Raw genomic sequence first — 115343 nt, forward strand, 5'->3', positions numbered from 1 at the left:
GTTGTAGTTGGAAAGGAAAAGGAAAAAGAATTTTCTGAAAAGTTGTACAGTTATTTATTAGATAAAGGTGTTGATGTAATTATTGACGATAGAAACGTATCGCCAGGTGTTAAGTTTAAAGATGCGGATTTAATAGGATTTCCAATAAGAATTACTGTGGGTAGGAAATTAAAAGAAGGAAAAGTAGAAATAAAAGAAAGAGGGAAAGAAGCGATATTGGTTGATGCAAATATGGAGCAAATTTTAAATGCTATAAATGAGATGTAAATATTGACTTTTGAACAAAATTAATGTATCATATATTTGACCCCTACTCGGTAGGTGGATTAGTCCCCTACTTGGTAGTGGGAATAAAGTATGGAGGTGCAAAGATATGAACAAAGAGGAAATCATTAAGGAATTTCAAATTCACGAGGGTGATACTGGAAGTACAGAAGTACAAATTGCTCTTTTAACTGCAAGAATTAAACACTTAACAGAGCACTTGAAAAAACATCCAAAAGATTATCACTCAAGAAGAGGACTTATGAAACTTGTCGGAAGAAGAAGAAAAATTTTGAAATATTTAAGAAACAAGGATCCAGAATCATACAAGAATGTAATTCAAAAATTAGGATTAAGAAAATAATCGAAAAATGGGGAGGTGAAATTACCTCCCCAATTTTTTAGAAGGAGGAAGATAGATGAAGCTTAGCGATTTTGATTATTACTTGCCAGAGGAGTTGATTGCTCAAACTCCTGCAGAACCGAGAGATTCTTCTAGATTGATGGTGTTAAATAGAAAAGAAAAAACAATTGAGCATAGAATTTTTAGAGATATTGTTGAGTATTTAAAGCCTGGAGATTTGCTAGTTAGAAATATTACAAAAGTAATTCCTGCAAGGCTATATGGTGTAAAAGAAACGGGAGCCAGAGTTGAAATTTTACTTTTAGAGAAAATAAGTGAAGGTGTTTGGGAGGCGTTGGTAAAACCGGGCAGTAAAGTTAAAAAGGGAACCAAAATTATTTTATCTGAAGGCGTTGAAGTAATATGTAAAGATTATTCACAGCAAGGAGCAAGAATCTTAGAGTTTAATTGCAGTGATGATAAATTATTTGAACTTGGAAATGCACCACTACCACCATATATAAAGAATCAGAAAGTTCCGTTTGAAAGATATCAAACAGTATATTCAAAAGAAACTGGGTCGGTTGCAGCACCTACAGCTGGGCTTCATTTTACAGAAGAACTTCTTGAAAGGTTAAGGAATAAAGGTTTGGAATTTGCAGACTTAATCTTACATGTTGGACTTGGGACTTTTAGACCAGTAAAGGTTGAAGATATAAGAGAGCATAAAATGCATTCAGAAAGGTACTATGTGCCAGCTGAAACGGTTAAAAAGATAAGAGAAACAAGGAAGAATAAAGGAAGAATAATAGCAGTTGGGACAACCAGTGTAAGAACTCTTGAGACAATTGCAAGACTTCCTAATCAAGAAAGCTACCATGGAAAAACTGATATATTTATTTATCCACCTTTTGAATTTAAATTGACAGATGCAATAATCACGAATTTTCATCTTCCAAAATCTACACTTTTAATGCTTGTTGCTGCTTTTGCAGGAAAAGATTTTATTCTAGAAGCTTATAATACCGCGGTAAAGATGAAGTATAGATTTTTCTCGTTAGGTGATGCATGTTTTATTTACTAAAATGTAAAAGTATTTAAAAATTCGCAATGCGAATTGTAACTTTAGTAAGACTATTTAAAAGAAAAATAAATATAATTTATGTTATAATCAAAATACGAATAAATTTCTTAATTTTTCGGAGGTGGATATAGAGTGAATATAAACTCAGATTTAGAAAGATTTATAGAATATATAAACACTCAAAATATATCAGAGAGTACCAAGAAAAATTATGTTAATATGGTTGATTCGTTTTTAAAATTTGTAGAAGGTAATGTAACGAGCGAAAACGTTAGAAAATGGCTTTCAAAAATAAAAGAAAATTACAAGTCAACAGCGTGGAGACAATATTTTGTTCCTTTGAGAGCTTTTTTACAAAGATTTTATCCACTAATTTATTCAGAAGTAGTAGAAGATTTAAAAGTTCCTTATAAAAAGGCAGATTACGAAATGATAAATTACTTAGATTTTTGGAAATTATATGAAGAAGCGGAAAAAATGGCAAAACACGGCAACGAAAAGTATGTGCTTTTAGTTGGGCTTGCCGGTATTTTAGGGTTGAAATCTGGAGACATTGTAAAGCTTAAAGGAACAGATATAAGAGGAAACTATTTGTATGTCTCAGATGAAAATTATGAAGTAGAAATTGTGCCACCGATTGATAAGTGGTTGAAAAAATACGAAGGAAAGGATGAATATTTAATTTCGACAGGAGATGGAGAAGCAGTAAAACCTTCTTACCTTGCTTTAATGCTAAGGGGACTTCAAAAAAAGGTTGATATAAGTCTGAAAAGACCATTGTCGGTTGAAATATTAAGAAATGTTGCTGTTGCAAGGCAAGTTATTGCACAACCTTCACTACCGTATGTTATGGACTTATTTAAATATAGCTCAACAAAAACAATAGAAGATATTGCAAGATATATAACCGAGAGTGGAGATTTGAGAACAATTTTATCAATAGAAGTTGTTGATGAAATGGAACCTGTTTTGGAATTTTTTAATAAATTATCAATTCCTGTTAGAAAGATAGAAAATGCATATATTGTATCAAGAACAGCTTATATTAAAAGAGGAGATAAATTTTCAAGGTTAAATACATTGTTTGTAGTAAGAAATCTTGATGGATGGCAAGAATATATTGAAAAGTTGGGGTATGAAGTGAAAAGAAAACCAAACGATAACTTCTTTATTTTCTTGGCTGGAAAGTTAAGAGTAGCATTTTTAGAGCTAAATGATATATAAAATAAAAAATGCCTGATCATATGGTCAGGCATTTTTTATATACTCTTTTTTAACAAAAGGACTAGTAAACGCCCTAAGTGCTGCACCATAGGAAAGATGAAATTTTAAGGTGTCTCCAATAGAATATTTTTTATTAGAATCTGTGTAATCTATTATTGTATGGTCACTTGATGCGTGAAGTACTTTTAATTTTTCATCGAATGGTTTGAGGCCCGAAGAATCAATATCTTGCTCACCAATTGCTAATATTATTCTATTTCTCCATCCAAAATCTTCAAAATGCGGAATTCTGCCCATAGAATCTCTTCCGATTTTTCCCACAGGAACAGATGGTTTATAATCAACTTCAATTACTTCAGCTTCTAAAATTATTGTATCTTGTGAAAGGTATGGAATATCTCTGTTTCCAGTTGCATCGGTACCTAGTAATATCCCTTCACCTATTCTAAATTGATTTATTTTAGAAGGTAGTTCATTGTTTTCTATAAGTGATAAAGTTACGGTGCTCCCCCCAGAAATTTTAAGATTTGTGTTTAGTTTGCCGTCAAGATAATCTTTTATTTCTACGAGAATATTTAAATTTTCTTTCGTTGGTAAAACACCACCAAAGCATCCAACGTTTGTCCCAATTCCAACAATTTTAGCCATTTTTAACTTTTTAGCTACTTTTTCTATTGTATAAGCAGCTTTTTCATACCAAATTCCTTCCCTTAAGTCTCCAACATCTATCATGTAGATCAATTCAATATTTTTATCATATTTTTTTGCAATTTCATCAATCATATATGCAACTTTTTCTTCGGAAATTAATATTTCATCGGTTAAAAGTACTGCATCTTCCAATTCTGATGGCATAGGGATTCTTAAAAGTTGAAAAGGTCCAGGTACATTATTTTCAATCATTCTTTTAATATTTTTTAATCTTGATTCACCTAACTTTATTACCCCGGCATCTTTAAGTGTTTTTGCAATGATTGGATCGCCTAAAGTTAGTTTAGTTACGGCAACAAGTTCAATATTAAGTTTTGAGAGTGTTTCAAGTAGTTTTTCTGCATTTTCTCTAATTTTTTTGAGGTTAACAAACAACTTAGGGAAATCCACTTTTCCCCCTCCCCATTCTTAAAGGTACAACTTAATTTTAATCTAATTTTTGTTTTTTGTAAATAAAAAAGGCGGAGAGAAATCCGCCTTATTCACCAGCAATATCAAGTTCACTTATTAAAATACTTGGAGTTATTATTCCATAGAAGATTTTTGAGTCATTTCCAACTGCTTCAACTTTTTCAAATAGTTGTAAGAAATTTCCAGAGATGGTTATTTGCTCTATAGGATGGGATATTTCTCCATTAATTACTCTAAAGCCTCTTGCACCGAGTGAGAAATTTCCAGATATTGGATTTGCACCTGAATGCATTCCATCTACACCTATAATTACTATTCCATCATCTAATTTTTTTAGGAGGTTTTCAAAGTCATATTCTCCACTTTCTACAAGTAAATTTATTGGTCTAATTGAACCACCAAGGGAATTTCCAGTTGGTTCAGTGTTATCTTTTTTTGCAGTTTTTAAATCGTATAAGAAACTCTTTAATATTCCGTTTTCTATTATTGGTGTTTCTTTTGTTGGAACCCCTTCATCGTCAAAAGGCCTATTTGAAATACTGTTTTTATAGTAAGGAACATCTTTAATATTTAAAATTGTACTTGCAATCTTTTGGTTTTGTTTTCCCTTTAATGGGGACATATTTTTTTGAACATTTTCTGCTGAAATCATGCTAATAAGAAGGCTGAGCATATCTTCAAAAGCGGTATTTTTGATTATTACTCTGTACTTACCGCTTTTAACAGATTTTGCGCCAAGTAAACTTAGTGCATTTTGACAAGCAGTTTTTCCAATTTTTTCTGGATCAAGATCAGAAAATTTAGTTCCAACTTCCATCCATAATCCAGAATGTGTTGATTCGTCTTTTGATACTGCCATTGCATAGCTATATCCACCATCTGCAGTCGTTGAAACATCAAGCCCTAAAGTATTTGAAATTTTTTTTGAAACTTTAAAATTATTGTACATTGCATAAGGGACCATAACTATTCTATCATCACATTTTGCACTGTTATAGAGCTTTTTGACAAATTCTATTTTTTCTGAAACGCTTGTTTTTTCAAAACTTCCATTGTAAAGATCCATTTCAATGTATTTGCCGGTTCCATCATAGAAAAATTCTTCATCTTCACTATCTGTTAACTCCCAGTTTTTTAGGGCTTCTTCAAATAATTTTTCTGGATTTTCTAGTTGTTCAGTATAAACTCTTCCTATCTTTCCATCTTTTAAAATTTTTATAGAAACTGAAAATTTTGAAGCGTCTGTATATTGATCTATATCATCATTAGCATATCTTAGTGAAAATTCTGAACTTTCTGATAGATCAATCTGAGCTTCAAATCCTTTTTCTTTTGCAATAGAAAATAATTTTTCTTTAAATTCGTTGTATGTCATTTGTTTCGCCCCCCAACGATTATTTCTGAAACTCTTATTGTAGGTTGTCCTACATCTGCAGGAACAGCTCCTGAAATTGATCCACAAACTCCTTGACCTCTACCAACATCGTTTCCGACCATATCAATTTTTTGAATTATTTCATATCCTTTTCCAATAAGTGTTGCTCCCTTAACTGGTTTTGTAATCTTACCTTTTTCAATTAAATATGCTTCATTAACTGCAAAATTAAATTCACCAGTACTTGGGTTAACTGAGCCCCCACCCATTTCTTTTGCATAAAGACCGTATTCAGTTGCTGCTATAATTTCTTCAGGGTGGTAATCACCAGGTAGTATAAATGTATTACTCATTCTGGAAGTTGGAGCAAATGTATAATCTTGTCTTCGAGCACTTCCTGTGCTTTCCATTCCCATTCTTCTTCCACCTAATTTATCAATTAAATATCCAACTAACACACCTTTATCTATAAGAAGGTTTCTTCTTGTTGGTGTTCCCTCATCATCTACATTTGCTGAACCCCAAGCATTTGGTATTGTTGCATCATCAACAGCTGATACACATTCAGCGGCAACTTTTTGACCTAATTTTCCAGCAAAAACTGATGCCCCTTTTGCAACAGAAGTTGCTTCAAGTGCATGTCCAACTGCTTCGTGGAATATAACACCACCAAATTCATTTGAAATAATTACTGGCATTTTACCTGCAGGTGCTGGTTCGGCATCTACCATTCTTGCAGCGATCCTTGCAGCTCTTTTTGCAGCTTCTTCAACGTCTATTCTATCAAATAGTTCAAATCCCATGCTTGTTCCTGGTCCATAAAAGCCTCTTTCCATATTACCATTATGTTCGGCTATAGCATTAATCATAAGTCTTGCTTTTACACGTCTATCTTCTGCCCAAACCCCTTCAGAGTTTGCAATTAATACTTCTTGATCGTATTCCCAGAACCATACTTGAACTTGCTTAATTAATTGTGAATAATTTTTGGCTGATTCGTACGCTTTTTTCATTACTTTTACTTTTTCTGTTTTTTCAACATCTCTTGGGTATAAATATATAACATGCCTGTTTTTTAATTTTTTGTTATCAAAGTCTAAAGTTAAATCATTAATTTTAACTTCAGATAAAGCTTCTCCTACTCTTTTTGCTACAGATAATAAATTTTCTTTTTCAAAAACATTAGTATATGCATATATTGCCTTTTTTCCAAGAAATCCTCTAATACCGACACCAGAGATGTTATTAGTATTTGCTTTTTGAATTTTTCCATCTGTAAGTTCTATCCTGTTTTCATATTTGTTTTCTACAAAAACTTCTGCAAAGTCTCCCCCATATTTTAATACTGTGCCAATAATATCTTTTATTAAAGATTGATTTAACACTATTTCACCCCTTTTGCTCAATGATTTTCATTAATGCTTTTGCTGCAAGCATAGTTCCTTCTTTTTCGTACCCTTCAACTCCAAGCATCGTTCTTATTTCACCAACCTTCACCCCCGTTTCAAACATTTTTTTGAAGAATTTTTGCGCAATTTTTTCATGTTTTTCTTTCATTTGTATTGCACCAAATGGGTTTGCAAAATATGATGTAGTTAATCCTTTTTCAGAGGTTGTTCCTTTTGCCATTCTCTTTCCTTCTGAGAATACTTTTAAGGCATCTTCATATGTTTCAAAGAACTTTATTCTTTCGCTTTCATCTTTGACTTCTGTGTAGTTATTTGCATAGAATAAAAAGTCAATTTTGATTGGGGTAATAATATCTTTATAGTTGTTGAATGGAACAATAACTCTTGCGTTAATTTTATCTGGGTTCATGAATATACTTCTATCCATTGTATGATATGCATATCCTGGTGGTAGATCATCGAGTCTAACAAATGCTCCAGTTTCAGTTCCATATGCTACAACGGAATCGTTGTATATATCTAAACTTCCCATATCATCTATTATAATATTTACTTCTGCTACTTCTTCCATTCTATTTAGTGCATCAAGTGTTTCACTTTTTCCAGCACCGCTGTCACCTACAAACATAGCTGTTGCTTTTTTTCCAGATTTTAATGTTATTTGAGCCATTGAGCCATGGATTGGAAGTTTTTCGTTATCTATCATTATCAAATTGTGAACCGTCAAGGTAGTTTTTTTCATGTATCCAAAGTAGTCATTTTCGTCTGTTCCAGGTATCACACCAACGTAGCAATTTTTGTCTTTAAAAACTACTGCATTTTTCCATTTTTCATTATAATCTGGTATTTTTTCTGGAGCAATTCCAAATATTATTATTCCGTCGGGTTTTTTATTTTTTATATCCTTTGGTGAGGCTATTTCAAACAAATTCGCAAGTCCAGCACCATGTGCAAGATATTCTTTATGTACAAAATTAAAAAACAATAATTTTCCAACGTATATTGGGATCCTAAACCATTCATTACTAGAAAGATTTATTTTGTCTAAAATATCTTTTTCCTCTATTGGAATTATTCCCTTTCTTTTGTTTGATTTTGTATAAAAAATTGCGGGTGGATCAAAAATTGCTCCCCATATTGTAGGAATGCTTTTCATCCATTTTGCACCAAAATCGTCACACTCAATATAATCGTATAAGAACATTGCTTGAGCTCCGCTTGGCAACTGTCTCATTACTTTTGGAAACTCGTTTGATATATTTGAAATTAGTTGTCTGTATAAATTTTTAATAACGGCTTTAAATTGATCGCCAATCATTGTCATTGTATATTCTATACTTGCACGCCTATTGTAGTCACTTACGTATTTTTCATGCCTTACCATAAATCTGTGTTTTGATCTCCAGAATGAGTAAAAGCCTTCGATAAATTTTTCAAGTTTTTCGGGATTTACGTAATTCATTATGTGAATTAATTCTCTAATATTTCTCATAGATAAAAGATGGAGATATTCAGATAACCTTCTAATGTCGTATTCATTTCCAAATTTGAAGGGTGAAATTGCTTCTAGGAGTGGGCTATTTTTTTCAGAGAGTATGGTTATAAATTCTTTTAAAAGTTCTTCAAATTTCCTGTGTCCCATGATTTGGCTATAATTAGTATAAATAACTGAACCATCAATGATTACAGAGCGACTCATTTTAACACCTCCATTAATAAATTGTAAAGACGTTCTTGGTTAGTTAGATACAAATATCCTACCAGAACTTCAAAACCAGTACTTTTTCTGTAGGCGGGATCATTTCCATACCTTCCGGCTCCTTTACTGTTTATACCTCTTTTTACAAATGCTTTTTCTTCTTCATTAAGTAGGGGAAGGACTTTATCTAGGAGGGTAGATTGAAATTTTCTATTTACAAGGAGTTGAGAATCTTTGTGTAAATTTTTTACACTTGTATTTTTGAAATATAACACCTTTACGAAAAGGTTGAATACTGCATCACCAAGATAAGCAAGACTATCTGTAGATAGTTCATTAACATTAAGATTAGGATGAATTTTTTCAAAAATGTTCAATTTATACGCCCCCTATTTTTAACAATTTTACCATATAATTATATTTTGTGCTAAATGTTGACTGAAAATAGAAAATATGATAAATTATATATTGTAAGGGGCCGTAGCTCAATTGGGAGAGCGCTACCATGGCACGGTAGAGGCAGTGGGTTCAAATCCCATCGGCTCCACCAGAAGGGAGGCAGAAAATGCCTCCCTTCCTTTTTTATGATATAAAAAGTGTGAAAATAAAAGAAAATATATGTTATTTGGTTTTAATTGTTGATAAATTCTAATAATCTTCAATAATTGGACTTCACAATTTTGATATTTTTGGTAAACTTAAATTAGCAGTCGATGAATAAGAGTGACAACAAAAACTTTGAAAGGGGGTACGATTATGAAGGTTATTCCATTGGGATCAAGACTTTTAATTAAGCCAATTCAGGAGGAAAAGAGAACTGAAGGAGGAATTGTTCTTCCAGATACTGCAAAAGAAAAACCTATGAAAGCAGAAATTGTTGCAGTAGGTAACTTAGAAGATGCAGACGTTGATCTTCGCGTAGGTGATAAAGTAATCTTTTCCAAATATTCAGGAACCGAAATTAAGATAGAGGAAGAAGATTACATAATAATTGATGTAGAAGATATTCTAGCAAAAATAGAAGACTAATAGGGAGGTGACACGCATGGCAAAGATGTTAAAATTCAGTGAAGAGGCAAGAAGAGCACTTGAAAGAGGTGTTGATGCAGTTGCAGATGCAGTTAAAATTACATTAGGTCCAAAAGGAAGAAACGTAGTTATTGAAAAATCTTGGGGAAGTCCAACAATTACAAATGACGGTGTTTCAATTGCTAAGGAAATTGAACTTGAAGATAAATTTGAAAATCTTGGTGCACAACTTGTTAAGGAAGTTGCAAGTAAAACAAATGATGTAGCAGGTGATGGAACAACAACAGCAACAGTTCTTGCACAAGCAATGATAAAAGAAGGAATTAAAAACGTAACAGCTGGTGCAAATCCAATCCTTGTAAAAAGGGGAATTGAAAAAGCAGTTGCAGCAGGTGTCGAAGAAATTAAGAAAATTTCAAAGAAACTTTCAAGTACAAACGATATTGCACATGTAGCATCTATCAGTGCAAACAGTGAAGAAATTGGAAAATTAATTGCAGAAGCAATGGAAAAAGTTGGAGAAGATGGAGTAATTACTGTAGAAGACAGCAAATCAATTGAGACATATGTTGAATTTACGGAAGGTATGCAATTTGATAGAGGATATGTTTCCCCTTACTTTGTAACTGATCCTGAAAAAATGGAAGTAGTTTACAATGAACCATTTATCCTCATTACCGATAGGAAACTTTCAAATATAAAACCACTTATTCCAATTCTTGAAAAAGTAGCACAAACTGGAAAACCACTTGTAATTATTGCTGAAGATGTTGAAGGTGAAGCATTAACAACACTTGTTCTTAACAAACTAAAAGGAACACTTAATACAGTAGCAGTTAAAGCACCTGGATTTGGTGACAGAAGAAAAGCTATGCTCCAAGATATTGCAATTCTTACCGGTGGTATAGTAGCAAGCGAAGAAGTAGGAATTAACTTGGAAGACTTGACATTAAACGATCTAGGAAGAGCAGATGTTGTAAGAGTTAAAAAAGACGAAACAATAATTGTTGGCGGACATGGAGACCAAGAAGAAATTAAAAAGAGAATTGCTCAAATTAAAGCACAAATTGAACAAACTACATCGGAATACGAAAAAGAAACATTACAAGAAAGAATGGCAAAACTTGCTGGTGGTGTCGCAGTAATAAAAGTTGGTGCTGCAACAGAAACCGAATTAAAAGAAAAGAAACACAGAATCGAAGACGCTCTCAGTGCTACAAGAGCAGCTGTTGAAGAAGGTATTGTTCCAGGTGGAGGAATTACATTACTTCGCGCAAGAAAAGCAGTTGAAAAAGTTGTAAATGAACTTGATGGTGATGAAAAGATTGGTGCAAAGATTGTTTACGAAGCGTTGATAGCTCCAATTAACCAAATAGCAAAGAACGCAGGTTATGATGGTGCAATTATTATCCACAAAGTACTTGAAAATGATGATCCAGCATACGGATTTGATGCATTAAAAGGTGAATACTGTAACATGTTTGAACGCGGAATTATTGACCCAGCAAAAGTTACAAGAAGTGCACTTCAAAACGCAGCATCAATTGCAAGCATGTTGTTAACAACAGAAGCACTTGTAGTTGAAAAACCAGAACCAAAGAATAACGCACCAATGCCAGAAATGCCAGAATATTAATAATCATTTTAATAGACAAATTCCCCGGAAACTTTTCCGGGGAATTTTTTTATGCTTGATTTTTTCAAACCTTTATTTTTTATTATTGACTTTTCAAATTAATATGTTATACTTAAATTAGGAAAAACTAATTAAGGAGGTAATATCATGGAAAAATTGCTTGAAGTTAGAAATTTGCATGCATCTGTGAAAGAAGAAAACTTAAAAATATTAAAAGGTGTTAATTTGGATATAGGTTATGGAGAATTACATGCTATTATGGGTCCAAACGGTTCTGGAAAATCGACTCTTGCAAACGTTATAATGGGGAATCCCAGATATAAAGTTGATTCAGGCGAAATAATTTTTGAAGGTGAAAATATTGTTGAATTAACAACTGATGAGAGAGCAAAAAAAGGTATTTTTATGACTTTTCAAAATCCATTTGAAATAGACGGTGTAAAATTCAGTAATTTTCTTTTAAGTGCGTATAGAAAAATTCATGGAGATAATGAATCTTTTGCACAACTAAATAAGCAAATAGATGAAATATTAAGTGAGCTTGTTGTTTCAGATAATTTCTTAAATAGGTTTTTGAATGTTGGATTTTCTGGTGGTGAAAAGAAAAAATCTGAAATTTTGCAAGCAAGGTTTTTAAAACCAAAGCTTTTAATTTTAGATGAAATTGATTCCGGTTTAGATGTTGATGCTTTAAGAATTGTTGCAAATCAGATTAATAAGATAAGAGAGTCTGGGACAAGTGTACTTATTATAACTCATTACAAAAGAATACTTAATTATTTAGATGTTGATAAAGTTCATGTTTATACAGATGGAAAAATTGTAAAGAGTGGAGACTTTTCATTGGCTGATGAGATAGAGAAAAATGGCTATTCTGTAATTGCGGGGTGATGACATGTTTGATATAAAACAGAATGAAGATAGGTTTAATTATATTGCTAATATTGAGCCAGAGTATAAAAGTTTACCTGGCTTGACACCAAAAATAATTGAAGAAATTTCTGAGATTAAAGGTGAGCCTAAATGGATGAGAGAACTTAGGCTTAAATCTTTGGAAATTTTTCAAAAATGGCATGATCCAAGATTTGGAGTTGATATTTCTGAATTGGATTTAAATAAGATAATTCCATATATTAAGCCAAAGGCCAATAAGCAGACAAGTTGGGAAGAAGTTCCTGAAGAAATTAAAAAGGCTTTTGATAAACTTGGAATTCCTGAAGCTGAAAGAAAATATTTTGCTGGTGTTGGAGCACAATTTGATTCTGAGATAGTGTATCAAAATATAAAGAAAGAACTTGAAAGCCTTGGTGTGATTTTTATGGATATGGAAAGTGCAGTAAGAGAATATCCGGACTTGGTAAAAGAATACTTTATGAAACTTGTTCCAGCACATGATCATAAATTTGCGGCACTACATGGCGCAATTTGGAGCGGAGGAACATTTTTGTATGTTCCAAAGGGTGTTAAAGTTCCAATGCCACTTCAAGCTTATTTTTTAATGAGTAATCCTGGTATGAGTCAGCTTGAACATACAGTTATTGTTGCTGATGAAGGCTCTGAGGTAACTTTCATTGAGGGATGTTCAGCTCCAAGATACAATGTTATAAATTTACATACAGGAATGGTTGAGATTTATGTAAAAAAAGATGCAAAAGTAAAATACATGACAATTCAAAATTGGAGTAAAAATACATATAACTTGAATACAAAACGTTCTATAGTAGAAGAAAATGGAGTGATGTCTTGGGTTTCAGGATCGCTAGGTAGTATGAAAACAATGTTGTATCCTATGACGATCCTTAAAGGAAAGGGAGCAAAAGCAGAAAGTTTAGGTATTACATATGCAGGACCAGGCCAACATATGGATACAGGCTCAAAAGTCGTACATCTTGCACCTTATACAAGTTCCACAATTGATGCAAGGAGTATCAGTGTTGGTGGCGGCTGGGCTTTTTATAGAGGACTATTAAGAATAGCGCAAGATGCTAAAAAAAGTAAATCACATGTTCAATGTACAGCATTAATGCTTGATAATAAATCAAAAAGTGATACAGTACCATTAATAGAAGTATATAATAGTGATTCTGATGTAGGTCATGAAGCTAGAATTGGAAGAATTAAAGATGAACAAATCTTTTACTTAATGACAAGAGGTTTAAGTGAAACAGAAGCTAAAAGTATGATTGTTAAAGGTTTTATTGAACCGATTGTTAGTAGTTTGCCATTTGAGTATGCCCTTGAGCTTAATAGGTTAATTGAAATGGAAATTGAATCATCAATAGGGTGAGGTGTTAGTTATGGAAAAGAATTTAGAATTATTTTTAGATAATGAAAAAGCAGTGGTAAGTGTCCCAAAACAATTTTTCGAAGGTGACTATACTGAAAAAGATTTAGAAAGAGCACTTTCAAGTATTGAAAATAAATTTGTTAGAAAGTATGTATTGGAAAAGTATAGTGAATATACAAAAATAGGTTTTCCTATATGGAAAAGGTTGAAAATTAATAGTTTAAGTTTGCCGGAGTATAAATATGAAGGGTATTTTAAAGGTGTTGAAGAAGATTTAGATTTAATAGATTTTGAAGGAACTCATAGAAAATATGTTTTGTTATCGGATATATTTTCATCTATGGGTGAATATATAAAGGTTGATAATGAAAAAGATGTAAAAGTTGAATATATTGATAGAATAACAAATGATGTGTATAAGGTTAATGGTAAGTTAGTTCTTGTAAGAATTTTGAAAACGAATAATTTTTCAAACAACACATTAAGAGTTGTGGCAGAAGATAATGCAGAAGTTGAAATTTACAACATTCATGTAAGTGAAGAAAACTCTTTTTCAGTTGACAATATTTTTATTATGGTTGAAGATAAGGTACAAGTAAAGGTTAGAGATATATATATCGGGGAAGGGAAAGTAGCAGGATATTTAGGAGTAAAAATGAATGGTAATGAAAGTAATGTAGATGTTAAACCATACTTTTTGGGAAGTAAAAGCGCAATTTTTGATCTTCAATATCTTTTAAGATTTGTAGGACTTGAAAATAAAGGTTCAATAAAAGCTGAAGGTGCACTTTCTGATGAAGCAAAAGTAGTATTTCGTGGTATACTTGATTTAAAAAGAGGTGCAAAAAATAGCGAAGCAGAAGAGATGGAAAGATGTATATTATTATCAAAAGATTCAAAAATGGAAGCTATCCCAAGTTTGTTAGTAGATGAAAATGAAGTTACTGCATCACATGCAGCAAGTTCTGCTCCACTTGATGAAGATGCAATTTTCTATTTAATGAGCAGAGGATTTAATAGAAAGGAAGCAAAAAGCTTTATATTAAATGGTATTTTTGAAAATTTAATTAATGAGCTTTCGGTATTTGGCCTTGAGGAGGTCGTAAAAAATGCTCTCAAAAAATATATTGAGTGATTTTCCTGCACTTTCAAGAACAATAAAAGGAAATCGAATTGTTTACCTTGACAGTGCTGCAAGCACATTAAAACCAAAGCCAGTAATTGATAAATTATCCAAATTTTATTTAGAAAATTATGCAAATGTCCATAGAGCAGTTCATACTCTAGCATCTGAATCGACTCAGATGCTAGAGTTTTCTAGAAAAAACTTTGCAAATTTTTTGAATTCTAGCGAACATGAGATAATTTTCACATCAGGAACAACAATGTCAATAAATCTCATAGTTGAAAGTTTAGTAAGAAGTAAGATGTTGAACGAGAATGATATAGTTTTAACAACTTTAGTGGAGCATCATGCAAATTTTGTTCCATGGGTAAGACTTTCCAAACTACATGGATTTAGAGTAGAATTTGTTGAACCTAGTTTGCGTTTTGGAACCTTAGCTATAGATGATTTTTTAAAAAAAGATATAAATCCTAAGGTTGTTGCTATTACAGGGCATTCAAATGTAACGGGGCAGTTAATTGATATAGAAAAAATTCGCAATATTTTTCCTAATTCAATATTAATAGTTGATGGAGCACAACTTATTCCGCATCAGAGGATTGATGTTAAGAGCTTAGATATTGATTTTCTTTGTTTTTCAGTCCATAAAATGCTTGGGCCAAGTGGAATTGGGGTTTTATATGGGAAAAGCCAATATTTGGAAACACTTGAACCTTTTTTGTATGGTGGTGAAATGATCGATAAGGTTAGTGTTGAAGATGTTACCTTTAATGTGCTTCCGTACAAATTTGAGGCAGGGACTCCAAATATTGGTGGAATTGTCGGTGCAAATTATGCGCTTGAATATTTAAATAATATTGGGTATGATGAGGTAAAAAAACACATTCTAGATCTTACAAAATATGCTATTGAAAAATTTAGAAATATTGAAAATGTCGAGGTTTATGGACCACTTGATGAATCTCACTGCGGTATTTTAAGTTTTAATATTAATGGAATTCATCCACATGATGTTGCACATCTTTTGGATGAAAAATTTGGAGTGGCAATAAGGAGCGGTCATCATTGTGCACAACCTTTAATGAATGTTTTAAAGTCACAAAGTAGACTGTCTCAATTTCCAAACAGTACATGTAGAGCAAGTTTTTATATATACAACACATATGAAGACATAAATATATTAATAGAAGGTATAAAAAGGATAAAGGAGTGGTTTGATGTATAATGAATTAATCATGGACTATTCTAAACTTAAAAAGTATAAAGGAAAGATTGAAGATGCAACTAAAGTGGAAGAGGGTAAAAATCTTTCTTGTGGTGATGAAATAACTTTATATTTAAAAATTGAAAATGAGCGAATAGTTGATGCAAAATTTGAAGGGATTGGGTGTGCAATTAGTCAAGCTTCTGCTAACTTGATGATAGAAAATATTATTAATAAATCAATTGATGAGGTAAAAATATTGATAGATAATGTATATAAAATGACACGTGGAGAAGAATACGACAAATCGGTTTTAGGATTGATAGAGGAGCTCAAAAGTATTAAAGACTATCCAATGAGAATTAAATGTTTTTTACTTGCATGGAAAACTTTAGAACTTTCATTTAAATAAGTTGTAACAAATATATAATTTTAATCCATTTTAATTGAAAAAGAATATTTTCTTGAAATTTATAATTTTTATGATATAAGTTTAGTAAAAGTGATAATCAAAGTTTATCACTTTGTTTTTTTGGTGAGGTGAAAAGATGCCTATCGAGAAAAAGTTATTGAATCTTGTTTTATTTTTTCTATTAGTTTTAGATTTTCCTGCACTTCTTTTTTCATATTATGTATTTTCAGGATTAAAAAATTATCCTGTAATTAATCTTTTACTTGGTTATATTCTCGCTGTTGCTACATTTGGTGCATTAGTAGTTGTTCTTATATATAAAAATGTAAAAAATGCAAAACAAGGAAAAGGCTTTAACGTTCCTTATTACTCTACTATTGTGCTATTTTTTGGAAACTTTATTGCAGCAACAATAGTGGGTTTAATTGCATCTAAAATGGCAGAGCTTCCAAGCGAAACTTTGGCATTAAGATTAAATGGTGCATTTGCAATAAATATGAACATAATAGCATTATTTATTTTTGCTTACTCAAAGATTGTTAATTTTGATGAAATAAAGCATTTATTTAATAAGTTTAAAATTAGTGCTAATTTGAAAATTATTATTTCTGTTTTATCGATTACTCTCTGGATTGGGCCTATAATTATAAGATATCTTTATTCGAAAGGAATTTTGGATCAACATAACAGTTGGAATGCAACATATATTAGTTTATTATTGAATGTTATTTTAGCTTTTACGATATATTTGGTTATTAAATATATTTTAAAACCAGTTGAAGAACTTAATAATAGTATGCAAAGTTATGGCCAAGGTGATTTTACAAGAAAAATTAACATTTCATCTTTAGATGAATTTAAAGAAATTTCTTTGAATCTAGAAAATATGGTTAATGAAATTTCAAATATAATAAGGGAATTTAAAGGTACGATATATAAATCTAAAGATGTAACTGAATTTGCAAATAAGAATTTTGAAAAACTGATTTCTTCAATTGAAGAGACTAGAAATAGTACAATTGAGCAAACAAAATCTGTTGAGAAAATAAGTGCTGCTGTTGAAGAAATTACTGCAAGTCTTGAAGAGTTATCAAACCAAGCAGCAACTTTAAACAATACAGCATCCGATACCTTAGAAATTAACGAAAAACTATTAAATACTACAAATCTTGGAAAGGAAAATCTTGAAAAAGTAAAGAATGCAAATAGCAGGGTAGTTTCAAAGTATCATGGACTAGATGAAAAAATATCTAAGCTTCTTGATTTTACACAAAATATTGGAGAAATAGTAAATACTATACGTAATATAGCAGAACAAACAAATCTTCTTGCACTAAACGCAGCAATTGAGGCGGCTCGTGCTGGTGAGGCAGGAAAAGGTTTTGCGGTAGTTGCTGATGAAATTAGAAAGCTTGCTGAAGAAACAAAAGGTGCTACAGATGTAATAACAAAAACTATTCAAGAGATAACAAAAAGTTCTGATGTGATTAAAGATGAAACAGATCAAGTGAAGGAAGAAATAGAAAAATCACAAGAAGAGATAGAAAAATTGGCAAGTGTATTGGATGAAATTTTAGAGTCGTTTAATAAACTCTCTTCTATTGTTGATGTTCTAGCAGCACATTCTCAAGAGCAAAATGCATCTGTAGAAGAAATGTCTAGTGCAGCAAATGAGGTTTTAAACCAGGTCAATAATGTGTATAAGTTATCAGAAGATGTGCAGAAATTTTCAGAGGAAGATAAAGAAATTGCAAATATTTTGTACAGTAATATTTCAAGTTTAACTGAAATGATATTTAAGTTAAATCAAGAAATCAAAAAATTCAAATTTGAATAGTTGATAAAAATTATTAGGATGATATAATATTTTTGAAAATGTCCTCGGGGCAGGGTGAAATTCCCGACCGGCGGTGAAAGCCCGCGAGCCCTTAATGGGGTTGATCCGGTGGAATTCCGGAGCCGACGGTAAAAGTCCGGATGGGAGAGGGCAAGCATAAATGAATACGTTTATGCTTTTTTCCTCTCCCTCCTGAAAAAGGAGGGATTTATTTTGGAAAAATTCATGAAACTTGCACTAAAGCTTGCAAAGAAAGGTACAGGAAGAGTATCTCCAAATCCATTAGTTGGTGCTGTTATCGTAAAAGATGGTAAGATTATTAGCACGGGATATCACAAAAGATACGGTGATTTTCATGCTGAAAGAAACGCTATTTTAAATGCAAAAACTTCTCTTGAAGGAAGTACTTTGTTTGTAAACCTTGAACCTTGTTGCCACCATGGTAAAACCCCACCTTGTACTGATTTAATTATAAAGTCTAAAATTTCTCAAGTTTTTATTTCCATCCTAGATCCAAATCCTTTAGTAAATGGTAAAGGTGTTGATATTTTAAGAAAAAATGGAATAAAAGTTCATGTAGGGCTTCTTGAAAAAGAAGCAAGTTATCTTAATAGGGTTTTTATAAAGTTCATTACTAAAAAGACACCTTATGTAGCTTTAAAAGCTGCAATGACTCTTGATGGATTTATCTGCGATAACTTGGGGAAGTCTAAGTGGATAACAAAAAATAATTTTAATATTTCACATAATTTACGTAATTTTTTTACTGCAATAATGGTTGGGGCAAATACAGTGTTAAAAGATAATCCACAACTTACTTGTAGAAATGGTGGCAGAAATCCAATCAGAATAATTTTGGATTATGAAGGAAAACTTGCGGGGAAAAATTTTAATGTTTTTGATGAACAATCTAGAACAATTATTTTTTCAAGTAGATGTGAGAAATACAATGGATTTGAATGCTATCCTGAAACCCGCCCTGAGGATATTTTAGAAAGGTTATATAGATTAAATATTGACTCAGTTTTGATTGAAGGAGGTGCTAGTGTAATATCTCAATTTTATGATTTTTCTGATGAACTACACCTTTTTTATGCTCCAAAAATTTTTGGAAGAGGGCTTTCTGCATTTTCAGGGTTTGAAAAATACATTGATGAAGAGTTTGATTTGAAGATTAAAAAAATAAGACGATTAAAAAATGAGTTTTATTTGGAGGTAATAAAAAATGTTTACGGGAATTATTGAATATGTAGCTAAGGATTTTAAAATTGTTGGAAATACACTGGAGATTAAGCTGCCTTTTTCATGTAATGTTGGCGATAGTGTGGCTGTAAATGGTATATGCCTGACGGTAAAAGAAGTAAAAGGGGATGTTTACTATTTTGATTTGGGATATGAAACTATTGAAAAAACGAATATAAGAAAAGCTAAATACTTAAATATAGAGCGAGCTTTAAAGGTTGGAGATAGATTGAATGGGCATTTTGTTCTTGGACATGTTGATGGTGTGATAACTTTTCTTGAAAGAAAAGCAATGAATTCTGGAATTTTATATAAATTTTCAATGCCTAAAGAAAATTATGCGATAAAGAGAAAAGGTTCTATTTCATTAAATGGTATTAGTTTAACTATTGCTAATGTCTCTCTTGATACGTTTGAGGTTCAAGTTATTCCTTTTACAAATGAAAATACAAATTTAAAGTATTTAAAAACCGGAGATATTGTAAATTATGAAATTGATGTATTTGCAAGATATAGGGGGTGAATTTATTGAAGCCTTATATTTTAATTGATAAAAAGAATGAATTAGAAGGTGATTTTTTTATTCCAGCTCAAATTTGTGATGAAAAAATTTTAAACTTTATTATTGAAAAAGGTAAAGGGCTTTTATGCGTTAGTGCTCATGAAGATGATCTATTAAAAAGAGGCTTTTTTAAATTACCTTCTAATGGTTCCAAAACAAATTTTTTTATTACGGTAGACTATGGAAAAGGTACAGGAATATCTATTAGTGAAAGGTGTAACACAATACAAAAAATTTCAGAAGGGCTAAGTATTAAAGATTTTGTTTATCCAGGGCATGTAAATGTGCTAGGTGCAAAGGAAAAGCGATGGGGACATACGGAAGCTTCGGTGTTTTTTTCTGAGCATCTTGGGTATAAACCTTACGGTGTAATTATTGAGATCTTAAATAGTAATGGTGATTCACATGATTTTGAATATATTTTAGAGCTTTCAAAAAAGTACAAATTGGAAATAATTGATATAGAAGATTTGTACAAGGAATATGTAAAAAAGAGATTTTCTATTGATACATCAGTTAAACTTCCAACGGCAATTGATGAAGATTTTGACATTTATACTTTTAAGAATCCATATGATTCTAGAGAACATATTGCAATTGTAAAAAGGCCATTTAAAGAATCAATTCCTTATTTAAGAATTCATTCTGAATGTGCCACCGGTGATATTTTTCATTCACTTCGTTGTGATTGTGGAGAGCAGCTAGAAAATTCATTGAAAATCATTTCTAAAAAAGGTGGTGTGTTAATTTATCTTCGACAAGAAGGAAGAGGAATAGGTTTAAATAATAAGGTAAAAGCTTATAAATTGCAAGATGAAGGATATGATACAGTGGAAGCAAATTTAAAGCTGGGATTTAAAGATGATGAAAGGGATTATTTTGCAGCATATTTAATACTTAAAGCTTTGAAAATAAATGAAGTTAAGATTTTAACTAACAATCCGAAAAAATATGAAGATTTGAAAAGATATGGGATAAAAATTAAAGAAATAGTTAGTATTTATGGAAAGGTTAATAAGTATAACAAAAAGTATCTTTTTACAAAGGCAAAAAAGATGAAGCATAATTTAAAATTGGAAGGAGTGGAATAATGATTTTAGAGGGTCAATACCAAAATTGTGAGGATTTAAAAATAGGTATTGTTGTTTCAAGATTTAATAGTCAAATTACTGAAATGTTGCTAAATGGAGCACTTGATTGTCTTAAAAGACATGGAGTCAAGAATACTGAAATCATAAAGGTACCTGGAAGTATGGAAATTGGGTTTGTATTAAAAAAACTTGTGAACTTAGACTATGATGCTCTTATTGCACTAGGTGCTATTATAAGAGGGGAAACGTATCATTTTGAAGTTGTTTCAAATGAGATATCAAAAGCTGTTATGCAGTTAAATTTAGAAGGGAAAGTACCAATTTCATTTGGTGTTGTTACTGCAGATACTTTAGAACAAGCAATTAATCGTGCAGGTGCAAAAATGGGGAATAAAGGTTTTGAAGCTGCTATGGTTGCACTTGAAATGGCCAATATAAATAGAAAGATAAATTCAATAAAAAGTACTTGACCAAATTTATAATTGTGGTATAATAATTTACGCGAGCCGAGGTGGTGGAATTGGCAGACACGCATGGTTGAGGGCCATGTGAGCATCAGCGCTCGTGCGGGTTCAAGTCCCGCCCTCGGCACCAGGTCCCGAATGCGGGACCTTTTTTTTGAACTTCGGTCTTTTAAAACAGGTCAAATATATACGGGGGCGAACTGGTTTCGACGGGGATGAAATTCCCCAAGAAGCGAGCCGAGGTTTCCGGGTTCCTCGTAAAAAAAACTCGGGAAAAAGATAAGTGCCAACGAAGAATTAGCATTAGCAGCTTAATTTAAAAAGCTGCCGTCCTACCAGGGTTTGACCGGGGCTCTGGCTAGGGCGTGACATAACCGGTCTAGCGGCTTTGGATTTGCCTTTCGTCCAAAGTCGCGAAATCTTAGAAAGGCTTGGGTTTGGAAAGCCTGTCCGTGGGCGTTCCAAATCCGAAATTTAAAACACGGACTGCGCTCGGAGAAGCTTGGGGGATTTTGTCTTCGGACGCGGGTTCGATTCCCGCCGCCTCCACCAGATTAATTATTAAAGACTTGTTCGATTATAAACCTATCAATCTTTGTTCTTCCAATCCTTTTTGCCTTCTGTATTGTATTATCTACCTTTTTAAAGTTTACATTTAATTCCTCCTGAATTTCAGCATATGAATAACCATCTAACCACATTTCAAAAATATCTATTTCCACGTCTTTTAAATGTTTGACAATTGTTTCCTTAATTATATCTATGAATATTTTTTTGGGTATATTTGTTGATTTGTCTTGGAGTGAGTAATCGGCTTGTTCTCCACTTTCTTCTTCATCAAAAACATCTATACTTGATGAATCTGAAAGGATTTTATTTTTCTTTCTATTTAAATAAGTAATAAATGTTTGAACTTCCCCCTCTATACTTTTCCAGGCAAATGAGTTAAAAGAACTTTTTTCATTATCAAAATAAAAAACTGCCTTAATTAATCCAATAAGGCCATTTTGGACGATGTCTTCAAATTCAGCCCATGGTGCATAATATTTTGATGAAATTCTAATGACCATTGGATAATACTTTTCAATTATGAGTTCTAATGCTTCTTTTAATCCACTTTGGGCTAGCTCAACTAGTTTTTCTATTCTTTTTCCCCTAAGGTTGTACTTTATCATTATTTATCACCTAAATGTATTTTGAAATCTCACCAATTTCTTGAGCAATTATATCAGGTTTTATATTTTTTATATCACTCTCTTTTGCTTCACCAGTTAATACTAAAATGGTCAGCACTCCAGCTCTTTTGCCAAGAAGAATATCCGTATAGAGTCTATCTCCAATTACACATGTTTCTTCTTTTTTTACATTATTTTTTTGCATGATCATTTCAAGAATTAATGGATCGGGTTTTCCAAATATTATGTCTGGCTCTTTTCCAGTAGCCTTTGTGATTATACTTGCAATTGCTCCTGTATCAGGGATAGGTCCATCTTTTGATGGACAATTTAGGTCAGGGTTTGTTAGAACAAACAATTTTCCTTTTGAAACATAATTACAAGCCTTAGCTAGTTTTTCATAGTTTAAAGTAGTATCAAATGTAACAACAACAATATCAGGTTCTTCACTATCTACAACCTTATGTCCAATATTTTCAAATACTTGTTTAATTGCCTTGTTTCCTACAAGATATATTTTTTTGGGTCCAAATTTTTCAATCAAATATTCAGCAGTTTCAATGCCAGCAGTAAAAATTTGATCAGCATTTATTGAAAGACCAGCGTTTTTAAACTCTAATAAATAATCATCAATTGATTTGTTTGAATTGTTTGTCAAGAAAACAAATTTTTTGTTTGCTTTTAAAACAGTGTTTGCAAACTCAATTGAACCAGGGAAAAGCTTTCCACTTAAGGAAAAAGTACCATCGATGTCAAGAACGAATAACTTAACATTCTCTAATTTTTTAAGAGAATCTTTTATAAGAATTTTCATTTTTTCACCTCAAAAGATATTATACTATTATTTTTGTTTTTTAAGAAGGATGAACATTAATGGTGCACCAATAAACGATGTAACAACACCTATTGGAACTTCAATGGGAGAAGCTATTGTTCTAGATATGGTGTCAGAAAAGGAGAGAAAAATTCCACCAAGTAAGATACTGCCAATAAGGCTGTATTTATGTTTTGAACCAGTAAGAATTCTTGCAGCATGAGGAATTATTAAACCAACAAAGCCGATTATTCCAGTTTTTGATACAATTACCGATATTACAAAAGACCCTGCTAAATAAAAGAACCACTTTATTTTTTCAACATCAACACCAAGAATTTTTGCTTCCTCTTCTCCTAAAGCAATTGCATCGAGTTCTCTGTTTTTTATTAATGCAATAAAAAACAGTACAATTACCGATATTGCTGGAATTGTTAAATCATTTATTGTTGTACCAGAAAGACTTCCAAAAAGCCAAACATATGCGCTTGTTAAAGTTTTACGTGAGAGATTTATTAATAAGATTGTAGCAGATGAAAATATAGTACTAATTAATACACCTGAAAGAATAAGGTGAGTTATAGGAATTATTCTCTTTCTTTTTGCAAGAATAATTGTTAATAGTGAAGCAAGTAATGAAAATGCAAAAGAAAATACATTGACACTGACGGTTCTGTTCAATGAAACAGCAACATAAAGTGCTAAAACTGCACCAAAACCGGCCCCTGAAGATGTACCAATTAGATAAGGATCAACAAGTGGATTTTTCATAATTGTTTGGTAGATGTTTCCAACAAGTGCAAGGCCTGAACCAGCTATTAGGCTCATTAATATTCTTGGAAATCTAACATTCCATATGAGGAATTTTATTTTCTCATTTTCAGGATTAAATATTTGAGAGATTGGAATTTTCACAGTTCCTATAGAAAGATTTATAAGAATTACTAAGAAGAACAAGACTGGAAGGATGATCCTTCCAGTCTTATAAATGTTTATTTTAGTCATTATTTTCCTCCATAAAAGAAGTTATAAAAAATTTCAAGATATTTTACTATATCTGGAGATATTGAGCTTATGTCGTTGCCATCAATAACAAATATTTTGTTGTTTTTAACGGCCTTAAGGTTTTTAAATATTTCATGCGATTTTATTTGCTTTATAGTTTCATCTGCGCTAATGTATGATGCGACAATTATTATATCAGGATCATTGTATGTTAAAAATTCCCAATTTACAGAGAACCATCCATTATTACCAGAATAAGGAGCACAAATATTTACTCCACCTGCGTATGTAATCAATTCATTTACATAAGAGCCAGTTCCTGCAGTCCAAAGGTCTTTTGTTTCATTATTTGGAACTGTTATTGTGAAAAAGACTTTTGGTCTTTTTTCAAGAGGCACTTTTGAGCTCTTTACACCATAGTCTGAAATTGTTTGTTTTATTTTATTTGCAATTTCAGATGCTATTTGTTCTTTACCAAATACATTTCCAAGAAGCATTACATCTCTTGCAACGTCATTTAGTGTTGTAGGATTTAAAACAAGTGCTTTAATACCGAATTTTTCTAGCTTTTGAACTTCTGGAAGTTGAAAACCACCGAAAGTGATTACAATGTCAGGATTTAATGAAATAATTTTTTCTATGTTTAGTGGTACCATATTTCCAATTTTTTCAGCATTAAAAGAATCCCAATCTGTAACACCAACTATATTCTCTCCAAGACCAAGTTTTACAAGAAATTTTGTAGAGCTTGGAGCAGCAGAAACTATCCTTTCAGGTATTTTATCAAAGCTTACCAATCTTCCGGCATCATCAACAATAGAGAGTGCAAATATAAATGTAGTTAATAAGACACTTAAAAAAATAGCCAATCTTTTCATCCTTTATCCCTCCTATATAATATTTTAAAGAAAAATGCCCACCCTTAGGGACCGCAAAGGTGGATTGCTTTCCTTTCAAATAAGGTATCCCGACTTCCGGATCATCCTACTCTCCACGCCTTCCCAGGAAATATCCCAGTGGCATTTTGTGGATTTCGTCCCCGGTTACGGTGGCGTCCCCGTGCCGGACTTTCACCGGCTTCCCTTATTTGAAAGGGAAAATATTAAGTTGCTGCAAATAGATTATAACACTAATATTGTTCTTTTGCAATTTGTCTTGCAATCTTGTCTATTTCAAAAATTTCTTTAAAATCATTTATATTTCCATTTATTTTTTCGCATGTGTTTATGACTATATCAGCTATTTTTGAAAATTTTATTTGACCATTTAGGAATTTTTCTACAGCAATTTCGTCAGCTGCATTGAAGGCTATTCTTTTTGCAAGTTCCTTAATTATACTTCTTCCATAGAAAAAAGCAGGATATTTTGAGGGATTTACATCTTCAAATATAAAATTTTTACTTTCAAAATTTGGCCAATTTTTATTTTCGTATAATCTATTTGGATAACTTAGTGAGTAAGAAATTGGAATTTTCATATCTGGAAATCCAAAATGAATTTTTACAGTCCCATCTTTTAAAAATACAGCTCCATGAACTGTTCCAGTTGGATGTATTTTTACCTCAATATTTTCCAATTCAAAGAGTTCGAAAGCTTCAATTACTTCAAATGCTTTATTTACCATTGTTGAAGAATCTACAGTTATTTTTTTACCCATACTCCAAACTGGATGGTTTAATATATCTTCGACTGATAAATCATCTATATTTTCTTTATCTCTTATTGCACCACCAGATGCAGTTATTAATATCTTTACCACACTTTCATCAAATATCTGAAAAATTGCAGAATGTTCACTATCAACTGGTATTAGCTCAACGTTATTTTCTTTACAAGCTTTTTTTACAAATGGACTTGCACAGACCAAAGCTTCCTTTGTAGCAAGTGCAAGCCTTTTTGTGTAAGGTATAGAATCAATTGTTGCAAGAACACCATCAAAACCAGGTATTGCAGCAACTACAATATCAGGTTTGATTTTTTCCACCATATCTTTTATAGAACTTACATTATATTTTACAGGAGAGTAAAAGTATTCGACTTTAAAATCTTTTATAATTTTTTCAGCAAGAGTAGTATTCTTCCCGAAAGCTATACCTTTTACTCTAAAGTTATCAAGTTTTTTAATTACTTCAAGAGTTTGCATTCCAATTGATCCAGTTGCTCCTAATATTACAACGGTTTTTTCTTCCATCTAAAGTAAATCACCTCTCCTTTTTCTACATGTATTTTTATTTTTTCAGCCGTTGTTTCGTTACTTACACCTATTGGATTTTCTATACCCATGTTACCATTGAAGGGATATTTAAAACCTTCTATCATAAAAGTTGAATTACACAAAGGAATAAAAGACCATATTTCACCTATTTTAACTTCTTTTTCAAGTGTATTATTTTCTTTTAAAATTGCAGATTCTAACTTTTCGGAATTTAAGTAAATATTTGCATCAAATTTTTTTAAAAGTCCATAGAGTGCAAATATCATATCTATCCTTTCACCTTGGAAATTTATTATTTCTATTTCTTTAAAACCGTTTTCAAGAGCATATTTTATAGCAAGTTCGCAATCTGTTTCATCCTTTTCTTTGGGGTATTCGATAATTTTCACAGATTGTTTTTTTAAAAAATCTATCGTTTCATTGTCAATAGAGTCAAGATCACCTATTACGATGTTTGGCAATATATTTCTTTTTTTGAGTAACTTTGCTCCACCATCAACAGCTATTATGTGGTTTGTGTTTAAAACTAATGTTTCATCAATATTACCATTTAAAACAATTGTTGCCTTCACTATATCCCTCCTAATGTTATAATATATACAAGAAAATTATATCATGGAGATGAAAGAATGATAGTAAGGGCAAAAAATTTAACAAAAGTGTATGGTAAAAAGGAAAAATTTGAAGCTTTAAAGGGTGTTAACCTTGAAATAAATGAAGGTGAAATTCTTGCTATTTTGGGGCCATCTGGTTGTGGTAAAACTACTCTTTTAAATTGTCTTTCAGGACTTGATGAGCCAACATCAGGTGAAGTTGAAGTTCTTGGAAAAAGACTTGACAGAATGAATGAAGAGGAAAAAACAATTTTTAGATCCGAAAACATGGGGTTTATTTTCCAATTTTTTAATCTTATACCAGTTCTAACTGCTGTTGAAAATGTTGAGATTCCTTTGCTGATTTCAAAGAACGGAACTCCAAGTGAGATTAGAAAAAAAGCTCTTGAGTGGCTTGAAAGGTTACATATACTTCATAGGAAGAATGCTTATCCGTCAGAAATGTCTGGTGGTGAACAGCAAAGAGTGGCTATTGCAAGGGCATTGATTAATAATCCAAAGATTGTTTGGGCAGATGAACCAACTGGGGCGCTTGATACAAAGAATAGTCAAGAGATAATCGATTTAATCATTAATATGAATAAAGAGCTAGGAACAACATTTGTTATTGTCACTCACGATATAAATGTTGCAAAAAAGGCACATAGAATTATTAAAATGGATAGTGGGCAAATAGTTTCTGAAGAGATTCTTGTGAGAGGATGAAGGAATGTATATTCCATTGTTAATTGAAGACTTTTTAGATGAAATATTGAATATAAAAGATCACAAAGCGTTAATTGAATATGTGGAGGATAATTTTGAAAAAATAGATGATCCTTTAAAAGAAGATCCTGAAGTTTTCAAAAGACTTCAGGAATTTTATACATACATTGTTGAAATGAAAAATCTTCCAGAAAAAAGGATTCAAAAGAGATTGAGTTATATTCCAGGAATGGTTAAAAGATTTAAGTTGATGCATTTGGTTTATAAAGTTGAAAAATCTTCTGATTTAAAACCACTTGATACACCTATAAAGTATGTTAAGGGAATAGGTCCAAAAAGAGCTCAAAAATTTTTAAAGCTAAATGTGAATAATGTTGAGCAACTTTTAAACTTTTTCCCAAGAGACTATGAAGATAGAAGAAGAATTATTCCTATTCCTTTGCTTCGTGAAGATGATAAAGTTGTTACAACAGGAAAATTAACCGGGGTTGAAAAAATAAAAAAAGGTAATTTAACTATTGTTAGTGCTGTTTTATCCGATGGAATGTACCAAATTCTTTTAAAATGGTTTAATCAAGACTTTATGGAGGGAATATTAAAAGGCCTTTTGAGAAAGAAACTATATGTATTTGGTACGGTTAAAAAAGGATTTTATGGAAGTTTGGAGATTCACAATCCAGAAATTGAGCTTTTTAATGAGAGTAAAAGAGAGATTTTTCCAATTTATCCGTTAACTGAAGGATTAAATCAAAATACTGTAAGAAGAATTATAAGTGAAAATATTTATAATATTTACAATTTCAAGGAGCATTTACCTGATGATCTAATTTCAAAGAGAGACTTATTAGATGTTTACCAAGCTTATACTGGAATGCATTTTCCAAGGAGTAATTTTCATAAAAAAGCGGCAAGGTATAGACTTGCATATGAAGAAATTTTATATCTTCAAGTTGCATTTTTACTGTCTAAAAAAGAAAATGAAAAAATAGGTGGAATATCTAAAAAATTTAATGGAAAATATTCAACAGAGCTTATAAATTCTCTTTCTTTTGAGTTGACAAATGCTCAAAAGAAAGCATACGAAGAAATTAAAAATGATTTAAAATCGGATAAACCAATGAATAGATTACTCCAGGGAGATGTTGGTTCTGGAAAAACTATTGTTTCAGAACTAGCAATGCTTGATAACTATGAAGCAGGTTTTCAATCAGCGGTTATGGTACCAACTTCAATTCTTGCTATTCAAAACTTTAAAAAGATTTATGATCATTTTTCAAGATTTGGAATAAAGGTTGCGCTTTTAATTGGAGCAACTTCAAATTCTGAAAAAGAACGTATAAAACAAAGATTAAAAGATGGTGATATTGACGTTGTAGTTGGAACACATGCCTTAATTCAAGAGGATGTTCATTTTAAGAATTTAGGTTTGGTTGTAATAGATGAGCAACATAGATTTGGTGTTGAGCAAAGAAAGGAACTTATCAGTAAAGGAAAATTGGTAGATACGTTGGTTATGACAGCGACACCTATTCCTAGAACACTTTCTCTTTCATTGTATGGTGACTTAGATGTGTCGATTATTGATGAAATGCCAAAAGGGAGAAAACCAATAAAGACATTCGTTGTTCACCAATCAAAAATTGAAGAAGTGTATAAATTTGTAATAAGTGAAGTGGAGAATGGTGGACAAGCATATATTGTCTATCCGTTGATAGATGAATCAGAAAAATTAGCAGTTAAATCTGCTACTTCAATGTATGAGGTTCTTACAAAAGAGTATTTTCCTGATATTCCTGTGGGACTTATTCATGGTAAAATGAGTGACTCAGAAAAAGATGATATAATGTACAAATTTGCATCTGGAGAGATTAAAATACTTGTTTCTACAAGCGTTATTGAAGTTGGAATTGATGTTCCACAAGCTACAGTAATAGTAATTGAAAATGCAGAACGTTTTGGACTTGCTCAGCTTCATCAGCTAAGGGGAAGAGTAGGAAGGGGAAACAAACAGTCGTATTGTTATTTAACAGTTGGAAATGTTTCAAGGGAAGCCTTTGAAAGGCTAAATTTCTTCGCATCAACGAATGATGGATTTAAAATTTCAGAATTTGATTTAAAACTAAGAGGTCCTGGCGAATTTTTGGGAGTAAGACAGCATGGACTTCCAGAATTTAAAGTTGCAGATATCATAAATGATATTGGCATAATAATGGTGGCGCGGGAAGATGCAAAATACATTATTGAAAATGAAGAAAAATATAGAGATTTAATTAGTTATGTCAAAGATTTATATAAAGAACGATTGAAATTGTTAGATGTTGGTTAAACGAGGTGATAATTTGGTTTTAAGAGCTTCCTATGGAACTTTATCATTGCTTGGGCTTGTGAAAAATAGCAAAATTAAAATGGATACAGCTTATTTTATGCTTGATGGTCGCTGTATGTTTAATTGTGCATTTTGTGCACACGCAAGAGATGCAAGAACGGAAAATAAATTTCTTTCAAGAATAGTCTGGAAAGAAATTAGTGTTGATATGATTGAAAAACTTGATGTAAAAAGAATATGCCTTCAGGTTGTAAGCTATAAAGGTTATAAGGAAGATCTTGAAAATTTACTTTTAAAGCTAAATGGAAAGAAAGTTTCAGTTTCAGTAAGAGCTCTTTCGATGAAAGAAATAGATAGGTATTTTGAACTTGGAGCAGATGCAATAGGTTTGTCATTTGATGTTGTAAACAAAGAATTATTTGAAAAAATACGAGGTGGAAAGTTTGAAAATACACTTGAATTAATTAAAAATGCAGCAAAAAAATATCCAGGGCATATTACTACTCATGTTATAGTAGGACTAGGTGAGACTGATAAAGAACTTATAGAATTTTTTTACATGATGAAAGAACTAAACGTATTAGTTGCCCTTTTTTCTTTTACTCCAATTAAAGGAACAGCTTTTGAAAATTTACCTTCACCAAGTATGGAAAGATACAGAAAAATTCAGTTGGCAAGGTATTTAATATTTGAAGAAGATGTTCCAAAAGATGTATTTGTTTTCAATAAAGAGCGGTTGGAAAAAATTAATTATCCTTTTAAGAAAGGAATTGGAAAGGCATTTTTAACCTCAGGTTGTAGTCATTGTACAAGGCCGTATTATAACGAAAAACCTTCAAAAGAGCCTTACAATTATTTTGAATATGCTAACAATCTTGAAGAAATAGCAAAGAAGGTGCTTGAATGAATTTTTATAAAGAAAGAAAAAAGCATCCACTTGTTCTAAATGTGCCTGCATTGTTAATTGTTGATGTTCAAAGCTATTTTACTGATAGAGAAAGTTCTGCATATTTAGATGGGATTGAAAATATATATGAAAATATAAAAAAACTTTCAGAAAGATTTTTGCAAAAAGGATACCCTGTGATATCAACAATACACAAAGGTGGAGCTTTACAAATGCAGAGATGGTGGGGTAATAAAGTGGATGAAAAGTGGGCAAAACCTTATTTTAAGTCGAACGAATATGTGTATATAATAAAAGATACTTATGATGCTTTTTATAATACGTATCTTGAAAAAGTACTAAGGCTAAAAAATGTAACTGATATTATAATTACCGGAGTTATGACACACTTGTGTTGTGAGACAACTGCAAGAAGTGGTTTTGTAAGAAATTTTAATGTGGTAATGGTTGAAGATGCGCTTTGGGATAAAGATGAATTTTATCATTTTTTGTCCTTAAAATCTTTGGCACACGGTTTTGCACATATTTGTAAAACGGAGGAAGTATTGTGCAAGTTGGAATAATTGGAGCGGGTCCTGCTGGAATTTCAGCTGCTGTTTTTTTGAAAAGATATGGAATAGATGTAGCATTGTTTGAAAAGAAAAGAATTGGTGGACTTATAAATAACGCATGGAGAGTTGAAAATATTCCATTTTTTCAGCCGTTACCTGGTAAAAAAATTGTTGAGAATATGAAATCATATTTGGAGCTTTATAACGTTAATATAATATTTGAAGAAGTGAAAGAGGTATACGATAAAAGGATTATAACTGAAAAAGATACGTATTATTTTGATTATATAATTGTTGCATCAGGAACGGTTCCAAACAGAATTGAGGAATTAGAAGGAAAAAGAGTATACTACGAATTTTTGGATTTACCGGATAATATTGAATCAGTTGCAATATATGGTGCGGGCGATGTAGCTTTTGATGGAGCAATACAAGCAAAAATTTTAAGGAAAAATGTTCATATTTTTAATAGATCAAATAGGATAAAAGCTCTTTCACGACTTGTTAATATTGCAAGTAGTTTGGGTGTAATATATCATGAAAGTGAGCCAATAAAAATCGTAGAAAACAAAGAAAATTATGTAATAATACATACAAAAAAGTCTGTTTACAAATTTGATGCTTTACTACTTGCAACAGGCAGAAAAGTAGATTTATCATTTTTAAAAACTGATAAAGTATTTTTAATAGGTGATGTTGCTCATCCAAATTTTAGACAGGCTTCGATAGCCATGGGTGATGGTATAAAAATTGCAATGAAAATCATCGGGGAGGGAAAGGTGTGAAAATTTTAGAAAAATTTGGAAAAGAAGAAATAGCATATGTTTATTTAGGAGAAACTTCAAGAGGAAATTTGGTTGAATTTGTTGAATCTATTCAACCACCTATTCCGAGAGATGAAAAATGGGTTTTAATTGTCTCAACGTTGAATGGTTGCCCAGTGCAATGTATGATGTGCGATGCAGGAGGTTTTTATAAAGGAAAGCTTACAAAAGAAGAGATTTTAGAACAAATTCTATACCTTGTAAATACAAGGTATAGTAAAAAAGTCCCAGTTAAAAAATTTAAAATACAATTTGCACGTATGGGAGAACCGGCTTTAAATAATGAAGTTTTAGAAGTTTTAAAAGAACTGCCTGAAATTTTGGACGCACCTGGCCTCTTACCATCAATTTCAACAGTTGCTCCAATTGGGACCGATGATTTTTTTGAAGAATTGTATGAAATAAAAGAAAAATTTTATAGAAGTAGATTTCAATTACAATTTTCAATACATAGTACTGATGAAAAGCAAAGAGATAAAATAATTCCTATTAAAAAATGGAATTTTGAAAAGATAGCATTGTATGGAGAAAAATTTGTTAGAGAAGGAGATAGAAAAGTAACACTTAATTTTGCACTTGCCAAAGAAAATATAGTTGATTCTAAAGTTATAAAAAGCTACTTTTCACCGGAAAAATTTTTAATTAAGATTACACCTGTTAACCCGACGTATTCAGCTATTAAAAATGGATTACATTCTGATATTGATTTAAATAATTTTATGCCAGTTAATCACAAAAATTTTGTAGAGGAATTAAAAGAATATGGTTATGATGTATTAATCAGTATAGGAGAGTTGGAGGAAAATAATATAGGGAGTAATTGTGGGCAATATGTTCAAAAACATTTATTGGAAAAACAAAAGATTGAGAATGCATATAATTTTGTAAAATAAAAAAATATTTATGGTATAATATATCCAGGGAGGTGATTATATGGGAGAAAATAACATTTTAATGTGGGTAGGAGTAGGTGTATTAGCAGTTGCTTTAGTTGTTGGTGTAGTTTTCCTTATTATGCCTAAAGATCAGTATATTACAGCACAAGGAATTAAGATTTGGAAACTTCCAAAAGAAGCAGAAAATGTCCAGATTAATTATTCTCAAGAGGCAAAAGTAGCTCAGCTTGCAAGAGAAGGAAGGCTTTTCTTATTTGAAGGAGTAAATGTCGGTGGCGGAGTAAACATGACAATTGCTGAAAATGCTGCAAGAACACAAGCATTAGGAAAAATTGCAGAGTTTTTAAATGCAAAGGTAGAAACCTTCAGAAAAGTTGTTGAAGGACAACTTCAGAGTGTTCAAACAAATTCCGGAAATGAAGAAAACAATCAACAATTGGTAGAAGCTGCTGTGTCAGCATATAAAGGAATTACCAAGGTTATGGCGGAGGCTATAGTAAGTGGTGCTTTAAAATATGCAAGTTGGGAAGTAAGAAAAGGAAACGTTGTAGAGCTTCATGTTCTTTATTTCTATGATCCTACAAACTTGCTTTCAATACTTGAATCACAAGCACTTGTAAGTGATTCTGTGAAAAAATTGGGCAAGCAGGGAGTTGACTTCTTTAAAGCATTAAATTCAGTATTAGATGAAGCATCAAAAGGAACTCCTCTTGCTGGTGAATAATTAATGAAGATCTGATATTAAAGGGGCTGAATTTTTTCAGCCCCTTTTTTGTTATAATTGTAGCTGGAGGTGAAATATATGGAGTTTATTGATTTGAGAAGTGATACTGTGACAAAGCCAACTGATGAAATGAGAAAAGCAATGGCTTATGCAGAAGTTGGTGATGATGTATATGGTGACGATCCTACAGTAAATAAACTTGAAAAACTTGCAGCTGAAATATTAGGAAAAGAAGCTGCATTGTTTGTTCCAAGTGGGACATTTGCAAATCAGCTAGCGCTTTTTACGCATTGTAATAGAGGCGATGAAGTAATAATTGGTGATGATTACCATATTGTTCAGCATGAAGCAGGTGCTGCTGGTATAATATCAGGAGTACAGCTTAGAACAATAGAAACGGATAGAGGAGCATTAATTCCAGAAGTAGTTGAAAAAAAGATAAGAAAAGTAGATGATATTCATTATCCTAAAACAGGTCTTATTTGTCTTGAGAATGCGCACTCTAATGGAAGAGTAATTAGACTTGAAAATTATGAAAAAATAAGAAATATTGCAGAGAAATATAAAGTTCCAATCCATCTTGATGGAGCGAGAATATTTAATGCTGCAACGTTTTTAAAAATTCAAGCAAGTGAAATTGCAAAATATGCTGATTCTGTAAGTTTTTGCCTTTCAAAAGGTTTGTGTGCACCGGTTGGATCACTACTTGTGGGAAATAAAGAATTTATTGAGAAAGCAAGAAAGAAAAGAAAAATAATGGGTGGAGGATTAAGACAAGCTGGAATTTTAGCAGCGGCAGGTATTATTGCTCTTGAAAAGATGATATTTAGACTAGAAGAAGACCATGAAAATGCAAAGTATCTTGCACAAAAGCTTTTAAATTTTGATTTTATTGAGATTGTAGAAGATGTAGAAATTAATATGGTATTTTTTAAGATAAATAAGCAATTTGAAGAGGAAGACTTTGTTAAGTACCTGTTTGAAAATGGTATAAAAATAAATCCGTCTGATGACGGAATATTTAGGTTTGTTACACATTATTGGATAAAAAAGAAGGATATTGACTATGTAATAGAAAAAATGGAGAAATATTTTACTGCTCAACAGTAAATTTAAATGTTGTTTTGTGGTAATAAATATCACCTTTTTTTAGTATTACATTTGGAAAGTTTTTTTTGTTTGGTGAGTCAGGGAAATATTGTGTTTCAAGGCAAAGTCCGGAATGTTTTTTATATACATTTCCGGACTTTCCAATAATATTGTCAAGGAAATTTCCCGTGTATAATTGGATTCCTGGTTTTGTTGTTGATACTTCCAATTTTATTCCGGTTTCTAAAGAAGAAACTACTGCGGCAATTTTTGACTTGTTTAATACAAAATTTACGTCATAATCAATTTTTTCTAGCATTTTTCCTAGAGTTTTTGGTTGTTTAAAATCATAGGGGGTATTTTCTACAGGCACAATTTCGCCTGTAGGTATCAAATTTTCATCTACTGGAGTGTATGAATCTGCATTTATTTGAATTTTGTGGTCATAAATGCATCCTTTTCCTGATAAATTAAAATAACTATGCTGTGTTAAATTAACAACTGTAGGTTTGTCGGTTTGTGCAATGTATTCGATGATAAGTTCATTGTTATTTGTTAGTGTGTATATTACATTGACTAGCAAATTCCCCGGAAAGCCTTCTTCGCCATCATGGCTTAGATATTTTAGCTTTAATTTTGGACCATATGGAGTAATTTCAGTAGATGTTTTAAAGATTTTAGTATGAAAACCCCCTATCCCCCCATGTAAAGAATTTTTACCATCGTTTAGTGCAAGCTGGTATATTGTATCATCAATTTTAAATTGTCCATTTTTTATTCTATTTGCATATCTTCCGATAACTGCGCCAAAATAATATTTATGATTTAGTTTTTCGTATTCTTCTAAACTATCAAAACCTAAGACAACATCAACATATTTTCCAAACTTATCTTTAACCCATATGTTAGTAATTATTCCTCCAAAGTTTAAGGCTTTTACAATCATTCCATTTTGATTTTCCAATGTATATTGAAATACGGGAGTTCCTATTTGTGTTTTTCCAAATAATTCTTTAGTAATTTTTCCAAACATAAATATTTCTCCTTTTAGTAGATTTATTTATAATTATAACCATTTTTTTCTTTTAAACCAAGCAAGTGTCAAAAGTATAGTTCCAATAGACCAAAAAATTATATGTACATAAGCTAGTGGATTGTTTTGAAGAGGTAATTTTACGTTCATACCGTAAAAGCTTGTTATTATTGTTGGAACTTGCATTAGTATTGTAACTACAGTAAGAATTTTCATCACTATATTTAAGTTATTTGAAATAACCGAAGCATATGAATCCATCATACCAGCAAGGATATCACTATATATATTTGAAACTTCTATTGCTTGCCTATTTTCGATTATTGCATCCTCTAATACATCTTTATCTTCTTCGTATATTTTTATTATGTTACCTCGCAAAAGCTTTTCCATCATTATTTCGTTTGAACGGAGTGAAGTTGTAAAATAAACAAGGCTTTTTTCAAGGTACATCATTTCTTCAAGTTCTTTATTTTTCATAGATCTATGAAGTTCTTCTTCTATTATACTAATAGTTTTATTTACTTCCTTTAAATATGAAAGAAAAACTTTTGCATTTAAAAGGAATATCTGGAATATCATTCTACTCTTTTTATTAATGTCAAATTTATTATTTTCAATCATATAATCAATAAAGTCCACAGGTTCTTTACTGGAAAATATAGTGTAATTTTTTCCAATAATTACCCCCATCGAAACTGTTCTGTATGGTATTTTTGAATTACCATTAAATTTTTTGGGAATTTTTAAAATTATAAGTACAGTATCGTCGTCTAATTCTATACGGGCCCTTTCGTCGTCATCGAGGGAGTCATATATAAAATCAGGATCAAATTGGAGAAGACTTGAAAGCATGTGAATTTCATCAGCGGAAGGGTCAATTACCTTAATAAGGGAATTTGGAACGAATTTTTCTACTTCCACAATTTTATTTTCTTGCATTGTGTAAAATTTTACCATTTTTTCTACCTCCTTATATTAAACTACGGTGGTCTAGATAAAGGTTCATCTGAGTATCTACTAAAACTGTCACTACTCATTTCTTTTTCACCTCCTAAATTTTACTTCCTTAATTATACCACTTTTATGTATTTTAAATAATAACATCTTTGAAAATTAATTTTCCATTTTCAAAAATTAAAAGTTCGCCTTTTTTAACCATTTTAAAATCTAAGCCTAATTTTTCAGATGAAATTATATTTTTAGAATACCACATAGTATAGTAATCAGGATCACTATTAAAATAACAAAATGCATATAGCTTTTTTCTTTTGATCATCAAAAAGTTGATGCCAGTAAATTCATTTTCTTTAATAAATTTTTTCAATCTTTTAGAAAGATCATGTAGATCTTTGAAATCTTTTACTATTAAGAAATATTCATAGCTATCACTTTCAAAGATGTTATTTCTTTTTAATGAGTGTATCGTTCCGTTATGACAGAAAGCTGTGCCGTTTTCATCAACAAATGGGTGTATCTGAAGAAAACCAATTGGATAACTTGGAGAAGCTTTTCTTGCGTGAATTATACCAATCTTTAGTCTAGGAAAAGAGATATCTTTTTCATAAATTGGTTCTTCAAATTTGTGGTACAATACCTCATTACTTTCAGTAAGTGCGTAAATTCCAAAGCCATGTGAATGAGGGCTTTTTAAGCCATTTTTCGCCATGTTTTGTAATTCTTTAAATAAATTATTGATTTGTTTATCTTTTTCAAATGAAAATCCGAACATTCTACACATATAAATGCCTCAAAGATACAGAACTTCTAATTTTTTACTTTTTGGTTCTAAAAGTATTATACTTGATTTTCCAGTTAACCATCCTGAAGATTCACCGGGATTAATTATTAAAGTTTTTTCTGTTTGTTCAGTATATATTTCATGTGTGTGTCCGAAAAATATAAAATCATACAAGTTACTTGATTTTGCTGCTTCTAACGCAAAAGGTTCATGCATCATTAAAATTCTATAATTATCTATTGTAAGATCGCGTGGTCCAACTTTTATTTTTCCGTTTGATCTCTGTGTTAAAAGAAGTCTTTCACCATCATTGTTACCAAATACTCCATAAAATTCTATTTCTTCTTTTACAAAATATGGTAAAATAAACGGAGCTACAAAATCACCACAATGAAATATCTTTTTTATGTTATTTTTAATTATCATTCTTTCTATTTCTTTAGCTTTGTGTAAGTTATCGTGAGAATCACTTAAAATTAGCCACATTTTATCACCTCCCTAACTAAATAATTTTAACATATATTCTTTTAAAAACATAGAAGTTAGGTTATAATAATTTATAGAGAAAATTTTGGAGGTGTTTTTTATGAAAAAGTGGATTTCTATTTTAGCTATTTTAGTGACATTTTTAACATTTGCAAATATTTATTATGGAAATTTACATTCACATACTTCTTATTCTGATGGAAAACTTTATCCGGAAGATGCGTATAGTTACGCAAAAAATTATGTAGATGTGCAAGCAGTAACAGATCATGCATATTATTTTGAGCAACTTATAAATGGAAAAACTAAAACTTACTTAACAAAGCTTGCTGCTGAAAAGGCAACTGTTGAAGGAGAATTTATAGCTCTTCAAGGTTTTGAATGGACTTCTGGAATAGGTCATATAAATGTGTATGAATCGTTGCAATGGGTAGACAGAAACAACGTAAGTTCAATGGAAGGTTTCTATAAGTGGATTGTTGAGCATAAAAAGCTTGGACAATTTAACCATCCAATTTCTGTATTTGGCACCTTTAATGATTTTGAATATTATCCTCAAGCTGATTTATATATGAATTTAATTGAAGTTGGAAATGGTAATTGGAAGGCTGGTGATGTAATAAATGATGAAATGCTTAAAAATTACAGGGTAGCACTTAACAAAGGTTGGCATCTTGGTGCAACAGTTGGTCAGGATAATCATAAGCCCAACTGGGGTAGTGCAAATGAAGGAAGAACAGGGATAATTGCTCAATATTTAAGCTATGATGATATAATGAGTGCATTATGGTCAAGGCATACATTTGGAACCGAGGATAAAGATGTTAAAGTTAGTTTTAGTTATGGAAATTATATAATGGGAGATATTGTTAAAGAACCTGTTAAAAAGGTAACTTTGCACTTTGAGTATAAAGACTACGACAATATAGATTATTTTGCGTTAATTTCTCAAAGTGGAACAGTAGTTGAAGCATATCCAAGAAGTGATTCTTATTCAACCAATATTACAGTTGAAATTCCTGATGGATATGAATGGTATTACTGTTACATTAAACAAAGTGATTCTGATGAAATAGTTACTTCTCCAATCTGGTTTCAAAAAGAAAGTTCTATTTATGTTAATAATGTAAAGTATAACAACAATGTTATTTTATTTGATATTTATAATGTTACTAGTGAAAATGTAGAAGCTGATCTGAAAATTGTTGATAATGATCGCGTAGTTACAACTAAGCAGGTAAGTTTTAAACCATATGAGATAAAGTCTTTATCTGTAGATTTAGGAAAATTATCATCAGGAGATCACCTTATCAAATTTTTAGTGAATAATGTATTTGTTCAATCACACAAAATATTTGTAAAGTCATACAAAAAGGCTGTAATGATTGACATACTTCATGAAAATGATTATATGGTTGAATTAAAGAAATTTGGTCAATTTTTATCTGAAAATGGTTATAGGGTTTTGTACTCAAAGAGAATGCTAACCAATCTAAAAGATGTTGACGTATTGATTATTTCTACTCCAAAAGTTGATGGATTTGATTTTTCAAAGGATTTATTAGCTCCTGAAATTAAAGCTTTAAGCGAATTTGATGGAGAAATTATAATAATACCAGGTAGTGATGAAACATACCTTGATCTTTACAAACAAAAAATTAATGGTAAAGTTATTGAACTTGAAGCTTTATATGAAATGTTTGGATATGCTAAGAAGAAATCAGTAAATAAAATAATAATTGATATAGGACATATGAACGATTATGGCACAGCAAAACTTACAAAGCTTGAAGATTTTGTAAAATCACTTGGACTAGAAATTAGTTATGCTAATAAGCTGGAAGAAATAAATGGAGATGTATTAATTATTCAAAATGGTAAGGGATATACTGAAAGAGAATTAGAAAATATTGTAGACTTTGTAAAAAAAGGCGGAAAACTTATAATTACAAGCAAAAGTGATTATAGAAACGGTGGAAACACTCAAGAACTTAATTACATACTTGAAAAACTAGGACTGGGTACGAGATTTAATGATGATCAAGTTGTTGATGAAGTAAACAATTATGGTGCAAGGTACAAGATTCTTGTAAATGGTGTAAGACTATATAGTCCATGCTCATTAATAGTTGGAGAAAGTGCAAAAGTATTGCTAGAATCTGAAACTGCAAAGAATGAAGATAGTGATGGAAATGGTGATGCTATACAGGTTGATAAAATAGTTTTGGGTGTTGAAGAGCAATCAGGATTGGGCAAAGTAATAATTTTAGGAAAGTCAATATTTTCAGATTACGATTTTGACTATAACAAGGAGTTTATTTCAAATATAATATTAAATTAATAAAAATTGATATTTTAGTGTTTATAAGGTATAATAGAAACAGAAGTAATTTGTCGCGGACAGAAAGGGTGGTGAAAATATATGTTTGACAAGTTTTCTGAAGAGTCCGCAGAAGTTTTTGTAATGGCCCAAGAAGAGGCAAAAGAGCTAGGACATTCATATGTTGGTACTGAGCATCTACTTTTGGCTATTTTGAAAATTAATGATAATAAGATAAAGTCAATACTTGAAAATTATGGAATTACTTATACAAAAATTAGAAATGAGGTAATTTCTATTGTAGGTATGGGAATGCGTGGATTTATAATGTCACCTCAGATGACACCCAGAGCCAAAAGGGTGACGGAGTTAGCATATGAAGAAGCAAAAAGTCTTGGTGAAAATAAAATAAAGCCTATTCATTTATTTTTAGGAATTTTACGAGAAGGTGAAGGAATAGCAGTTCATATTTTAAGGAAAATGGGAATTGATGTTCAGATGTTAAGAAGGGAGTTGTCAGGAGATATGCCTGAAGAGGATTTAGCTGATTTTACAGATTTTGATGAGGAAATAGTGACGCGTGCAAGACAATTGGAAGGTTTTGGAATTAATTTAACTGCACAAGCGATAAAAGGTGAACTTGACCCAGTTATTGGAAGAGAAAGTGAAATAGAACGTGTAATGCAAGTTTTAGTTAGGAGAAAGAAAAATAATCCAGTATTAATAGGTGATCCTGGTGTTGGTAAGTCTGCGATTGTTGAGGGGCTTGCTCAAAAAATTGTAAACGGTGAAGTTCCAGAGCCTTTAAAGGGAAAGACTATTTTTTCATTGGATGTGGCTTCTCTTGTTGCTGGAACAAAGTACCGTGGTGAGTTTGAAAAAAGGATGAAAAAACTGCTTCAAGTATTAAAAAATCAAAAAGATATTATACTTTTCATTGATGAGATACATATGATTGTTGGTGCAGGTTCAGCTGAAGGAGCGGTTGATGCTGCAAATATTTTAAAACCAGCGCTTGCACGTGGAGAGATAAAATGTATAGGTGCTACAACACCTGATGAATATAGAAAGTTTATTGAAAAAGATGCAGCATTAGAAAGAAGATTTCAAAAGATATATGTTCAAGAACCGACACCTGAGATGACTATTAGAATTTTACAGGGGTTAAAACCAAAATATGAAAAACATCATAAAGTAAAATACACTGATGAAGCTTTAGAAGCAGCTGTATATTTGTCACAAAGATATATAAGTGATCATTTCTTGCCGGATAAAGCGATAGATGTGATAGATGAGGCTGGTGCAAGAGCAAGACTGAAAGCATTCGTTATGCCAAAGGAATTATTGAATTTTAAAGAAAAGATTGAAGATATAAAGTTGAAAAAAGAAATTGCTGCAGCAAATCAAGAATATGAAAAAGCAGCTAAATTAAAAGAAGAAGAGAATGAGTTAAAAGAGGAATTTAATATTAGATACAATGAGTGGAAAAAGAATGTTGAAACTAGTGTTGTGGTTGTAGGTGTTGAGGAGATAGAGGAAGTAGTTTCAAATTGGACAGGTATTCCACTTAAGAAGCTTGAAGAAGGAGAAAGTGAAAAATTGTTGAAGCTTGAAGATGCGCTTCATAATAGGGTAGTTGGTCAGGAAGAAGCAGTGAGAGCTATTGCTAGATCCATTAGAAGAGCAAGGAGTGGTTTAAAAGATCCTAGAAGACCTGTAGGTGTGTTTTTATTCCTTGGTCCAACTGGAGTTGGAAAGACTGAGCTTGCAAAGACACTTGCTGAGTATCTTTTTGGTGATGAAAAAGCACTTATTAGATTTGACATGAGCGAATATATGGAAAAATTCTCGGTTTCTAGATTGATTGGAGCGCCTCCAGGATATGTTGGATACGAAGAGGGTGGTGCTCTTACCGAAAGAGTAAGAAGAAGACCTTTCTCAGTAATTTTGTTTGATGAAATTGAAAAGGCACATCCAGATGTCTTTAATCTTCTATTACAAATTATGGATGATGGAAGATTAACCGATTCTCAAGGTCATGTTGTTGACTTTAGGAATACAATTATAATAATGACGAGTAATATTGGTGGTACTCAAATTGTTTCTGGAAAAAGATCCTTAGGATTTGTGGATAGTAAAGATAATAATGTCGAATTTAAGGAAATGAAAGAAAAGGTTATTGAAGAGGTAAAGAAAACTTTTAGGCCGGAATTTTTGAACAGAATAGATGAAGTTGTTGTATTCCATAAACTTACAGAGGACCATATTAGGGAAATAATAGAAATACTTTTAAAGGATATCAGAAAAAGACTTTCTGAGAAAGGTATTTTGCTTGAGTTGAGTAAAAGTGCAAAAGACTTTTTAGTACAAGAAGGTTACGATCCAGCATATGGGGCAAGGCCTTTAAAGCGTGCAATTCAAAGATATATAGAAGATCCTTTATCGGAAGAATTGTTGAAAGGTAAGTTTAAAGAGAATGACACAATTGTCTGTAGCTATGAAAATGGAAAGATCGTATTTAAAAAGAAAAGACAGAGAAAAGTAAAGGTGAAAAATGACTAAGAAAAAAACAGTTTATGTTTGTGATAATTGTGGTTATGAATCTTTAAAGTGGTTTGGAAAATGTCCTTCATGTGGTGCATGGGACAGTGCGAAAGAGATTAAGGTTAGTGAAGATGAAAAGAAAAATGCGGGTTTAAGTTCCCGCATTTTTTTGCTTGATGATAGTTTAAAAATTGATGAAAATAAAAGGTTAAAGTCAAATGATCCAGAGATTGACAAGTTGTTTGGTGGAGGTATTGTCTCTGGTCAGGTTATACTACTTGGTGGTGAACCAGGAGTTGGAAAGAGTACACTTTCATTGCAATTATGTAAGATGCTTTCAAAACATGGGAAAGTACTTTATGTAAGTGGTGAAGAGAGTATCGAGCAAATTGGCTTAAGATCAAAAAGACTAAATATTAGTGATTCAAATCTTTATGTTACAACAGAAAATGAAATAGAGTCAATCTTTGTTGCTATTAATCAGTTAAATCCTTCTTTTATAGTTTTTGATTCAATACAGACTATATTTTCAAATAGTGTAGATGGAGTACCTGGTGGGATTTTACAAATTAAAACAGTAGTAGAAAAGATAAGAAAATTATCAAAAGAAAAAGGTATACCTTCACTTTTAGTTGCTCACGTGAATAAAGAGGGAAATATTGCCGGTCCAAAGTTAGTTGAGCACGTCGTTGATACAGTTATTTATTTTGAAGGAGAAAAAAATACAGACTTTAGAATTTTAAGGGTTTTAAAAAATAGATTTGGTCCAAGTGGAGAGTTAGCAATTTTTCAAATGTTAGAGGAAGGACTAATTCCTTTGAAGGATAGAGTGTTTATTGAGGAAAGTAATATGCCAGGAAATGTTATTTCGTGTGTGTTTGAGGGAACACGGCCTATTCTTGTTCAAATTCAAAGTCTTGTTTCAAGAGATAAAATTGCTACAGCAAGAAGAATAGCCCACGGTATTGATGTTAGAAAATTGATTATTTTAGGTGCTGTAATTGCAAAACACCTTAATTTACCTATCGATTCTCATGATTTATATTTAAATGTATCTGGTGGATTAAAAATCACAGATCCAGCAAGTGATCTAGCTATTGCATCATCTATTTTATCTTCATTGTATAACACTTTCTTAGGAAAGGTTGTGATAATAGGGGAAGTGGGATTAGATGGAAGTGTTAGAAGAGTAAGAAATATTAAAAAAAGAATTGAAAATGCAAAAAAGTCTGGTTATGATAGATTTATAATACCAAATGTTGAAGATATAAACGGGGAAAATATTGTAAAAGTTTCTTCATTAAAACAATTAAATAGAATAATTCTAGGCTCAAAGGAGGAGTTAATATGAAAACAAAAATTATTGTTGATAGTACATCAGATATTCCAGTATCGTGGATTGAAAAATACGATATTGATGTTGTCCCACTCTATGTAAATTGGCCGGATGGCAGTAGTGAACCTGATAATGTTAGAGATGAGGAAAGCTTAAAAGAATTTTATGGAAGACTTTCAAAAGCAGAAGAGTTACCAAAAACCTCACAACCTTCCATTTTGGATTTTCAGAATGCATATAAAAGAGCTATAGAAGATGGGTATGATAGCGTTTTGGTTTTAACAATCTCTACTAAAATGTCTGGAACTTTTAATTCTGCAAGACTTGCAGCAGAGTCTTTTGATATTCCAATTGAAATTGTTGATACAAAAATGGCTTCTTCAATAATTTCTAACATGGCAAAGTATGCCAGAGAATTGCTTAATTCTGGAATGAGCCTTGAAGAAGTTGCGAAAAAGGTAAGGGAAGAAAGAGAAAATAAAAGATTTCATGCTATATTTTTTGTTTCCGATTTTGATTTTCTGGCCAAAGGTGGAAGAGTAAGTAAATTTACAGGTTTTGTTGGTAATTTGTTGAAGATAAAAGTTGGAATTTATATAAATGAAGAAGGAGAAATGATTCCTTTTGATAAAACAAGAGGATATAAAAAGGCATACAGTATGATTTTATCAAAAATGGAAGAGGAAGGAATAAAAATTGGTCAAAAAATAGGTTTGATAGGTATTCATTGCAATGGAAAAGAGCATATTGATGAAATGATGAAATTGATTAAAGAAAGGTATGAAGTCGAATATTTTGACTATTCTAATACTGGTAAAGTGATATCTACACATGTTGGAATCGGAATGGCAGGTTTTGGTATAGAAATTATTAGATAGAAAATTAAAAGGAGGAATCTGCTGTGAGAAACGAGGTACTCTGGCTTTTGCTAATGCTTGTAAACTTTGGAGGGATTTTGCTATTTTACAGGCTAATGGGTAAAACTGGTTTGTATATTTGGACTGCTATTGCTACTATTATTGCAAATATTCAAGTATTAAAGACGGTAGAGTTATTTGGATTCGTTGCAACATTAGGAAACATAGTTTATGGAACAACCTTTTTAGTAACTGATATTTTATCAGAAAATTATGGAAAAAAAGATGCAAGAAAATCAGTATATGTTGGATTTTTGAGTCTTATAATTATGACTGTTATGATGCAATTAGCTCTTTATTTTAAACCAGATCAATCAGATTTTGCACAGGGTGCTCTTGAAACTATTTTTTCAATAATGCCAAGGATTGTAATAGCATCATTAACTGCATATTGGTTATCACAGCTTCATGATATTTGGGCATATCATCTATGGAAAAATAAGTTACCACAGCTTAAATTTTTGTGGGTAAGAAACAACTTATCAACCATGGTTTCACAATTTATAGATAGTTTTGTATTTTGTTTTATAGCATTCTGGGGTGTATATGAATTAAACGTTTTTTGGAGTATATTATGGACCACTTACTTTTTTAAATGGATTGTTGCAGCAGCTGATACGCCGTTTTTATATTTTGCAAAATATTTGCATGATAAAAACAAGATTAATGAATTAGTAAAGTAATTGGTTTGTTTTTACAGAAATTTAACTCGTTTTAGTGTTGACAAATGCATGTGTTTATGGCAAAATAAATAACGGTCTTTGTCATTAAGAGTGGGGACGTGGTGAAGCCTGGTTATCACGCCGGTCTGTCACACCGGTGGCCGCGGGTTCAAATCCCGTCGTCCCCGCCAGTTAAATAAAATGTAGCCGATAAGGCGATTGACAAGATTATATAAATATGGTAAAATATTAATTGATGACTAGAGTTGGGGACGTGGTGAAGCCTGGTTATCACGCCGGTCTGTCACACCGGTGGCCGCGGGTTCAAATCCCGTCGTCCCCGCCAAGGCAAGAGGATAGCAAAGAGCTATCCTCTTTGTTTTTTTATATAAAACATAATAATTATATCTAATGTTCTTTTTTTGAAAGTATTTCTATATTTAATTTCCAAATATATTCTGTTGGTGATTTACAAAAGTTTTTATATTTTAAAGCACCTGATTCAAATAATATATATAGTGAATTATCAATTTTTGATATTCCTTCTGACATAGGTAAAATATTTATTGTTTTTTCGGGAACATCTAAAAACCAAACGGAAATATTATTTATTTTTTTCTGTGGTTTATTGTTTAACACATTAGGATAAAATTCCAATTTTGAATCATTATTTATTCCGTATGATCTACTTAAAATTATATAATCTTCAGTAAATTCTACATCTTGTACAATATTTGGTGAAGCTAAAATATATTTAAGAGTAGAAATATTTTCATTTTTATCTAGTAGAAAACCTGTTATCCAGGAATTAAAAGTTTTGTTTTTTTCATTAGTTATTCTATGAGAGGGATCAGTTAAATAACCAAAAATATGATAGAATTCTCCAACCCAAATATGATTGTTATAGTATTGGACAAAAGAGGCTCTAACAGGAATTTTGTAGGTCTCAATAATATTAATCTTATTACCAGATTTGGTATTTATTAAGTCTTCTATTTTTATTTTGTATAAATGATAGTCTGAAGATAGCCATATAAATTTCTTACTTACAGCTACACCGCCTGCATGACCAGTATAGGGTTTCCCGTTTGAAAAATAAATGTTTAGATATTTTATATACTTTCCAGTTTTTTTATCTAATAAGACTAGTATACTAGGTTTTTTACTAGCTGAATAATATGAAATAACTATCCAATTATTTAAATAACTTAGTCCCTGAGGAACATAATTTTCATCTAACTTTGGAATTAAAGCAAATTTGGATGAATTTTTATAAAAGTAGTTATATTCAGTTTTAAAGAAATTTAGAACTAAAGCTATTAAAAAGGTAATTATAAGAAGTTTACTTATGTTATTCATTTTATTTTTTACTCCTTTTTGATAGGATTATTATAACAGATATCTAGCAAAGAATCGAAATATCTTTTTTGAAGATTTATAATGTAATAATAAAAAATCCCTCTTCTTGATTTTAGTTATTTTTCAAGAAGAGGGACTTTTGTATGAATTATTTTATATTTATTAATTAGGAAACTTTTTCATATGGAACACCATCAGCTTTTGGAGCACGAGATTTACCAACAAATCCTGCGACAACTATAATGGTAAGGATGAATGGGATCATGTCAAATAATGGTTTAACAGTTGCTGAAACGTGAATTAGAGAGCTGCTTTGCATTTGGTTTGCAAATGCACTTGATGCGCCAAATAATAAACTCGCAAGCATTGCTCCTACAGGATTGTATTTACCTAAAATCATTGCTGCAAGTGCTATAAATCCTCTACCGCCAGTCATTAATTCTCTAAAATGACCAACTTCACCAATACTTAAGTAAGCGCCTGCAAGACCAGCCCAAACTCCACTCATTAGTACACCGAAATATCTTATTCCAAAAACATTTATTCCCAAGGTATCAGCTGCTTCTGGGTTTTCACCTACTGCCCTCATTCTAAGTCCAAGTTTAGTCTTATAGATTAGCCACCAGGAAAATGCAACTGCCGCAAATGCCATATATACGAAAGGACTTAATTCACCAAATATTTTTCCAAAAAATGGTACATTAGATAATCCGGGAATTTTTAATTCTTCTACTTTTCCAACAAAGTCGGTTTGACCAGGTTTTCCAAAAATTGGTTCCATCAAAAAACCAGTAACACCTTGAGCTATTAATATTAAAGCAGTACCTAAAACAACTTGGTTACCTGCCCACTTAATACTACCCCATGCATGAATCCATGAAAATGCAAGACCAGAGATTACAGCCATTAAAACCCCAATCCAAACATTCCCAGATAGATATGTAAACACGACGGAAGTAAATGCACTCATAAGCATAATACCTTCTAGGGCAATATTTACAACACCGGTAATTTCACTATATACTCCACCAAGTGAGGCAAAAATTAAAGGAGTAGCAGCTGTTAATGTAATTTTATAAAAAAGCGGGTTTATAAAAACAAGGAAAATTGCTTCTAAGACTCTCATTTTGTCACCTTCTTTCTTATCATAATAGTACGAACAATTCTATCGGCTGCGACAAGAAAGATAACAATACCTTGAATTATCATAACCATATGTTTTGGAACCCCAACAAATTGCATTTCGTTACTTCCTGTCCTAAGAGCTCCAATAAGTAAGGCAGCAAATATAATTCCAATTGGATTATTTTGTCCAATTAATGCAATACTTATACCATCAAAACCTTTTCCTCCAGAAAGCTCTCCTAAGAATCTGTGATGAACTCCCATTAATTCAGTTGCTCCAGCAAGACCAGCAAGTGCACCACTAATTGCCATGGCAAGGATAATATTTTTAGATACTGAGATTCCACCGTATTCAGCAGCATAAGGATTAAAACCAACTGCCTTAATTTCATATCCAGTTGTTGATTTATTTAGTAAAATATACATAAAAATTGCTGCAACAACTGCAATTATAATACCTGCACTAACTTCAATGGCTCCTACCTTCATCAATATTGGAAGTTGTGCGGAATTAGCAATCTCAGGACTTTTTGGTGTACCTGATCCAACCTTTAGTGGACCTGTTACCATGTAAGATGCAAAGTAAGTTGCAATCCAATTGAGCATTATTGTCGTAACAACTTCATGAGCACCGGTCTTTGCCTTTAAAAATCCAGCAATTGCAGCATAGCCAGCACCAACTGCCATGGCTATTAAAATAGTTAATGGAATAGCTATAATCGGTGGCAAAAATCCAAAGTTTCCAGCAAAAGCTGCAGCAATCAATGCTCCCATTACCATTTGACCTTCTGCACCGATATTAAAGACCCCTGCTCGAAATCCAAATCCAACAGCAAGACCAGTTAATATTAATGGAGTTGTTTTTATTATTGTATCAGCAATTGCTTGTTTTGAACCGAAAGATCCTCTAATCAATGCTGAATAAGCAGTGAGTGGATTTTTACCAATCAATAATATAATAATTGTTGAAATAGCAAGTGCTATTAGTACAGAAATAATAGGTATGAGTATTGCAGAGAATCTTTTATTCATCTTATCCCCTCCGTGCCTCTACAAGTCTTTGACCAGTCATCATCAATCCTACTTCTTCAACTGTAGTTTCTTCAGGTTTTACTTCACCCATAATTTCTCCTTCATACATTACAATAATTCTGTCACTTAAAGAGAATATTTCTTCAAGTTCCATAGAAATTAAAAGAATTCCAACATCCATTTCTCTCATTTTTAATATTTGTTTATGAATAAATTCAATTGCCCCAACATCCAAACCACGAGTAGGTTGAGCAACTACTAGAAATTTTGGATTCATTCTAATTTCTCTTCCGACTACTAGTTTTTGTTGGTTACCACCTGAGAAATTTCCCCCAAGATGTTGAATTCTTCTTGGCCTTACATCAAATTCTTCCATTAGATTTTTTGTGTATTCAAATATTTCTTTATGATTTAAAAAAGTTCCATTGGAAAATGGAGGTTTATAGTGTTGTCCAAGAATAACATTATAGTAAGCTTCAAATTCTTCAATAAGGCCATGTTTTAATCGATCTTCAGGAATATGAGCAAGTCCTAGTTCTCTAAGTTGCTTTGGTGTAAAGTGTGTTACATCTTTACCTTCAAAGTATATTTTCCCATCTTCAATTTTTCTTAATCCAGTTATTGCTTCTACAAGTTCAGTTTGACCATTGCCAGCAACACCTGCAATACCAACTATTTCACCTTTTCTTATATCAAAAGAAACTTTATTAACTGCTACTAGCCCTCTGTTATCTTTAACAACAAGATCTTTAATTTCAAAAACTTTTTCTTTAGGCTTATGTGGAGCTTTTTCAACTCTTAAAACAACATCTCTTCCAACCATATGTCTTGCAATTTCCTTAGGATTAGTTTTTGAGGTTTCAAGCTCACCTGTAACTTTTCCAAGTCTCATAACAGTTATTCTGTCGCTTATTTCCATAACTTCATGCAATTTATGTGATATGAATAAAATAGTTTTTCCATCTGATTTAAGTTTTCTCATTATCACAAACAATTCTTCAACTTCTTGAGGAGTTAATACAGCAGTAGGTTCATCCAAAATAATTATATTTGCACCTCTGTAGAGAGTTTTTAGAATTTCAACTCTTTGTTGCATACCAACTGGAATATCTTCTATTTTTGCATCAACATCTACAAATAATCCATATTTTTCAGATAATTCTTTAACTTGTTTTCTGGCTTCTTTAATATCAAAATTTAAACCTTTTACAGGTTCACTACCAAGTACTATATTTTCAGCAACAGTTAATGTATCAACTAACATAAAATGTTGGTGAACCATTCCTATTCCATTTTTTATAGCGTCTTTTGGTCCTTTAATTGTTACTTTTTTGCCATTGATCAAAATGTCACCCTCATCTGGATGGTACAGTCCATATAATTGATTCATCAAGGTTGATTTACCAGCACCGTTTTCTCCGACTATTGCGTGAATTTCACCTTTTTTAATTCTTATAGTTACATGATCATTTGCCAAAACTCCAGGAAATTTTTTAACAATATTTACCATTTCTACGGCATACACAATTTAACTCCTCCTTTCAACGCTTTGTCACTTAACTAAGGTTTTAAACCTTAGTAAAATGACAAAGCAATGGGGGCAGATGCCCCCAAAATTTTTTATAAATTAGAATGGGAATACTATATTTGGTGTTCTAAAGGATTTTAAAGCTTCCTCGGTTTCTGGAACTGTAAGGATACCTTTTTTAATCAATGTAACAAGATATGCAAGTTCTGCAAGTGTTCTATTTTCAACAAGTCCTTTTGTATACTTCATTGGACTCATTCTTACACCGTTTTCAGCAAGACCAAGTTTGTGAATTCCAGGTGTCCAGTTTCCTTCATATGCCCATTTTACACCAAGATAAGATGCGGTGTCTACACCCTTCATTGCACTTGCAAGAACAACACCAGGAGCCATATAATCTTGATCAACATCTACACCCATTGCAAAGTATCCACCTTTTTCAAATGCGTATTCTAAAATAGATTTCAAATCGTCTTTTCCAACTAATGAAACCATTTTTTCCTTTGCTGCTTCAATAACACCATTTCCACAAGCACCACTTGCGTGGAATATTATATCTACACCTTCTGCAAATTGAGAAAGAGCAAGATCTTTACCTTTTTTTGGATCACTAAAATGATTTGTATATCCTTTAATTATTTGAACATTTGTACCATGAAGGTCGTTGAATACTTTAACTCCAACTTCAAAACCGTATCTGAATCTTTCAACTGGAGGAATTGGAATTCCACCAATAAATCCAACTTTATTAGCTCTTGTAGTTGCAGCTGCAATGTAACCTACAAGAAATGCAGATTCTTGTTCTTTAAATAGGAAACAAATTACGTTAGGTGGAACATCGCCAGAAGATGGAGCAATATCTATACCTGCAAAATAGACATCAGGAAATTGTTGTGCAACTTCAAATAAAGCATCAGTCATCATAAATCCAACTGCGTATACGATTCCACCATCTGGTTCTTTTTGAATTTCTTGTGCGGCTTTTGTAAGGTTTGAAACATAGTCTGCTTGTTCATATGATTGAATTACTTGAGCATCAATTCCAAGTTCAGCAGCAGCTCTTTTAATACCAGCCCAAGTTCCATCGTTAAAAGATTTGTCACCAAGACCACCAGTATCAGTAACCATAATAGCTTTGAAAGAAAATGCACTTACTACAAATAATATCGACAAAATGAAAATAAGTAATTTTTTCATAGAACTTCCCTCCCTTTTGAAAAGTGTATGTTTTAACCCTTTATGGGTTTAAAGCTTCTTATTAAAATTATTATAGATATGACAAGTAAAATTGGTATTACAATAATATAATTAAATGTGATCAAAGGAACACCGGATTGAACAAAGAAAATTATAGGATTAATAAGCATTAATATAGATGATAATGTTGCAGCAATGTTCCATATAATTGAGTTTTTACTTTTTAGTGATGTCAAGAAAAATCCAAGTGATAAAAATACGAATGTTAGAATCCCAAACTTAGTTCTGTAAAATTGAATTGGTATTTTTTCAAGATCTCTAGTATTTTTAATAGTTTCATTTACTTTTTTGACTGTTGGACTTATTTCTTCAAAATTTAAATCGTTTTGAATTTCTTTTAGGAATTCATTTTCAAATGCATCAGAAGAAATTTTAGCAACTTTTTTCGTGAATTTCTCTAAATTATTTTCAGCTTTTTTGAATTGCTTTTCTCTTATTTTTTCTTCAATTTGATAATTAGAAAACTCAGTAGTTAATGCTTTGAAATCATTGACTCTACCATCAAAATTTTTAACACTTTTATATTCAGGATCTTTTATTTTTTCTGTAAAATTATTTAAGTTTATTGAAAGTCTTTTAATTATGTCTTCAGTTTCTATAATACTTGAATTTGCAATTGTAGTTAATTCCCTTACTATATTTGAAAATTTGGAATATTTATCTTTTAAAACATCGTTAATAAGTTCAGTAAAGTATGGAGAATTTTCAAATTCTTTAAGGTTTTTCATGTGAAAATCTTTGGTATAATATGTTGGAATTACAAATGATATTAATAATAGAGCAATCAATGAAATTTCAAGAAATTTTTTGTTTTTTATAAATATTATTAATGAAGCAAGTAAGGCAGAAAATGAAATTAATCCATATATTGTAGCATCAGAGTTAGATAAGATATCAAAGCCAATATATAGATACAAAATCTCAACAATTGAAATTATAAACATTACAAGATCCCACTTTTTTGACTTAATTGCAATCAGAATTAAAACAATATAGGCAACCCATCTTAGCCACCAGAAATTGTATGATTTTGGAAGAGTTTTTTCAAACTCGTCTGAAAAGATATTTTTCAAGTTTGAGACACTTTTAATAACGTTTCTTTGTAATAGTCCACTATATCTGTTAATGTTAGGTACAATTCTTTCTGGATTTTTAGAGATAATTTCTAAATAATTTACAAAATTCTTTTTTATTTCTTCATCTTTAAGGATAATTTTTATTTCATCAATAAACTCATGTTCTTTAAATTTTGGAGTGTATTCAAATTCAAATGAATATTGAGGGGCATCTTCTATATCAGCATTACCATCTAAGTTAATTTTAGCGCCAAGATGTTTTGCTAAAAGATCAGAAAGATAATTTCTTGCAGCAAAAATAACCTTTGATTGGTAGGAGTTAAAAAAACTGTTGAAATTAGGAGAGGATTTTATAAAACTTGCTTCGAATTTTTTTCTTTCAAGTGATGCTTCAAGGTATGAAAAAAATGCGGCTCGGGCAAGTTGTGTAGTATAATCATTCGATATGTTTTGTTTGTATATTACATTAAGATAGTCACCAATTTTTTTTGAAACATCTGTTTTTTCAACACTTCCAACAAGTTCGATTTTGTAATATCTGTAAATTGGTAAAAAAGTGTTGATAGAATTTCTGGTATTTGATAAAAATTCATCATCATTAGATGTTTCAAAATTGTTGATATAGTATAAGAATAATTCCTTAGATTTTTCAAGATTGATTGGAAAAGTTAGTGATAAGATTAGTACTAAAAAAACAAAAATGTTTAACCGCTTCATTAAATCAGCACCTCCATTGGTTAATCTTTTAGCATTATCTACCAGGTATTTTATTCTAACATAAAAAAAAAATATCTACAATTTTAATTATATCATGAAAAATGTAGAAAATTACAATAAAATTAAAAATTTAGCGGTTATTTACTATAAATGAAAGGGAAGGAATTTATAGAGGACTAACTGCCGGATAAAATCAAAGGCCGGGAAAATTCCGGCCTTTAAAATCTACTATTCTTCTACTGTAATTGCAGAGGTTGGACAGCTGTCAGCTGCATCTTTAGCACAGTCTAAATCTGTTTCTGCTTGGAGAACTTTTGCCTTCATATCGTCTCCGATTTTGAAGACATCTGGACAGAGGTTTTCACAAACACCACATCCGATGCATGTTGCTTCGTCAACTCTTACTTTCACGCTTGTCACCTCCTGCTATTTGATAGGCTACCTTGATTATATCATATACTTTCGCCTTGTGCAAAGTTTTTTGTTGCTTTGTCTATCTGTTTTAGATAATTTTTTATTATTATATTTCCTTCTTTTATTAATTTTTCAACTTGGCTTATATTTTGTACAACTGACGAGTGTGACTTGTTAAAAACTTTTCCAACGTCTCGTGTTGAAAGGTTTAATTTTTTTGCTGCATAGTACATTCCAACTTTTCTAGCATATGAAATATTTTTGGTTCTTTTACTTGAAAGAATTTCTTCAGGTGAACATTCAAAGATATCACTTAAAATTTCAATAAGTTTTTCTTCTAAAGCTTTTGGCGGTTTGGATGGGTTTGTTAAAATACTTTGTGCTATAGATAAATTTAGAGAACCATATAGATTTTTGTAAGCAATTAATTTTAAAATTGCGCCATGAATTAATCTCGGATTATCATATATAGAGCTTATGTAATCTATAATTTCATCGTTTATTTCAACACCTTTAAGCTTACTAATTTTTTTTCCAATTTTAAATAAGTCTTCTTTAGTAGGATTTTCAATTTTAACTAACAATCCCATTTGAAATCTTGAGATCATTCTTGAATGAAAATCTTTTAATTCTTGAGGAGTTCTATCTGAACATATAATAATTTGTTTTCCGGCCTCATGTATTGCATTAAATGTATGAAAAAGTTCAACTTGTGCTGATTTTATACCGATCAAGAATTGAATGTCGTCAATTATCAATATATCTGCTTTTTTTCTATATTTTTCTCTAAATTCTTCTGTAGTTCCATTTTTAATTGCGTAAAACATTTCATTCATAAAATCTTCACTGGTTAGGTATGCAACTTTAAGATCAGGATCATTTTCCAAAAGATAATTTCCAAGAGCTTGAGCAAGATGTGTTTTTCCAAGTCCCACACCACTGTACAAAAATATAGGATTGTAATAACCTGGTTTTTTACTGGCTTCAAGAAAAACGTTATATGCAAATCTATTAAAGTTTCCCACTACAAAATTTTCGAAAGTATATTTCGGATTTAGTGGAGTTATAAGTAAAGGCCTTTTTCTAACTAAAGGACCTTTTTCTTCATTTTTTTGAGTAATATCAATTTCTTTATAAACTATTTCAAAAGTAGCATCTTTTCCAAGAGATTCTTTAACTACTTTTGAAATAATTTTGCTGAATTTTTGCTCAAGTCGGTCTTTTATAAAAATATTACCGACTTCAAAAACAACATGTTTATCTTCAATTTTTTTAACGTTAAAATCTAAGAACCAACTTTCCCAGTTTTGGCGGCTGATTTTTTCTTTTAGTGCTGAAAGTATTTTATCTTTCATAGGAAACACCTCAGGAAAATATTTTTCTGGTGGGGCATCAAATATTATCTCACAGGTGTATGTAAAATTTCAAGGAATAAATGTGTCAATGTTCTAAATAATTTCCCAATAATTTGAAACAGGTATTCAAGTTTTCTATATTTTTAGATTAAATATGATGAGAATAAAGTATTTAAGGCAGTTTTTAAAATTCTTGATTTTGCAAAGAAATGCAAAGCTTAGGTTTTATAGGAACTTGAGTTAAAATATTTTTGTAACATAAAGGAGGGGGAGTATGAAAATATATGTTTCTATTGATTTTGAGGGATTGGGTGGTGTTACTCAATGGTCCGATGTTGAATATGGCGTTAAATTCAAACAAAATTATTTGATGGAACAATTGAAGGCTTTTTTAAGGGCAACTGATGGGAATTATGTTTTATTAGTTGATTCGCATGCTATGGGAGATAATATATTGTGGGAAATTACAAAAGAATTTGAAAATGTGGAATTAATTTCTGGTGGACTAAGGAAAAATTATATGATGAGTGGTCTTGATGAATCATTTGATAGGGTAGTATTTTTTGGATATCATGCTGGTGTTGGAACAAGATATGCGGTTATGGATCATTCTTATTCTTCCTCATCTATATATAATATATGGATAAATGGTCAAAAAATGAATGAGGCTCTCATCAATGCAGCTTATGCTGGACTTTACAATGTTCCAGTTGCAATGATAGTTGGTGATGATAAACTAAAAGGGCAAGTTTTTGATGATGTTTTTTTTGTAGAAACTAAAGAATCTTTAGGAAGATTTTCAGCAAAGCATAAATCTATGAAGAAGGTTTTAAAAGAAATAGAAGAAACAACTAGGAGGATGTTACAAGTCCCAAGAGAAAAATTCAAGGTTTATAAATTTGACACACCAGTTGAGTTAGTTGTTGAATTTACTGACACTGCAAGAGCGGATTTGGTTGAGATGTTACCGCTTGTTGAGAGAGTTAATGGAAGAAGTGTAAAGTTAGTTCATGAAGACTATCAAGTAATATTTGATGCAATTTTAAGTATGGCATTTATGTGTTCAGTTGTAAAATACATTGGGAGGTGAGTGGATGTTAAGAAGTTTTGATGAGGTAATAGAAAAAGCGAAGACAAAAGAGGCTGTTATTGCATTGGCAGGGGCTGAAGATGTTGAATCATTAAAGGCGATTAAAGATGTTTTGGATCTAGGCATAAAAGCTATATTGGTTGGAAAAGAGGAAATTATTAGAAAAAATCTTGAGGGATTAGAAATGGAACTTCCAATTGTAAATGCTGAAAGTGAAGCAGAAGCTTCAGAAAAGGCTGTTAAGTTGGTATCTTCAGGTCAAGCAAATGTGTTGATGAAAGGATTAGTAAAAACTGCTACACTTTTGAAAGCTGCTTTGAATAAGGAATGGGGGCTTCGTGGTGAAGGATTACTTTCTCACGTTGCACTTTTAGAAACACCTGGAATGGATAGGATAGTTTTTGTAACAGATGGTGGAATGGTTATTAAACCAACGTTGGAGCAAAAAGTTCAAATTATAAAAAATGCAGTTTCTCTAGCGCATAGTTTAGGATATGAAGAACCAAAAGTAGGTTTAATAGCAGCAGTTGAAGTAGTAAATCCAGATATGCCTGAGACAATGGAAGCTGCAATATTAACAAAAATGGCTGATAGGGGACAGATAAAAGGATGTAAAATTGATGGACCACTTGGTTTAGATAACGCATTGAGTGAGTTTGCTGCGAAAGTAAAAAAGGTTTCAGGCCCGGTTGCTGGTAAAGCAGATATCTTAGTTGTTCCAGATATTCATAGTGGAAACTTCCTTGGAAAGTCAGCAGTTTACCTTGCAAACGGTAAGATTGCTGGAATAATTATGGGGGCAAAAGTTCCAATAATTATTGTTTCAAGGGCCGATACAAGCGAATCAAAAAGAAATTCAATAGCTATTGCTGCAGCAATTAGCAAGTAATTTTATGGTATTTAATATTTTCGTTGAATATGTTAAAATACAATAGAAAGGTGGGGGAAACCTGAGGGTATAATAATAATTATACAATAAGGGGTGAGTCTTTGATTAAGATTCTAATCCCTCAGGTTCTTGTTGAGAGCCTGAGGGAGTTTTTATATGAACATAGAGAAGTTGTTTTTGACATTTATAATTCAAATTTAGAAGAAAAAATTAGAGAAGATTATTGGGACATAGTTTATTTAACGGAAGAAAAGACTGTCCCGGGAAAAATTTTGGTATATTCCTTAAGGGAATTGGAGCTTGCCGTTAAGCTCTTTGAAGTTAAAGAAGAACATAGAAGGCTAAAAGAAGAGTATGATATGTTGTATTCTTTCCCAGAACTCCAAGGTCCTATAATAAGAGAGTTTTTGCAAAAAGTTATATTAGATTTTAAAGAAAAGAATGAATTAGTGTTATTATATGAAGATGGAATGTATGTAAATGAATACAGAACATTTTTTGAAAGTAGATTACCTCATACAAAAGTGAAATTTTCTAAGAAAAAAGGAGTTAAAATTCCACCCCTAAGGGATAGAAAAGAAGATATTCCATATATTTTTGATATTGTTCTTTCGTCTTTGTACCTAAAACATAAGAATTTGGATAAAAAGATACCTGATAACAATGAATATGAGCTGTTAAAGGAGTATAACTGGCCTGGTAATACAAAAGAATTGGTTAAGGTTGCTAGTAATTATGCGGCAACTGGAAGAATTGAAATACCTAGATTTAAAGCCAGTAATTTTGAAGGTATAGATCTTGTAAATTTTACTAGTAAACTTGTAAAACACGTTGAAAAGAGATATATAATGCTTGCTTTAAAAAAATCTAACTCGAGATTTGAAGCAGCAAAAATGCTCAAAATAAATTATAAAACCCTTTCTCACAAAATAAAACTTTATGGTATTGAAAACTCTAAAAAAAGGTGATAAATGTGATAGTTGGTGTAATTCTATTTGGTGGAAAAGGAACAAGATTTTCTAAAGATTTTCCAAAACAGTTTTTGAAATTTAATGGTAAGACATTGATGGAGCATACAGTTGAAAAGTTTTTATTAGATTGCTTTGAATTTTTAGTAGTAGTGTCAAATAAGGATTATATCAATAAAAGCATAGAAATTTTAAAAAAGTTTGAAAAAAAGATATACGTTATTGAAGGTGGAAAAACTAGAGAGCATTCCACCTTTAATGCTATAAAATTTTTAGAAAATAAAATTGATTTAGATGATATTGTTTTGATTCACGATGGGGCAAGGCCATTTGTTAATAAAGATATAATTGAAAAAAACATTGAAAATGCAAAACTGTTTGGAGCAACAGTTACAGCAATTTCTTCTGAAAATACTATAGCGGTAGTTGAAAATGACTTTATTTTGTCTGTTCCAAAAAGAGAGAATATATTTATAATCCAAACACCGCAAACATTTAAATATAAAGTTTTAAAAGATTCATTTTTAAAATTTTCAAACAGATTGGATAACTTTACTGATGATGGTTCAGTTGTACTTGCTTCAGGTTATAAAGTTTCTATAACGGAAGGTAATAAAAAGAATATAAAAATAACTACAGTAGAAGATTTGCATCTAATGGGAGTTGATGAAATTGTCGGAGGCTAATAGAAGCAAAAAATCAATTTTTAAAAAAGTTTTTATTTCATTGATAATTAGTTTTTCGATGATTATTCTGTTTCAATTTTTTTATTCAACGCAAGTTTCGTTTTTAAGAGATTTACTTACTATAGAATTCTTGATTAGCTTATTAATACTTGTAATAATTTATTTGATAGATACTATGAGACTCTCAATGTTATTAAAGTTTTTTAAATATAACCTTCCTTTCAAAGAGACCTTCAAAAATATATTTTTCGGTAAATTCATTTCTTATATCACTCCAATGTCTATAGGCGGCCAACCTTATCAGATATACCATCTTTCAAAGATAGGTGTAAAAACAGAAGATGCAACAAATATTGTAATTTCAAGAACCTTAGAGATGTCTTTTGTAGTTTTGATTATTGATATTTTATCTATAAGACCTATTTTATCGGCTTATCCTAAAAGTTTTGGATTGTCATTAATTTTAACGGGTTTTATAGTTAGTTTTTCAATTTCTCTTCTTATTTTAATTGGATTTATAAACAAGAAATTTTTAGAAAAAATATTATCTTTTTTTGGAAAATTTTCTAGAGAAAAGCTAGAGAGAGAAAAAATAATAGAATGGATCGATTCATTACATGAAAGTATAAAAATTTTATGGATAAAAAATCCATGGGTATTAATTTTGGATATAATATTGTACTTTGTTACAATTTTGCTTTATACCTATATTTTCTATATTTTTGTTGATAAATTTTCAGGTATAGAATACTTATATTTATTAGGTATAATTTCACTTTTAAATTCTGTTGCTTATTACATTCCAACACCAGGTTCAAGTGGAGGAATTGAAGGGACTTATCAGATAGTATTTTCTCAAATTTTGGGGCCGGATGTTTCTATAAGAATAATTACGGTGTATCGGGTTGTTACATTTTATATACCACTTTTGTTGGGAAGTGTCTTTATAACGAAAATTTCAACTAGTGAAAGAATTTAATAAACTTTAAAAGGAGGGATAAGATGAAGAGGTTTATTGATAGGTTATTTCCGGAAGTATCACCAACGAAATTACTCAGTGAACACGCAGAGTATTGTATGAAAGCAGGTACTATCGTACCACAGATTTTAGACGACTATTTTAATGGAAAAGATATAATGCAATACTCTAAGGAAATTGATAAATTTGAGTCTAGTGCTGATGAGATTAAAACGAGGTTGAGAGAGATTTATACCAAACTTAGATGGAGCTACTTTGATAGAATAGATGCACTTGAGATTATACATAACCAAGATTCGATTATAGATGCCGTTGATGATTTTGTAAAGATACTTACTATGAATAAAGTTGATGAATGTCCAGAAGAAGTAATTGAAAAAATAAAACTTATGGGTGACTATGTTGCAGATGTTATAAAATTTATGAAAGTTTCCGTAGATGAACTTAGGACTGTTGTAGAATCTGACTTTTCTCCAAATGAGATTAATAAAGAAGATAATTTAACTTTTGATGTAGAAAAGGATGAATCGAAAACAGATTCATTGGGAATAGAAATTGGAAAAACACTATATTCATACAAAAATAAGATGAATCCTGTTGATATTTTGTTTTTAAACAGTATTGTAGTTTTAATGATGAAAATAGCTGATAGAGCTGAAAATGTTGTTGAAAGAATTAGAATGATTATTAGATAAGGAGGCGATAAAGTGCTACTGATTGTAGGAGCATTTTTGGTAGGCTTTGGTATGGCATTTGCTATAGGAGCAAATGATGTTGCAAATAGTATGGCAACAGCTGTTGGTGCAAAAGCAATTACACCTAAACAAGCGGTTTTAATAGCTTCTATTTTAGAATTTTTAGGAGCGATTCTTTTTGGAGCACACGTTACCAAAACAATTGCAAAAGGCATAGTTGATTTAAATATGATATCTGATCCAAATAATATATTGATTGGTGCATTTTCAGCATTAATTGCATCAACCATATGGATATTATTAGCAACTTTTTGGGGAATGCCAGTTTCGACAACTCATTCGATAGTAGGAGGAATGATTGGTTTTGGACTTGCTGCTGGTGGACTTCAAATTGTAAATTGGATGACCTTATTAAAAATTGTTATTACCTGGATTACTTCACCACTCATTGGTGGAGCAATGGCTTTTGTAATCTTTAAATTTATTTCCTTTTCAATTTTACATAGAAAACATCCAGCTAAAGCTGCAAAATATGTTGCTCCAATTTTATTAGGTATTGCATTTTATACAATTGCAGTACTTTTTGTTGTAAAAACAATGAAGAAGGATATATTATTAGGAAATTACGCAGGAATTATTATTGGATTTATAGTTTTTCTTATTTCATTTTTGTATTTGAGAAAAGCAAAAGTTGGAGATAATGAATATGATATAGTTGAGAAAATTTTCAAGAAAGCACAGGTTGTAACTTCATGCTATGTCAGTTTTTCTCATGGAGCAAACGATGTAGCAAATGCGGTAGGTCCACTTGCTTTAATGTACATTATAATAACTACTGGTAGTGTAAAAGGGGCAATAGAAATACCGAAATATATTTTAGCTTTGGGTGGTATTGGTATATCTTTTGGTGTTGCAATTTTGGGTTACAGGGTTATGAAAACAGTTGGTCAAGATATTACTGAACTTAATAACACTAGAGGTTTTTCAATTGATTTTTCAACTGCAACCACGGTTCTTATAGCTTCTACTATGGGAATGCCTATTTCAACTACACATACAGTGGTAGGTGCAGTATCTGGTGTAGGTTTTGCAAGAGGAATAGAAGTTGTAAATGTTGGAATTTTAAAGAACATAATTATTTCCTGGTTTGTTACAGTACCATTTGCAGCTGGAGTTAGTGCTCTTTTGTATATAGTATTGACGTAAGTTATGATATAATTATTTTCGGAGGTGAGATAATGAAAAAAGTAATGATAATAGCATTAATTGTAATTTCACTTGTTTCTTTTTCATTTACAAGGTATCAGGAAAGAACATTTGGAATTAGAATAAATAATCCTGTAGATTTAAAAAATGATATCTTGCCAAAACCTGAGTTTATTGACAATCTGATTTTATATTATGGATACCAAAAAAATATTGATTCTCAGCATAATTCACCTGTCTCATATGGTTTTGGAATATATTCAAATTTGGATTTTGACAACGAATATATAGTCAGAGGAGCTTCGTTTGATTTTGCAGTAAAAGTTTTTGGAGTAACGTTATTTAATGAAGGTGAAAAACTTCAATTAGGATTTCAAGGTGAAGTTTTCTATAAGAAGGAAATTTTTCAAAAAGAAGCAGGTTCAAGCAGCAATTTATCTGATTTTGGAAGCGTAAGTTTTTCACATTATAACAAAATAATTGTGAACTCGTTTACTCTAAAACCGGGATTACGAGCAGATTTTATTTTTAGTAAAGATGTTACATTTAGTGGAAGAGTTTATTATAACATTCAATTTTTCATGGGTGCAAAAACAGAAACTGGAAAAAAAGTTGTTAGTGATATAGAACCTATGAATTCTATTGATTTTGACGTTGCTTTAAATATAGCATTTTAAAGGGGAGTGCAATGAAACAATATATTGATTTTGACAGAGTTTTTCAGGATTTTTTGAAATATACTTTTTCTCCATACGGTCAAGAGTATTTAAAAAGATTGGTTGAAAATAAGCCCAAAGATGATGAGTATGAATACTTAAATGAAATATATGAAATACAGGTAACCCTTGGGTTACCTGTATTTCATAGGCTTGTTGATATAAGACAGATACTTGAAAAAACAAAAAGTTATTCAGTTTTACTACCGGAAGAGATATTTAAGATAAAAGATTTTTTAGTGTTTGTTGAGGATGCAAAAAAAGTAGTACCTAGTTCAAGGTATAAACTTTCGTATTATCTATCCAAATTGGGAAATTATTCTTCAATTATTGAGGAAATTGACAGAATTTTTGATTCTGATGGAAATGTAAAAGATAATGCTTCAAAAAATTTGTCTGTGATTAGAAAGGAAATAAAAAGGCATCAATTAGAAATAAAGCAAAGAATTGAAAAGTTTATTTCGAAAAATAGCAAGTATTTGCAAGAGCAATTGTATACAAAGAGAAATGGTAGATATGTATTTTTAATAAGATCCGGTGCTCGTGGGAATTTAGAAGGTATTGTACACGGAAGTTCTAATACAGGTGCAACTTTATTTTTTGAACCAAAGGAGTTTATTACTCTTAATGATAAATATGAAATTTTACTTAGTGAGGAAAAAATTGAAATAGATAAGATTTTAAGGGGAATAACAAGTAAAATTCATGATAGATATGGTAACTTAATGAATGATATTGAAATTGTTGGATTTTTTGATTCGTTGTATGCAAGAGCAAAATATGCATATGAAAATAAAGCCATAGTTGTAAAACCTGATGGACAGTATTTAAAACTTGTTAATGCAAGACATCCTTTAATTCCAAAGGATAAAGTTGTTCCCATTTCAATTGATTTACCAGTGGACAAAAAGGGGTTAATAATTACTGGACCAAATACTGGTGGAAAAACAGTTACATTAAAAACCATAGCTCTTTTTATCTTTATGGCACAACATGCGATGCCTATTTTGGCAGATCACGGTACAAGAATTCCTGATTTTAAATTGTATTTGGATATTGGTGATTCTCAAGACGTAGTTGAAAATTTAAGTACTTTTTCGTCTCATATGGTAAGGATTATTGATGCGATAAAAAATGCTGATGAAAATTCTTTGGTAATTATAGATGAGCTTGGTTCTGGAACTGATCCGTTTGAAGGTAGTGCACTTGCTATTTCAATAATTGAATATTTGATTGAGAAAAATATAAGATTTGTTATTACAACTCACCTTACCAACGTTAAACTTTTTGCTATGGAAAGAGATGATATTATTACAGCATCGATGGAATTTGATCTTGAGACATTAAGACCAACTTATAGGCTATTATTAAACACTCCGGGAGCTTCACATGCATTTGAAATATCTGAAAGGTTGGGCCTTCCTAAAGAGATTATTGAGCAAGCAAAGAAGCATATTTCAAAAGATCATTTAAAGATTGAAAACTTGATCAAAGGGTTAAATTCAAAAGTAAGCGAACTTGAGAGCAAAAAATTCGAACTTGAAAAGACGTTAGATGAATATGAACGATTGAGGAAAGAATATGAGAGAAAATACAATGTTTTAAAGATGAAAAAAATAGAGGAATTAGATAAAGAACTTAGAGAAATGTATAAAGAATTTAGAAATGCAAAAAAGGAACTTCAAAATGCACTGTTTTCCGCTAAAACTAAAAATGAAAGTTTAATAAAGAAGAGACTTAAAAATATAGAAGAGAAAGAAAATACTATACAAGAAATTGATAGCAAAATTGAAACGATGAAATATCCTGAAGTTGAAGGAGAAATTGATGTTGGAAAGTATGTAAGATTAAAAGACGGAACAACGGTTGGAAAAGTTATAGAAAAAAGAGGAGAAAATAAATTCTTGGTTGATTTTAATGGATTAAAGATAGAAGTTAAAAAGAATAAACTTGTACAGGTAGACGTTCAAGATAATAAACAAACTAATGAAGTTAGTGAATCAATTCATTTGGTATCATTTAGTCCTTTGAAAAGTAATGAAATTGATTTGCGTGGAATGACAGTTGAAGAGGCGTTAGAAGTAATTGATAAATTTATAGACGATCTTGTTTTATCAGACTTTTCAAGTGGATATATTATCCATGGAAAAGGAACAGGAAGTCTTGCGTCAAATATCTGGAATTTTCTTAGAAATGATAAAAGGGTGAAAAGTTACCGCTTTGGTAGGCCAAGTGAAGGTGGAGTAGGTGTAACTGTTGTGGAGGTGTAGTAAGCTTGATTTTTGCTTTGGATGTAGGAACGAGAAAAATCGCTGGAATTTTAGCAACTTTGGAAGATGAAAAAATAGTAATTCATGATGTGGTTATAAAAGAGCATGAACATAGAGCTATGCTCGATGGTCAAATTCATGATGTAGATAAAGTTGCAAGAGTTGTAAAAAAAGTAAAAGAAGAACTTGAGAAAAGAAATGATGTAAAATTGGAAAAAGTAGCAGTTGCGCTTGCAGGAAGATTTCTTCAAACTGCAATAGGAGAGTATGAAGAAGATATATCTCAAGTTAACGAAATAAATGATGAAGTTGTAACAAGGTTAGAATTATCTGCGGTGGATAATGCAGTTCAAAATATCCAGTCGGAAAATATGTACTGTGTAGGATATTCTGTTATAAGGTATGAATTGGATGGAAATTGGCTTAAGAACATAAGGGGGTTGCGTGGTAAAAAGGCAAGTTTACAGGTAGTAACAGCATTTTTACCGATTCAAGTTGTTGATGCAATGATTTCAGTTTTAAGAAAAGTAGATCTTGTAATGACTCACATGACATTGGAACCTATTGCTGCTATAAATGTTACAGTTCCTGAAGATTTAAGGATTTTAAACATTGCGCTTGTTGATGTTGGAGCAGGAACTAGTGATATTGCAATATCCAAAGAGGGGACAATTGTCGCATATGGTATGGTTCCACTTGCAGGTGATGAAATTACAGAGGCAATTACTAAGACTTTGCTTGTTGATTTTTCAACAGCAGAAGAATTAAAGAGGTGGCTTTCAAGTAGTAGTAATGACGATAAGAAATTATATAGAAATATTTTAGATAAAGAAAAAGAAATAACAAGAGATGAACTGAAAAAATTAGTTTCTCCGGTAGTTCAAAATATTACTGATAAAGTTGCAGAAGAAATTTTAAGGTTAAATGGTCAAGCTCCTCAAGTTGTAATGGTAGTTGGAGGTGGCGCAAAGGTACCAGGTTTTGTAGAATCTTTGTCAGAAAAATTGGGAATAGAACTCGATAACATATCTTTAAAAAATGCAAAGAATTTAAATATTATTGATAACACAGGGATAATTGAGGGAAGTGAATTTGTTACACCTTTAGGTATTGCATATACCGCGCTTACAAGAAGTGGGACGATTTTTGAACAAGTTTTTGTTAATGATGAACCAATTCAACTTGTTGGATTTTCTGGTGGCCATACATTAAGTGACGTTTTGTTACAATGTGGATATTCTCTTTCAGAACTAATTGGTAAGCCATCGGAGTCAATTGTGCTTGAGGTAAATGGGAAAATGAAAATATTAAAAGGAGAGCTTCCAAAACCAGCACCGATATTTATAAATGGCAAAAAAGCAAGTTTAAGAGATAAAGTAAAACACGGTGATAGAATTTTTGTTGGTAAACCTTCTCAAAATTCTGGAAAAAAATATAGGTTGTATGACGTTGTACCACCAATTGAACTAGATTTTGGAAGTAAAATTGAGTATTATTATCCACCAGTAAATTTAAACGGCAATATAGTAAATGAAAATGTTGAATTGAATGATGGGGATATTATAAATTATGATCCAGTGTTTGTTGGAACCATAAGGGAAAATTTGGAGAAAAATCTTGCAAATGTAGAGTTTTTCTTTAATGATGTATATTTTGAAAGAAAGCAAGGAATTGTGAAAATATACAAGGGTGATTTGCAGCTTTCAGATAAAAATCAAGTTAATCCTGGTGAGAAATTGAGGGTTGTATTAGAAAAAAAACCTTTGAAAATTGCTGATATAACACAAGGAGAAATAAAAAGGGTAAAAATAAATTTGAATGGTAAAGAGGTTATCCTTGAAAAAGATTCGCTGCTTTATGAGGTAAATGGAGTAATTGTTAGTAAAGAGTATGAGATAAAAAATGGTGATAAGATATATTCAACAACCCCTGAAGATAGTTCAATAATAGTAGCTGATATATTTGCATATCTTGATGTTGATTTAAAGAAAATAAAGTCGTATCAACTTTTAAAAAATGGTCAAACTGCATTCTTTACAGAACCGTTGCAAGATGGAGATGAAGTAATTTTTACATATGAATTGAAGGGGTGAAAGTATGAATCTTGAAGAATTCAAAAAATTTAGAGAAAAAATGAATGAAAGAATTCTTGAAGAAGGGACTTTAAATACTAAGAGGTTTTTTAACTTAGATGGAAATGTTTACAAAAAGGGTGCATTAGATGAGAAAACAAAGGAATTAATGGGACTTGTTGCTTCAATGGTTTTAAGGTGTGATGATTGTATTACTTATCATATGATAAGGTGTGCACAACTTGGAGTTAGTGATGAAGAATTTTTTGAAACTTTTGATGTGGCATTGATAGTTGGAGGTTCAATAGTAATTCCTCATTTAAGACGTGCTGTTAAATTGCTTGAGGATATCAGGGAGATGCAAAAAAATGGGAAAGATGTTTCTATTTGATGGAACTGGATTAGTATACAGAGCATTTTATGCTATAGATCAATCTCTTCAAACTTCGTCTGGTTTACACACTAATGCTGTATACGGACTTACTAAAATGCTTATAAAATTTTTAAAAGAACATATCAGTATTGGAAAAGATGCTTGTGTTTTTGTTTTAGATTCAAAAGGTGGTAGCAAAAAAAGAAAGGATATTCTTGAAACATATAAAGCAAATAGGCCATCAACGCCTGATTTACTTTTAGAGCAAATTCCATATGTAGAAGAACTTGTTGATGCTCTTGGAATAAAAGTTTTAAAAATAGAAGGCTTTGAAGCTGATGACATTATTGCTACGCTTTCTAAAAAATTTGAAAGTGATTTTGAAAAGGTAAACATAATAACTGGAGATAAAGATCTTTTACAACTTGTTTCTGATAAGGTTTTTGTTTGGAGAGTAGAAAGAGGAATAACAGATTTGGTATTGTACGATAGAAATAAAGTGATTGAAAAATATGGAATCTACCCAGAACAATTCAAAGATTATTTATCTCTTGTCGGTGATCAGATTGATAATATCCCAGGAGTTAAAGGAATAGGAAAGAAAACAGCTGTTTCGCTTTTGAAAAAATATAATAGCTTGGAAAATGTATTAAAAAATATTAACCTTTTGACGGAAAAATTAAGAAGGCTTTTGGAAGATTCAAAGGAAGATTTGCAAAAAAGTATAGAACTTGTGGAGTTGATATATGATGTACCAATGGATGTGGAAAAAGATGAAATAATTTATAGAGGGTATAATCCAGATAAGCTTTTAAAGGTATTAAAAAAGTACGAATTTTCATCTATAATTAAGGAGTTAAATTTACAAGAAAAATTAGAAAAGGAATATATACTGGTAGATAATGAAGATAAATTGAAAAAACTTGCAGAAGAGATAGAAAAATACAAAACTTTTTCAATTGATACGGAAACAACTTCACTTGATCCATTTGAAGCTAAACTGGTTGGGATCTCTATTTCCACAATGGAAGGGAAGGCGTATTATATTCCGGTGTCTCATTTTGGAGCTAAGAATATTTCCAAAAGTTTAATAGATAAATTTCTAAAACAAATTTTGCAAGAGAAGGATTATAATATCGTTGGTCAGAATTTAAAATTTGACTATGAGATTTTTAAAAGCATGGGTTTTTCTCCAAATGTTCCGCATTTTGATACGATGATTGCAGCCTATCTTTTAAATCCAGATGAAAAACGTTTTAATCTTGAAGAGCTATCCTTAAAATATTTAGGTTATAAAATGATCTCGTTTGATGAATTAGTAAATGAAAATGTACCATTGTTTGGAAATGACTTTTCGTATGTTCCACTAGAAAGAGCCGTTGAGTATTCCTGTGAAGATGCCGATGTGACATACAGAATATTTAGAAAGCTTGGTAGGAAGATATATGAAAATGAGATGGAAAAGTTGTTTTACGAAATTGAGATGCCCTTAATTGATGTTCTTTCAGAAATGGAACTAAATGGAGTGTATTTTGATGAGGAATATTTAAAAGAATTATCAAAAAAATATCAAGAAAAAATGGATGGAATTAAGGAAAAAGTTTTTGAGATAGCTGGTGAAACTTTCAATTTAAACTCTTCAACTCAAGTAGCATATATACTATTTGAAAAATTAAATATTGCTCCTTACAAAAAAACAGCGACTGGTAAGTTTTCAACTAATGCGGAAGTTTTAGAAGAACTTTCAAAAGAACATGAAATTGCAAAATTGTTGCTGGAGTATCGAAAGTATCAAAAATTAAAAAGTACATATATTGATTCAATACCGTTATCTATTAATCGAAAAACAAACAGGGTCCATACTACTTTTCATCAAACAGGAACTTCTACTGGAAGATTAAGTAGTTCAAATCCAAATTTGCAAAATCTTCCAACAAGAAGCGAAGAAGGAAAAGAAATAAGAAAAGCAGTAAGACCTCAAAGACAAGATTGGTGGATTTTAGGTGCTGACTATTCTCAGATAGAACTAAGGGTTTTAGCGCATGTAAGTAAAGATGAAAATCTACTTAAAGCATTTAAAGAAGATTTAGATATTCATACAATTACTGCTGCCAAAATTTTTGGTGTTTCAGAGATGTTTGTTAGTGAACAAATGAGAAGAGTTGGAAAGATGGTAAATTTTGCAATTATTTATGGAGTTTCACCTTATGGTCTTTCAAAGAGAATTGGTCTTAGTGTTTCAGAGACTAAAAAAATAATAGATAACTATTTTAGATACTATAAAGGAGTTTTTGAATATTTAAAAAGGATGAAAGATGAAGCAAGGAAAAAAGGTTATGTTACAACGCTTTTTGGAAGGCGCAGATATATTCCACAGTTAAGATCGAAAAATGGTAATAGAGTTCAAGAAGGAGAAAGAATAGCTGTAAACACTCCAATTCAAGGAACAGCAGCTGATATAATAAAGATAGCTATGATTAATATTCATAATAGATTGAAGAAGGAAAATCTACGTTCAAAAATGATATTGCAGGTTCATGACGAGTTAGTTTTTGAAGTGCCCGATAATGAACTGGAGATTGTAAAAGATTTAGTAAGAGATGAGATGGAAAATGCAGTTAAGCTAGACGTTCCTTTAAAAGTAGATGTTTATTATGGAAAAGAGTGGGAATAATGGCTGGGGTAAAGGAATTTAAAGATCTAATAGAATTAAATGAATATGTTACAAAAAAAATAGAATTGACGGGTCTTACAAGTGAGACCTTTAGGTTTTATGCAGATGTTGTTAGAGCCAATAACCATTCTACAGGTTTGTATATTGATGTTTCACAACCTTATACTGCAAAGAATGGAACAAGAAATATTGAAATTACTGTGTATGTACCTAGATATCTTGCACCAAAAATTTTGGAAGTTATAAAAGTTTCTAATGTTAAGGAACTTGTTGGGAAAAAATGGATTTTTCAAGGGAGACTTTCTTTTTTCAGAGATAGAATGAGTTTTACCTTCTATGCAGATACAATAGCTCCGATGGGAGAATCTGAGATTGAAAAAAGAAGAAAAGAAATATTGAAAGAGCTTGAGGTTAGAAATTTATTAATGAAAGAAAAGCATGATCTTTCTGAATTGCCACCAATAAAAAAGATTGCTATTATAACATCTAAAAGTGCAGCGGGTTACGAAGATTTTTTAAAAAACTTGACAGTTCATTATTTGTACCGCCCTATTGTTCACCTTTATGAATCACCTATGCAAGGGGCACAGACTGCATCTGGTATTATTTTAGCGCTTAATCGTATAAGAAAATCGAATATAGACTATGATGTTGTTGTTATTGCTCGTGGCGGTGGTGCAAGAAGCGATCTGATGTATTTTGATGATTTGTCACTTGGAATAGAAATTGCAAAGTTTAATGAGTATTGTCCAATTTTATCGGGCATAGGTCATGAAAGAGATTTTACAATTCCAGATTATGTTGCCTGGAAGAGATTTGCTACTCCGACAGAAGTTGCAAGAGCTATATCAAAGCAAATAGAAGATAATGTGAAAAAATTGGATGATAGTTATAATGACTTAAGGATTTTACTTTCTAATGTTTTTAAAATCTATGAGAGAACGGTAGAATTGGGTCTGATAGATTATATGAAGAAAGTTATAGGAAGCGATTTTATAAAGATAGTAAAAGATCTGGATGAAACTTATGAAAAGATTGAAAATTTTGTTAGTTACAAAATAAATGATTCATCTCAGAGACTATCTGAAGATTTTTTAAGGTTTATGTCTAATTCTCTTGAAAATAAGTTGAAATCCAAAAAGGACAGTGTTGAAAATTTTGAAAAAATACTTGAAAAAGATATATCAATTTTACTTTCAAATAAAGAGACAATGCTTAATGAAACATTTCAGGAGCTTTTAAAACGAGAAGAATTTGCACCACTTTTATTTGGTGGGGCATTGGTTATGAAAAGTGGACATTTTGTAAAAAGCATTAGACAGATGAAAATAGGTGATAAGTTGGATTTATATTTGAAGGACGGAAAAGTAAAAACTAAGGTTGTAGCAGAGAAAAAAGTAAAAAAGGAGGAGCTTTATGGAGGACATACTCTCTTTAGAAGTTGAAGATATGGAAAAATTGGATTTTAATGAATTAGTTGAAAAAATAGAGATTGTAAAGAATTATTTTCATAAAAATGATGTTGATATTGAAGTTGCAATAAAGTTGTATGGAAAAGCAGTTGATTTACTTGCAGTTGCAAGAAAAAAGCTTATAAATTTTAAAAAGGAGAAAGAGGAAATAGATAAAAAATATATGGAGTTTTTAGAGAGGTTAGAACAAGAAAATGAAGAAGAATTGTTTTAAAAAAAGTTTTGAATTGTTTGGAAAATTCTTTATAACCTCCCTTTTTACTTTGGGAGGTGGTTATGCTATGGTTCCAGTTTTAAAAAGAAAATTTTCCAAGTATATCGATGAGGAAAAATTTGCAGAAATTTTATCTTTTGCACAATCAATGCCAGGGCCAATAGCTATAAATTTAGCTATATTAATAGGCGAGCAAGTAATTGGATTTAGTGGGATATTGCTTTCTGTTTTAGGTGTGTTGATCCCTCCTGTGTCAATAATTATATTAGCAGGAAGTATAATTGGAAAATATTCAGCCCAATTACATGGTTTTTTTGAGGGAGTTTATGCTTCTATAATAGGTCTGGTTCTTGGTGTTTTATATTCTATAATGAAAATTCAAAAGTGGAATCTTTTAAAAGTTATTATATTGTTATCCTCAGTCCTTTTTGCGGTATTTTTTAGAAAATTTTCAATATATATATTTATTTTTTTAGTGGGGAGTTTTTATTATGTTAAAAGAATTAATAAGGATAATAAAAAATGGTAATATTGTAGTTTTGACAGGAGCTGGTATAAGCACAAAGAGTGGAATACCAGATTTTAGAAGTAAAGATGGACTGTATCAAAAATATGGAGAGAAAATTTTTGATCTTCAATTTTTCTTTGAAAATCCTTCTGCTTTTTACGATTTTGTATGCAAAGAATTTCCAAAAATGTATGATGCAAAGCCAAATTTTGCTCATATGTTTCTTGCAAATCTTGAAAAAAATGGTTATATAAATGGTGTTATAACTCAAAATATTGATAATCTTCATTACAAAGCAGGCTCAAAAAATGTATTGGAACTACATGGAAATGCTACAAGATTTTACTGTACAAGGTGTGGAAAACAATCAAAAAATATTTTTGATGGTTATATTTGTGAGTGTGGTGGATTAATAAGGCCAGATATTGTATTTTTTTCAGAAAGTGTAAGATATTTAGAAGAATCTTACGCTTTGATAGATAATTCAAGCACTTTAATTGTAGTTGGAAGCTCACTTCAAGTTTATCCTGCTGCGTATTTGCCAATTTATGCTAAAAAACAAAATAAGACTTTAGTGATAATAAATAAAGGTAAGACACCGTTAGATGATTATGCAGACATTATCATATATGATGATATAGTTGAAACATTTGAAAAAATTGCTAAATATTTTGAGGAGGTTGTTGATTGAAAAGATTATTATTAGTCTTATTTTTACTAGAGCTTTCAACGGTGCTCTTATCTATTCCGTTATATAGTTATAAATTAAGCGGTGTTGTGGTTTTTAGAAGTTTAGGCATAAAAATTAAACCGTTTTTTGAATATGATGAGGTGGAAGTTAAAGATTATTTTCCATTTGAACCTGAATTGATTACCGTTAGAGAAGGTAGAAAAAAGCTGATTTTGATACATGGGATAGCTCCCAAAGAGGTAGATGAGAAGTTGGGGTTTTATAAAAAAAACATGATTGATACTTTTAAAGAAATAATGCCAGATGATGTTGGTATATATTTTTTTCTTTATCCATCACTTTCGGTAGATTTACAATATTGTGCTAAAAAGCTGATTGAATTGACAGATTCTTTTAAAGAAATTTATGTTTATGCACACAGCATGGGTGGGATTTTACTAAGATATGCTCTTCAAAATAAAGAGTTTTCAAGGAAGGTAAAAATGGCAATTTTTGCAGGTACACCGCATATTGGAAGTCCACTAGCACAATTAATATTTTTAAAGACTAGTATTTTGAATTTTTTCACAACACCAAAAGTAGAGCTTATAAAGAGAGCGCTTTTACTTGCAAATTTTTTTAATGGTTATATTTTAGCACCAAATTATAAATATTTAATTTTTGGTAAAAAATTTCCTCCTATTCCTGATTATGTAAAAAGAGTAAATTTTGTTGGGAAATTAGAAGTTAGTGTTGAGAGTATTGATGATATTTTAAAATCAAATCCAATATATTTTACAGGACTATATTTTTTAAAGTATATTGTGGATAATATTTATCCTGAGGATTCAATTTTTTTAGAAAATGACGGAATGGTTCCAGTTTTTAGTGCAACTCAAGATAGTGATATTAATTTTATATTTTATGGTGCAAATCATGCAGACCTTGCAATGAGGCGTGATATAATAGAAAAGGCAGCTGAGTTCTTTGGTTTTATTGGGGAGGGAGTTTAATGGGAAAACTTTTAGTAGCAGTAGTTTTGGTGTTATTAATAGCATTTAGCTGTACTTTAATGATTAAAACACCTTCTTTGCCTGGTAGTTTTTCATTAAAAAGTGCAATTAGTTTATTAGATAGCTTTGAATATCATTTGGTTGAGACAGGAGAGATAAATTCTTTGTATGGTGTGCAGCTAAATAGAGGAATGTATGGAGTATTTAAAAATTTTGATGGAATGTTTTACGTATTTAAATATGAAGATGAAAAACTTACTAAAAATGATTGGAATAGATTGATAAAGACATTTGGAAGTGTTTTGAAAATCAATTATTTTAAATTTAGTTTATTTGATAGAGGGTATTTGCAAACAAAGTTTGAAGACCTTAATGTTATTACATGGTGGAAAGGAAATTGGTTGTTTGTAATAACAGGGAATAATTCTAAAGAATTCTTTGAATATATAAATAAAGTGTATGGGATGATTCAATGATGATAGTTGCAGGTGTCGATGAGGCAGGAAGAGGTCCATTATTTGGCCCTGTTGTAGCAGCTGCAGTAATTTTAAATGAAGAAATTGATGGACTAGATGATTCTAAAAAACTTACTAGTAGAAAACGTGAAAAGTTGTTTTTGGAAATAATTAAAAAAAGCTATTTTGCAATTTCTATTGCAACTGCTGATGAGATTGATAAGTTTAATATTTTGCATGCTACAGAAATTGCAATGGACAGAGCTTTAGAAAGATTAAAGAAAAAAATTGATTTTGATATAGCATTTGTTGATGGAAAAAATTTAAATTTGAAATTTCCTTTCAAATGTATTGTGAAAGGCGATTCATTAGTAAAGGAAATTTCTGCTGCATCAATATTAGCTAAAGTTGTTAGAGATAGGATAATTGTTTCATATGCAAAAAAGTTTTCAAGTTATATGTTAGAGAAGCATAAAGGTTATCCAACGCAACTTCATTTAAAATTAATTAAAGAACATGGGTTGACTCCATTGCATAGATTAACTTATAAACCTGTTATGGAATTATTAAGTATAACTCAACTTGAAGAATGGTATAAAAGTGGTATGATAGATGAAGAAAGGTATAAAAAAATAATTAGCAAAATGGAGGTGCCTCTTTTTGGAATACAAGATACTAGATAAGGGATTTTTAAGGCTTGTGGATATGATGGGAGATGATTATGCAGCTGTTAAAGCTGCGCGTGTTTCTTATGGAAAAGGTATAAAGACACCTGAAAAAGATAGAAATCTTATATTTTATCTTATGGAACATGGGCATGAAACACCATTTGAGCATATAGTTTTTACATTTCATGTAAAAGCGCCTATTTTTGTAGCAAGGCAATGGTTTAGGCATAGGATTGGATCTTTTAATGAAGCAAGCTTAAGGTATACAGAACTTAAGGATGAATTTTATATCCCGGACCATGTAAGAAAAAACGTAGTTGAGGATAAACAAAAAGCTATAAGAGTTGATGACGAGCAGTTAAAACAAAAGGCTTTAGATTTAATAGAATCTTCAATAGAAAATTCATATAAAGTGTATAAAGAGCTTTTAGAAATGGGTGTAGCAAGAGAAATGGCAAGAATTGTTCTTCCAATGTCTTCGTATACACAATTTTATTGGACTGTTAATGCAAGAAGCTTGATGAACTTTTTAAATCTAAGAGCAGATTCTCATGCTCAGTGGGAAATACAGCAATATGCGTTGAATATTGCAAATATTTTTAAAGAAAAATGTCCTTGGACTTTTGAAGCATTTTTAAAGTTTGCGTATAAAGGTGATTTGCTAAAAGGGGGGGAATAATGAAATTAAAAGAGATTATAAATCTTTTAAATGCTAAAGTAATTGTTGATAATGGAATAGAAAATATTGAAGTTGAAAAAGTTGCTGCATCGGATTTAATGAGTGATGTGTTAGCATTTGGTGAGGAAGGTTCACTACTTGTAACAGGGCTCGCAAGTCCTCAATGTGTAAGAACTGCAAGTGTTGTAGGAATACCAGCGGTAATTATTGTCAGAAATAGAGAGATAATGCCTGAAACTATAAAAATAGCAGAATTAAACGGTATAAGTTTGATCCTTACAAAATATGGTATGTTTGAAACCTGTGGTATTTTGTATAAGCATGGTCTTAAACCAATAAATAAATTTTAAAACAGTACTCAAGGGGGATGAGCAAATTGTTAATTGATGTTAAGCCATTATATTCTGAAATTAAAAATTTAATCATGGACCGCATGTCTAAATTAAAAAAAGTACCAAAATTGGTTGCGGTAACTTATAAGCCAGATCCTTCAACAATAAGTTATTTGAAAAGTCAGGAGAAAGCGGCAAAAAGGTTTGGGCTAGATTACGAAATTTTTGAGGCTTCTAATTCAATTGAAGTGTTAGAAAAATTGAGGAAATTATCTGAAGATAAAAGTGTTAATGGGATTTTTGTAACTCATCCTTTACCTGAATTAGATGAAATGTTGGTTTTTGAAAATCTGTCTCCTGAAAAAGATATTGAGGGAAGGCATCCGTATAATCTTGGAATGTTAATGTATGGAAATGAGTTTTTTGCTCCATGTACTGCTGAAGCGGTAGTAAAGATTTTAGAAAATGTTACAGAAATTACGGGTAAAAATGTTGTAATTATTGGAAGAAGTACAACTGTTGGAAAACCTTTAGCAACAATGCTTTTAAGAAGAGATAGAAGCGCAACAGTGACTGTATGTCATACAAAGACAAGAAATCTTCCAGAAATTACGAGAAACGCTGATATTATTGTTGCAGCTGCTGGAAAAGCAAGACTTGTAACAAAGGAAATGGTAAAATCTGATTCAATTGTTATCGATGTTGGAATAAATGTGGTTGATGGGAAAATAGTAGGAGATGTGAAGGAAGATGTATCTGAAATTGCAAAAGTTACACCTGTTCCAGGAGGTGTTGGTAGGATAACTACTGCATTATTAATGGAACATGTTGTAAAATCAGCAGAAAAAATGAATTTTTAAAATACAGGAGGTGTTTCTATGGCAAATATTGTTTATTCAGGTGTACCTGATCCATCAGCAAGTACAGGTGGTGCAACAGCCGCTGCCCCAAGCGCTGCAGGTGGATTATTTCAAATGTTGTTTCTTTTATTGATCTTTTTTGTAATGATGTATTTTTTGGTAATTTTACCACAAAGAAAGCGTGAAAAAGAATTTAAAAAGATGATTTCTGAAATTAAGAGAGGAGATACAATTATAACCTCGGGTGGTATTGTTGGAAAAGTTATCGATGTAAAAAAAGATACTTTGAAAATAAAGACAAGTAATACTACAGAACTTGAAGTAGCAAAAGTATATATTTCAAAAGTTTTGAAAAATAAAGATAAAACAGAAGAAAATTCTAAATCTAGTAAAGAAGACAATAAAGAATAAGCCAGGGGAGGTAATGAGATGAAAGATAACAAAGTTAGGGGAATTATTACACTAATCGTTATCGCACTTGCTTTTCTTTCGCTGCTCTGGCCAACAAGTGAAGGATACAAGGGACTTGCAAGTCTTTTTAGTAGAATAAAACTCGGACTTGACATAAGTGGTGGAGCCAGAATCGAGTATAAAGTAGATATTGATAAATCGGTTGAGAATCCTTCACAAGTGGCAGAAGATGTTTGGACCGTTTTAAGAAACAGACTTGATATGGCAAACTATACAGAAGCGATTGTAAAACAAACATTTCGTGAGGAAAATACATTTATAATTGTAGAAATTCCTGGAGCCACTGATACGGCACGTGCAGAACAGTTGATAGGTTCTACAGGACTTCTTTGGTTTGGTCAAGTTATTGACTCTACAACATCAGATCCAAAAATTGATCCAAATCTTGTAAATGAAGCAAAAAGGGAAAAAGCAGAATGGCTACTTGATAGAGAGGGTAAAACTTGGTACTTGGTAAAAAAGGAAATAGCAAATATTTCCAATTTGAAACTTGTTTCTCCAAAAATAGTAGAAGCAATTCCACAAGTTGATAGAAACAATGTTGCAGGTTATGTTGTAACATTCAAATTGGATAAGCAGTATGCAGACGTTTTTAAAAGAATTACGGAAAAATTATATGTTCCAGAAGACTTAATTAACCAAGGTGGTGTAGCATACCAGCAAGCTTTGAAAAAAAGACTTGCGATAGTTTTGGATGATAGAGTGCAATTTGCTGGGTTTGTTACTGCAAAAATTACAGATGGAAGTGCTTTAATTAAAGGTAATTTTACACTTGATGAAGCAAAACAACTTGCTGCAATATTAAAAAGTGGTGCACTACCAGCAAGACTTGAAAAGGTTTCATCTGGATGGGTTGCACCTCTTTTAGGAGCAGATATTGTTTCAGCTTCTCTCAAGGCAGGTATAATTGGAATTATATTAGTTTTAATCTACATGATAATATTCTATGGAGTAATGGGGATTGTAGCTGATATTGCACTTTTATATAATACTTTCTTATTACTTGGAATTTTAGCTGCAACTGGTTCAATACTTACATTACCTGGAATTGCAGGTATTATTTTGACAATTGGTACTACTGTTGATGGAAATATAATTATTTATGAAAGAATTAAGGAAGAAATCAGAAGAGGAAGTTCTGTAAAAGCAGCAATTTCAACTGCATTTTCAAAATCATTTATAACTTTGTTTGATGCTAATTTAACTACAATTATAGCTGGTTTGTTCTTATATTATTTTGGTACAGGGACAGTAAAAGGCTTTGCTATAACTTTAATTATTGGTGTTCTTGGTAGTTTGTTTGTTAACCTTGTTGTTTCAAGATTTTTCCTTGAATTATTCTCTGGAGCAATTAAAGTTAAAGGTGCTAGCAAGGGAGGTGCCAGGGCATGATTGATTTCGTTGGAAAAAGAAAAATATTTATAGTAATTTCGCTAATTTTAGTAGTGGCATCTCTGATAAGTATTTTTACTAAAGGTTTTAACTATGGTGTTGAATTTTTAGGTGGTTCGGAAATAATTTTAAAAGTAAATGCAGAAGTTAGTGAATCAGATGTTAGACAATTAATAAAGGACCTGGCACCTGAATTTGAAAATGCCAGAATTACCCAAATAAAAAGTGTTGATGATCCAAAAGGAATTTCTAAGTTTTCAATTGTAGTTTCACCAAAGGATGAAAATGGAGAATTAAAAGTTTACTCTGGAGAAGAAAAATCTGTACTTAGCCAAAAAATAGTTGAAGCATTCAAGAATAATAATTATACAGCAGAGGTAATTGGATTTAACGAAACAAGTGGTTATGCAGCGCAAGAGATTAAGAATCTTACTTGGAAAGCAATTGTATTTACATTACTTGCGCTTTTAATTTACATAACTTTAAGGTTCCAGTTTGTTTTTGGTGTAGGTGCTGTAGTTGCATTGATACATGATGTTGTAATAACTTTAGGATTTTATTCATTCTTTAACTATGAATTAAATGTTGCGGCAGTGGCAGCTATTTTAACCTTAATAGGTTATTCTTTGAACGATACTATAGTTGTTTACGATAGAATCAGGGAGAATTTAAGAAGGTCACGTGGAAGTACTATTGAAACATTGGTAAATAATAGTATTAATCAAGTTATTAAGAGAACTATAAATACATCCTTGACAACTTTCATAGTAATATTTATACTATTGTTGTTCTCTGGAAATAGTATAAAACCATTTGCGTTCGGTATGACAATCGGTACTATAGTTGGAACGTATTCATCCCTATATATAGCAAGTCCAATTGTGATAAGATGGATAAAAAAGTGAATAAAAAATAAGTTAAATTGAGGGCTTTTTTGAGGCCCTCAACTTTATCTAAAGGGGTGAGATTTTGGTTTATTTTTTAATAACTGGAGCAATTTCAGTTGTTTTTATTTTGATTCTTGCTTTTAAAATCTTGGAAAAATCCTCAGGGAATGAGAGGACAACTCAGCTATCAGAGATTATTCAAAAAGGTGCAAAGTCCTTCCTACTGCAAGAATACAAAGTATTTTTTCCAGTTATTTTTGCTCTAGCTATATTTTTCTATTTTATAGTCGGTATTAAGGCAAGCATTGCATTACTTATAGGTTCAGCCTTTTCCGTTTTGGCAGGTTATTTTGGTATGGCTATTGCTACAAGAGCAAATGCAAGAACTGCTTGGGCTGCAACAAAAAGCTTAGGTGAAGCTTTAAGTGTTTCATTTTCTGGCGGAGCCGTTATGGGATTAACCGTATCCACACTTGGAATTTTAGGGCTTGCTTTGACATATTATGTTACAAAAGACATTGAATTAATTAGTTATTATTCTTTAGGTGCATCATTTGTTGCACTGTTTGCAAGAGTTGGTGGAGGAATTTATACTAAAGCAGCTGATGTAGGAGCAGATATTGTTGGAAAAACCGAAGCGAATCTTCCAGAAGATGATCCTAGAAATCCAGCAGTTATTGCTGATAATGTTGGAGATAACGTTGGTGATGTTGCTGGAATGGGTGCTGATTTGTATGAGTCATATGTAGGATCTATTTTTTCTGCAATTGTTCTTGGAAGTTTATTTTTTGGAGAGAAAGGCTTTATTTCAGTTGTTTTTGTTGTAATTTTTGGATTATTATCTTCACTTGTTGGAATAGTTACAACTTTATTGAGTGCAAAAAAATCTGCTGATCCTGCAAAAACTTTGAGATTTGGAACGATTTTTGCTGGCGTTTTAACACTTACAGCAACATTTGTATATAGTTATTTAGTAAATTGGTTAAATATCTTTTACGTAGTCTTTTTTGGAGTTTTTGTTGGGTTATTAATAGGTTTAATTACAGAGTGGTATACTTCAGGAAAAAAGGTTGAAAATCTTGCAAAAACATCAACTATGGGCCCTGCAAATGTAATAATTAGTGGAACTGCACTCGGGATGGAGTCAACGTTTATTATAACTTTGTTAATAGCACTTGCAGTTGTACTATCATATAAAATTTTAGGGCTTTTTGGTGTTGCACTTTCGGGTGTTGGTATGCTTTCTACTTTAGGTATAAGCTTATCTGTGGATGCTTACGGGCCAATTGCGGATAATGCTGGCGGAATAGCACAAATGGCAGGATTGGATCCTAAAGTCAGGGAGATTACAGATTCTCTTGATGCTGTTGGTAATACGACTGCAGCTATGGGTAAAGGTTTTGCAATTGGTTCAGCAGCACTTACTGCACTTGCATTATTTGCTAACTTTAGCGCAATATCAAACGTTAGCTCAGTAGATTTGAGTAATCCATATCTATTTTTAGGTGCTTTAATTGGCGGAATGTTGCCATTCTTCTTTTCGGCATTAACTATGCATGCTGTTGGTGATGCTGCTGATGATATGGTTGAGGAAATTAGACGTCAAATAAAAGAAATTCCTGGAATATTAAGTGGTGAATCTACACCAGATTATCAAAAATGTATACAAATTGCAACTAAAGGTGCATTAAAGAAAATGGTGCTACCTGCAGTATTAGCTATTCTTTCACCAACATTACTATATTTTCTTTTTGGTCCAATAGGTGTTGGTGGATTATTAATTGGAGCTACAGTTTCTGGAGTTATGTTAGCAATATTCATGGCTAATTCTGGAGGAGCATGGGATAATGCAAAGAAATTTGTTGAAGAGGGACATTTTGGAGGTAAAGGTTCCTTTGCGCATAAAGCGACAGTGGTTGGAGATACAGTAGGAGATCCATATAAAGATACTTCTGGACCTTCGATTAATATATTGATAAAATTGATGGCTATTACATCAATAGTATTAATGACAATTGTAAGGGGGTAGTAATATATGAGACGTGTAGGTGTATTATGTGTAGGAAATGATTCCCCAGGTATAAATGCAGCAATACGTTCAGCTGTAGTTAAAGGATTAGATCTAAATATTGAAGTTATGGGAATAAAAGATGGGTTTGAAGGGTTATTGAGAGATGATTTAGAAGTTTTATTAAGGCCTAACGTATCGAACATATTACATCAAGGCGGAACTATGCTTGGAACATCACTATATGTTCCTGAGGAGGATGTGGAAAAAGTTAAGGAAAAAGTTGAACAGTATGGGATTTCATCATTGCTAATTTTAGGTGGAAGACTTGGAGCAAAAGCAGCAATAAATTTGATGAAAATAGGAGTTCCTTCAGTTTTGGTACCCGCAACGATTGACAATGATCTGGCATTTACTGATTTTTCTATAGGATTTTTTACTGCGGTTGAGCATGTTAAAAATGCATTGGATGTTCTTCATTCTACAGCTGAATCACATCATAGGGTTATGATAGTAGAGACAATGGGAAAGCCTGGTGGTTGGATTGCTACAATTGGAGGACTTTCAGGTGGAGCTGACTATATAATTACCTCTACCGAAAAACCAAACTTTGAAGAACTTATTGAAATTATAAAGAGAAGATATGAAGGTAAAAAAAGATTTTCATTAATAGTAGTGGAATCCGGAGTTGAATTACCTGAAGAGATAAAAAAAGAGTGCGATGGATTTGAGAAGTTAAGCTCATCAGAAATTATTGGAAAGTATATTGAAAAAAAATTAAAAGAAAAGTTTGGAATTGAATGGAGATATACTAATCTTGGTTATTTACAAAGGGGTGGATCTCCAGCCGCAATGGATAGGATTATTGCAACTCAGATGGCTGCACATGCAATAGAAATGATAAAAATGGGAAAAGTTTATCAAGCAGTTGGTGTAAAAGGATTTTCTATTACTGAAATTCCTTATTCAGAAACAATGTTAAATTATAGACCTGTAGATTATTATTTAAAGGAGTTAACCAAGTTATTTTATTAAGGTGATAATATGATTGTGTTTATGACTGATTGGGGTTCATCTCATTATGTTGGAATTTGTAAAGGGGTTATGCGAAAAATTGCCAATGTAGAAGTAGTAGATCTAACTCACGATATTTCATCATTTAATGTGCGAGAGGCAATGTACATCCTCTCGCGCTCTTTTATTCATTTTCCAAAGGGAAGTATTTTCCTATGTGTGGTTGATTATGGTGTAGGAAGTTCTAGAAAGGCCATAGCAGCTAAAACTGAGAACTATTACTTTGTAGGACCAGATAATGGTATATTCACACTTGCCTTTGAAATTGAAAAACCAATAGAGATAAGAGAGCTTAATAATAAAGAATTTTATTATGGAGACTCTCAAACCTTTCATGGAAGAGATATTTTTTCTCCAGCGGCTGCATACATTCACCTAGGAAAATTTGAACAACTTGGAGATCAATTGTATAACTATGGAACTCTTCCATATATTAAACCAAAAAGATCTGGAAATAATATTCGAGGAGAAATTGCTTATATTGATAAATTTGGAAATATTGAAACAAATATTCCTTATGATTGGATAAAAGATTTTGAAAAAGTTACAATAGTTAAAAACAGAAAGAGAATAGAAATTCCTATAGCAAATTATTATTCTGAAGTTGAAAAAGGACAATTACTTTTACATAATGATAGTACTGGATATGTTGAAATTGCCGCAAATCAATATAGAGCAAATGATATATTAAAGTTCAATACGGGAGATTTATTGGAGTTGATATTATAGAATTAATAGTTAATAATTTGGAAGTATTTTATACAAATAAGAAAATAATTGGTCCCATAAATATAAAATTCAAAAACAATGAATTAGTTTTATTATTAGGTCATAACGGCAGTGGGAAAACGACTTTTTTAAAAGCCCTTGCGGGTGTAGTAAATTTTAAAGGTGAAATAATATCTAGCGATGGTAAGCCATTTTATATGGCAACTGGTTATGTTTTTCAAAATCCTGAAACGCAAATTGTTGGCAGTACAGTGTGGGAAGATGTAATTTTTGGACTTGAAAATATAGGGCTTGAAAGAGAAGAAATTGAAAAAAGAGCTTTAGAAACGTTGAAGACTACCGGATTATTAAATTATAAAGATTTTGATCCATATAGTTTATCCGGAGGTCAGAAACAAAAGCTTGCAATTTCTTCTATTTTAGCTATGAGGCCAAAATTTTTGCTACTTGATGAGCCAACTGCAATGTTGGATAAGTACGATAGAATGATTATTAAAAGATTAATTGAGCAATTAAAAAAAACTGGTATTGGTATAATACTTGCAACACATCATGTAGAAATTTTTTATGATATAGCGGATCGAATAATTTTAATGAAAGATGGTCTTGTAAAATATGATGGAGCAGCGTTAGAAAAAGTTTTAAGAGAGTACTATGAAGAAGGTGGAGCAATATGGAGAAAATAAGAAAATTAATTGAGAATAATTCTGGAAATTCTATAGCCATTGTTGGTGAAAATAAAAGATATGTTAATGATAAAGTAATGCAAGCAGTTTTAGATGTTACTAATTATGATATACAAAGATATTTAATGATTGATGAAAATAATATTAAGATAGATCATGTCAGAAATATTCAAGAGTTTTTATCATTTTCATCCGATAAGGGAAAAAAGATTGTAGTTATTTTTAATGCAGAAAAAATGCTGCCAGAAGCCGAAAATGCTTTGTTAAAAACGTTAGAAGAACCACCATCGTATTCAATCATAGTTCTTACAACTACTAATTGGAAAGCATTATATCCAACTATTAGAAGTAGATTGCAGAAGTATTATGTAAGTGTTCCAAAAGATATTTTATTAGGATTACAGGATTTTATATTAAAAAAACTAGCAATTGAGTTTCCAGATAAAGTAGATGAAATAAAGGCAAATAATTTAAAAATAGTTGAAATTGAAAATTTTGAAGAAAGTCCTAGTTATTACTATTCACTTTACTTAAAAATAAAAGAAAACTTGGAAGATGCTAAGAAGATTAATAACTTTGTTGCTAGTTTATCAAGTATAAAAGATTTTAATTTTTTAAAAGTATTATCTAAAATAGCACTATGGATATGCGAAGAATTTAGTTGTGATTATAAATTTGCAAAGGTATTATCTTCAATATTATCTTCAAAAGTTGCAAATTATAATTATGAACTTACGTATTACTTTATATTGTTGAGCTTAAATGATGCTATAAAGCAAGAATGAAAATTTTTAAGAATAATGGAGGTTAATATTTCTTTCATTATTTTAGATAGTGATATATAATAAGAGTAGAAATAAAAATAAAGGAGGAGTTGGACTTGTTAGAATCACTAATGGCTTTTTTCAAAGTACGGCGTTTATGAATTTAACGATTGGTAATATAGTTATGTTTGCTGTTGCTGGCGTTTTAATATACATAGCAATAGCAAAAGATGCTGAACCATTGTTATTAATACCTATAGCTTTTGGAATTATTCTTGCAAATGTACCTCCTGATGTGACTGGTATTTTAAATCCTCCTACAGAAACTTCACCTGGTGGTGTGCTCTGGTATTTGCAACAGGGCTTGGTCCTGGGAATTTACCCTCCATTGATATTTTTAGGTATAGGTGCATTAACAGACTTTTCATTTATGCTTTCTTATCCAATTACAATTTTCCTTGGTGGAGCGGCACAGATGGGGATATTTATAACATTTCTTTTAGCTAAATTTTTTGGTTTTAGTCTAAAGCAAGCTGCTTCAATAGGGATTATAGGTGGGGCAGATGGACCTACCTCAATATATATTACTTCTAAATTTGCACCAGAACTATTATCAATAATTGCAATTTCGGCATATTCATATATAGCACTAATTCCTGTCTTACAACCTATGGTTTCAAAAATGCTTACAACCAAGGAAGAAAGAAGAATAAGAATGAAACCACCTAGAAAAGTAACAAAAACTGAAAGGGTACTATTTCCAATTGTAACAACTATAATAGTTGCTTTGATAATTCCAAAATCGTTGCCATTGATAGGAATGCTTATGTTTGGAAATCTTTTAAGAGAGGCTGGAGTTGTTAAGAGGTTAGTTGAAGCTGCAAGTAGGTATATTTTAGACACAGTAACAATTTTATTGTGTGTTTCAGTTGGTGCATCTGCAAGAGCGGATATTTTCTTAACACCTAAATCTCTTTTAGTATTTGGAATGGGTGCGGTAGCATTTGTTACTGCAATAACTTTTGGAATTTTATTTGCAAAATTGATGAACCTGTTCTTGAAAGATAAAATAAATCCATTAATTGGTGCAGCGGGAGTATCCGCGGTTCCAGATTCTGCAAGGGTTGCGCAAAGAATTGCACAAGAAGAAGATCCAACAAACTTTATTTTAATGCATGCAATGAGCCCAAATGTTGCTGGTGTTATTGGTTCAGCTGTTGCCGCAGGAATATTCTTATCATTAATTAAGTGAGGTGGTTTTAGATGGCAAAAAGAAGTTTTAGAGTAGATATAAATTATGATTGGTGTAAAAGCTGTGGGATTTGTTATCATACGTGTCCAACAAAAACTATCAAGGAGGGAGAACTTAAAAGACCGGTAGTTGAAGATCATTCTACCTGTATTGGCTGTCTTATATGTGAAAATTTGTGTCCAGATTTTGCTATAAACATTGTAGATATAACTGAAAAAGTAGGTGAAAAAAATGGGTAAACTTGTTTTTTGGCAAGGAAACGAAGCTGCAGCCTATGGGGCTTTAAAGGCAGGATGTAGATTTTACGCAGGATATCCTATAACCCCATCTTCAGAAATTGCAGAAACCATGGCAAGAGAGCTTCCAAAAGTAAATGGTGTCTTTATACAGATGGAAGATGAAATAGGGAGTGCAGCAGCTATAATAGGTGCTTCTCTTGCTGGTGTAAAATCAATGACTGCAACAAGTGGGCCGGGTTTTAGCTTAATGCAAGAAGCATTAGGATACGCAATAATGACTGAAACGCCTTGTGTATTTGTAAATGTGATGAGGGGAGGACCTTCAACAGGTTTACCAACTAAACCTGCTCAAGGCGATATAATGCAGGCAAGATGGGGAACTCACGGGGACCATGCCATAATAGCTTTGTATCCTTCAACTGTTGAAGAGGTATATAGATATATGATAGAAGCATTTAATTTAGCTGAAATATATAGAACTCCAGTAGTATTTTTGATGGATGAAACACTTGGTCATATGAGAGAAGCTTTTGAGTTGCCTGATTTAAAGAATGTTGAGATTGTAAATAGAATTTCTGAAAAAGAACTAGAGGAAGAAGAAATATTTGTTCCATATGTTGAAAGTGAATATGCAGAGCCAAAACCAACTGCATTAGTTGAAATGGGAAAAACAAGATTCCATGTTTCGGGCCTTGTCCACGATGAATCAGGTTTTCCAAATGCAGCATATGAAACAGCAGAAAAACTTATTAAGAGATTATCTAACAAAATAAAGTTACATATTGATGAAATCTCAATATATGATGAATATTTAACAGAAGATGCAGAAGTTTTGGTAATTGCATATGGAATAGTTGCAAGAAGCGCAAAAGAAGCAGTGAAAATTGCAAGAAATGATAAGATGAGAGTAGGGTTGTTTAAACCAATAACAATATGGCCGCTTCCAGTTCACGAACTTAGAAAAAGGCTTTCAAAAGTTGAAGCTGTAGTAATTCCAGAAATGAATTTGGGACAATATGGAAGGGAAATTTTAAGATTGGTAAAACCAGGAACGAAAGTTAAATTTATTAATAAAGTAGGTGGAGAATTAATTACACCTGAAGAAATACTTGATGGAATTAATGAAATTCTAACAGAAGGATATGATTACTAGCAGTTAAATAAAAGTAATTAAAAAAATGGCTTTGGGATTACCCAAAGCCATTTTTTATAGTAAGAAATTTTAATCAAGCATTGGCATTCTTAAATTATGTTTTTTAGCAGTTTCGATTGCAATTTCATAGCCGGCATCAGCATGTCTTACAACACCCAAACCAACATCATTTGTTAAGACTCTTTCAAGTTTTTTGTGTGCTAGGTCTGTTCCATCTGCAACTATAACCATACCTGCGTGTAAGGAATAACCAATACCAACACCACCACCATGATGGAATGAAACCCATGTAGCGCCACTTGCTACATTTAACATAGCATTTAAAATTGGCCAGTCTGCAATTGCATCACTTCCATCTTTCATAGCTTCAGTTTCTCTATATGGACTTGCTACTGATCCAGTATCATGGTGATCCCTCCCAATGACTATAGGTGCTTCTAATTCACCTTTTTTGACCATTTCGTTGATTGCAAGTCCAAATTCCGCACGTTCTCCTTGCCCAAGCCAGCAAATTCTTGCAGGTAATCCTTGCCATTTTACTTTCTTTTGTGCAAGTTCTATCCATTTTCTTAGGTGGTCATCATATGGGAATAACTCGAGAACTTTCTTATCGGTTTTGTAAATATCCTCAGGATTTCCAGATAGAGCAGCCCATCTAAATGGTCCTTTTCCTTCGGCAAATAAATCTCTAATATATTCGGGTACATATCCTGGGATATTAAATGCATCTTTTACACCGTGATCATATGCAAGCCTTCTAATATTATTACCGTACTCAAATACTTTTGCACCTTGTTTTTGCATTTCAAGGATTGCATTAATATGTTTTACAACGCTCTCATAAACTAATTCTAAGTATTTCTGAGGATTTTCTTTTCTTAATTTTAATGCTTCATCAAATGACATTCCAGCTGGAACGTATCCAGTTAGTGGATCGTGGGCTGCAGTTTGGTCAGTAACTATATCAGGAATTATTCCTCTTTTAACAAGTTCAGGATGAACATCTGCTGCATTGGCAAGAAGTCCAACAGATAATGGTCTTTCTTCTTTAACTGCTTTTTGAACCATTTCAAGTGCTTCATCTAAGTTGTCAGTCCAAGTATCAAGATATCCAGTATTAAGTCTTCTTTCAATCATTCTTTTGTCTATTTCAACTGCAAGTACAACACCATCATTTAATGTTACTGCAAGAGGTTGAGCTCCACCCATTTCACCGAGTCCAGCTGTAAGTACCCATTTTCCTTTTAAAGTTCCACCAAAATATTTTTTGGCAACTGCATAAAAAGTTTCATATGTTCCTTGCAAAATGCCTTGAGTTCCTATATATATCCAGCTTCCAGCGGTCATTTGACCATACATTATAAGGCCTCTTTCTTCTAATTCTCTAAAATATTCCCAATTTGCCCATTTTGGTACCAAGTTTGAATTTGCAATCAAAACACGAGGAGCCCATTCACTTGTTTTAAATACTGCAACTGGTTTTCCACTTTGTACAAGTAATGTTTCATCCATTTCCAAAGTTTTTAGTGTTTCCACTATTTTATCAAAACATTGCCAGTTTCTTGCAGCTCTACCAGTTCCACCATACACAATTAGATTTGCAGGGTCTCTTGCAACTTCTGGATCAAGGTTGTTCATAAGCATTCTCATTGGAGCTTCCGTTTGCCAACTTTTACATGATAATGTTGTTCCCCTTGGTGCTCTAATAATTCTTTCCATAGTTTTTCCCCCTTTTCTTTTATGAATTTGCAATTAAGTAGGCATAGACCTTGGTATCTTCAATTAAGTTTTTAATTACAACATATTCATTAGGTTGATGGGCAGTTTCATCAATAGTAGCCCAAACAGCAGCTGGTAAACCTTCATTTCTTAAAATTGCAGCACAAGTTCCACCACCAATTCCTCCTACTCTTGGTGTTATGTTTCTCATTTCTTTAATTGCATTTATTAATTTAACTACTATTTCTGAATTTTTATCAGTAGGAGGGGCCGCTTGTTCAAATTGGAGTTTTTCAATTTGGATTTTTACTCCATTTTCTTTTTCAAATTTTTCACCTAAACTTACAATGTTTTTAAAAATTTCCTCTAAATTATATTGTGGTAATATCCTACAATCAAAATAGAAAATATCTGTTCCAGGAATGGTATTTACATTTTCAACGTTGGATTCTTTTTTAGTTGGTTCAAATGAACTTTTTGGATAATCAAAAAGTAAATCTTCTTCATTATAATTTGAATTTAAATATTCATCTAAAATTGTTAAAAACCTTGCTCCGTATCTGTGAGCATTTTTAGCAATATCAGGCCTTGAAGCATGAGCTTGTTTTCCGGAAACAATTACTTTAAACCAAAGTATTGATTTTTCGGCTATTTCAATAAATGAACCGTCAGGTTCTCCTGAATCAGGCACAAGGAACAAATCATTTTTACTAAAAAGATTTTGTTTAACAAGATATTTAATGCCATAATCAGAACCAGTTTCCTCATCAGAAACAAAAGCTAAGGCAATATTATCTTTTGGGCGAATACCTAGATCCATTATTGTCTTCAAACCATATAAAGATGCAATTAAAGAAGATCCATTGTCTTCCGCACCTCGCCCGTAAATTTTTCCATCTTTTTCTACAGGTGTAAAAGGATCATTTTCCCACAAACTTAAATCTCCAGCTGGTACTTTGTCCATGTGTGTAATTATCCAAATTGTTCTTTTTCCAACTGTTCCATTATATCTTGCAACGATATTTGGTCTGAATCCATACGGAACAATATCATCTTTAGCATCGTACCTTTCAATTGAATCAAAACCCCAGTCTTTTATTAAGCTTTGAAGCCATTCAGCCATTTCTTTTTCACCTGGACCTCCGGATCTTGGGTTCACTGAGTTGATTGAAATAAACTTTTTCATTGAATTTTTAATGTCTTCTTGAATTTCTTCAACTCTTTTGATAATCTTTTCTTTCATTATTTTTCCCCCTTTTCATTTATTTTTTTATATGCTTCGTGTGCAATTAAAGCTGTCATTCCCCAGATAATATGATCATTATATTCAAAAAACATAACTTTGTATGTTCCACTTCTCCATTTATAATCCCTTCCATTTGGAATTAGATGAAATGGGAAAGAACTAGGAGGAATGACTTTTACTTTTAAGTCATATGTATACTTAGGTGATTTAAAAATTTCAATTGGCACTTCAATAGTTTTTTCGACTTCATATTTGTTTATATTTAAATTAGAGTTTTCTAAAATACCAATAAAGGGATGTATAATAATATTAAATGGAGTATAAACTGGAGGAAGATTTGAAATTATATTTGGTCGTACACCAATTTCTTCTACTGTTTCTCTTATTGCAGCACTTTTTAGGGTTTCTCCATATTCTATTTTCCCGCCTGGAAAAGATATTTCCCCTGGTTGTATTCTTAGTAAATTTGATCTAATTTCGAATAAAAAATATTTTTTATTAACGACAGGAACTACAACAGCATATTCTTCTGCACCTATAAACATTATTTGTCACCTCAGTTAGAAATTTACAGAAGATGAGTTTAAATGATTTTTGTAAATGCTGTACCAAGATTCACTTGGCATGTCATTTGTAGATAATGCATAAATATTTTTTCCGATTATAAATAAATTTCCAATATTGTCCATTACCAGAAATTTTGAGTTTTCAAAAAAGTTATTGTATACTATATTATAATTTTTTAAATCAATTACATACAATTTATTACCGCTTGATAAAACATATAGAAATTTATTTCCAACAATACCATCTTGAATATTTTCATCAAGTGACAATATCAAGTTATCATTTTTGTATATATTATTTTCTTTAAATGTATATCTATTATTTAGTATATCGAGTAATATGAAAGAATTTTCAGGGGGAATTTGAGGGTTTTCTAATGAAAAAGCTAGGTTTTTGACATTTCCAACAAACTTATCTTTTTTATTGTTTTTCCATATATACCCCATACCATCTACAATGTAAACACTTCCTGATAATGAAACGAAAGGTCCAGAAATAGGCCATTTCCCAACATCATAGTGGTTCAAAATTTTACCGTCTTTAATTTCATATAAAACTCCATTGTCGGATACCACATAAATTATTTGACCATCGAAAGCAGCTCCTAAAGTTAGATCAGAATCAAGTTCTACTTTCCACATTAGGTTTCCATTAAAATCAAATTGATATACGTAATCATCCCAGCATGTAACTAAAATCCCATCATTATTTAGAGTAAGATGTCCAGTAACAATGAAAGGTAAAGTATAATTCCATGTAATTTTTCCATCTTCGATTTTGAATATTTTCCCATTTGTTGCGGCTACGTAGAGAGTACCATCTTTGGCAACGGGTTTTGATGTTATCTCTTGATCTAGGTTTATTTGCCATAAAAGCTTAACTTTATTATCTGTAAAGTTAATTTCATGACTAACATTAATAAAAGCAATTATTTTGAATGGATAAGTTGTAACATTAAAATCTTTTGTAATTAGGTAATTGCCTACTATTATATTTTCACCATCGGTAATTATTTTATTGCCATTAACATTTTTTGAGAATATTAGTTTATTATTTTCATCGTAAAATTGTAATAAGTTATTTTTTAAAATAACATGATAACCGTTGTATACATAATCATCAGCTATATTGAATTTTTTTATGAACTTTGGAAATTTAGGATTTTCAATATCAAAAATTGATAAATCTGAAGAAGAAAAAACTGCAAGTTTTCCATTTGCAATTCTAATTTTATGTATTTTTCCATTATTAGGACTTAGCGACCATACAATTTTTCCGTTATCCAAAGCAACAACATTCCCCATATTTATACCAAATATAATGTCTTTATAAACAAAAGGATGTTCAAGATTCGAAATGATTCTTATTAATTCAAGTTTTCCATTTTCGAATTTATATAATCTATTGTTAGATAAAAAATAACCTTCTCCAATGTAGATTGGAGATTCTATATAAATTTCCTTTTTTGTAAAAATATCAACTATTGAATCATTATAAATTGCATAAATTTTGTTGTCTAAAAAGCAAATATCCTTAAATTTTCCATCCAATATTTTGTCGGTTGATTTATAAATTCCTCCATCAGTAAGAAAATAAATTTGAGAAAATAGGAGCAGTGTAAGAAAAACAAATAATATAGATAATAGTTTCTTCATTTTACACACCTTTCATATTTTCAAGTTGTAAAAGTAAAAATTTAAGATATTTTGTTTCAAGAATATTTAATACATAAGGATGATCGTATGGTTGATCTCCACGAAAGAGAATTCTTGCCAATTTTCCAGCATCAACTGCTGCTGAAAATATAATATTTTTAAAATCTTCTTCCGTAATTACTTGAGTACATGAAGAAGTTGCAAGAATTCCATTATTTTTAAGTATCTTCATTGCTCTTAAATTTATCTCTTTGTAGCCCCTTTTTGCATTAGCTTTGCTATTTGCATTTTTTGCAAAAGCTGGTGGATCAATTGAGATAATATCAAATATTTTTGAATTGTTGTCATAAGATTTCAAAATATCAAAGGCATTTCCGATTATAGTATCGTAATTTTTAAAATTGTTTTTCTTGGCAGTAATGTTTACCACTTCAATTGCTCTTTCAGAATAATCTAAAAACGTTACGTGTTTTGCGCCGAACTTTAGCATATGCATTCCAAAATTTCCAGTGTAACAAAATGCGTCTAGACATATGGCATCTTTTGAATAATTTTTTAGTGATAAAGCATTAAATCTTTGATCTAAAAATGCACCAGTTTTTTGTCCTAAAGTATCAGCAAAGAATAAAATATCATTTACTTTATAAGGTATCAATTCAGGCCCTGATTTATAGATCCAACCAACAGATTCTTGAAGTCCTTCTTTTATTCTTGATGTACTTTCTGATTTTTCAAATATTCCTTTTGGTGAAAAAGTATTTATCAATATATCTAATATTTCGTTTTTAAACTTTTCCATTCCAAGAGTGTTAATTTCAATTACTATATAATCTCCAAATTTGTCGGCTATGATCCCGGGCAAATTATCAGCTTCTGAGAAAATAATTCTAAAGCTTTCTTCTTTTGGATTTCTTCTAAGTAATGCTTCTTTTATTCTTTTTTCAAAAAAACTTTTGTTTATTTCTTCATTTAATCTTGTTAAAATTCTAATCCTTATTTTAGAGTTAAAATTAATGTAACCTTTACCAACAAAATGCCTTTCGTGGTTAAAGACACTAACAATATCACCATTTTGAGGTGTTCCATCTATGTGTTCGATTTCATTTTCATAAATCCATGGATGTCCATTTTTAACTCTATTTTTAATGTTTTTCTTTAAATAAACTTTCATTATTACCCTCCAAACAAACCAGATTCTTCAAAGAACCATTTATAAGCTTTTATAATTTTCTCTTTGGTATAAATTCCAGGTGTAACTTTTACATGGGAAGAATTTTTAACTCTTTCAGCCCATTTTTCAATTTCATCATCACTAACTTCAAAATTTAAATTAATTTCTAGTTTTTTAAGAAAATCGAGGATATTTCCCATGATTGCTTTAATTTCTTCAGCTTTTTTTGAGCCTGAGTTTTCTATTTCAAAAGGTAGAAAAACTGCCGTGGCAAGACCATGTTTAATATTTTTGTCAGTTGTAAAAGAGTATCCCAATGAATGTGCTATTGTTGTTCCAGTAATACTTATAGCTACTCCTGCATACATTGATGCAAGCATTAAATTTCTTCTTAATGAATAATCAGAAAGGTTGTTAACAAGTTTTGGTAAATCTTGAGAAATAATTTCGATTGCTTTGAATGCATAAAGATCTGAGAAAGAGTTTGATTTCAGAGAAAGTACAGATTCAACTGCATGAGACAGGGCGTCAAGACCTGTAGAAATAGTAAGTTCTTTTGACATGGTTAAAGTATATTTAGGCTCAAGGAGTGACAATGTAGGGAATACTATTTCATGCTTAAATCCTTTTTTTACATTATTGATAGTTAGTACAGAATATTGTGTTACTTCACTTCCTGTACCCGAAGTTGTTGGAATACAGATTATTTTAGATGCAGTTTTGTATTTACCTTGATCATAAAGATCCTCAATTGAAATATCGTTTTTACACAAGACAGCAATAGCCTTGGCGGCGTCCATTGGACTACCACCGCCAAGACCAACAATTACATCCCAGTTTTTACCAAATTTCCTTATAATTTCTTCTATCATTTCTTTAGGAGGGTTTTCAAGTGTTTCGTCAAAAATTTCATATTTTTTGTTCAAATTTTCTAAGATCCTTATTAATTCCTCAAGACTTCCATTTTTTTTAGAGCTTTTTCCTGTTATTATTAAAAAGCTTTCACCAAGTTTTTTTATTTCATCTACTGATTCATTGTAGTTGTCTTCGAAGAAAACCTTTGTTGGAAGAAAGAACCTCAATACTATCACTCCTCAAAATTGTATTTAAATACAGGTTTTCTTGAAGCACTTACATCGTCAAGACGTCTTACTGGGGTATTATATGGTGCACCTTTTACAAGCTCAGGATTTTCACGTGCTTCATTAAATATTTTTTCAAGTATTTGAGCAAATTTATCTAATGTATCTTTACTTTCAGTTTCAGTAGGTTCAATCATAAAGTCTTCATGGACAATTAATGGGAAATACATCGTTGGAGCGTGGATTCCGTAGTCTAATAATCTTTTAGCAATATCTAATGCTTTTACACCGGTTTCTTTCGTCAGTTTTTCACACGTAGATACAAATTCGTGCATACATATTCCTGGATATGCAATATCCATTATTTTGCTTACTTTAACTCTCAAATAGTTAGCGTTTAAAACGGCCATTTCTCCAGCTTTTTTCAATCCATCTTTTCCCATTGTTTTAATATATGTATATGCTCTAACCATGACCGAGAAATTTCCAAAATAGCTTCTTATAAATCCTATACTTTCAGGTTTATTATAATTTAATGTGTATTTATCCTCAATTTTAACTATTTCTGGAACTGGTAAAAACTTAGCAAGGTGTTTTTTTACACCAACTGGTCCGCTTCCAGGTCCACCCATTCCGTGAGGAGTGCTAAATGTTTTATGAAGATTTAAGTGGACAATATCGAATCCCATATCCCCAGGTCTTGTTCTTCCCAAAATTGCATTTAAATTTGCTCCATCATAATAGAGAAGAGCCCCTTTATCATGTGCCATTTGTGCAATTTTTAATATATCTTTTTCAAATAATCCAAGAGTATTTGGGTTTGTAAGCATGATTACTGCAACAGTTTCATCTAAGACTTTTTCAAGTTCATTTAAGTCAACTCTTCCATCTGGTCCTGATTTTATTTCAATTACATCAAATCCAGCCATTCTAGCTGAAGCTGGGTTAGTTCCATGTGCACTATCGGGCACAATTACCTTTGTTCTTTTGGTATCACCACGACTTAAGTGATAGGCTCTTGATATTAATATTCCAGTTAACTCACCATGAGCCCCTGCAGATGGTATTAACGTCATATCATCCATTCCAGTAATTTCACAGAGCATTTCTTTGAGATCGTACATTAACTTTAAAGCACCTTGAACAGTTTCATGTGGCTGAAATGGATGGATCATACTAAATTCTTCAAATGAGGCCACTTTCTCATTTACTTTTGGATTGTATTTCATTGTACATGAACCAAGTGGGTAAAAACCAACATCTACTGAATAATTTTTTGCAGAAAGGTTAGTATAATGTCTTACAACATCGACTTCACTAACTTGAGGAAGTCTTGGCAAGGATTTTCTTAAAAGATATTCTGGAAGATTTATTTCGTAATCTTTTATATTATTGTCAGGTAGCTGAAAACCTATTCTTCCTTCTTTGGAGATTTCGAAAATTGTCATTTATTTCCCTCCAATCCTATTAAAAATGTTTTAATAGCTCATCAATGCTTTCTTTTGTGTTTACTTCAGTACAGCATGCAAGAGCAGAATTTTTAAAGTTTGGCATTGCCTTTTCTAATGGTAGAGGACCAAGTATTCCATCATTGGCCATTGTTTTCCATTTCTCATAATAGTTTTCTCCTGCATTAAATACAAATTCGTTAAAGAAAGGTCCATTAAATGTCAAATTGTAACCTTTTTCAACTAATTTTTCTGCAAGATAGTGAGCAGCGTTATAAGACATTCTTGCTACTTTTCTAAGTCCTTCAGGCCCCATAACAGACATATAAATTGCATTTTTAAGGGCCATTAATGCATGGTTAGAACAAATGTTTGAAGTTGCTTTTGCTCTTCTAATATGTTGTTCTCTGGTTTGTAAAATCATAACGTAACCTTTTTTTCCATCAACGTCTTTTGTTTCACCAATTATTCTTCCTGGCATCTTTCTTACGTGTTTTGCTAAAGTCGTGAAGAAACCAATTCCAGGTCCGCCATAATTTGGGGTTATTCCAAGAGATTGACCTTCACCAACTACAATGTCAACACCAAATTTACCAGGAGCTTCCAAGATTGAAAGCGCTATTGGTTCACTTACTACTATAAAAACCACATTGTCTGGAAGTATTTCTTTTATTTGTTTTAAATCTTCTACAATTCCAAAAAAGTTAGGATAACCAACTACAACTGCCGATGTGTTATCGTCAATCTTAGATTTTAGATCTTCTAGATCTATTGTTCCACTTTCTGTCCATTTAACAGTTTCAATTTCAATATTTTGTGGAGTACAATATGTTTTGCTTGTAGCCAAAAATTCAGGGTTTATAGAACCAGCGGCAAGAATTTTTGTTTTATTATTAATTCTAACAGCCATTAACATTGCTTCAGCAAGGGCAGTTGCTCCATCATACATTGAGGAATTTGCTACATCCATTCCAGTAAGTTCACACATCATTGTTTGGTATTCAAATAAAGCTTGCAAGGTTCCTTGGGATACTTCAGCTTGATAAGGTGTATAAGCGGTAACGAAATTTTGGTTATTGGATAATGTTTCAACTACAGTTGGAATGTAATGGAAATATATTCCAGCACCTGCAAAAACCTTTTCTGGTTCAAAGACTTTGTTGAGTTTACTTAATGATTTAATTTCTTTTAAAACTGAAAATTCATCTTTTCCATTTTCAAGATTGTATTCTTCAATTGTTTTTGGAACATCCAAATATAAATCTTCTATAGAATTAATACCTATTTCTTTTAACATTTCCTTTATTTCTTCTTCAGTATGTGGAATATATCTGTGCATATTCACTCATCCTTTCTTTTTTATTTTTTCTTTTTTGATCTTACACTTCCTCTATAAAATGGCATTTTTACTATTTCAGCTTTAACCAATTTGTTTCTAATTTCTATTTCAATTATATCTCCTGACTTATAACCAGTTTCTATTAATGCCATGCCAATTGATTCGTCTAATGTAGGTGAAAAGGTGCCGCTTGTAACTACACCAATTTCCCTTCCATCTTTGAAAACTTTGTAGCCGTGCCTTGCTATTCCCTTATCTATTAACTTGAAACCTTTTAATCTTCTTTTTAAACCTTCTTCAAGTTGCTTTTCTAAAGCAGCTTTTCCAACAAATTCTTTGTCAAATTTTACGGCCCATTTTATACCTGCTTCTAGTGGTGTTACTGTTTCATCCATGTCATTGCCATATAGTAGTAAAGATGCTTCAAGTCTCAAAGTATCTCTTGCGCCAAGTCCTGCGGGTTTAACACCTAAATTAAGTAATTCTTCCCATATTTTTACTATTCCATCTTTATCAGTAGTATAAATTTCAAAACCATCTTCTCCTGTATAACCTGTTCTAGATATTAAAGCTTCAACATCTTTTACTTTCCCGAAAACAAATGTATAGTATCCTATACTTTCTAAATCTATATCAGTCAATTTTTGCAAAGTCTTTTGTGCGTTTGGACCTTGTATTGCTATTAGCGCATAGTCATCTGATTTATTTTCTAACTTGACATCAAAGTTTAATGCTACGTTTTTCATCCATTCAAAGTCTTTTTCAATGTTTGCAGCATTTATAACAAGGAAAGCTTTTTCGTCTGAAATTTTATATGCAAGCAAATCGTCTATGAATCCTCCATTTTCATTACACATAGCTGTATAAACAATTTCACCATTTGAGAGATTTTTAAAATCATTGGTAATTAAATAATTAACAAAATTAGTTGAATCTTTTCCTTCAACTAATACTTGTCCCATATGAGAAACATCAAACATACCAACATCTTTTCTAACAGCAATTACTTCGTCTTTAATCCCAGTGTATTGAATAGGCATTTGAAAACCTGCAAACTCAACCATTTTGGCCCCTAGCTTTACGTGCTGCTCATACAATGGTGTATATTTCATATATAATTCCTCCTTTTTAAAAGAATTAAGCAAATTATTTGCTTCATCAAAAAGATCTTTAGGTACATAAATTTCAAAAAAAGAAGTTGAACCAAAATAAGCTTTGGGGAATGGTTCATCAACTGATTTTATAACACAATCGATATTGTTTGTTTTTAGCATTCCTTCAATTAACCTTGCATTTATTTCACCATCAACCTCTAAAAGTTTTTTCCACACAATTTCATCTCCATTCTTATTCTAACACCAGAATTTAAAGTGTTAAAATTCAGTTATGAACAATAAAATGTAATTATTAAAAATATTTATATTCATTCTTTGTCATGTTAATTTATGTTAATTTTCCCAAAACCTTTTTGGAACTATACTTAGATGGGAATTATCTTTTTTATAACGACCAACTTTTGCACAAGGTTTTCCATTAACCTCAACTATGTCTGCTGTTACATCAATCTTTTTCTTTAATAATTTTGAGCCAACACCATATACATCTGCAGGAACTTGTAACTTTTCAAAAAGTCTTATTTTTTCTTCGTCAAAACCACCAGAAACTACAATTTTCAAATCCTTTAGTCCAACTTTATCAAATTCTTGTCTTGCACGCCAGACAAGTTCTGGGCAAACACCAAAAGAACTTTCATCTTTTGGAACTACGGATTTATCTCTTAAATTTCCTGAAGTGTCAAATCTTACACCCCAAATTTTGTTTTTACCTTCTCCAATAATAATAGATGGATCTGTCTGACCTAAAATGAATTTTTTCCCTGTGACATATTCATAAAAACTTTTTACTACTTTAAAAGTTGTGTTTATTACGTCGTTGTCCCAATCTACTAGGAATATTCTATTTACATGTTCTGGCATATATTTATCAAAAGCAATTGATGCAATATCTGTTTGCCCGTTATATGCAGCAATTAAAGCATGAGGAATTGTTCCCATAGATTCAATACCCCAATAGTCGGCATTTGCATCTGTTGAAACACCAAATGCTCCAGCCTTTAGTGCAGCATAGCCATCAGTGGCTTGAACCCAGAAATGATCAAAGCGAGCACTAAAAAACAGTATTGGCTTTCCATTGGCAGCTTTTACGACTCTTTTTACTGCGGTTGCTGTACTTGAAGCTCTTGCAATAACACCTAGCAATACAGTTTCAAGATAACCAAAATATGTAGGATCGCCTTCTATTGTTAGAATAGGCGTCCCTTCTTTTACATCATCTCCATCATAAGCTGCTCTTACTTCAATTTCATCCCACTTATCTACCCAGAGATCGTTTAGTTTTAATCTAAGCTGCCATTTGTTTTCAGTTAATTTAACTATTTCTTTTATATCTCCTTCAATACTAAGACTTTGCATTTTTTTATCTATTTCAAGCATATTTGAAAATAATTCTCTTGCTTTATCTTCATCTTTATAGTATCCAGTACAAAACTTTAGTATTGCAAGTGCTTCATCAATACCGCATATAGTTGCATCTTGGCGTGGAAAGAATTGGTAATAAACCCTTGGATGGTGGTTATCCTGCTTTAAAATTTCAACATACCTTGTAAAATACTTATCAGAATAATAGCCCATTCTTATTTTATCAATAGGTAATTTGAATACCTTTGGATGAAGTCTAGTCATAATCTTCCTCCTTTTTTATATCCTATTTTTTCTTCTGTCTTTGTAAAGTAATGGAATTAATAAAGTTAAAAGTATTGAGAGTATAGAAAACCAATCACCGAATTTTTGATAAAATGTTCTTGAATTTTTTGCACTTATGTTTAAAATTCCGGTAGTTTTATTTCTAAGCGGAAGTATTTTTTGAATTCTTCCAAAATTATCTACTACACCACTTATGCCTGTGTTTGAAACCTGTACTACATATCTTTGATTTTCTATTGCTCTAAAAACAATTTTTGAAAAATGTTGCCATAAAGCAGTATCATGTTTATACCAACCGTCATTTGTAATAACAAATAGAACTTTTGCTCCATTATTTGAAAGATTTCTTGAAATTTCAGGGAAATAGCTTTCAAAACAAATTTGAATACCAAATTCAGGGAATCCATCGATTTTAAATGTTTTGAATTCATTTCCTGGGGTAAAATAAGCTACTCCTTTTAAGAATTCAAACTTTTTAAAAATTTTTTCATATGGTAAGAACTCAACAAATGGAAAGAGTTTTATTTTATCGTACTTACCTACTAGATTTCCATTGGCATAAACTAAAGTACTATTTTTAGGTTGTGAGTCATAAGTTGGAAAACCTAAAATAATAGGTTTTCTTTTGCTTATATTTTTTAATTTTTCTTCAAGCTGAGAATTTCTGATATCTTCGGTTGCAAAAACTGCCTCTGGCAAGATATGAAGGTAGTTATTGGGAGTATTAGCAATTAAATTTTCAATGTTGTACATAATTTTTTCGCTTTTTGATGTGTATTTTATTTGTTGTTCGTAGTTTGTTTGAACTGCAACTATTGGAACATTAGCGCTATTAAGTGGAAGGTTAGTTGAAACTATCCAATTTGCAAGATATATAAAGCTAATTGTAATTATAATTACTTGTATTTTTGACTTTTTAATGTAGAGTATGTAATTAATGAGCACTATTAAAAACACTATTCCAAGAGTTCCTGTAATTGATGCGATTTGAATAATACCAATATCTTTATATAAGGCATCGGAAAGTCGAATACCAGTAAACCCTAGTTCACCAATTCCGCGTAAAAACTCTGAAAATGTAAATGCAGAAGATACAAATAGTGCTTTTGGAATATCACCTTTTATTCTGTCTATAAAATAACCATATAATGCACCAAATAATAGAAAAGGAATAGCTTCAACTAGACATAAAAGTAAATATACAAAGAAACCAGTTACAGAAGAAAATTTTCCAAAAAATTCTGGAAGATTTTTTGTAAGAATCGGAATTACCCAATACAATGAGATAAAAGTCAATAAGTATTCATATAAAAATGCATACAAAAATGAAAGTTTTCTATTTTCCATTGATTTAAATAAAAATATTAGTGAAAACCAAACAATACCGCCCCATAGAAAGCCTGGCATTGAAAGTGCTGTAAGAATTGATGAGATTATTGCAAAAATCATAACTATCCCACCTATGAGAATAATTCAATAGATTTTTTTAGATAATAAGCAACTTTGTCTTGTTCATCTTTTTTTAGATCTGTGTAAAATGGAATTGCAAGTGTTCTTTTCGAAAGTTCTTCTGTTACAGGTAGCATACCTTTTTTGTATCCCAAATTTCTGTATAACGGCTGGAGATGTACTGGAGAAAAATAGTTTCTGGATTCTATGCCATTTTCACTTAAATATTTTATAACCTTATTTATGTCAACACCTTCAGGCAATTTTATAACATAAACAAACCAAGACATTTTTGTAACATAGTCTTTTATAGTTGGAATTTCTACGAAATCTAAAATCTTGTTATAATACATTGCAACTTTATTTCTTTTTTCAATAATATAGTCAATTTTTTTCATTTGTGAATACCCAAGAGCAGCAGACATTTCATCTAACCTATAGTTATAACCAATTATTTCATGAGATAGCCAGCCATTGTTTGTCCTTCCTTGATTACGCATAGCCCTAGAAAGATGAGCTATTTCTTCGTCGTTGGTTACTATTATTCCTCCTTCACCAGTGGTTATTTGCTTGTTAGGATAAAAAGCGAAAGCACCAGCTTTACCAAAAGTGCCGCATTTTTTTCCCTTATATTCACTTCCCAAAGCCTCACATGAGTCTTCAATGATTTGAATGTTATATTTTTCCGCAATTTTTATAATTTTTTCCCAATTTAATGGATGACCAAATATATCTACAGCCATTAAAAATTTTACTTTTTTGGGGTCATATTTTGTTTTACCTGAATACACCATTTCCATGAACTCTTCTAGAGCATCTGGATCAATATTACCTGTATCTTTTTCAATATCTATAAATACTGGAACGCCTTTTTCAAAAAGGGCAACATTTGCGGAGGCAATAAAAGTAAACGAAGGAACTAATATAATATCGCCTTCTTGAAAAGATAAGGATTTTAGTATCAAATGTAGTGCTGAAGTTCCGCTGTTGACAGCAATAGCGTATTTTACTCCGATATATTTTGCTACTATATCTTCGAATTTTTCTAAGTAAGGACCTAACGCTAGCCTACCACTTTTTAAAACGTTTAAAACTTCATCAATATCTTCTTTTGAAATTGAAGCATTTGAAAGTGGTATTTTCATTTAATTTCCCCCTAAATATTGAGTTTTAGTTCACTAATAAGTATAACACAGTTATTAGAAAATTTGCAGGTATTAACTTTATTAGAAAGATAAACTAAAATAACTTATGTTTTAGTCAATGGATGAATTTAGTGACTTAAGGAGGAAACATAGATAAGTTAGGCAGTTTAATAATAGTAATTAGGAGATTTAGTTGCGTTGATAATGAAAAAGTTTTTTTGTTTTTAATTATATATTTGTTCATTTGCTAGAAATTTTTTCTTTTATTAACTCTGCTAACTTTCTTGCGGAATGATCATTAAAATGTACACCATCAATTGTAGTAACAAGATTTCTTTTTTTGCTGACAATATTTGAAATTTTTGGAGATCTAACAAAAATAGAATCAAGTACCATTTTAAATGGCTTTTTGGAAATAAAATATTTATTTGAATTAGTTTTTAATTGAGATTTTTGCCAAGAATTGAAGTCAACTAATTTAAACGGGTAATCTTTACATAATTTATGAATTATTTTATTGTATTCATCAACTTTTTTGTTTAACTCATTATTTAAATTTTCTCCTATACATGGTATATTTATGATTAAAACGTTTTTATCCACCAAAAGTTCTAATAAGTTTTTATAGTTTTTTTCAAATTCTTCGATGTTTTTTGAGGGAATTCTTCCTGAAGCAATAATCTTTTTAACTGTTTTTTGCCATTCTGGTGAGTAGTTATATAAGAATGGCAAAAGTATATCATTAGTTCCAATTTCTATTATGATATTTTCTACAGTTTGACTATTTAGAAAATTTTTTAGTCTATTGTATAGACCAAGAGTGGTATCCCCGCCTTTTCCATAATTAAGAAATTCTTTTCCTAAATATTTTACGTATGACACTCCTGGTATTCCTTCTGTTATGCTGTCACCAAAACAGTAGTACATATTCTCACCTTGTTTATTATTTATTGTAATTCTATTTTAACATGAATTAAGTTTTTTAATTACTTTTTCAAGTCTGTATAGCATTTCATCTATTTCATGATGCGTAATATTAAGAGCAGGGAGTAATCTAATAGTATTACCTTTTACAACATTTAGTAGTATTTTTTCATTTAAACCATATTCAATGATTTTTTCTGAATAATTGTTATTATTAATCTCAATACCAAGCATTAAACCAATACCTTTAATCTCTTTAATTATTGGATAATTTTTCTTTAAAGTTAATAATTTATTTTTTAGATAGCTTGATTTTTCTTTTACACTATCTAGAAATGTTTTTGTTATTCTATTGATAACAGTTTTTCCTGCAGCAAGAGAAACAGGATTTGGTGCAAAAGTTGAACCATGTTCCCCAACAGAAAAAACATCTTTATATTTTCCTGTAAATATAGCGGCAGATAGTGGTAGGCCGCCGCCAAGTGATTTTGCAACTGTTACGATATCCGGATTAAGATTAAAATTTTGATATGAGTAAAATTCTCCTGTTCTTCCTAAGCCAGCTTGAACTTCGTCTGCAACGACAATGTAATCATAAATATCTTTATACTTATTTATTACTTCTACAAAATCTTTGTTAACGGTATCAAGTCCACCACTTCCGTGTACACATTCGACAAAAATTGCAGATATTTTATTTCCTTCATTCTCAATAAAATTTTCAAGTTTTTTTGAATCATTAAATGGTAAAAATGCAATATTTGAAAGTAATGGTTCAAATTGCTCTCTTAAATTTTGAAATCCAGTTATAGAAAGAGAACCGATTGATCTTCCGTGAAAATTATTTTCAAATGAAATAATAATTCCTTTTTTTAATTTCTTTATAGCTTTCAAAGCTGCTTCGTTAGCTTCTGTTCCTGAGTTTGCAAAAAATACAGTACCATCTTTTTTGGTTTCTTCTACAAGTCTTTTTGCTAGAAAAATTGCATTTTCATCGATAAAAAAGTTTGAAATGTGCGTATATTTTTTTATTTGCATTGAAATTGCTTCATTAATTTCTTCATCGCAATGCCCAAATGAAAGAACTCCTATTCCAGAAAATGTGTCAAGGTACTTTTCACCACTTTCATCATAAATCCATATTCCTTTAGCATTTTTAACTTTTATTGGTAATCTTTTGTAAGTGTTTGAAATAAACATGTTTTCATCCTCCAAGTGAAAATTCTTTTGCAAGTTCTTTTAACAATAGTTCAGATTTTTCTTTAGAAACTAAGACAGAAATTTTTATTTCTGAAGTAGTGACTAATTCTGGAATAATGTTATTTTCATAAAGAACTTTGAAGAATCTTGCTGCAACACCTGGACTTGATTTCATACCAACCCCAACAATTGAAACTTTATCAAACATTCCCTGATAAGACATTTCAATTAATGGATCTGCTGCCTTTATTGACTTTTCTATAGTTTCTCTAAGATCATTTAATACTGAAAATGATAAATGGAATTTTTCATTATCAGCAAACATTGAAATCATGTCAATGTTTATTTTATTATCACTTAATGTTTCAAATATTTTTTCAATTATTTTTTTGTCTTTAGGAAGGTTATTTAAAGTTATTTTTATTTGATCCTTTTCTATAGTTGCACCTGTAACTACAGGTTGTTCTAGCCATTCTGGTAATTTATCAACCACCCAAGTTCCCTCCTCTTCAGAAAAAGTTGAAGCACAATATATTTTTATATTGTATTTTTTTGCAAGTTCAACAGCTCTAGAATGTAATACCTTTGCACCAAGAGAGGATAATTCTAACATATCATCATATGTTATGTATTTTAATTTTTTAGTTGATTTAACTATTCTTGGATCGCATGTATATACCCCATCTACATCACTGTAAATTTCACAATTGACATTTAACTTTGCAGCTATTGCAACTGCACTAGTATCGGAACCACCTCTTCCAAGAGTTGTAAGATCGCCATCTTCTGTTATACCTTGAAAACCAGTTACAATGATAACTTCATTTTTTTGAAGCTCATTATTTAATTTATCTATATCGATATCAATTATTCTAGCCTTTGTATGATCGGTTGTTGTTTTTATATTTAATTGGAAAGCGTTTAATGATTTTGATTTAATTCCAAGTTCATTTAATGCAATTGAAAGTAAAGCCACAGACACCTGTTCTCCAGTTGTTAAAAGCATATCCATTTCTCTAGGATGGGGATTTTTACTTAAAGATTTAGCAAGATTAATAAGGTTATCGGTAGTTTTTCCCATTGCAGAGACGATTACAATGACCTTATCGCCATTTTCTATTCTTTTTTTTATCCTATTTGCAACTTTTAAAATTTTATCCACATCTGCTACTGATGAACCACCATATTTTTGTACAACAATCATTTGATCACCTCAATTTTCTTAATCCTTCTACGATTTGTGTTTTTTGTTTTGTTTTTTCATCAACTTTTTTAATAATTTTTGCAGGAACACCAGCTACTACTGAGTTTGGTGGAACATCTTCTATAACAACAGCTCCAGCGGCGATTACACTGTTTTGCCCTATACGTACTCCTTCAAGAATTACTGCGTTTGCCCCAACCATTACGTTATCTTCAATAATTACTGGTTGAGCACTGGGTGGTTCAATTACACCTGCTATAACTGCACCAGCACCAATATGACAATTTTTACCGATTATAGCTCTTCCGCCAACTACTGCATTCATATCTATCATTGTCCCTTCGCCTATTTTTGCTCCTATATTAATAACTGCTCCCATCATTATTACTGCACCGTCGCCGATTTCAACTAAATCTCTAATTATGGCTCCAGGTTCAATCCTTGCATTGTATTTTGCTAAGTTAGCAAGAGGGATTGCAGAATTTCTTGCTTTGATTTCTAACTTGTATTTTTCGATATGTTCTTTGTTGTTTTCAATTAACTTAACTATTTCTTCATATTCACCAAATAAAATTCCAAAATTTTCAGTTCCAATAAATTCAAGAGACTTAAAGTCTATATTTTTGAGATTCCCTGTCAAGTAAGCAACAGTTAAAGTTTTCTTTTTTGAATTTGCAATTAAGTTTATAATTTCCTGTGTATTCATATGAATGCCTCCTTTATAATGTCTTTGAATGTATAAAAACCACTTTTTTTATTTAAAATAAACTTAGCAGCTTTTAGTGCTCCTAATGCAAAAACTTTTCTTGAAATTGCCCTGTGTTTTATTTCAATCAATTCTCCTTCGTTTGAAAACAAAACAGTATGATCACCAGGGATTCCCCCTAATCTAAGAGAGTGAATTTCTACTTCTCTATTTAAAGCATTTTTTAATAAAATAGCAGTACCCGAAGGCTTGTCTTTTTTCTTTGAATGATGAATTTCTGTTATTTCACAATCCCAATCATTAAGCATTTTGGTTGCTTTTTCTAAAAGTTCTAAGAGAATATTAATACCTATTGAAAAATTATATGATTGCACAACAGCAACTTTTTTTGATAAATTTTCTAATATTTTTAAATGCTTTTCTGTAAGTGCAGTAGTTCCAATTACCAGATTGCTATTGTATTTTTCACAATAACTTGAAGTTTTTTCTAGTGCATCCGGCGTAGAAAAATCTATAATAACTTCTGGAAAATCTTCTTCGATTATTTCGTCTTTATCAATGAGTAGAACTGGTGTATGTCCATCATTTGAGAAAACATCTAAAATTACTTTTCCCATTTTCCCTTTAAAGCCCACAACTCCAAATCTCATATAACACCACATCCTTTAAGTGTTTCAGTTATTATTTTCATTGTTGACTCTGAAGCTGGAACAAGTGGTAGTCTCAATTCATTATTTATAAATTCCATTATCGATAAAGCTGCTTTTACCGGAATTGGATTAGTTTCAATGAATAAGTTTTTAAATAGCTTATAATATGAAAAATGAATATTTCTAGCCTTTTCAATTTCCCCATTTTTTATAAAATTAAACATTTGAACCATTTGTAAAGGTATAACGTTTGATGCTACTGAAATTACCCCATCTCCACCACTTACAAGTAGCTGAAAAGCCGTATCATCATTTCCCGAAAAGATTTTAAAGTCTTTTAATTCTTTTAGTAATAGTAAATCTTTATTGATTTGTTCAAACGATGAATTTGCTTCTTTTAATGCCTTAACATTTTTGCAGTCACTAGCAATTTTATATACGGTCTCTGGGAGTATATTTATGCCAGTTCTGCTAGGAACATTGTATACAATTATTTCTAAATCTGTATGTTCAGAGATATATTTATAATATTCATACAAGCCATTTTGAGTTGGCTTGTTATAGTAAGGGGTTACAATTAAAAGACCATCTGCACCGTTTTTTTCGGCATTTTTAATTAATTCTATTGTATGATTTATTCCATTTGATCCTGCTCCAACTATAACTTGGGCTTTATTACCAGATACTTCCTTTGCTTTTTTTATCAATATTTCTCTTTCATCTAGAGAAATGTTTGGTGCTTCACCTGTAGTTCCTAAAACTATTATTGCATTAATTTGATTGTTAATTTGGAAATTTAATAGTTTTTCATAGCTTTCTATATCTAATTTCCCTCCTTTAAAAGGTGTAACAATTGCAGTTCCTATTCCTTCAAACATTTTCCACACCTCCTTCAAGGTAGATACCATCATTTAAGAAATGAACAAAAAGAGTTCCACCACGTGCCTTTACTTCTATTTTTTCTAAGTTATTTTTGTTGAAGACATATGCACTAGCTGTTGTTCCGCTTCCACATGCTAGAGTTTCGGCCTCAACACCTCTTTCAAAAGTTCTAATTTTAATTGTTTTTTCATCTAGGACTTGGACAAAATTAATGTTACTATTTAGCTTTTCTCTTAAACATTTTCCAATTTTGTTAACATCTATATTTTCTACGTTATCAACAAAAATTACAAAATGTGGTACTCCAACATTTAAAAGAAAACCACTGAAAGAATCGATTGTTAATTTTTGTGTTATATTTGGTGCAGGCATTTTAATCATGACACCATTTTTGGTAAGCTTTCCAGTAATTTCTCCAGCGTATGTATTAAATTTAACCAAATCTTCTTTAACATACCCTTTTTTCATCAAATAATATAAAAATGTTCTTGCTCCATTACCACAGAATGCAGCTCTATTTCCATCTTTGTTGAAATAATCCATAAAAAATTGGCTATCTCTTTTTTCAACAAAAATTACGCCATCTCTATCTTTTGAATTTTTAAGTACAAAGTTACTTTTTTCCTCATCGTTTAATTTTGAGCCTAAAATATCACATACTATAAATGAATTTCCTGTAGCTGTGAATTTTTCAACTATCATAACAATCCCACCATTAACATTAAAATTCTAATCGCATTTGTGGCTGCTCCTACTCTGATGTTATCTGCTACATTCCAAAAAGAAAATGTATATTCATCAATTTTTCTAAGTCTTGAGACATATACATAGTCACTTCCTGCTACATCGATAGGTGTTATTATTTCATTAGTAAGAATAACATTCTTTGAATTTTTAATTTGATTTTCAATGAATGAAATATCATTGAAAGGAAGTTTGGTTTTAACGACAATAGCTTCTGAATGTCCATAAAATACAGGAACTCTCACGGTAGTAGGATAGACATTTATTGAGTAATCATCAAGGATTTTTCTTGTTTCATTAATCATTTTATGTTCTTCGGTACTAAAACCGTCTTCTTCAATTTCACCGATTAATGGAATAACATTGTGAGAAATTTGCTTTGGAAAAACTGTTTTTGATTTATCTCCTTCTAATTGCCTTTGCAATTCTGAGATTGCTTTGTAACCTGCCCCTGAAACAGCTTGGTATGTTGAAACAAATATTTCGTTGATTTTGAACTTTTCATGAATTTTATATAGAGATAAAACCATTTGAATTGTTGAACAATTTGGATTAGCTATTATTCCCCTATAGTTTTTTAATAAATGTCCGTTAATTTCAGGAACAACTAAAGGAATTTCTTTTTCCATTCTAAAAGCGGATGAGTTATCTATTACAATATTTCCTGCTTTTGCAGCAATTGGTGCAAAGATTTTTGAAACAGTTGAACCCGCTGAAAATAGTAAAAAGTCGAATTTTTGTATCATTGAGTCTTCAGTCAATTCTTCAACGACAATTGAAGCGTTATTAAAAGTTAAAGTTTTTCCAGAAGATCTTTTAGATGCAAAGAGTTTTAATTCATTTACAGGAATCTTAAAATCTTCTAATACTTTAATCATTGTTCTTCCAACTTCACCTGTTGCACCTACTATACCAATTTTCATTTGGACACCTCCTAATAAAAAAACTCGCCTCGTGAAGAGGCGTTCGTTGAGAAAATATAAAATTATTCTCAACGATCGGCTCTCCACGGATATTTCCGTGACAGTGGCACAGGTATTCCCTGTACCCCCAGGCATGTAAGGTGGGAGAAACCTTACACCCTTCGGCGTCCTCGCCTTTCAGGCTCTCTCAATATTCTCCCCTTGAAAGAGAACCTTACTCATCTCGGACGCGCCTCCGATCGTATTTGTTAACTATTATAACAGAATTATAGTAAATATATGTTACAAATTAGTTAATATAGAAAATAGTTTGTTAAATATAACCATTCCAAGTAGTGCGAAAGGATATGTTGCACCGTATCCTGCTGTTACAAGTTCACTTTTTGTTGACTCTAAAGCGGCTCCTAGTCCTGGAGTACTTGTCATACCACCAGTTATTGCACCAGCAAGTATTATCCAATCAAGTTTGAAGATATATTTTCCTATTATATAACCAACTAAAATTGAAAAAATGGCGCAGACAAATGAAATCACCATAAGATATAAACTTTCTCTGTTGAAATTTGAAATTACCTTATAACCGCTTCTTAGACCAATCGATGATAAAAATATTACAAGACCTAAGTTTTGAAAGACCTTTAGTATATTTTTATTAAATTCAAAACTTAGATTGCCTATTTTTCCAAGTGAGCCTAAAAATAAAGAACTTAATAATATCCCACCAGTGTTTCCGAGTTTTAAGGATGCAAATTTAAGGTTTAAATTTAAATTTCCAATTAGTATACCTAAAATTATAACTATTGAAAAGCTAATAAAATTAAAATTGTAATCTTTTGAATTATCGATACTTTCAAATTTATATGATTCTTTTTCTTTATTTATATTAATTTTAAAAATTATAGGAATAAAATAGATTGAAAATATTACTGCTAAAACACCGGGTATATAACCAACTGTATAGCCATAAATAATATCGGCAGAGCCTTCTTTTATGCTTTCAAGTGCACTAGCTAGACCAGGTGAGCTTGTCATACTACCAGAAAAAACTCCTAACAAATTGAGGTTGTTTAAATTGGTAAAGTAGGTAAAAAGTAATGTTGAAATAAATCCTGAAAAAGTTATTAAAAAACCCAAAATTATAAATTTAAAGCCGTGAGTTTTGAGAATTTTTTTAATATCTCTTGAAGCAATTAAGCCTATTGAAGATACAAACAAAATGAGTGAGAAATTAAAAAACGTGTTTAAAGTATTTTGAATATTAATTAATTCTTTTTGAGAGTTTATAAACAATGGAAATAGCCAGCCAAAAAAAAGACCAGCAAAAAGTGTACCTGAAGCACCTAGTTTAAAGTTTTTAAATTGAATTTTTCCAAGCAATAATCCACTTAAAATTGAGATGAATAATAGAAAAAATGGATTGCTCATTTTACCCCTCCAATAATTCTTCTATATATTTAGCAACGAAAATCCCCATATTATTTAATTTGTTTTCTTTATACTCTATTGAACCTTCATAGCCTTCGATAATAGCACCTGCATGTCCCATTCTTTTGCCTTTTGGAGCAGTTCTTCCGGCAAAAAAAGACCTGTATATTAGCATTATAACCTTTTTTTAGAAATTTTTCTATACCTATTATTTCATCATTACCGCCTATTTCACTGATGATAACAATTTTTCTTGGATTTAAATGCGTAACAAATTCTAAAGCTTCATCTATTGAAATTCCAATTATTGGATCACCGCCTAATCCAATTGCAATTTTAATACCAGTGGATTTTTTTGAAAGGTAATTGGATACTTCGTACATTAGAGTACCACTTTTTGAAATAATTGCTATATCTCCAGGTTTGAAATCTGATGATGGCATTATTCCAATTTTACTTACTCCTGGAAGAATAATTCCTGGACAATTTGGACCTACAAATGTTATATTTTTCTCTTTTACTTTTTTATATATTTCGATCATATCGTGAATTGGAATGTGCTCAGTTATTGTGATGATTTTTTTAATTCCTGAATCAATGGCTTCAAATATAGCACTTTTAGCATAAAGGGTCGGAACAAAAACCACGCTAGTATCACATTTATATTTTTTTACAGCTTCGAACATGTTATCAAAAACAGGAATATTTTCAATATTTGTTACTTTATTGTTTTTTGAAACTCCACAAACTATATTTGTTCCATATTCAATCATTTTTTTGTGTGAAATTTACCATATTTTCCAGTAATACCTTGAGCACAGACTTTTTCATTTCCATTAATCATGATACTTCCCCTTATTGCAATTTAATCATCTCGTACATATCATCAAAATAAGCTATGTTATTTTCATCTAATATTCGTTTGGCTTCGTTTTCATTGGGTCCGGTAATTCTTACAAGTATAGGAACATTTTTATTTTCGTTTTTGAATTTTACGATTGCTTTTGCTATTTCGTCGCATTTTGTAATACAACCAAATATATTCATTATGATTTTTATACATTTAGTGATTTTAGTGATCTCATTGCTTCTAAAGTTATATTTGAATTTGCTCCACCACCAAGATCCAAAAAGTTGGCAGGTTTTCCACAATATAGATTTACTGCATCCATTGTTGCCATAACTATTCCAGCTCCACAACCGATACTGCCAATATCACCATCTAATTTTACAAAATGAAATGGATATTAATCATTTACAAATTCTTGAGCCCATTTTTGTCTAAATAATGCATTGTCATCAAGATGCATTACACAATCAAGCGCGATTAACTTGCCATTTTCATCTTCTGCAAGAAGATTAATTTCAAGAAGAGTCAATTCTTTTTCAATAAATAATTTATATAGCTAATAACAATATCGTGAAATTTATCAGGCAGCTTTTTATAATCATTTATGTTTAGATTTAAAATATTATTTTTATTGTTTTCAATTTCTATACCACCACTTTCTGAGAAAAGAATTTTTATATCTGTTTAATATTTATTTTTTCTTCAACAAGAATTGCATAAGGTTTTTCACCATGGATATCTTTTTCTAATAGATTTTATGTATTGGTGAAAAATTCGTCTTTTGTGTTTGCAAATTTCCACCTGCTTTCATTCTGCTTTCAACAAGGACTTGACTTTTTAAAACTGCTGGAAGAAATTTTACTTGTAGACTGTCTGAGTTTTTAATTACATAGCCATTTGGTGTTTCAATCCCTGCTTCTTTTAAAAGTTTTTTACCAACAAACTCATGAATTTTCACTATCTCACCTCCAAAGTATTGAATAAAAAATTTTTCTCAATCTTCCCTCGAGATTGAGAAACGTTTTGAAATAAAGGCAGGTCTCCTGGCTTCCGAATCATCCTACTCTCCACGCCTTCCCAGGAATACTTCCCAGTGGCATACTGTGGATTTCGTCCTCGGTTACAGTGGCGGGGCCGCGCTGGATTTTCACCAGCTTCCCTTTTAAGCCAAATAGGCACCTTTATTCCAAAATAATATTCACTTTTCTAGAGAATTATAACAAAAATTATAATTTTTGTAATCTTTAATTATTTTATAAAAAGCCAATTAATCGTGTATTATTCTTCGAAAGCAAATTCATTTTTAATTTTTTTAACGCTCATATTGATTATTGGACTGTTAAAAATTGATAGAGCCAGCTTTACTATATACTGTGATAATATCATATTAAACAATACGTTAAGATCATATGAGCCAAAAAAGGATACTACAACGAAAACTATAGAATCTACAAATTGAGTGATTATCATTGAAAAAGCATTTCTAAAAGTAATATTTTCATAGTTGAATAGTTTTTTAGGTAAGTTAAAAGCCCAAATATTAGTATATTGTGCTGAAAGATAAGCTAAAAAGCTTGCTAATATTATTCTTGGAGTTGAATTGAAAACTGTTATATAAGCATTATTTTTGTCAAAAATATTTGATGGTGGATAAAATATTACTAAATATGAATATATTACTAAAATAAGTGAGGCTAAAAATCCAACTTTGATAACCTTTTTTGCCATATTAGCTCCATAAACTTCAAATATTATATTAGATATTCCAAAGCTAAGTGGATAAATTAAAACTGATAAAGTGATAACAAATGGGCCAATATTAACTAGTTTTCCTGCTATTATGTTTGAGATGATAATGACGGCAGTAAACAATCCTGTTAAAAGTATTAACCTTTCCTGTGATTTTTCCATGATCAACCTCCTTATCTATATATTAACAATTCATTTAGCA

Annotated in this window: 112 protein-coding genes, 4 tRNA genes, 1 other RNA gene and 4 riboswitches (1 of these 121 running past the window's edge); of the genes, 67 read left to right on the forward strand and 50 right to left on the reverse strand. The window is 31.2% G+C overall.

The window, feature by feature from the left end; translation table 11 throughout:
* The 4 genes from OB7_RS01480 to OB7_RS01495 all read left to right on the forward strand — a co-directional run.
* Positions 1-267, forward strand: partial view of a proline--tRNA ligase gene (locus OB7_RS01480; protein ID WP_012579466.1) — the final stretch only. 1419 nt of this gene lie to the left of the window's left edge; only the last 267 of its 1686 coding nucleotides appear in the window; its start codon lies off the left edge, out of view; its stop codon occupies positions 265-267.
* Positions 268-373: 106 nt separating this feature from the next.
* Complete coding sequence (gene rpsO, locus OB7_RS01485) at positions 374-628, forward strand: 30S ribosomal protein S15 (RefSeq protein WP_004103868.1); 255 nt, start codon at positions 374-376, stop codon at positions 626-628.
* Positions 629-683: 55 nt separating this feature from the next.
* The gene (gene queA / locus OB7_RS01490; RefSeq protein ID WP_012579465.1) at positions 684-1691 is read left to right on the forward strand and encodes a tRNA preQ1(34) S-adenosylmethionine ribosyltransferase-isomerase QueA; all 1008 of its coding nucleotides are present in this window, start codon (positions 684-686) and stop codon (positions 1689-1691) included.
* Between the two features lie 132 nt (positions 1692-1823).
* Complete coding sequence (locus OB7_RS01495; RefSeq protein WP_114702323.1) at positions 1824-2915, forward strand: site-specific integrase; 1092 nt, start codon at positions 1824-1826, stop codon at positions 2913-2915.
* Positions 2916-2939: 24 nt separating this feature from the next.
* On the opposite strand, the gene OB7_RS01500 is transcribed toward OB7_RS01495, so the two are convergent.
* The 5 genes from OB7_RS01500 to OB7_RS01520 all read right to left on the reverse strand — a co-directional run bounded on the left by OB7_RS01500 (position 2940) and on the right by OB7_RS01520 (position 8897).
* Positions 2940-4016: an alanine/ornithine racemase family PLP-dependent enzyme gene (locus OB7_RS01500; protein ID WP_114702324.1), complete on the reverse strand. Its 1077-nt coding sequence runs from the start codon at positions 4014-4016 to the stop codon at positions 2940-2942.
* A gap of 88 nt (positions 4017-4104) precedes the next feature.
* Positions 4105-5412, reverse strand: a complete 1308-nt coding sequence (locus OB7_RS01505) for a TldD/PmbA family protein (protein ID WP_114702325.1) — start codon at positions 5410-5412, stop codon at positions 4105-4107.
* Positions 5409-6797, reverse strand: a complete 1389-nt coding sequence (locus tag OB7_RS01510) for a TldD/PmbA family protein (RefSeq protein ID WP_114702326.1) — start codon at positions 6795-6797, stop codon at positions 5409-5411. Before OB7_RS01510 ends, OB7_RS01505 begins: the two co-directional genes overlap by 4 nt.
* Positions 6798-6801: 4 nt before the next feature.
* Entirely contained in the window at positions 6802-8520 is a 1719-nt protein-coding gene (locus OB7_RS01515) for a phosphoenolpyruvate carboxykinase (ATP) (protein ID WP_114702327.1), read from the reverse strand.
* Positions 8517-8897, reverse strand: coding sequence for a Mini-ribonuclease 3 (locus OB7_RS01520; protein WP_004103853.1), 381 nt, complete (start codon positions 8895-8897; stop codon positions 8517-8519). Before OB7_RS01520 ends, OB7_RS01515 begins: the two co-directional genes overlap by 4 nt.
* A 97-nt stretch (positions 8898-8994) precedes the next feature.
* Here OB7_RS01520 and OB7_RS01525 point away from each other — a divergent pair.
* The 15 genes from OB7_RS01525 (at position 8995) to ssrA (ending at position 21962) form a co-directional block, all read left to right on the forward strand.
* A tRNA-Ala gene (locus OB7_RS01525) sits at positions 8995-9070 on the forward strand.
* Positions 9071-9276: 206 nt separating this feature from the next.
* Positions 9277-9549, forward strand: coding sequence for a co-chaperone GroES (groES, locus tag OB7_RS01530; protein ID WP_114702328.1), 273 nt, complete (start codon positions 9277-9279; stop codon positions 9547-9549).
* 16 nt (positions 9550-9565) lie between these two features.
* Complete coding sequence (gene groL, locus OB7_RS01535; RefSeq protein ID WP_012579459.1) at positions 9566-11185, forward strand: chaperonin GroEL; 1620 nt, start codon at positions 9566-9568, stop codon at positions 11183-11185.
* A gap of 147 nt (positions 11186-11332) precedes the next feature.
* Positions 11333-12076, forward strand: a complete 744-nt coding sequence (sufC, locus tag OB7_RS01540; protein WP_114702329.1) for a Fe-S cluster assembly ATPase SufC — start codon at positions 11333-11335, stop codon at positions 12074-12076.
* A gap of 4 nt (positions 12077-12080) precedes the next feature.
* Entirely contained in the window at positions 12081-13472 is a 1392-nt protein-coding gene (sufB, locus tag OB7_RS01545) for a Fe-S cluster assembly protein SufB (protein WP_004103837.1), read from the forward strand.
* Between the two features lie 10 nt (positions 13473-13482).
* Positions 13483-14607: a SufD family Fe-S cluster assembly protein gene (locus OB7_RS01550; protein WP_004103836.1), complete on the forward strand. Its 1125-nt coding sequence runs from the start codon at positions 13483-13485 to the stop codon at positions 14605-14607.
* On the forward strand, positions 14582-15823 hold the full coding sequence (locus OB7_RS01555) for a SufS family cysteine desulfurase (protein ID WP_004103835.1): 1242 nt from the start codon (positions 14582-14584) through the stop codon (positions 15821-15823). The genes OB7_RS01550 and OB7_RS01555 overlap by 26 nt, the downstream gene beginning before the upstream one ends.
* On the forward strand, positions 15816-16214 hold the full coding sequence (gene sufU / locus OB7_RS01560; protein WP_004103834.1) for a Fe-S cluster assembly sulfur transfer protein SufU: 399 nt from the start codon (positions 15816-15818) through the stop codon (positions 16212-16214). Before OB7_RS01555 ends, sufU begins: the two co-directional genes overlap by 8 nt.
* A 136-nt stretch (positions 16215-16350) precedes the next feature.
* The gene (locus OB7_RS01565; protein ID WP_114702330.1) at positions 16351-18051 is read left to right on the forward strand and encodes a methyl-accepting chemotaxis protein; all 1701 of its coding nucleotides are present in this window, start codon (positions 16351-16353) and stop codon (positions 18049-18051) included.
* Positions 18052-18087: 36 nt separating this feature from the next.
* A riboswitch (FMN riboswitch) is annotated at positions 18088-18207 on the forward strand.
* Positions 18208-18264: 57 nt separating this feature from the next.
* On the forward strand, positions 18265-19296 hold the full coding sequence (gene ribD, locus OB7_RS01570) for a bifunctional diaminohydroxyphosphoribosylaminopyrimidine deaminase/5-amino-6-(5-phosphoribosylamino)uracil reductase RibD (protein WP_114702331.1): 1032 nt from the start codon (positions 18265-18267) through the stop codon (positions 19294-19296).
* Entirely contained in the window at positions 19277-19816 is a 540-nt protein-coding gene (locus OB7_RS01575; RefSeq protein ID WP_114702332.1) for a riboflavin synthase, read from the forward strand. Before ribD ends, OB7_RS01575 begins: the two co-directional genes overlap by 20 nt.
* Positions 19817-19821: 5 nt before the next feature.
* The gene (locus OB7_RS01580) at positions 19822-20946 is read left to right on the forward strand and encodes a bifunctional 3,4-dihydroxy-2-butanone-4-phosphate synthase/GTP cyclohydrolase II (RefSeq protein WP_114702333.1); all 1125 of its coding nucleotides are present in this window, start codon (positions 19822-19824) and stop codon (positions 20944-20946) included.
* The gene (gene ribH, locus OB7_RS01585; RefSeq protein ID WP_193330475.1) at positions 20943-21416 is read left to right on the forward strand and encodes a 6,7-dimethyl-8-ribityllumazine synthase; all 474 of its coding nucleotides are present in this window, start codon (positions 20943-20945) and stop codon (positions 21414-21416) included. The genes OB7_RS01580 and ribH overlap by 4 nt, the downstream gene beginning before the upstream one ends.
* A 35-nt stretch (positions 21417-21451) precedes the next feature.
* Positions 21452-21540: transfer RNA gene (locus OB7_RS01590), tRNA-Leu, on the forward strand.
* A 61-nt stretch (positions 21541-21601) separates the two neighbouring features.
* Positions 21602-21962, forward strand: a transfer-messenger RNA (tmRNA) gene (gene ssrA, locus OB7_RS01595).
* Positions 21963-21964: 2 nt separating this feature from the next.
* On the opposite strand, the gene OB7_RS01600 is transcribed toward ssrA, so the two are convergent.
* The 6 genes from OB7_RS01600 to OB7_RS01625 form a co-directional block, all read right to left on the reverse strand.
* Positions 21965-22585: a sigma-70 family RNA polymerase sigma factor gene (locus tag OB7_RS01600; RefSeq protein WP_012579449.1), complete on the reverse strand. Its 621-nt coding sequence runs from the start codon at positions 22583-22585 to the stop codon at positions 21965-21967.
* A gap of 10 nt (positions 22586-22595) precedes the next feature.
* Entirely contained in the window at positions 22596-23399 is an 804-nt protein-coding gene (locus tag OB7_RS01605) for an HAD-IIA family hydrolase (RefSeq protein ID WP_012579448.1), read from the reverse strand.
* Between the two features lie 27 nt (positions 23400-23426).
* The gene (locus tag OB7_RS01610; protein WP_114702334.1) at positions 23427-24404 is read right to left on the reverse strand and encodes a FecCD family ABC transporter permease; all 978 of its coding nucleotides are present in this window, start codon (positions 24402-24404) and stop codon (positions 23427-23429) included.
* Positions 24404-25282, reverse strand: a complete 879-nt coding sequence (locus OB7_RS01615; RefSeq protein WP_012579446.1) for an ABC transporter substrate-binding protein — start codon at positions 25280-25282, stop codon at positions 24404-24406. Before OB7_RS01615 ends, OB7_RS01610 begins: the two co-directional genes overlap by 1 nt.
* 62 nt (positions 25283-25344) lie before the next feature.
* A riboswitch (cobalamin riboswitch) is annotated at positions 25345-25509 on the reverse strand.
* Positions 25510-25533: 24 nt separating this feature from the next.
* Positions 25534-26595: a 1-deoxy-D-xylulose-5-phosphate reductoisomerase gene (locus tag OB7_RS01620; protein WP_114702335.1), complete on the reverse strand. Its 1062-nt coding sequence runs from the start codon at positions 26593-26595 to the stop codon at positions 25534-25536.
* Positions 26574-27191 (reverse strand): thiamine diphosphokinase, encoded by a 618-nt coding sequence (locus tag OB7_RS01625; RefSeq protein WP_004103812.1) that lies wholly within the window; start codon positions 27189-27191, stop codon positions 26574-26576. The genes OB7_RS01620 and OB7_RS01625 overlap by 22 nt, the downstream gene beginning before the upstream one ends.
* 57 nt (positions 27192-27248) lie before the next feature.
* Here OB7_RS01625 and OB7_RS01630 point away from each other — a divergent pair, with 57 nt between their 5' ends.
* From OB7_RS01630 to ltaE, 8 genes are all read left to right on the forward strand, one after another.
* Entirely contained in the window at positions 27249-27938 is a 690-nt protein-coding gene (locus tag OB7_RS01630) for an ABC transporter ATP-binding protein (RefSeq protein WP_012579444.1), read from the forward strand.
* Positions 27939-27942: 4 nt separating this feature from the next.
* Complete coding sequence (recG, locus tag OB7_RS01635; RefSeq protein WP_211305588.1) at positions 27943-30264, forward strand: ATP-dependent DNA helicase RecG; 2322 nt, start codon at positions 27943-27945, stop codon at positions 30262-30264.
* 13 nt (positions 30265-30277) lie between these two features.
* Positions 30278-31171, forward strand: coding sequence for a LipS2 family lipoyl synthase (gene lipS2, locus OB7_RS01640; protein ID WP_114702336.1), 894 nt, complete (start codon positions 30278-30280; stop codon positions 31169-31171).
* Positions 31168-31734: a cysteine hydrolase family protein gene (locus OB7_RS01645; RefSeq protein WP_004103806.1), complete on the forward strand. Its 567-nt coding sequence runs from the start codon at positions 31168-31170 to the stop codon at positions 31732-31734. Before lipS2 ends, OB7_RS01645 begins: the two co-directional genes overlap by 4 nt.
* Positions 31719-32507, forward strand: coding sequence for an NAD(P)/FAD-dependent oxidoreductase (locus tag OB7_RS01650; protein WP_012579440.1), 789 nt, complete (start codon positions 31719-31721; stop codon positions 32505-32507). Before OB7_RS01645 ends, OB7_RS01650 begins: the two co-directional genes overlap by 16 nt.
* Positions 32504-33439, forward strand: a complete 936-nt coding sequence (locus OB7_RS01655; RefSeq protein WP_114702337.1) for a radical SAM family protein — start codon at positions 32504-32506, stop codon at positions 33437-33439. The genes OB7_RS01650 and OB7_RS01655 overlap by 4 nt, the downstream gene beginning before the upstream one ends.
* Before the next feature lie 40 nt (positions 33440-33479).
* A complete protein-coding gene (locus OB7_RS01660) occupies positions 33480-34166 on the forward strand; it encodes a hypothetical protein (RefSeq protein ID WP_004103800.1) in 687 nt (228 codons plus the stop codon).
* A gap of 78 nt (positions 34167-34244) precedes the next feature.
* Positions 34245-35276 (forward strand): low-specificity L-threonine aldolase, encoded by a 1032-nt coding sequence (gene ltaE, locus OB7_RS01665; RefSeq protein WP_114702338.1) that lies wholly within the window; start codon positions 34245-34247, stop codon positions 35274-35276.
* On the opposite strand, the gene OB7_RS01670 is transcribed toward ltaE, so the two are convergent.
* The 4 genes from OB7_RS01670 to OB7_RS01685 form a co-directional block, all read right to left on the reverse strand.
* The gene (locus tag OB7_RS01670; protein WP_114702339.1) at positions 35260-36288 is read right to left on the reverse strand and encodes an aldose epimerase family protein; all 1029 of its coding nucleotides are present in this window, start codon (positions 36286-36288) and stop codon (positions 35260-35262) included. The two genes, ltaE and OB7_RS01670, sit on opposite strands and share 17 nt — an antisense overlap.
* 33 nt (positions 36289-36321) lie before the next feature.
* The gene (locus tag OB7_RS01675; RefSeq protein ID WP_114702340.1) at positions 36322-37248 is read right to left on the reverse strand and encodes a magnesium transporter CorA family protein; all 927 of its coding nucleotides are present in this window, start codon (positions 37246-37248) and stop codon (positions 36322-36324) included.
* Between the two features lie 133 nt (positions 37249-37381).
* A complete protein-coding gene (locus tag OB7_RS01680) occupies positions 37382-38029 on the reverse strand; it encodes a class II glutamine amidotransferase (RefSeq protein WP_114702341.1) in 648 nt (215 codons plus the stop codon).
* Positions 38030-38038: 9 nt separating this feature from the next.
* Positions 38039-38515 carry a metallophosphoesterase gene (locus OB7_RS01685; protein WP_114702342.1) on the reverse strand — a complete coding sequence of 159 codons (477 nt, stop codon included), beginning with the start codon at positions 38513-38515 and terminating at the stop codon, positions 38039-38041.
* Between the two features lie 100 nt (positions 38516-38615).
* Here OB7_RS01685 and OB7_RS01690 point away from each other — a divergent pair, with 100 nt between their 5' ends.
* From OB7_RS01690 to OB7_RS01720, 7 genes are all read left to right on the forward strand, one after another.
* A complete protein-coding gene (locus tag OB7_RS01690; protein WP_114702343.1) occupies positions 38616-40856 on the forward strand; it encodes a DUF4350 domain-containing protein in 2241 nt (746 codons plus the stop codon).
* Positions 40857-40937: 81 nt separating this feature from the next.
* Entirely contained in the window at positions 40938-43397 is a 2460-nt protein-coding gene (locus OB7_RS01695) for an ATP-dependent Clp protease ATP-binding subunit (protein ID WP_114702344.1), read from the forward strand.
* Positions 43390-44730 carry a DNA repair protein RadA gene (gene radA / locus OB7_RS01700; protein WP_004103778.1) on the forward strand — a complete coding sequence of 447 codons (1341 nt, stop codon included), beginning with the start codon at positions 43390-43392 and terminating at the stop codon, positions 44728-44730. The genes OB7_RS01695 and radA overlap by 8 nt, the downstream gene beginning before the upstream one ends.
* Complete coding sequence (locus tag OB7_RS01705) at positions 44727-45593, forward strand: DegV family protein (RefSeq protein WP_114702345.1); 867 nt, start codon at positions 44727-44729, stop codon at positions 45591-45593. The genes radA and OB7_RS01705 overlap by 4 nt, the downstream gene beginning before the upstream one ends.
* Before the next feature lie 23 nt (positions 45594-45616).
* The gene (locus tag OB7_RS01710) at positions 45617-46315 is read left to right on the forward strand and encodes a queuosine precursor transporter (RefSeq protein ID WP_114702346.1); all 699 of its coding nucleotides are present in this window, start codon (positions 45617-45619) and stop codon (positions 46313-46315) included.
* Between the two features lie 92 nt (positions 46316-46407).
* Positions 46408-46485, forward strand: a tRNA-Asp gene (locus OB7_RS01715).
* 77 nt (positions 46486-46562) lie between these two features.
* Positions 46563-46640 (forward strand) — tRNA-Asp (locus OB7_RS01720).
* 62 nt (positions 46641-46702) lie between these two features.
* On the opposite strand, the gene OB7_RS09935 is transcribed toward OB7_RS01720, so the two are convergent.
* The 8 genes from OB7_RS09935 to dnaA all read right to left on the reverse strand — a co-directional run bounded on the left by OB7_RS09935 (position 46703) and on the right by dnaA (position 56157).
* On the reverse strand, positions 46703-47653 hold the full coding sequence (locus tag OB7_RS09935) for a hypothetical protein (RefSeq protein ID WP_249030987.1): 951 nt from the start codon (positions 47651-47653) through the stop codon (positions 46703-46705).
* A 166-nt stretch (positions 47654-47819) separates the two neighbouring features.
* Positions 47820-48779, reverse strand: coding sequence for an ABC transporter permease (locus OB7_RS01730; RefSeq protein WP_114702347.1), 960 nt, complete (start codon positions 48777-48779; stop codon positions 47820-47822).
* Positions 48776-49810: an ABC transporter permease gene (locus OB7_RS01735; RefSeq protein WP_114702348.1), complete on the reverse strand. Its 1035-nt coding sequence runs from the start codon at positions 49808-49810 to the stop codon at positions 48776-48778. Before OB7_RS01735 ends, OB7_RS01730 begins: the two co-directional genes overlap by 4 nt.
* 1 nt (position 49811) lies before the next feature.
* Positions 49812-51320 carry an ABC transporter ATP-binding protein gene (locus tag OB7_RS01740; protein WP_282956777.1) on the reverse strand — a complete coding sequence of 503 codons (1509 nt, stop codon included), beginning with the start codon at positions 51318-51320 and terminating at the stop codon, positions 49812-49814.
* Between the two features lie 117 nt (positions 51321-51437).
* Positions 51438-52535, reverse strand: a complete 1098-nt coding sequence (locus OB7_RS01745) for a BMP family lipoprotein (protein ID WP_012579428.1) — start codon at positions 52533-52535, stop codon at positions 51438-51440.
* Between the two features lie 32 nt (positions 52536-52567).
* The gene (locus tag OB7_RS01750; RefSeq protein WP_114702350.1) at positions 52568-54388 is read right to left on the reverse strand and encodes an MFS transporter; all 1821 of its coding nucleotides are present in this window, start codon (positions 54386-54388) and stop codon (positions 52568-52570) included.
* A 228-nt stretch (positions 54389-54616) separates the two neighbouring features.
* The gene (locus OB7_RS01755; RefSeq protein WP_004103765.1) at positions 54617-54799 is read right to left on the reverse strand and encodes a ferredoxin; all 183 of its coding nucleotides are present in this window, start codon (positions 54797-54799) and stop codon (positions 54617-54619) included.
* Between the two features lie 41 nt (positions 54800-54840).
* The gene (gene dnaA / locus OB7_RS01760) at positions 54841-56157 is read right to left on the reverse strand and encodes a chromosomal replication initiator protein DnaA (protein ID WP_114702351.1); all 1317 of its coding nucleotides are present in this window, start codon (positions 56155-56157) and stop codon (positions 54841-54843) included.
* 274 nt (positions 56158-56431) lie between these two features.
* Between dnaA and OB7_RS01765 the strand changes: the two genes are divergently transcribed.
* From OB7_RS01765 to OB7_RS01925, 33 genes are all read left to right on the forward strand, one after another.
* Complete coding sequence (locus tag OB7_RS01765) at positions 56432-57247, forward strand: M55 family metallopeptidase (RefSeq protein ID WP_012579426.1); 816 nt, start codon at positions 56432-56434, stop codon at positions 57245-57247.
* A gap of 4 nt (positions 57248-57251) precedes the next feature.
* Positions 57252-58136: a bifunctional enoyl-CoA hydratase/phosphate acetyltransferase gene (locus OB7_RS01770; protein WP_004103759.1), complete on the forward strand. Its 885-nt coding sequence runs from the start codon at positions 57252-57254 to the stop codon at positions 58134-58136.
* A gap of 101 nt (positions 58137-58237) precedes the next feature.
* Complete coding sequence (locus OB7_RS01775; protein WP_114702352.1) at positions 58238-59104, forward strand: AAA-type ATPase lid domain-containing protein; 867 nt, start codon at positions 58238-58240, stop codon at positions 59102-59104.
* A 5-nt stretch (positions 59105-59109) separates the two neighbouring features.
* Positions 59110-59790, forward strand: a complete 681-nt coding sequence (locus tag OB7_RS01780; protein WP_114702353.1) for an IspD/TarI family cytidylyltransferase — start codon at positions 59110-59112, stop codon at positions 59788-59790.
* The gene (locus OB7_RS01785; RefSeq protein WP_170128436.1) at positions 59771-60769 is read left to right on the forward strand and encodes a lysylphosphatidylglycerol synthase transmembrane domain-containing protein; all 999 of its coding nucleotides are present in this window, start codon (positions 59771-59773) and stop codon (positions 60767-60769) included. Before OB7_RS01780 ends, OB7_RS01785 begins: the two co-directional genes overlap by 20 nt.
* A gap of 23 nt (positions 60770-60792) precedes the next feature.
* A complete protein-coding gene (locus OB7_RS01790; protein WP_114702355.1) occupies positions 60793-61464 on the forward strand; it encodes a DUF47 domain-containing protein in 672 nt (223 codons plus the stop codon).
* Between the two features lie 12 nt (positions 61465-61476).
* On the forward strand, positions 61477-62670 hold the full coding sequence (locus tag OB7_RS01795) for an inorganic phosphate transporter (protein WP_114702356.1): 1194 nt from the start codon (positions 61477-61479) through the stop codon (positions 62668-62670).
* Between the two features lie 32 nt (positions 62671-62702).
* Complete coding sequence (locus tag OB7_RS01800; protein ID WP_114702357.1) at positions 62703-63347, forward strand: hypothetical protein; 645 nt, start codon at positions 62703-62705, stop codon at positions 63345-63347.
* A gap of 11 nt (positions 63348-63358) precedes the next feature.
* Entirely contained in the window at positions 63359-65656 is a 2298-nt protein-coding gene (locus tag OB7_RS01805; RefSeq protein ID WP_114702358.1) for an endonuclease MutS2, read from the forward strand.
* Positions 65657-65661: 5 nt separating this feature from the next.
* The gene (locus tag OB7_RS01810; RefSeq protein WP_012579420.1) at positions 65662-67749 is read left to right on the forward strand and encodes a cell division protein FtsA; all 2088 of its coding nucleotides are present in this window, start codon (positions 65662-65664) and stop codon (positions 67747-67749) included.
* A 4-nt stretch (positions 67750-67753) separates the two neighbouring features.
* Positions 67754-68119 carry a carboxymuconolactone decarboxylase family protein gene (locus tag OB7_RS01815; protein ID WP_114702359.1) on the forward strand — a complete coding sequence of 122 codons (366 nt, stop codon included), beginning with the start codon at positions 67754-67756 and terminating at the stop codon, positions 68117-68119.
* Positions 68097-70775 (forward strand): DNA polymerase I, encoded by a 2679-nt coding sequence (gene polA / locus OB7_RS01820; RefSeq protein WP_114702360.1) that lies wholly within the window; start codon positions 68097-68099, stop codon positions 70773-70775. The genes OB7_RS01815 and polA overlap by 23 nt, the downstream gene beginning before the upstream one ends.
* On the forward strand, positions 70775-72220 hold the full coding sequence (locus OB7_RS01825; RefSeq protein WP_114702361.1) for an exodeoxyribonuclease VII large subunit: 1446 nt from the start codon (positions 70775-70777) through the stop codon (positions 72218-72220). Before polA ends, OB7_RS01825 begins: the two co-directional genes overlap by 1 nt.
* Positions 72192-72461: an exodeoxyribonuclease VII gene (locus tag OB7_RS01830; RefSeq protein WP_114702362.1), complete on the forward strand. Its 270-nt coding sequence runs from the start codon at positions 72192-72194 to the stop codon at positions 72459-72461. The genes OB7_RS01825 and OB7_RS01830 overlap by 29 nt, the downstream gene beginning before the upstream one ends.
* The gene (locus tag OB7_RS01835) at positions 72442-72990 is read left to right on the forward strand and encodes a chromate transporter (protein WP_114702363.1); all 549 of its coding nucleotides are present in this window, start codon (positions 72442-72444) and stop codon (positions 72988-72990) included. The genes OB7_RS01830 and OB7_RS01835 overlap by 20 nt, the downstream gene beginning before the upstream one ends.
* Positions 72953-73660, forward strand: a complete 708-nt coding sequence (locus OB7_RS01840) for an NAD-dependent protein deacylase (protein ID WP_114702364.1) — start codon at positions 72953-72955, stop codon at positions 73658-73660. Before OB7_RS01835 ends, OB7_RS01840 begins: the two co-directional genes overlap by 38 nt.
* Positions 73657-74652, forward strand: a complete 996-nt coding sequence (locus OB7_RS01845) for a lipase family alpha/beta hydrolase (RefSeq protein ID WP_004103732.1) — start codon at positions 73657-73659, stop codon at positions 74650-74652. The genes OB7_RS01840 and OB7_RS01845 overlap by 4 nt, the downstream gene beginning before the upstream one ends.
* Positions 74652-75128 carry a DUF3242 domain-containing protein gene (locus OB7_RS01850; RefSeq protein ID WP_004103730.1) on the forward strand — a complete coding sequence of 159 codons (477 nt, stop codon included), beginning with the start codon at positions 74652-74654 and terminating at the stop codon, positions 75126-75128. The genes OB7_RS01845 and OB7_RS01850 overlap by 1 nt, the downstream gene beginning before the upstream one ends.
* Positions 75128-75790 (forward strand): ribonuclease HII, encoded by a 663-nt coding sequence (locus OB7_RS01855; protein ID WP_004103728.1) that lies wholly within the window; start codon positions 75128-75130, stop codon positions 75788-75790. Before OB7_RS01850 ends, OB7_RS01855 begins: the two co-directional genes overlap by 1 nt.
* Positions 75768-76454 (forward strand): FAD-dependent thymidylate synthase, encoded by a 687-nt coding sequence (gene thyX, locus OB7_RS01860; RefSeq protein ID WP_114702365.1) that lies wholly within the window; start codon positions 75768-75770, stop codon positions 76452-76454. Before OB7_RS01855 ends, thyX begins: the two co-directional genes overlap by 23 nt.
* Positions 76454-76804: a DRTGG domain-containing protein gene (locus OB7_RS01865; protein ID WP_004103723.1), complete on the forward strand. Its 351-nt coding sequence runs from the start codon at positions 76454-76456 to the stop codon at positions 76802-76804. The genes thyX and OB7_RS01865 overlap by 1 nt, the downstream gene beginning before the upstream one ends.
* Before the next feature lie 26 nt (positions 76805-76830).
* Positions 76831-77646: a bifunctional 5,10-methylenetetrahydrofolate dehydrogenase/5,10-methenyltetrahydrofolate cyclohydrolase gene (locus OB7_RS01870; protein WP_012579409.1), complete on the forward strand. Its 816-nt coding sequence runs from the start codon at positions 76831-76833 to the stop codon at positions 77644-77646.
* A gap of 18 nt (positions 77647-77664) precedes the next feature.
* On the forward strand, positions 77665-78057 hold the full coding sequence (gene yajC, locus OB7_RS01875; RefSeq protein ID WP_004103711.1) for a preprotein translocase subunit YajC: 393 nt from the start codon (positions 77665-77667) through the stop codon (positions 78055-78057).
* An 18-nt stretch (positions 78058-78075) separates the two neighbouring features.
* Entirely contained in the window at positions 78076-79509 is a 1434-nt protein-coding gene (gene secD, locus OB7_RS01880) for a protein translocase subunit SecD (RefSeq protein ID WP_114702366.1), read from the forward strand.
* A complete protein-coding gene (gene secF, locus OB7_RS01885) occupies positions 79506-80414 on the forward strand; it encodes a protein translocase subunit SecF (protein ID WP_114702367.1) in 909 nt (302 codons plus the stop codon). Before secD ends, secF begins: the two co-directional genes overlap by 4 nt.
* A gap of 64 nt (positions 80415-80478) precedes the next feature.
* Positions 80479-82425: a sodium-translocating pyrophosphatase gene (locus tag OB7_RS01890; RefSeq protein ID WP_114702368.1), complete on the forward strand. Its 1947-nt coding sequence runs from the start codon at positions 80479-80481 to the stop codon at positions 82423-82425.
* 6 nt (positions 82426-82431) lie between these two features.
* The gene (locus OB7_RS01895) at positions 82432-83439 is read left to right on the forward strand and encodes a 6-phosphofructokinase (RefSeq protein ID WP_114702369.1); all 1008 of its coding nucleotides are present in this window, start codon (positions 82432-82434) and stop codon (positions 83437-83439) included.
* 9 nt (positions 83440-83448) lie between these two features.
* Complete coding sequence (locus OB7_RS01900; protein ID WP_114702370.1) at positions 83449-84207, forward strand: SAM hydrolase/SAM-dependent halogenase family protein; 759 nt, start codon at positions 83449-83451, stop codon at positions 84205-84207.
* A 17-nt stretch (positions 84208-84224) separates the two neighbouring features.
* Positions 84225-84893 carry an energy-coupling factor ABC transporter ATP-binding protein gene (locus OB7_RS01905; protein WP_114702371.1) on the forward strand — a complete coding sequence of 223 codons (669 nt, stop codon included), beginning with the start codon at positions 84225-84227 and terminating at the stop codon, positions 84891-84893.
* The gene (locus tag OB7_RS01910; RefSeq protein ID WP_114702372.1) at positions 84881-85678 is read left to right on the forward strand and encodes a DNA polymerase III subunit delta'; all 798 of its coding nucleotides are present in this window, start codon (positions 84881-84883) and stop codon (positions 85676-85678) included. Before OB7_RS01905 ends, OB7_RS01910 begins: the two co-directional genes overlap by 13 nt.
* Positions 85679-85814: 136 nt before the next feature.
* Entirely contained in the window at positions 85815-86909 is a 1095-nt protein-coding gene (locus tag OB7_RS01915; protein WP_114702432.1) for a sodium ion-translocating decarboxylase subunit beta, read from the forward strand.
* 11 nt (positions 86910-86920) lie between these two features.
* Entirely contained in the window at positions 86921-87148 is a 228-nt protein-coding gene (locus OB7_RS01920) for a 4Fe-4S dicluster domain-containing protein (RefSeq protein WP_114702373.1), read from the forward strand.
* Positions 87141-88301: a 2-oxoacid:acceptor oxidoreductase subunit alpha gene (locus OB7_RS01925; protein WP_114702374.1), complete on the forward strand. Its 1161-nt coding sequence runs from the start codon at positions 87141-87143 to the stop codon at positions 88299-88301. Before OB7_RS01920 ends, OB7_RS01925 begins: the two co-directional genes overlap by 8 nt.
* Positions 88302-88370: 69 nt before the next feature.
* Here OB7_RS01925 and hutU read toward each other — a convergent pair whose 3' ends face one another.
* The 27 genes from hutU to OB7_RS02045 all read right to left on the reverse strand — a co-directional run bounded on the left by hutU (position 88371) and on the right by OB7_RS02045 (position 115303).
* Positions 88371-90020 carry a urocanate hydratase gene (hutU, locus tag OB7_RS01930; protein WP_114702375.1) on the reverse strand — a complete coding sequence of 550 codons (1650 nt, stop codon included), beginning with the start codon at positions 90018-90020 and terminating at the stop codon, positions 88371-88373.
* A gap of 19 nt (positions 90021-90039) precedes the next feature.
* Positions 90040-91263 (reverse strand): M20 family metallo-hydrolase, encoded by a 1224-nt coding sequence (locus tag OB7_RS01935; RefSeq protein ID WP_114702376.1) that lies wholly within the window; start codon positions 91261-91263, stop codon positions 90040-90042.
* Positions 91263-91811 carry an NUDIX hydrolase gene (locus OB7_RS01940; RefSeq protein ID WP_114702377.1) on the reverse strand — a complete coding sequence of 183 codons (549 nt, stop codon included), beginning with the start codon at positions 91809-91811 and terminating at the stop codon, positions 91263-91265. Before OB7_RS01940 ends, OB7_RS01935 begins: the two co-directional genes overlap by 1 nt.
* 15 nt (positions 91812-91826) lie before the next feature.
* Positions 91827-93488, reverse strand: coding sequence for an outer membrane protein assembly factor BamB family protein (locus OB7_RS01945; RefSeq protein ID WP_114702378.1), 1662 nt, complete (start codon positions 93486-93488; stop codon positions 91827-91829).
* A 1-nt stretch (position 93489) separates the two neighbouring features.
* On the reverse strand, positions 93490-94659 hold the full coding sequence (locus OB7_RS01950; RefSeq protein ID WP_004103674.1) for a class I SAM-dependent rRNA methyltransferase: 1170 nt from the start codon (positions 94657-94659) through the stop codon (positions 93490-93492).
* Positions 94660-94661: 2 nt separating this feature from the next.
* Positions 94662-95750, reverse strand: a complete 1089-nt coding sequence (locus OB7_RS01955; RefSeq protein ID WP_232618026.1) for an iron-containing alcohol dehydrogenase family protein — start codon at positions 95748-95750, stop codon at positions 94662-94664.
* Complete coding sequence (gcvPB, locus tag OB7_RS01960; RefSeq protein WP_004103670.1) at positions 95747-97189, reverse strand: aminomethyl-transferring glycine dehydrogenase subunit GcvPB; 1443 nt, start codon at positions 97187-97189, stop codon at positions 95747-95749. Before gcvPB ends, OB7_RS01955 begins: the two co-directional genes overlap by 4 nt.
* A gap of 19 nt (positions 97190-97208) precedes the next feature.
* Positions 97209-98528 (reverse strand): aminomethyl-transferring glycine dehydrogenase subunit GcvPA, encoded by a 1320-nt coding sequence (gene gcvPA / locus OB7_RS01965; RefSeq protein ID WP_004103667.1) that lies wholly within the window; start codon positions 98526-98528, stop codon positions 97209-97211.
* A gap of 20 nt (positions 98529-98548) precedes the next feature.
* Positions 98549-99859: a glycine cleavage system aminomethyltransferase GcvT gene (gene gcvT / locus OB7_RS01970; protein WP_114702379.1), complete on the reverse strand. Its 1311-nt coding sequence runs from the start codon at positions 99857-99859 to the stop codon at positions 98549-98551.
* Positions 99860-99976: 117 nt separating this feature from the next.
* The gene (locus OB7_RS01975) at positions 99977-101269 is read right to left on the reverse strand and encodes a nicotinate phosphoribosyltransferase (RefSeq protein ID WP_004103663.1); all 1293 of its coding nucleotides are present in this window, start codon (positions 101267-101269) and stop codon (positions 99977-99979) included.
* A gap of 15 nt (positions 101270-101284) precedes the next feature.
* Positions 101285-102739, reverse strand: coding sequence for an apolipoprotein N-acyltransferase (gene lnt / locus OB7_RS01980; RefSeq protein WP_114702380.1), 1455 nt, complete (start codon positions 102737-102739; stop codon positions 101285-101287).
* Positions 102740-102750: 11 nt separating this feature from the next.
* Positions 102751-103884, reverse strand: coding sequence for a DegT/DnrJ/EryC1/StrS family aminotransferase (locus OB7_RS01985; protein WP_114702381.1), 1134 nt, complete (start codon positions 103882-103884; stop codon positions 102751-102753).
* Between the two features lie 240 nt (positions 103885-104124).
* Positions 104125-104811, reverse strand: a complete 687-nt coding sequence (locus OB7_RS01990) for an SGNH/GDSL hydrolase family protein (RefSeq protein ID WP_114702382.1) — start codon at positions 104809-104811, stop codon at positions 104125-104127.
* 36 nt (positions 104812-104847) lie between these two features.
* The gene (locus OB7_RS01995; protein ID WP_114702383.1) at positions 104848-106008 is read right to left on the reverse strand and encodes an aspartate aminotransferase family protein; all 1161 of its coding nucleotides are present in this window, start codon (positions 106006-106008) and stop codon (positions 104848-104850) included.
* A gap of 4 nt (positions 106009-106012) precedes the next feature.
* On the reverse strand, positions 106013-107212 hold the full coding sequence (locus OB7_RS02000; RefSeq protein ID WP_114702384.1) for an aspartate kinase: 1200 nt from the start codon (positions 107210-107212) through the stop codon (positions 106013-106015).
* 4 nt (positions 107213-107216) lie between these two features.
* Positions 107217-107918, reverse strand: a complete 702-nt coding sequence (gene dapD / locus OB7_RS02005; RefSeq protein WP_114702385.1) for a 2,3,4,5-tetrahydropyridine-2,6-dicarboxylate N-acetyltransferase — start codon at positions 107916-107918, stop codon at positions 107217-107219.
* Positions 107915-108568 carry a 4-hydroxy-tetrahydrodipicolinate reductase gene (locus OB7_RS02010; RefSeq protein WP_114702386.1) on the reverse strand — a complete coding sequence of 218 codons (654 nt, stop codon included), beginning with the start codon at positions 108566-108568 and terminating at the stop codon, positions 107915-107917. Before OB7_RS02010 ends, dapD begins: the two co-directional genes overlap by 4 nt.
* Complete coding sequence (dapA, locus tag OB7_RS02015; protein WP_114702387.1) at positions 108565-109446, reverse strand: 4-hydroxy-tetrahydrodipicolinate synthase; 882 nt, start codon at positions 109444-109446, stop codon at positions 108565-108567. The genes OB7_RS02010 and dapA overlap by 4 nt, the downstream gene beginning before the upstream one ends.
* Positions 109439-110152 carry a diaminopimelate epimerase gene (gene dapF, locus OB7_RS02020; RefSeq protein ID WP_114702388.1) on the reverse strand — a complete coding sequence of 238 codons (714 nt, stop codon included), beginning with the start codon at positions 110150-110152 and terminating at the stop codon, positions 109439-109441. Before dapF ends, dapA begins: the two co-directional genes overlap by 8 nt.
* Positions 110149-111117 (reverse strand): aspartate-semialdehyde dehydrogenase, encoded by a 969-nt coding sequence (locus tag OB7_RS02025; protein WP_114702389.1) that lies wholly within the window; start codon positions 111115-111117, stop codon positions 110149-110151. Before OB7_RS02025 ends, dapF begins: the two co-directional genes overlap by 4 nt.
* A gap of 68 nt (positions 111118-111185) precedes the next feature.
* Positions 111186-111363, reverse strand: a riboswitch (Lysine riboswitch).
* A 36-nt stretch (positions 111364-111399) separates the two neighbouring features.
* Positions 111400-112542, reverse strand: coding sequence for an aspartate-alanine antiporter-like transporter (locus OB7_RS02030; protein ID WP_114702390.1), 1143 nt, complete (start codon positions 112540-112542; stop codon positions 111400-111402).
* Positions 112543-112628: 86 nt separating this feature from the next.
* Positions 112629-113315: a succinate--CoA ligase subunit alpha gene (locus OB7_RS02035; protein WP_249030989.1), complete on the reverse strand. Its 687-nt coding sequence runs from the start codon at positions 113313-113315 to the stop codon at positions 112629-112631.
* Between the two features lie 82 nt (positions 113316-113397).
* The gene (locus OB7_RS09890) at positions 113398-113589 is read right to left on the reverse strand and encodes a hypothetical protein (RefSeq protein ID WP_211305589.1); all 192 of its coding nucleotides are present in this window, start codon (positions 113587-113589) and stop codon (positions 113398-113400) included.
* A gap of 8 nt (positions 113590-113597) precedes the next feature.
* Positions 113598-113723 (reverse strand): hypothetical protein, encoded by a 126-nt coding sequence (locus OB7_RS10140; protein ID WP_258167430.1) that lies wholly within the window; start codon positions 113721-113723, stop codon positions 113598-113600.
* Positions 113724-113789: 66 nt separating this feature from the next.
* Positions 113790-113921 (reverse strand): hypothetical protein, encoded by a 132-nt coding sequence (locus tag OB7_RS10145; RefSeq protein WP_282956776.1) that lies wholly within the window; start codon positions 113919-113921, stop codon positions 113790-113792.
* 216 nt (positions 113922-114137) lie between these two features.
* A complete protein-coding gene (locus OB7_RS09895) occupies positions 114138-114350 on the reverse strand; it encodes a hypothetical protein (protein WP_049750515.1) in 213 nt (70 codons plus the stop codon).
* 58 nt (positions 114351-114408) lie between these two features.
* Positions 114409-114590: riboswitch (cobalamin riboswitch) on the reverse strand.
* 80 nt (positions 114591-114670) lie between these two features.
* Positions 114671-115303, reverse strand: coding sequence for a queuosine precursor transporter (locus OB7_RS02045; RefSeq protein WP_004103639.1), 633 nt, complete (start codon positions 115301-115303; stop codon positions 114671-114673).
* Positions 115304-115343 lie beyond the last annotated feature (40 nt).

Source organism: Thermosipho africanus Ob7, from assembly GCF_003351105.1.
Lineage (GTDB): Bacteria > Thermotogota > Thermotogae > Thermotogales > Fervidobacteriaceae > Thermosipho > Thermosipho africanus.

Bases quoted from the DNA above. Each gene is read 5' to 3' on its own strand.
- OB7_RS01940 (WP_114702377.1), bottom strand. From the start codon at position 91,811: ATGTTTATAGGTGCAGAAGAATATGCTGTTGTAGTTCCTGTCGTTAAT.
- OB7_RS01660 (WP_004103800.1), top strand. From the start codon at position 33,480: ATGGGAGAAAATAACATTTTAATGTGGGTAGGAGTAGGTGTATTAGCA.
- OB7_RS01630 (WP_012579444.1), top strand. From the start codon at position 27,249: ATGATAGTAAGGGCAAAAAATTTAACAAAAGTGTATGGTAAAAAGGAA.
- OB7_RS10140 (WP_258167430.1), bottom strand. From the start codon at position 113,723: ATGGCAACAATGGATGCAGTAAATCTATATTGTGGAAAACCTGCCAAC.
- OB7_RS01765 (WP_012579426.1), top strand. From the start codon at position 56,432: ATGAAAATATATGTTTCTATTGATTTTGAGGGATTGGGTGGTGTTACT.
- OB7_RS01770 (WP_004103759.1), top strand. From the start codon at position 57,252: ATGTTAAGAAGTTTTGATGAGGTAATAGAAAAAGCGAAGACAAAAGAG.
- OB7_RS01900 (WP_114702370.1), top strand. From the start codon at position 83,449: ATGATTGTGTTTATGACTGATTGGGGTTCATCTCATTATGTTGGAATT.
- OB7_RS01705 (WP_114702345.1), top strand. From the start codon at position 44,727: ATGAAAACAAAAATTATTGTTGATAGTACATCAGATATTCCAGTATCG.
- OB7_RS01855 (WP_004103728.1), top strand. From the start codon at position 75,128: ATGATAGTTGCAGGTGTCGATGAGGCAGGAAGAGGTCCATTATTTGGC.
- OB7_RS01750 (WP_114702350.1), bottom strand. From the start codon at position 54,388: ATGAAGCGGTTAAACATTTTTGTTTTTTTAGTACTAATCTTATCACTA.
- OB7_RS01925 (WP_114702374.1), top strand. From the start codon at position 87,141: ATGGGTAAACTTGTTTTTTGGCAAGGAAACGAAGCTGCAGCCTATGGG.
- OB7_RS01895 (WP_114702369.1), top strand. From the start codon at position 82,432: ATGAGACGTGTAGGTGTATTATGTGTAGGAAATGATTCCCCAGGTATA.
- OB7_RS01670 (WP_114702339.1), bottom strand. From the start codon at position 36,288: ATGTTTGGAAAAATTACTAAAGAATTATTTGGAAAAACACAAATAGGA.
- secD (WP_114702366.1), top strand. From the start codon at position 78,076: ATGAAAGATAACAAAGTTAGGGGAATTATTACACTAATCGTTATCGCA.
- OB7_RS01800 (WP_114702357.1), top strand. From the start codon at position 62,703: ATGAAAAAAGTAATGATAATAGCATTAATTGTAATTTCACTTGTTTCT.
- hutU (WP_114702375.1), bottom strand. From the start codon at position 90,020: ATGGAAAGAATTATTAGAGCACCAAGGGGAACAACATTATCATGTAAA.
- OB7_RS01600 (WP_012579449.1), bottom strand. From the start codon at position 22,585: ATGATAAAGTACAACCTTAGGGGAAAAAGAATAGAAAAACTAGTTGAG.
- dapF (WP_114702388.1), bottom strand. From the start codon at position 110,152: ATGATAGTTGAAAAATTCACAGCTACAGGAAATTCATTTATAGTATGT.
- OB7_RS01985 (WP_114702381.1), bottom strand. From the start codon at position 103,884: ATGAAAATACCACTTTCAAATGCTTCAATTTCAAAAGAAGATATTGAT.
- gcvPA (WP_004103667.1), bottom strand. From the start codon at position 98,528: ATGCACAGATATATTCCACATACTGAAGAAGAAATAAAGGAAATGTTA.
- OB7_RS01735 (WP_114702348.1), bottom strand. From the start codon at position 49,810: ATGAATAAAAGATTCTCTGCAATACTCATACCTATTATTTCTGTACTA.
- lnt (WP_114702380.1), bottom strand. From the start codon at position 102,739: ATGATTTTTGCAATAATCTCATCAATTCTTACAGCACTTTCAATGCCA.
- groES (WP_114702328.1), top strand. From the start codon at position 9,277: ATGAAGGTTATTCCATTGGGATCAAGACTTTTAATTAAGCCAATTCAG.
- OB7_RS01790 (WP_114702355.1), top strand. From the start codon at position 60,793: ATGAAGAGGTTTATTGATAGGTTATTTCCGGAAGTATCACCAACGAAA.
- OB7_RS09935 (WP_249030987.1), bottom strand. From the start codon at position 47,653: ATGAATAACATAAGTAAACTTCTTATAATTACCTTTTTAATAGCTTTA.
- OB7_RS01745 (WP_012579428.1), bottom strand. From the start codon at position 52,535: ATGAAAAAATTACTTATTTTCATTTTGTCGATATTATTTGTAGTAAGT.
- OB7_RS01815 (WP_114702359.1), top strand. From the start codon at position 67,754: ATGAATCTTGAAGAATTCAAAAAATTTAGAGAAAAAATGAATGAAAGA.
- OB7_RS02025 (WP_114702389.1), bottom strand. From the start codon at position 111,117: ATGAAAATTGGTATAGTAGGTGCAACAGGTGAAGTTGGAAGAACAATG.
- OB7_RS01615 (WP_012579446.1), bottom strand. From the start codon at position 25,282: ATGAAAAGATTGGCTATTTTTTTAAGTGTCTTATTAACTACATTTATA.
- groL (WP_012579459.1), top strand. From the start codon at position 9,566: ATGGCAAAGATGTTAAAATTCAGTGAAGAGGCAAGAAGAGCACTTGAA.
- OB7_RS01690 (WP_114702343.1), top strand. From the start codon at position 38,616: ATGAAAAAGTGGATTTCTATTTTAGCTATTTTAGTGACATTTTTAACA.
- polA (WP_114702360.1), top strand. From the start codon at position 68,097: ATGGGAAAGATGTTTCTATTTGATGGAACTGGATTAGTATACAGAGCA.
- OB7_RS01685 (WP_114702342.1), bottom strand. From the start codon at position 38,515: ATGTGGCTAATTTTAAGTGATTCTCACGATAACTTACACAAAGCTAAA.
- OB7_RS01945 (WP_114702378.1), bottom strand. From the start codon at position 93,488: ATGAAGAAACTATTATCTATATTATTTGTTTTTCTTACACTGCTCCTA.
- dapD (WP_114702385.1), bottom strand. From the start codon at position 107,918: ATGAATACACAGGAAATTATAAACTTAATTGCAAATTCAAAAAAGAAA.
- OB7_RS02035 (WP_249030989.1), bottom strand. From the start codon at position 113,315: ATGATTGAATATGGAACAAATATAGTTTGTGGAGTTTCAAAAAACAAT.
- OB7_RS02000 (WP_114702384.1), bottom strand. From the start codon at position 107,212: ATGATTGTTGTACAAAAATATGGTGGTTCATCAGTAGCAGATGTGGAT.
- OB7_RS01730 (WP_114702347.1), bottom strand. From the start codon at position 48,779: ATGAGAGTCTTAGAAGCAATTTTCCTTGTTTTTATAAACCCGCTTTTT.
- recG (WP_211305588.1), top strand. From the start codon at position 27,943: ATGTATATTCCATTGTTAATTGAAGACTTTTTAGATGAAATATTGAAT.
- OB7_RS01645 (WP_004103806.1), top strand. From the start codon at position 31,168: ATGAATTTTTATAAAGAAAGAAAAAAGCATCCACTTGTTCTAAATGTG.
- OB7_RS02045 (WP_004103639.1), bottom strand. From the start codon at position 115,303: ATGGAAAAATCACAGGAAAGGTTAATACTTTTAACAGGATTGTTTACT.
- queA (WP_012579465.1), top strand. From the start codon at position 684: ATGAAGCTTAGCGATTTTGATTATTACTTGCCAGAGGAGTTGATTGCT.
- secF (WP_114702367.1), top strand. From the start codon at position 79,506: ATGATTGATTTCGTTGGAAAAAGAAAAATATTTATAGTAATTTCGCTA.
- OB7_RS09890 (WP_211305589.1), bottom strand. From the start codon at position 113,589: ATGAATATATTTGGTTGTATTACAAAATGCGACGAAATAGCAAAAGCA.
- ltaE (WP_114702338.1), top strand. From the start codon at position 34,245: ATGGAGTTTATTGATTTGAGAAGTGATACTGTGACAAAGCCAACTGAT.
- OB7_RS01910 (WP_114702372.1), top strand. From the start codon at position 84,881: ATGGAGAAAATAAGAAAATTAATTGAGAATAATTCTGGAAATTCTATA.
- sufB (WP_004103837.1), top strand. From the start codon at position 12,081: ATGTTTGATATAAAACAGAATGAAGATAGGTTTAATTATATTGCTAAT.
- OB7_RS01565 (WP_114702330.1), top strand. From the start codon at position 16,351: ATGCCTATCGAGAAAAAGTTATTGAATCTTGTTTTATTTTTTCTATTA.
- OB7_RS01840 (WP_114702364.1), top strand. From the start codon at position 72,953: ATGTTAAAAGAATTAATAAGGATAATAAAAAATGGTAATATTGTAGTT.
- OB7_RS01850 (WP_004103730.1), top strand. From the start codon at position 74,652: ATGGGAAAACTTTTAGTAGCAGTAGTTTTGGTGTTATTAATAGCATTT.
- OB7_RS01995 (WP_114702383.1), bottom strand. From the start codon at position 106,008: ATGTTTATTTCAAACACTTACAAAAGATTACCAATAAAAGTTAAAAAT.
- OB7_RS01555 (WP_004103835.1), top strand. From the start codon at position 14,582: ATGCTCTCAAAAAATATATTGAGTGATTTTCCTGCACTTTCAAGAACA.
- radA (WP_004103778.1), top strand. From the start codon at position 43,390: ATGACTAAGAAAAAAACAGTTTATGTTTGTGATAATTGTGGTTATGAA.
- OB7_RS01990 (WP_114702382.1), bottom strand. From the start codon at position 104,811: ATGTACTACTGTTTTGGTGACAGCATAACAGAAGGAATACCAGGAGTG.
- OB7_RS01950 (WP_004103674.1), bottom strand. From the start codon at position 94,659: ATGAAAGTTTATTTAAAGAAAAACATTAAAAATAGAGTTAAAAATGGA.
- gcvPB (WP_004103670.1), bottom strand. From the start codon at position 97,189: ATGACAATTTTCGAAATCTCCAAAGAAGGAAGAATAGGTTTTCAGCTA.
- OB7_RS01675 (WP_114702340.1), bottom strand. From the start codon at position 37,248: ATGGTAAAATTTTACACAATGCAAGAAAATAAAATTGTGGAAGTAGAA.
- OB7_RS01575 (WP_114702332.1), top strand. From the start codon at position 19,277: ATGTTTACGGGAATTATTGAATATGTAGCTAAGGATTTTAAAATTGTT.
- OB7_RS01695 (WP_114702344.1), top strand. From the start codon at position 40,938: ATGTTTGACAAGTTTTCTGAAGAGTCCGCAGAAGTTTTTGTAATGGCC.
- OB7_RS01740 (WP_282956777.1), bottom strand. From the start codon at position 51,320: ATGGTAAATATTGTTAAAAAATTTCCTGGAGTTTTGGCAAATGATCAT.
- OB7_RS01785 (WP_170128436.1), top strand. From the start codon at position 59,771: ATGAAATTGTCGGAGGCTAATAGAAGCAAAAAATCAATTTTTAAAAAA.
- OB7_RS01610 (WP_114702334.1), bottom strand. From the start codon at position 24,404: ATGACTAAAATAAACATTTATAAGACTGGAAGGATCATCCTTCCAGTC.
- OB7_RS01805 (WP_114702358.1), top strand. From the start codon at position 63,359: ATGAAACAATATATTGATTTTGACAGAGTTTTTCAGGATTTTTTGAAA.
- OB7_RS01605 (WP_012579448.1), bottom strand. From the start codon at position 23,399: ATGAAAATTCTTATAAAAGATTCTCTTAAAAAATTAGAGAATGTTAAG.
- OB7_RS01865 (WP_004103723.1), top strand. From the start codon at position 76,454: ATGAAATTAAAAGAGATTATAAATCTTTTAAATGCTAAAGTAATTGTT.
- dnaA (WP_114702351.1), bottom strand. From the start codon at position 56,157: ATGAAAGATAAAATACTTTCAGCACTAAAAGAAAAAATCAGCCGCCAA.
- OB7_RS01915 (WP_114702432.1), top strand. From the start codon at position 85,815: ATGAATTTAACGATTGGTAATATAGTTATGTTTGCTGTTGCTGGCGTT.
- OB7_RS01935 (WP_114702376.1), bottom strand. From the start codon at position 91,263: ATGAAAGAAAAGATTATCAAAAGAGTTGAAGAAATTCAAGAAGACATT.
- OB7_RS01975 (WP_004103663.1), bottom strand. From the start codon at position 101,269: ATGACTAGACTTCATCCAAAGGTATTCAAATTACCTATTGATAAAATA.
- OB7_RS01920 (WP_114702373.1), top strand. From the start codon at position 86,921: ATGGCAAAAAGAAGTTTTAGAGTAGATATAAATTATGATTGGTGTAAA.
- OB7_RS02010 (WP_114702386.1), bottom strand. From the start codon at position 108,568: ATGAGATTTGGAGTTGTGGGCTTTAAAGGGAAAATGGGAAAAGTAATT.
- OB7_RS01680 (WP_114702341.1), bottom strand. From the start codon at position 38,029: ATGTGTAGAATGTTCGGATTTTCATTTGAAAAAGATAAACAAATCAAT.
- sufU (WP_004103834.1), top strand. From the start codon at position 15,816: ATGTATAATGAATTAATCATGGACTATTCTAAACTTAAAAAGTATAAA.
- OB7_RS01835 (WP_114702363.1), top strand. From the start codon at position 72,442: ATGAAGAAGAATTGTTTTAAAAAAAGTTTTGAATTGTTTGGAAAATTC.
- OB7_RS01830 (WP_114702362.1), top strand. From the start codon at position 72,192: ATGGAGGACATACTCTCTTTAGAAGTTGAAGATATGGAAAAATTGGAT.
- dapA (WP_114702387.1), bottom strand. From the start codon at position 109,446: ATGTTTGAAGGAATAGGAACTGCAATTGTTACACCTTTTAAAGGAGGG.
- sufC (WP_114702329.1), top strand. From the start codon at position 11,333: ATGGAAAAATTGCTTGAAGTTAGAAATTTGCATGCATCTGTGAAAGAA.
- OB7_RS01825 (WP_114702361.1), top strand. From the start codon at position 70,775: ATGGCTGGGGTAAAGGAATTTAAAGATCTAATAGAATTAAATGAATAT.
- OB7_RS01515 (WP_114702327.1), bottom strand. From the start codon at position 8,520: ATGAGTCGCTCTGTAATCATTGATGGTTCAGTTATTTATACTAATTAT.
- OB7_RS01505 (WP_114702325.1), bottom strand. From the start codon at position 5,412: ATGACATACAACGAATTTAAAGAAAAATTATTTTCTATTGCAAAAGAA.
- OB7_RS01620 (WP_114702335.1), bottom strand. From the start codon at position 26,595: ATGGAAGAAAAAACCGTTGTAATATTAGGAGCAACTGGATCAATTGGA.
- OB7_RS01550 (WP_004103836.1), top strand. From the start codon at position 13,483: ATGGAAAAGAATTTAGAATTATTTTTAGATAATGAAAAAGCAGTGGTA.
- rpsO (WP_004103868.1), top strand. From the start codon at position 374: ATGAACAAAGAGGAAATCATTAAGGAATTTCAAATTCACGAGGGTGAT.
- OB7_RS02030 (WP_114702390.1), bottom strand. From the start codon at position 112,542: ATGAGCAATCCATTTTTTCTATTATTCATCTCAATTTTAAGTGGATTA.
- yajC (WP_004103711.1), top strand. From the start codon at position 77,665: ATGGCAAATATTGTTTATTCAGGTGTACCTGATCCATCAGCAAGTACA.